We start from the raw sequence: 115,343 nt of genomic DNA, 5'->3' as shown, positions 1-115,343 counted from the left end.
CCCCATAACGGCCAAGCTTGTCCTGCTGCTCAATGCGGAGCAGGTGCCATTTGAAATAAATCTGTTAGGTACGGGCGAAGCTGCCCCGGCTGCTTGTGCCCCAATCAGTACACTGCCATGCACTGAGATTGCCGTGAGTCTTCCGTTTAACCTGAACTTTACAGGAGATGAAGGAAAGCTGGCGAATACTGGCTTTACCATGGTGGATGCCTACAGTGCTGCTACCCGTAATGCTGCAGACGGAACGCCTTCATCAGATGTCAGAGGTTTTGAACCTTCCAAACTCTCCTTCAGCAACGGAACGCTGCAGTTTGTTACCAGCAAAGGCATTGCTTTTGTCAACAACAACAACCAGCTAAACTCATTGGGTGTTGCCCTTGATGCTTCGCAGAAGCTTACGTTGGAAACCACGCTAATACATCCGTTCAATGGAACACAGTCGGAGCAGGCAGGACTTTGGATGGGCCTGAATGATAAGACATTTTTGAAGCTGGTAGTAACAGGTAACAAAGTGGAGTTGCGCCGGGAACTGAATGATGTATCCAGCACCGTTGCCACCAACAACCCTGATCAACGCATGACACCAGTCATCAGCGGACTTGATAACCAGATAGTGCGCCTGCGCCTGGTGGTAGATCCTGTCGCTCAAACAGCAGAAGCCTTTTACTCTGTTGACGGCATTGTTTACACGAACGTGGGAGAAGGGTATACAGCAAAAGCTGTGAGTATAGCAGGGATGAATATTACTGTGAACGGCGCATACGCAGGTATTCAGGCAACGCATCGTAATGCCACTGCACCGGTAACTTATACATTTGAAAACTTCTCTGTTACACCAGAACAGGCGCCTGCCAACCGGGCACCTGTCGTAGCAGTAGCACCAAAAGATCAGCAACTTGCTGTTGGTGATGCTTTCAGCTTCTCGGCTGGTAGCTTCACCGATCCCGATGGAGATGAGATGACTTTTACAGCTACGCTGGCGGATGGCAGTGCGCTTCCTGCCTGGCTAACCTTTAATGCTGCCAACCTGACTTTTAGCGGCACAGCTCCGGCAACGACCACCACGCTGGCTGTGAAAGTAACTGCTACAGACGTTGCAGGTGAGGCAACAGGTGCTACTTTCGCCGTTGTTGTTAAAGAGTCGGTACCAGTGGTAGCCTGCTCTGAAATCAGTACACTGCCTTGCCCTGAGATTCTGGTTAACCTGAACAGCCCATACATCCTGAACTTTGGAGAGGATGGCGGTGGCCTGGCAGATAAAGCTGGTGTGGGCACCGGCTTCAGAATGGTTGATAAACCATCGGCCCGTTTGGCCGCTGACGGACCTGTTTACATGGCAGAAGTGCCAGGCTATGAGCCATCCAGGCTGGAAGTTGTAAACGGACAGCTAAAGATAACGACGAACCGCGGTATTGCATACCTGAAACCTACCGGAACAGGAACTACCAGCCCCCGCACCAACTCCCAGATCAACGCATTGGGTGTCGGTCTTAATGCCACAACGCAGAAGTTCACCATTGAAGCAGATGTCGTGAACCCGTATGTCGGGGCAAAAGCGGAGCAGGCCGGCTTATGGTATGGCCTTGACGAAGACAACTTTGTGAAGATAGTGGTTAGCAACGGAATCATAGAGATGCGCAGAGAACTGGGCGCTGTGTCCGGGCAGTCGGCCGCAGACGTAGTAACGTCCGGCACTACTGCTATTGCCAACATCAGTACAAGCACAGTAAAGTTAAAGCTGCTCGTTGATAACGCGGCAGGTACAGTTACTGGTTTCTACGCGATTAACGGTGGCGCTGAAATCCAGGTAGGAGGTGCTACTGCCATCATGAACATTCCGGCATTGATTGCTGGTAAAACTGTTGGGGAAGTAGCGAATATGTCTTTTGCGGGTGTGTTTGCCACGCATCGCAACGCCGGCGACCCCAACTTTGGAACACTGCTAAACCCACCGGTTTATAGTTTTGATAACTTTAAGGTGGAAGCCGTTACACCAGTTTCGAATGTGCTGGCCTTTACTCCGTCAAGTTTAAGCTTTTCAGCAGGCGTGGGCACCACGGTAGCGGCTCAAACTGCGACACTAAATGCCAACCAGGGTACGCCAAACGTGACGCTCAGCAAATCAGCTGACAGCGACTGGCTGACCTTGCCTGCCAGCGGCATGGGCGCGCTCAACTTTGCTGTTTCTACTACAGGGTTGGCACCGGGCACTTACATGGCTACGGTAACAGCAGCAGCTCCCGATTACACCAACGCGACTCTGACAGTTAACCTGACCATTACATCACCTGAAGTAGTAGCGCAGGAAATTCGCGTAAACTTCCAGGATCCCAATACAGTGCCGCCTACGGGCTGGGTACGTGATTATGGACAGGCTTTTGGCTCCCGTACCGGGCAGAATCAAGGTAGTGGCTTGATCTATGGCTGGAGGAAACGTTCAGACGGCAGCCTGCTTGATCTGTCGGTAGGGGGCAGTACGCCTGGCAACGGCCGTAACCGCGGGGTGCCTTCGGATGTGCTGCTGGCAACGCTGATGCACATGCAGGCAAACCAGGTAAGCGGCACATTTAACGGTACTCCGATAGAAGGATACTGGGAAGTTAAAGTACCGAATGGTATTTATGATGTTACCGTATCAGCTGGCGACGGCTCTGTTAATCAGGATACGGAGATCCATAGTATAAATGTAGAAGGTGTAAGTGCCATTAAAGGGTTTGTGCCAAGCGGCACTGCCGGCAGCCTGACAAGGTTCCAATCTGCCAAGGTAAGAGTAACCGTAACAGATGATTACCTAACCATTAATGCCGACGGCGGTACGAACACCAAGATCAACTCTGCCTTGATCGTACCTGTTTCCACTGATCCATACTTATATTGGTCTGCCAATAGCCAGACACTGGTAATTGAAAAAGGAACAGATGCTACGGACAAATCTTTCTCGCTGGAGCTGAACAAGTCGAACAGCCAGGAAGATGTACAGGCAGCGCTTTCCGTCAACTATGGCGAAGGTCCGTCTGGGTGGCTGAGCTTTAATGCCTCACATAATACCAGCGAACCGAATGTTACCTTCGATTATACTGCAGCGAAGGACTTGGAATTAGGCACTTATACTGCTACTGTTTCAGCTTCGGCAAACGGATTTACAAGTGCCGGCTTTATTGTGAAAGTTACCGTGGTAGACCCATCTGCCAGGCCATACGTGATCTCTTCTACGCCAGCTGACGGAGCAACAGGGGTGGCGCTTAACCCGACTATTGCGGCGAACTCCATCTATGTGCCCGAGGTACCTGGCTTTAAAGGTGGTGTCGATAATGCAACCATTACCTCCAGCACCGTGCAACTGTTCAAGGTTAGCGGCGGCTCTACCACATCTATCATCGGTACGGTGCAAGGTACCGGTGGCGGCGATGCTATCAGCTTCTCGCCTTCTTTTGCCCTGGAGCCGAATACTACTTATAAGTTTGTAATAACTGATGGCGTGAAATCGTACAGTGGCGCTCAGTTTATGCCGTACGAAGCTAGCTTTACCACCGGATCAGCCTCAACAGAACCTACCGGCCCATTGGCAGTGGAGTTTAAGCCGGAGGCAATTCCTGGCACGCAAGGGAAGAAGTATACTTCGCTGACCTTCGGGCCAGACGGTAAGTTCTATGCCCTGCGACTTGATGGTACTATCGAACGCTTTAATGTAGACCATGTTACCGGGCAGCTCAGCGGAATGCAGGAGCTGAAGAAACTGGTGAATACGTATGGCAACCGTTCTGCAGTAGGCTTAACATTCGACCCGGCTGCTACAGCTGATAACCTGATTGTTTGGGTATCGCATTGCTCATCTGGTTTGGATAATGCACCGGAGTTTGACGGTAAGATATCGAAGTTAACAGGCAGCAACCTGGAGAATGAGCAGCTGGTACTGACCAAACTGCCACGCTCTAAGAAAGACCACCTGGTAAATAGTATAGCCTTTGGTCCGGATGGCGCCTTATACTTTAACCAAGGTAGCTGCAGCTCTATGGGTGCCTACGATGGCACCTGGCAGCGCAACGAAACACTTCTGTCCGGAGCAGTGCTGCGGCTGGATGTAGATAAACTGAATGGATTGCCGCTGCCACTGGATGTGCAGACAACAGCCAATCAGTCGTTGATCAATGCGGCACCGGCCAATTCTATCACCATGGCGGATGGCACTTACAACCCTTATGCCACCAACTCGCCACTGACGATCTATGCTTCAGGTGTGCGAAATGCTTTTGACCTGGTGTGGCATAGCAACGGCCAGTTGTATGTGCCTGCCAACGGCTCTGCAGCGGGCGGCAATACGCCGGTTTCGGTACTGGGTACCCGTCGTCCGGACGGAACTTTCTACGACGGACCGGCTATACCTGCCACAACCAGCGTGCAGGTACAGCGGGATTGGTTGTTCCGTATCAACCCTTCCAAACCAGTAGGATTCTATGGCCATCCTAACCCGCTTCGCGGACAGTATGTAGCCAACAGAGGGTATGCGGATGACACTAAATACCCGGCCGGAACAGTAGCTGATGTAAGTTACCGGGGCGCCGCCTTCGATTTTGAATATAACAAATCGCCAAACGGAGCACTTGAGTACAAGAGCAATGCCTTTGGCGGTGCTTTGAAAGGCTGGCTGCTGGTATGCCGTTTCAGCGGCGGCAGCGACATTATCGCCCTCAAGCCTGGCGCAATGGCGGTTGGTGCTGATCTGGGAAGCGATGCTGTTTACGACATTGTAGATTCCCGTACCGGTTCCGGCACCAATGGTATACCGGGCTTTAGCAACCTGTCTAACCCGCTGGATATTACAGAGGATGTGGAAACAGGTAACATCTATGTAATAGAGTATAACTGGAACAACACTGCCGGCAAAGCAACGCAGATCACCTTGCTGAAAGCGACTACACCATCTGCTCCAACTGCTGTAGCCACCGTTACACCGGGGCAAGTGATTGATAACGTGGTGGTAAATACAACTGGCGTAAACAGAACAGTTACCATTGCCAATACCGGCAACGCCACGCTCACAATAAGCGGGATTGCGCTGGAGGGGGTAAATGCCAGTCAGTTCCGGCTGTCAGGTGTTGGTAGCATGCCGCTCACCGTGGCACAAAACAGTGCAACCACTTTCAACGTTGCCTTTACACCAACTTCTACCGGCGTGAAGGAAGCCAGTCTGCGCATCAGCAGCACCGGCGGAACAGATAAGCTTGTACAGCTGAAAGGTTTAGGAACTGCCGGTCTTTCCGGCACTAACGAGCCATCGCTGCAGGCTATTTTGAACCTGTATGGGCTGAAGATCAATGTTGGAGATGACGATGTGAATACGAATATCATCAACAGCAGCACCACACAACAAAAGGCCGCTTTGCTGGGTGATGAAGTTGCTATCCAGAAGTTCGAAAGAGCCGTGGATGGCCCTGTTACCGTTGAGCCACTCGCCGTGTTCGGTCCGCAGGATGCCCAAGGTATTGTAACCGGTTTTGGCTGGTATACTTCAGGCGATGCCAATGCAAAGAACCAGTTGTTCACTGTAGCAAACAGCGACTACCAGACCGTACGCGTAAATGCCGTCGGTAACCTGTCTTTTGACCCGGGTATCGGTAGCTTTGGCTTCTACTCACACTGGCCATACTTTGCTGATCGCCACTTGTATAGCGAAGACGCGCTGAACACATTTACCGGCGCTATACCGCACCATGTGCGCGTGTATCCGCTGAAGAATGCAGATGGCGTGCTGGTGGAAAATGCTTATGTGATAGCCACAGAAGAACATGTCAGTGGATTTGACTTCCAGGATGTTGTCGTGATTGTGCGCAACGTGCGCCCTGCTGGTCAGGTGGTGGTGAATACCGGCAACCGAATCAACGCCGGCGGCCCGCAGTTTACCGACAGCCAGTCACAGTCCTGGAGCGCAGATGCTGCGTTCGTAGGCGGCGCTGTGTCTTCCAAAACCTTTGATGTGCAAGGCACTACTGACGATGCCCTGTACCTGACCTACAGGTATGCGACTCCTGCTGCCACTGCAGGAAGCCCTGGCACTCCTTTCAGCTATAGTATACCTGTTAGCGAACCGGGAGAGTACAATGTTAAACTTCACTTCCTGGAGCCATACTTTGGTGCACCGGGAGGCGTAGCGGGCACAGCAGGTGCCAGGGTGTTCCATGTAGACTTAGAAGGACAGCGCGTGCTAAGCAACTATGATATCTTCGCCCAGGATGGCGCCGGAAAAGCAGTTGTGAAGAGCTTCAATAATGTAAGTATAACTGATGGCAAACTCGATATCGCGTTCACGTCGATCGCTAACAATGCCATCATTTCAGCAATAGAGTTTGAAAAGGTTACCGAAACGCCGCCGCCAACAGTAGCCGGTTTAAAAGTAAACTTCTCCGATCAGATTACGGCAGCACCAAGCGGCTGGCTTAAAGATTACGGACAGGCTTTCGGCGACAGGGGCAATGGTAACAAGTATGGCTGGCTGACAACAGACGGACAGACGCCGCTGGACCTGACCCTGAACGGACGTAACCGCAACCGGGTAGGCATCGACCTGCTGCTGAACACCATCGTGCTGATGCAGTATGCCGACATTGCAAACGGCAGTCCTGCCAATGGTAATAAAACAGAAGGCATCTGGGAAGCGGAGCTAGCCAATGGCGTTTACGATGTAACAGTAGGCGTTGGCGACCAGGTAGGAGCGAACAATATCTACGACAGCCAGCACACCATTAATGTGGAGGGCGTGACCGCTATCGATAAGTTCCAGGGTACTCCGGCCAAAGAGTTCGAGCAGAAAACAGTAACTGTCAACGTAACGGATGGTCGCCTGACCATTACGGCAGCGGGCGGTACCAACACCAAGATCACCTCGATCATTGTGCAACCGTCTACTACTGTACCGACACTCGCTGTAACACCAGCCGAACTTATTTTTAATGGAGTAAATGGCACTACGATCGGGCCAAAGGCTGTAATGCTGAAGAATGAAGGCGGAAGCCCGCTCACCATCAGCAGTATTACAAAGACAGGACCTAACCAGGCACTGTTTACGGTAGCGGGCACACCTGCTACCCTGGAAGCCGGAGAAACTGCCACAGTAAACGTTACTTTTGCGCCGAATGCGGTGGGTAACCTGGAGGCAGCCCTGGAGATTGCCTCCAATGACCCAGCTGCTCCAATCAAAACAGTAGGCCTGTATGGGCTTAGCACCAGTGGGTTTGAGGGAGGCAATGAGCCACCGCTGGCCAATGTGGTAAAAACCTTAGGCTATGGTATAAATGTAGGCTGGACAACGCTGTCCAGCAGCATGGATTCTGACGCAAAAGGCGAGGAGGCCCTAGTGCCTCTGTTTGAGAAAGCCGGCAACGGCAATGTGACCATTACGCCGGTTGCCCGTTACTCTCCTGCCGAAGAACTGCCGTTTGGCTGGTATACGGGAGCTGCTGCCACCTCCTTAAATCAGGTAGGTGTCTTACTGGGAGGTTCTCCCAATCACCAGACGCTGTTCCCGGGCTTAGCCTCGGGGGGCAGTACCTTTGATCCGCAAACAGCGACATTCGGTATCTATGTAGATTCGAAAACCTTTAATCGCAAAACGTATACAGAGGATAACCTGAACGCACAAACCAATGCTGGTTTCGACCACCGGGTACGCATCTATCCGATGAAAGGCCGCGACGGACAAGCAGTGCCAAACAGTTACCTGGTATGCTTTGAAGATGCGGAGAATGGTGACTACCAGGATTATGTGTTCGTGCTGACGAATGTGGTGCCTGCAGGTGCCCGTCAGACACTTGCTTTCACCCCTAATACGCTGGACTTTGCGGTAACAGAAGGCGGAACCAGTTCGGCGAAAGAGGTGACACTGAGTGCTAACACCGGCACTCCGGGAGCCATCACGTTAACGAAATCAGCCAACAGCAACTGGCTGCTGCTACCAACAGCAGCTGCAGGTAAGCTCTCTATTGGCGTAGATGCTACTGGTCTGACCGCAGGCACCTACGAGACAACGGTTACAGCGGCGGCTGAAGGCTATGTGAGCGCCACCATGCAGGTAAGTCTGGAGGTAGGTGGCTTTAGTGCCAACTCCGTGAAGGTTAACTTCCAGATGGCATCTTCCGCTACCCCTACAGGCTATGCGCCGGATGCCGGCTTAGCATTTGATGCAGTACGCGGCTACGGCTGGATAGATCCTGTGACGAAGCAGCCGAAAGACCACACCGCCAGCATGCGCGACCGCACAGCCAGCGGCGATGAGGTGCGCCTGCGTACACTGGCGCTTATGCAGGGCACCAGCAACGGACAGACGCCAGGCACCTGGGAGTATGTGGTGCCGAATGGCTTGTATAAGGTATCAGTAAGTGCCGGTGACCCGGACTTCTTTGATAGCCGACACCAGCTTAATGTAGAAGGTATAGCAGCCATCAACGGCTTTATACCAACGGCGCAACTGAAGTATAAAGCTGTGACCGTGATAGTGGAAGTGAACGATGGCAAGCTGACCATTGATGCATCAGGTGGTACAAACACCAAGATCAACTATGTAATCATAGACACTGCCACACCAGAGGGCGATCATACGGCACCAGTTGCAGTGGTGAAGCTGAAAGGCACCGTACAATCTCCTGGTGTATACAAGGGCGAAGTAATTGCAACAGTTGATGCTTCGGATGCCGGCGGCTCAGGTCTGACTTCTGTGCACTATAGCCTGAACGACGGTCCGTTTACAGAATACTTCGCTCCGATCCAGGTGAAAGAGCCTGGAACTTATACTATCCGGGCGAAAGCGGTGGATGGCAATGGCAACGAGTTCACGTCGCAGCCTATCAGCTTCAGTGTGGTAAAACCAGTGCTGAGCTATGCTAACATGGTGGTGGAGAATATGGACAAGTTCCCAGCAGCTGACCACCTGACCTTCTCTAACGTTCAGACGCCGTGGCGAAGAACAGATCCAACCGTTACGCCTTATAATGAAAACCATAATAAGGTAAAACTGAAGATCAGCAACAAGGGTGCAGGTCCGCTGGTGATCAGCAACCTGACCCTATCTAACACAAGCGGCTGGAAAATTGCCCAGTTGAATGGCGTAGACTTTGATGCTACCACAGCACTGCCGGTAACTGTAAACACCGGAAGCGCGGTAGAAGCTACCATTGAGTTTATTGCCAAAGACCTGGGAGGCCGCGTGAAAGTGCTGCACGACACCTTGTATATAGCATCTAACGATGATCTGGCGCCTTATAAGAAAGTGAAGCTGCATGGCTTGTGGCAGAACAGAGGTGAAGGCAGCAATGAGCCGTATGCTCAAGAGATCATAAATGCCTTCGGATTCAAGACCAAAACAGGATTTAGCTCCAACGACGGCACTTCAGATGGTAGCAACATCGTGTCGAACTCAGATGAGATTCTGTCGTCCTTCTTCCTACGGGCCGATGCAAGCAAGCCGGTGTATGTGATTCAAATGGGTGCTTACCATGGCTGCTGCTCCGCTACGGAATCTTTCCAGTGGTATGCAAAAGGAAGCACCACCAATAGTACTGCCTTCACGCATAATGCGCTCGACGGGCAGTCGCTGTTGCCAAGAAAGAACGGCTCTACCACTGTGCTGGCAGAGGGAACATTCTCGCCGTCCACAACAACGGCGAACCCGACGGCAGCCTTCGGGTTTAAAGTTAGCAGCTCATACTCCGACAGAACCAGAAACTCGGAAGGCAAAATAGGCCTGCGAATCTGGAAGGCGATCGATGCGAACGGCAACATCATTCCGAACGCTTATATTATTGGCCATGATTATATCGGCAATCCAACTGTTACCAACTACGACTATCAGGACAACGTCTTCTATATCAGTAACGTGAAACCTGAAACTGGTCCGGCCAACTTCTCAGAACTGGCTACTGCACCATCAGCCGTAAGTATAGGTAATGTAATGGTTGGCGCGAATAAAACGGCTACCATTACGCTGAACAACCTGGGCAAAACTTACCCGGATGGCAGCAGCGACCCTGCTATAGACATCAAGCGTGTTGAGATTACGGGCGCTGACCTGAGTGACTTTACGGTAGGAACACCTGCTGCTGCAACTATAGCACCACAGGCTTCTACTACCGTTGCGGTAGGGTTCAGGCCCGGCAGCCGAGGCATTAAAAATGCCGCACTGCTGGTGCATTACAACAACTCACTTTCGCCGCTGCGCATACCGCTTTATGGTATAGCCGATGATGGCTGCTCTGCTATTGCCGTGCTCAAGCGCATCAAAGGCGGTGCCGATGCGAGCGTAACGATTGCCGGTAATGTATGGGAGGCAGACAAGAGCTACCGCAAAGGCAACGTACAGCTCGACAAACCTGCTGCCACGCCAATTGCCGGTACCGATGACGACGTGCTGTACCAAACGTATCTGTCTTCTACCGGTGATCTGAACGAGATCAGCTATGCCGTGCCAATGGCCAATGGTACTTACATGGTGCGCATGCACTTTGTAGAGAACTTCTGGACAGCAGTAGGATCCAGGGTGTTTAACATAAGCCTTGAAAACGAGCTGCGCCTGTCTAACCTGGATATTTACCGGGAAGTAGGCTACAAGGCCGCACTGGTGAAGGACTTTGAAGTAACCGTGACGGACGGAGTCCTGAACGCGAAGTTCAACCCAAGTGCCAACAGGCTGGCCCTGGCAGGTATGGAGATATTTGGTGTGACAAACAGCACCAGTACGCTGGTGCTTGGCACAAAAACGATAACCGGATCAGCTTGCGGCGTACCAGATGGCGCTGTGGAACTGGCGGTTTCTAACTCTACAGCTACCTCGTTCCAGTATAAAATGGGTGCTGCAGGCACTTACCAGGCATCCGCAGTATTTGCTAACCTGGCTGCCGGCAGCTATACTTTCTATGCCAGAGAGAATGTGGCGGGCGGCTGCGAAACATCCGCTGTGATCACGGTGCCGAACAGGGATAATAACCTTGCGTTTGAGGTGTCGGCTCCGGCACTGGCTTGTAATGCGGCAACTGGTACCGCTACCGTGAGCAACGTATCAGGTGGCGCAGGAAATTATACTTACGCCTGGAACACGGCGCCGGTGCAGACCGGCAGCACGGCCACAAACCTGAGCCCGGGAGTATACACGGTAACAGTAACCGATGCAACCACTGGCTGCAGCAAGTCGCAGGAGGTAAGTATAACCCGCGTAGATGGTTGTGTGGTTACGGCTATCAGAATTAATGCGGGAGGTGCTGCCTACCAGGCCAAGAACGGCGATAACTTTATGGCCGATCAGTACTTCTCAACAACCAACTCCAATACGTACAGCAACACGTCGATTGCTGACATCGGCAATACCGAAGACGATCTGCTCTATAAAACTGAACGCAGTGGAAACACTGACAGAGGCAGCTTCACCTATAGTATTCCGGTGAAGAATGGCAATCATACGGTAAAACTGCACTTCGCAGAGATCTACTCTACTTCGACAGCAGATATTGGCAGAAGGGTGATGAACGTGAAAGTGGAAGGTCAAACCGTTCTCAGCAACTATGACATTATTGCAGATGTCGGTGTGCGCACAGCAGTTGTTAAATCATATGATGTGGCCGTAACGGATGGTGTCCTGAACCTGGAATTTGCAGCAACCGCGAACCGTCCGAAGGTATCGGCCATAGAGGTGATCACTGTTTCTGAAGCAGTAAATGAGCCTCCGGTTGCTAATGCGGGTACGGACCAGACTATCACGCTGCCAACTAGCAAAGTAACCCTGACAGGTACCGGATCAGATAAGGAAGATGGTGCCAAGGTAAGCTTTGCCTGGAGCCAGCTTAGCGGCCCGAATACAGCTGTGATTGCTGCGGCTACCCAGGCAACGACAGACGTAACAGGCCTGGTGGAAGGTGCTTATACATTCCAGCTGACCGTGACAGACTCGAAAGGTGCTGCTGCTAACAGTACAGTAAAAGTGACGGTAAATAAACCGCTGCCTGTTATGGTTCGGGTGAATGCCGGCGGAACGACGCAGACCGTGAACGGGGTAACCTGGCAAGGTTGTATAACAGGAGACTGTAACAATTATGTTACCGGTGGTTTTGCCTATACCCAGACGCCGCTGCCAACTATTACAGGAGCTGCTTTCCACGACCTGAACCAGAGCGTGTACCAGACCGAGTGGACAGGAGGCCAGAGCGGAGGCAATGTAGTGCCGGCAGGTGCAACGGCTTTTGCTTACAGCATTCCGGTTACAAACGGCCAGTACCTGGTTCGCCTATACTTTACAGAGCTGAACAAGACCGGTGTGAATCTCAGAACATTTGACGTGAAGCTGGAGGGACAGGAAGTGCTGACACGCTTTGATGTGTTTGCAGAAGCAGATGGAGCATTGAAAGCGATCTACCGCGAGTTCCCTGTTACAGTAACGGACGGCAATGTATCTGTCGCCTTTATCCGGCAGATTGAAAATGCCAAGATCAGTGCCATTGAGGTTGTACCGCTGAGCGAAGCGACACTGAACACACTGCCGGTAGCAAATGCCGGGGAAAACAGAACGGTACCAACTACAGGCGCGCAGGCAAGTGTAACCCTAAACGGAGCCGCTTCGGCTGACCAGGACGGATACCTGGTATCGTATACCTGGAGTGAAGGGGGAACGGTGCTGGCCAAAGGGGTTTCGCCAACGGTATCGCTCGGATTGGGCAGCCACAAACTGACCTTAACGGTGAAAGACAACGCCGGTGCTGTTAACTCAGCTGATGTTACAGTGGTGGTAGAATCTGCCGGGTATGCTTTAACAGTAACCACGCAAGGCCAGGGAGTTGTAACTCCGAGCAGCGGCACTTACGGCAGCGGAACAACGGTCAAGCTTACTGCCACACCGGAGCCGGGCTACATGTTTACTGGCTGGAGCGGCGATGCTTCCGGCTCTGCTAACCCGCTATCCATTACGATGAACGGCAACAAAGCCATCATCGCGACCTTCAGTCTGAAGACCTACACGGTAAGCGCGACAGCGGGAACAGGAGGAGCGGTAACTGTAAATCCGGCCAAAACAACCTATACGCAAGGCGAAGAAGTAACCATTACTGCCATAGCCAGCGATGGGTATGAGTTTACCGGATGGACGGGCAGCAGCAGCCAGAGCAGTAGCCTGGTCGTAACCGTAACCGCTGATGTAGCTGTAACGGCTAACTTCCGGCAGAAGCAGTATAGCCTGAATGCTACAGCCTCAGCCGGGGGCGCTGTCTCCGTGAACCCAGTACGAACAACTTATACTTACGGAACAACCGTTACACTTACAGCAACACCGCTGACCGGGTACATATTTGTAGGTTGGAGTGGCGATGCAACAGGTGTTACAAATCCGCTTGGTATAGTGATGACAGGAGATAAGGCGGTGACGGCCAACTTTGCACCGGAGAATAGCAATCCTACACTGTCTACGATGCGGGTGAATGCCGGAGGTAGCACCCAGACAGCTGGTGGCGTAACCTGGTCGGGATGTAGTGCCGCCGGTGCTTGCAACAATTATGTGAGCGGAGGCTTTGCCTATACCCAGAGTCCGTTAGCATCCATCTCAGGGGTGCCGTCAAATATGACCCAGAATATCTTCCAGACAGAGTGGACTGGTGGCGCATTTGGAGGTGTAACGGTTCCACGTGGGGCTGTAGCCTTTACTTACAACATACCGGTAGTGAATGGCAGCTACATGGTGCGCCTGTACTTTACCGAGCTCAATAAGAACGGAACAGGCCTGCGGGTGTTTGATGTGAACCTGGAAGGGGGAGACAAAGAGTTGGTAAGCTTCGATATTTACAAAGAAGCAGGCGGCATACGCAAAGTAATTATGCGGGAGTTCCCTGTCACGATTGTAGACGGAAACGTAACCATCGACTTTATCCGCCAGGTAGAGAACGCAAAGATCAGCGCTATCGAAATAGTACCGGCCCAGAGCACTGCTAACCAGTTGCCTATAGCAAAAGCTGGCGCCGACCAGGCGCTCCTGGCTGGCGCAGATGGCACTGCTTTGGTATCGCTGGATGGTTCAGCCTCCGCTGATCCGGATGGCACCATCAGCAGCTATGTATGGAAAGAAGGCAACTCCCAGCTCGCAACAGGAGCGAAGCCTACCTTTAGTCTGAGTACTGGGGTGCATACTATAATCCTGACTGTGACAGACAACAAGGGAGCTACGGCTTCTGATGAAGTGGTCATCTCGGTTAATCCTGCTACTGCCTGTGCACTTCCGAGTGGCTGGTTGTCAAAGAACATCGGGGCTGTGGGCAGTGCGGGAGACGTTTGCTACAGTAATGGCAGCTATACGGTGCAAGGTTCAGGCACCGACATCTGGAACACTTCCGATCAGTTCAGATACGTGTACCAAAACCTGAGCTGTAATGGCGAGATCATAGCCCGCGTGAACAGCCTGACCAACACAGACCCGTGGGCAAAGGCAGGCGTAATGATCCGCGAAACGGATGCTACCGGATCGAAGCATGCTATGATGGTGCTTACTCCTGGCAACGGCGCCAGCTTCCAGTACCGCACAGCCACGAGCGGAAGTATGAATAGCGTTAGCAGAGCTGCCGTTGCACCACAGTGGGTGCGCATCACCCGCGAAGGCAACGTGTTCAAAGGCTACATCTCAGCTACAGGACAATCCTGGACGTTGGTAGGGCAGGCTACCATCAGCATGAACAGCAATGTGCTGATCGGCCTGGCAGTAACGGCGCACAACAACAGCGCAACTGCCTCCGCTAACTTTAGCAATGTGCAGGTAACAGGGCTGGGTTGCTTCTCGCCGATCAGGATTAACGCAGGTGGCCCGGCGCTTACGCTGAAAGATGGAACCGTATTTAGTGCAGATAGGTACTTCTCGAATACTTATACTTACCAGAACACATCGATCGCGGACATTGCCGGTACAGAGGATGATCAGCTGTACAAAACGGAAAGAGGTTCGAACACAAACCTCGGAAGTTTTGCCTATAACATTCCGGTACCAAATGGCCAGTATGTGGTGAAACTGCACTTTGCTGAAATTTACTGGAGTGCTACCAGCATCGGCAAACGGGTGTTTGATGTAAATCTGGAGGGAGGAACCGTGGAACTGCCGCGTTACGACATTGTCGCTTCGGTTGGTACGCGCACGGCTGTCATCAAAGAGTTTACAGTATCTGTTACGGATGGCGTACTGACGATCAACTTCAGCGCCAGCGCCGATAGGCCGAAGATCTCAGCGATAGAAGTATTGCCGAGTGCCATCAACGCCTCTTTACTGGCTGCTTCTTCTGATGTTAGCCTGAATGGAGCAGGAATGGGAGAAGCTGGTATGTGGGTCAAAGCGTATCCGAACCCTAACCCGGGTGATAAGGTAGGGGTGACGCTTGCCAACTACGGCAAACGGGAAGCAGTGAAGGTGACGATCTACACGGTTGACGGGCGCATCATCTATGCCAAAACAACCGAAACAGATGATAGTGGTGCTTCTACACTGGATGTTGACCTAAACAAGCAACTCAGCAAAGGCGTCTACATCATTCGGGCGACTTCTGCTACCGGCTCCTCACACACCAAGCTCCTGGTAAACTGACATAAACCGGGAGCCCGCTAAGCGGAGTTGAATCTAAAAAGGCTAAAGCCAGGGGAGATGAAATCTATCTCTACCTGGCTTTAGCCTTTTTTATTGATGCTTGTCTCGCAACGTGCTTTCAGAAATATAGGCGGCTATACTTGCTTTATGCCCGAGGGTAACAGAACCATCTTGTATTTACAATCTATTACCTGTCTGTTAAAAATGAAGGTGAGTACTTGCTTTTTAGGAATAGTATCTATTTCTTTATACTAATTGCAATTTTCTATGAGGATTGAAACAGATGGATTCTATAAAGTTCTCATACTTTCACAAGTTTTCAGAAGTACCTATGTAGAGCGAGGTAGTAGTTAAAGGTTACTTTCTATACTGCTGCTAAACCGTTTTACCTTCCTTGTTTGGAGCAATTGTAGAGGCTTTATAGGTATAATTTTCAGAATTGCTCTGCAGGAACGAAGAAGGAAGCTTGAGTTTTCATACTTGCTAAATCGTTTTAGCTGTATGATTTATTGCCTGAATTTCGGAAAACAGTTTTGGACTTGAAAGGAAGAAGCTTCGATTCACCTTTAAATATTGGAATATGGTGCGCCCGCTTTAACAAAGCTTTTAAAATCAAACTTAAGAAGTATGAGTAATAAAGTAGTAATGGGTATTGATGTTGGTGGATCGCACATTTCAGCGGCATTAGTAGACATGGAAACCTGCGCTATACTGCCCGGTAGCTATGTAAGGAGGGAAATCAACACGCAGAGAAGCGTCGACGAAATAATTAATGATTGGGGAGAAGTGATTGAAGCTTCCACTAAGGTCTTTGACAATGTCTCCGGGAAAATAGGTATTGCCATGCCGGGTCCTTTCGATTATGACAACGGCATTTCCATGATCAGGGATCAGAACAAGTATGAGGTGCTTTACCAGCTTAATGTGCGGGAACTGCTGGCAGTTAGGTTAGGTATGTCCGCCGGCGGCATTAAATTCCTGAACGATGCCGAGTGTTTTCTGCTGGGAGAGCTGCTTTGTGGTGCGGCGCAGGGGTGCACGCAAGTGCTGGGGCTTACCTTGGGCACAGGGCTCGGCTCTGCTGGTTGCCGTAACGGGCAGGCAGAAGACGCCGCGCTGTGGAGCAGCCCGTTTAAAGAAGGTATAGCCGAAGATTACCTGTCCACGCGGTGGTTTGAGAAAAGGTATTTTGCACTAACAGGCCTTCAGGTAAACGGTGTGAAAGAATTGGCCGCTTTAGCGCAGGAAAATGCCGTGGTTCGGTTGATTTTTGAGGAATTCGGGCGAAACCTGGCGAAGTTCATCACCGGTTGTGCCCGTGTTTACAACCCTTCAGTGGTCGTGTTGGGGGGCAACATTGCCAAGGCATACGTTCTTTTTGCAGCGGAACTAAAAGCTGCACTAGAGCAGGAGGCCATGCATATTACTGTGCAGGAGGCAGCGCTGGGCGAGGAGGCAGCCCTGATAGGAGCTGCCAGCGCCTGGAAAGCGCAGGTGCTGGCGAGTGCACCCAAGTAAGGCTTCTGTTTACCGGCAACGACTGGTATACGTGCAAAACCGGAATATTCCGGAATAACTTAAATAAGCTAAAATGAAAACACTACTGATAGGTTGCCTACTTATACTTGGCTTGCTGACACTAGCGCAGGCGCAGGGGGTGAAAGATGGAAAGGGCCGGCAAAACGACTGGTCCTACATCGGCAACTACCTGAGCAGGGATTCTGTAACACACGGGCCGTATACGCTCGTCTTCATCAACAAAGATACGGCCTTTGCCCAAAGTGGAGATGCAATCAAGCAAGCCATGGAAGCGGCTTTCTTCAAAGTATACCCGCAGGAGGCGGAGCGCTTTAACCCGAAAACAGCCACCAAAGTCACCTTCATCATCGACCCAGGCTACAAAGGTGTGGCGGCCACAAGCGGCGACATTATCCGCTTTAGCCCCGCCTGGATGCTGGCACACCCCGAGGACATTGACGTGGTAACGCATGAGGCATTCCATATTGTGCAGGACTACGGCGACACCCCCGGACCCGGCTGGCTGACCGAAGGCATCACCGACTATGTGCGCTACAAGTATGGCGTGAACAATGCTAAAGCCAACTGGTCGCTGCCCGACTACAAGCCGGAGCAAAGCTATACCAACAGCTACCGGATAACGGCGCGCTTTCTGGCCTGGCTGGAAAAGCACAAAGACAACCAAATAGCGGACAAGCTGAACGTAGCCATGCGCAACCATACTTACACGCCCCAGATCTGGGTAAGCTTAACCGGCAAAACGCTCGATGAGCTGTGGCAGGAGTATGGCCGAAATCCAGCGCTGTAATTGCCCTCAAAGCTGCTGCAGCAGTGTACCTGCACTTTAATCTTTTGCGCTACCGGCAGGCAGTGCAGTCATTCTGTTAAAACACGACTATGCGATTATCTGCTTACTTAAAACAACTGCTTTTCTGTTTGCTCCTCCTGGGTGCCGCCGCGGCGCAGGGCCAACAACAGTACGTTACAGAAAAGAACATCGCTTATTATCCGGATTCCGTCAACAGAAAAAATCCGTATATCGCCTCCCATTGCCTGCTGGATATATATTACCCAAAGGGCGCAAAAAACTTTCCTACGATCGTATGGCTGCACGCCGGAGGCATGACAGGTGGAAGCAAGGAAATTCCTAAAGCCCTGATGGAGAAAGGCTACGCGGTGGTGGGTGTCGGTTACCGGCTGTCTCCGGAAGTAAAAGCACCTGCTTACATAGAAGACGCCGCGGCGGCAGTCGCTTGGACGTTCCGGCACATCAGCGACTACGGTGGCAGTCCACGTCTCATTTTTGTATCGGGGCACTCGGCGGGCGGCTACCTGGGGATGATGGTAACGCTCGATAAAAAGTACCTGCGCAAGTATAACATCGACGCCAACAACATTGCCGCACTTATTCCTTTTAGCGGGCAGGCCATCACCCACTTTACGGTGCGGAAAGAGCGGGGCATGAAAGATATTCAGCCGTTGGTTGATGACTATGCGCCACTGTATCATGTACGGGCTGATGCGCCGCCCATGCTCCTAATTACGGGCGACCGCGAAAAGGAAATGCTGGGCCGCTACGAGGAAAATGCATACCTGTGGCGCATGATGCAGCTGGCAGGTCATAAGCGCACCACACTATACGAGCTCGAAGGGTTCGACCACGGCGGCATGCCGGAGCCGGCGTTTCCATTGCTGCTCAAAGAGGTAGCCACTGTTACAAAGGAAATAACAGAGAAGAAGTAAGGCGCACCACTGAAAAGAAAAGCGCAAGTATAACCGGCCTGTAGCAGGTTGCTACCAGGCAATGACTGCCGTTGCTGTACAAAGCCTTTTCTAGGTGAGAAATCGCAGGTGTCGTCGGTGCACTGGTTAGCAGCCGGCGCATCTGCTTAGCTCGGGCATGGGCAAATATAAGTATGGGATGAATGGCTAAGAGTAACTTACACAAGTATAAATAATGAAGTTTAAAGCGCTATTTCGCGCGCTGCTTTGAGGCACGTACGCTACGCGGGCACACCGACCCGGCAGGCGTCAGAAACCCGCAGGGACCAGCTAAGAGCGACGCCCCGCAAGAGCCTTACGCCAGCAAGCGGTAATTCGGGGTGGCTCCTTTTTATACAACGATAATTACTGTTCCGGCTACCGGGTGGCGCGCAGAATGAAAAGCACGGAAGACAGTGGTATGGAGCACCTGAGTTTTTGGTGTGTGCGCAGCAAATAGCATGACGCCGGATGTAGAGGAATTTATACTTCCTTTTAGCCAAGCGGCTACGGGAAAAGCCAGTTGATACGGAATGAAGAAAGAATGAAATGCATACGACGGGTAATCTCGTCAAAAGTGGTTTTTGAAAAAGAGCCCAAAGCAGGGATTTTCGGAAGTATGACGCTCTTTGCCAATGCACTGTGCTACAGCCTCTAAACATATAGCAGCAGTCGAGTAGGTGACGCTTTATAAACCTATCATATTAAACGCATTCTAATAAATTATACTTTATGAATAGAATACAACCTCGGTTTTTTAAGAAGCTCATCCTGCTGCTCACGTTTTTTGTGAGTAGCATGGCCTATGCGCAACAGCATGAGGCACCAGCTTATCCCCTAATCACTCATAATGCATACTTCAGCATCTGGTCTTTTAACGATACCTTGAGTGCTGCCCCCACCCGGCACTGGACTGGCGCAAACCAATCCTTAACAGGCCTGATAAAGGTAGACGGCAAGACCTACCGCTTCCTGGGCAATGCGGAGAAAACTTACAAAACCATTCTGCCTGCCGCAGATGAAGATTTCTACACGGTTAAATACACCGAAACAGCTCCTGCAGCAACGTGGATGAACCCCGGCTTTGACGCCAGTGGCTGGCAGTCGGGCCAGGCACCGTTGGGGGATAACGCCCAGCAGGACAAAACCCGGTGGCTAAGCAAAGATATTTGGGTGCGCCGAACCTTTACGCTGAACCAGGCAGACCTGCACAAGCCACTGCTGAAATTACGGCACGATGACGACGTGGAAGTATACCTGAACGGCAAAGAGATTCTTACACTTGGTGGTGCCTCTGGCAAATACATTTACAGCGATGTGTCGGACGCGATCAGGGCAAATTTAAAGGAAGGTGAAAACGTGCTTGCGCTGCACTGTACCAATACCGGCGGCGCTGCCGTGCTGGATGCTGGCCTTGTAGACGAAGTTCCGGGGAAGAATGATGCTACTGTACTAACCGCCTTGCAAACCAGCGTGGATGTATACGCCACGCAAACCGTTTACCAGTTCACCTGCGGCCCGGTTGACCTGACGCTTACGTTTACCTCTCCTTTGCTGATGGATAACCTGGAGTTGTTTTCCAGGCCGGTGTCTTACATTTCCAGCAAGTTGCAGGCAAACGACAAAAAGGTGCATGAGGTGAAGCTATACTTTGGGGCATCTACCGACATCGCTGTTAATACGCCGGCGCAGGAGGTAACAGCCCAGCAGTATGCTACCAATACGTTGTCGGTGCTGAAGGCGGGCACCACTGCGCAGCCGGTGCTGGAGAAGAAAGGCGACGACCTGCGCATCGACTGGGGCTATATGTATGTGGCAGCGCCTAAAAAGCAGAAGCCAATCCAGTATATCACGCCGGCTGATCAGGCAATTGCCACTTTTGTCTCCGGCGCCAGCGCCAAGGCTACTTCGCAAGGCAAGCACCTGGTGCTGAATACGGTGTTGCCGGTCGGGAAAGTATCAGCTTCACCCAAAGAAGCGTACCTTTTGCTGGGCTATGATGAGTTGTACGCTGTCCAGTATTTTCACCAGAACTTACTGCCCTGGTGGAAGCAAAACGGGGAAACAATAGATCAGGAACTGAACCAGGCTGCTGCCCAGTATCCGTCTGTGATGCAGCAGTGCGCAGCATTCAACAAAAAGCTGTATGCAGATACGAAAGCAGCAGGCGGCGAAGCTTATGCCGAGTTGTGTGAGCTGGCCTACCGCCAAAGTATAGCAGCGCACATCCTGGTAAAGAGCCCACAGGGAGAACTACTGTTCCTGTCGAAAGAAAACTATAGCAACGGCTCCATTAATACCGTGGATGTTACTTTCCCATCCGCCCCACTGTTCCTGGTATACAATCCTGATCTGCTGAAAGGCATGCTGACTGGTATTTTTTATTTCAGCGAAAGCGGCAAATGGGACCAGCCCTTTGCGGCCCACGACCTGGGAACATACCCTATTGCAAACGGGCAGACGTATGGCGAGGGTATGCCGGTGGAAGAGTCCGGCAACATGATCATTCTGGCAGCGGCTATTGCCAAAGCAGAGGGTAATGCCGAGTATGCCAAAAAGCACTGGAAGACTTTAACTACCTGGGCGGAGTTTTTAAGTAAAGAAGGTTTTGATCCGGCAAACCAGTTGTCTACGGATGATTTTGCCGGGCACCTGGCCCGCAACGCAAATCTTTCGGTTAAAGCCATTGTTGGTTTAGGCTGCTATGGTATGATGGCCGGGATGCTGGGCGAACAAAGTACCGCCGACAAGTATACTGCCATGGCCCGCGACATGGCAAAGCGCTGGATGGTGATGGCAAATGCCGGCGACCATTATGCCCTTACCTTTAACGACAAGAACACCTGGAGCCAGAAGTATAACCTGGTGTGGGACAAGGTGCTAAATCTGAATTTGTTCCCAAAAGAAGTATACGACAAAGAAGTTAACTTTTACCTGGCCCACCAGCAGGCATACGGCGTTCCGCTCGACAGCAGAAAAACCTATACCAAGTCTGATTGGATTTTATGGTCAGCAACTTTAGCCGACAACAAGGCAGATTTCCAGTCGCTGATACAGCCGGTTTACAAGTTCGCTACTGAAACTACGGACAGGGTGCCCTTAAGCGACTGGCACGAAACGACTAATGGCAAGCATGTCGGTTTTCAGGCCAGAAGCGTAGTCGGTGGGTACTTTATTAAGTTGCTCGATGAGCGGCTCCGTAAAGGAGTGAAACAGTAATTTGCGCTGCTTACACTTCTGCACCAGAAGTGTTGACTCTTTCTCTGAACCGGCAGCTTTATAGAACTGCTGCCGGCAGGTATAGAAGGGCATTAGAAAGAAGTTCAATAAGACAAAGTATACTAAAATACCTATTGGATGAAGAAATCATACTACATACTTCTTTTAGTACTGCTATGCCAGGCAGGCATGGTGCAGGCGCAAACGTCAGGCTGGCATGTTGTGGCAAGGAAGATCACCACCCCTTGGACAGATAAAGTTGATCCGGCTAACCCGCTGCCAGAGTACCCGCGCCCACAGTTGGTGCGCGACGACTGGCAGAGCCTGAACGGGCTGTGGCAGTATGCGGTGCAGCCCAAAGCCCAGCAAGAAACAGCACCTGCCACTTTCGAGGGGCATATCCTGGTGCCTTATCCCATCGAGTCTGCCCTGTCGGGAGTGGGTAAATTGGTTGGTAACGACAATGTGTTGTGGTATAAAAAAGTGATAACTGTGCCCTCTAAGCTGCGGAAACAAAACGTGCTGCTGCACTTTGGTGCTGTGGACTGGCAGGCGGATGTGTACGTGAATGGTAAGAAAGTAGGCGCTCACCAGGGCGGTTATGATCCTTTTACCTTCGATATTACGGCAGCCCTGAAAAAAGGAAGCCAGCAGGAAATTGCCCTGCGCGTGTGGGACCCTTCGGACGAAGGCCCGCAGCCACGTGGCAAGCAGGTAAACAAGCCCGAGGGCATCTGGTATACGCCCGTGACCGGCATCTGGCAAACGGTGTGGCTGGAGCCGGTACCTAAAACCTACATCGCCGACACCCGCCAAACTCCCAACATCGACCAGCAGACCCTTACGGTAAGTGCTGCAATTGAAAACCTGCAGCCCAACGACCAACTGCGCATCTCGGCCTGGGACGGGAAAAACAAGGTGGGCGAGCAACTGGTAAAAGCAACTGCAACTGCGGTGCTATCTATAAAAAATCCCAAGCTGTGGTCGCCCGAAAGTCCTTTTCTGTACGATCTGCGCCTGGCAGTTATGCGCAACGGCAAAGTGGTGGATGAAGTGAAAAGCTATTTTGCTATGCGCAAGATCAGTGTGGGGCCAGATGAAGATGGCGTGCAGCGGATGTTGCTCAATAACAAGTTTGTGTTTCAGTATGGCCCGTTAGACCAGGGTTGGTGGCCGGATGGCCTCTATACCGCGCCCACCGAAGCAGCTTTGGTTTCCGACATCGATAAAACCAAAGCGATGGGATTTAACATGATTCGCAAGCATGTGAAGGTGGAGCCCGCGCGTTGGTACTACCACTGCGATAAAACCGGTATGTTGGTATGGCAGGACATGCCCAGCGGAGACCTGGGAGCGCACTGGGGCAACCACCCAGGTATAGAGGGCGAGGCCGAAGACATGACCCGCACGGCAGAGTCGGAGCAAATTTACCGCACCGAATGGAAAGAGATCATGGACGACCTGTACAATTTTCCGAGTATTGTGGTATGGGTGCCTTTCAACGAAGCCTGGGGGCAGTTTAAGACAATAGAGATCGTGAACTGGACCATGCAGCGGGACTCATCGCGGCTGGTTAACAGCGCCAGTGGGGGCAATTTCCATAAAGTAGGCCAGATCATCGATCTGCATCATTACCCGGACCCAGCCATGCCTCGTGCCGATCTGTTTGGGCGCGACCAGGCGATTGTGCTAGGGGAGTTCGGGGGGCTAGGGCTGCCAGTGCCAGGCCATACCTGGCAGCAGAAGGACAACTGGGGCTATCAGAACTTTAAAAATGCCGACGAGCTGTTTGACAAGTATAAATCCTTCACTGAGAAGCTGGAAACTCTAATAAAGAAAGGCTTGTCAGCAGCCGTATATACCCAAACCACAGACGTGGAGGTGGAGACGAACGGCCTGATGACCTATGACCGGAAGGTGATGAAAGTACCGGCCGAAAAGCTCAGGGAAGCCAATAGCAAGCTCTACGATCCATCACTGGTGGAAATGGAAACAGCGGCAGCCCAATAGCCACCGCTGCCATAAGTATAAGTTATGCTGCAGCATGGCGCGCTCCTTCTATACGATGTACCCGGCCGATGTATAACTAAATGTCAGTGGCAAAAATTAACACTAGGGAGTATATTGAAGAGTGCTTTTACTTCGGATTTTGCTGCAAAGTTGAGCAGATTTCAGAGGTAAAAGCACTGCTTTTTGTGCATTGCTCATGCCGAACATCAGGCGTGTTGTTCATTCTGGTCCGTGGGGCTTTCTTCCCTTTTCCAGTTTAAGTGGCCCCACCTTCACGATTACATCTTTTACATAGCGTTTGCCCTTCACCTCATCGTGGCGGGGGAAAGAAGGAGCGGGGATGTGTACCTCCACTTCATACTCGCCGGCCTCTTCTATGTGGAAGTTACTGCCATAGTGATTTAGGAAGGGGTGCCAGAAAAAAGGGAAGTCTCTTTCTTCCACCAGCTGTCCGTCTTTTAGCACGTTGGCCTTAATTTTCAGCTCAGGAATAAAGCGCAGGTCGTGTTTATCCTGCACTACAACTTCCATGTGTGTATTATATGTCGCCTCCGGAACGTGCCATTTCAACCCGCCGCCGGCTAACTGATAAGTTCCTTCTGCTTTTTCGCTTACCACATGCACAATGTAGTCATCCACCTCTACTGATACGTGGTTGTCCATGTGCTGCATAAGCTTCAGAGCCGCCTCATAAGCAAGCCCCTGCGCCTTTTCCAAGGCTACTTTAAGTGTGTTGTGTTTGATTTCCATACGCTTTCGTTGTTATTCTTATTTATTTACTACAGCGAAACAGAAAGGGTTTTTTAAGCTGTTTCTTTTAATAAGGAGGAGAATAGTCCTATACAAGGTTGAACAAGACGCCATCTAAAAAGTTTGGATTCTTCTTTTTAAAAATCCTATCGCGCTAAAGATGAATTGTCTTTTTACTAGGAGCACTTGAAACAAATAGTGACCTGATAGGTAAATAATATAGGTACTCGTCTAGTCGACTATTTATTGAAGGAGTGGTTCAGGCGATGCCTCACATTCTAAAAAATCAAGTTTATGAAGACGTTTACGAGTACAGTCCTCTTTCGGAGCCTTTCCATTTCTATGTTTCTCAGTGCAATCCTGCTTACCTCCTGTAGCACATCTGCCCAGCAAACGGCCACTACCACTACATCAGCCCCGGAGGCGGTAATGCCAGCTACCACCACAGCAGCTCCCATGGCTGCCTCCAGTGCGCCTCCTATTAACCGGAACCCGGAAGTAGAGGCGATGCTTTGGAATCAACATGCGAGTATGAACACCAGCATCAACAGTAGCAATGTTGGCAACATGCAGATGGCCTGGAAGTATGATACGCCTAACCCTGTAAGCCATACGCCGCTGGTGGATGGAACGGGCGTGTACTTCGGTGACTGGGGCGGTATGGTCTATAAACTAGATCGTACTGGTAAGCTCCTCTGGAAAAAAGAGGTGGAGCAACCGAAAACCATGTGGCCCTGGCATGGCTTTGCCGGCACGGGTACTTTAGGCGATGGCAAGCTCTATGAGGCCAGCGTGGAAGGGAATGCCTTCGGCATTGACCCCGCCACGGGGAACGTTCTTTGGAAAACTAAGTTTGTCGATGATCCGGAAGCCGGTGACGTGGGTACCCTTTTATACCACGATGGCTTGGTATACATTGGTGTGCAATCTGTGGAAGAGCCTATGACCCACATGAAAAAAGACTTTAAGCCTGATTTCAGGGGGCAGGTGGTGGCGCTGCGAGCAAGCGACGGCAGCATCGCCTGGAGAAGAGAGCTGGTACAGGCGCCGCAGAATGGTGTGCCGATGTGGTCTTCCTTCGCTCTGGATCCAGACCTGAACATGTTATACTTTACCACTGGCAATAACTACACCGGCGAGTCCTCAAAGATGTCGGATGCTATTGTGGCGGTAGACGCTAAGACAGGGGAGGTCAAATGGTTTGACCAGGTAACATCACACGACGTGTGGACAAAGGCTGATCAGAACGGACCGGACTATGACTTTGCAGGGGGAGCGCAACTTTTTGTCGCCAACGTGAATGGGCAGCCTACGCGGCTGGTAGGCGCAGGGCAAAAGAGTGGCACCTACCTGGTATACAATGCTGTAACTGGCGAAAAAGTATGGAACACTAACATTGGCTATGGGGGTGTACACGGTGGTATGCACGGCGATGCATCTATCGGAAAGGAAATGGTCTTTGCCTGGAGCAATAACGGGTATGCAATATCGATGCCGCCCGGCAAGCACCCGATCACAGTAAAAGGTGTCAATGCCCAAACTGGCGCGCCGCAATGGGTTATTAACCATGCGCAGCCTGCCTCTGTTACCTCGGGTTACCTGTCAAACGATGTATACCTGGTAGGTTCTTTAGATGGTACCATTCAGGCCTACCGTGCCACAGATGGCAAGCAGCTGATGCAGACCAAAGTTCCCGCTCCTATTCTCTCGCAGTTAAGAGTAGAGGGCAATACCCTTTTTTTATCGGGTGGCGTGACAGCCATGTTAAAAGACTGGGCCGATAAAGGCGATAATGGCGTGTATGCGTATTCGGTGAAGTAAAAAGCTGCTGCAGCAAAGCCCAGAAAATAAAAAAGCCACTTAACAATTTCTTGTAAGTGGCTTTTTTTCAAGCTCCCCCTCCTGGGCTCGAACCAGGGACCCCATGATTAACAGTCATGTGCTCTAACCAACTGAGCTAAGGAGGAATTCGGTTAACCAACAGGGGATAACCCGCTGATTGATGGTGCAATATTACGGCAGTTTTGAATACGACGCAAGTATGCTCTCAAAAAATGTTTGCGAAAAAGTATAAGCTGCTGTAAATCAATTTAAAATTATTAGTTCGAAATATACAGCACATTGCCCATAAGCGAGGTTTGATACTGCTTTAAGCTATACATGGCAGGCCCGGCGGTAACATTGCCCTGAAAGTTGAACTGGGAGCCGCAGCACTTATCAATTAAGAACAGGTTAGAGGCATCTACCTCTACCTGCGAGCAGGAGGCGGTGGGATCGTAGGTGCAGGCACGTTCAAAAGCTGTATACAGGTTCGCATTCTGGCGCACCAGCAGGATGCCATTATAGCCGCCCTGCAAGTATACATAGCCCCCATCCTGCCGCAACTGCGGGTACTGCAAACTGCTTACATTGAGCTGTATACTTACCGGTACATCCGGTATGCCTGGTCCTATGCCCTGGTCTTTACAGCCGCAGAGCAGCAATAATAGCACAAGCAGTGATGTCCATCGTTTAGCCATAAATTCTGTCTCTTCTGTCGCATCGCTACCTTTGTCCGCCACCTCTTTTATCCGTATTGCTTTCAGCAGGTTGCTTGTTCCGGCCTTGAATCCTTGGTCATACTGGTATACAAACGGCCGGGAAAAGCAGCACTGGAACTAAAGAGTACGGCTGCATTAACATAAAAGCGCTGGTAACCTGCCATTAAGCGCACGAAAGCAGGAGGCTTTACTGCCTGCTTTCGTGCGCTTAAAAATTAAAGCACGCTCTCGAACTGGCGCAGGAAACGTACGTCGTTTTCGGTAAACAGGCGCAGGTCTTTGATCTGGTACTTGAGCATCGAGATACGTTCAATGCCCATGCCAAAGGCAAAGCCCGAGTAGGTCTTCGGATCAATGCCGCTGCTCTCCAGTACGGCCGGGTCTACCATGCCGGAGCCGCCAATCTCCACCCAACCGGTACCTTTGCAAATGTTACAGCCTTCGCCCTTGCAGATAAGGCACGTAATATCGATTTCGGCGCTAGGCTCCGTAAAAGGAAAGAATGACGGACGGAAGCGCACTTGCGTATCCTGACCGAACATCTCTTTTGCAAAATAATAAAGCGTCTGCTTCAGGTCGGCAAAGCTCACGTTTTTATCTACATACAAGCCTTCGACCTGGTGGAACACCATATGGGCACGGGCCGAGATGGCTTCGTTGCGATATACGCGGCCAGGCATAATGCTGCGCAGCGGCGGTTGCTGTGTTTCCATCAGGCGCACCTGCACGGTTGATGTATGTGTGCGCAGCAGGTGCTGCTTGTCTTCGCTCAAAAAGAAAGTGTCCTGCATTTCGCGGGCAGGGTGGTTCTCAGGGAAATTTAATGCCGAGAAGTTATGCCAGTCATCTTCCATCTCCGGCCCTTCGGACACGTTAAAGCCGATACGCTCAAAAATACGCACGATCTCGCGACGTACCAGCGAAAGCGGGTGGCGTGTACCCAACGTATTCGGCACTGGTGGCAAGGTATAGTCAAAGGTGTGCTCGCTGGTGTTCACTGCATGGCTCAATTGCTCCTGTGCCTCGTCGAAGCGCTCCTGGGCACGGTTCTTCAGGCTGTTCAGTTCCTGGCCCACTTCGCGGCGCTGCTCCGGCGCCACCTGCTTCAGTCCGTCAAATAAATCGGCAATGCGGCCTTTACGGCCTATGTACGTTATGCGGAACTGCTCCAGTTCGGCCGCATCAGCCAGCTGTGCAGCCTCTATTTCCTGTGCTATTTGTTGTATCTTCTCAACCATCATATGCAAAGATAATAATTTGGCGGTTCTAACGGAATGCTCCCTCACGGGCTATTTCTTCAACCCGACTTTCCTCCACCGCACCACTCAGCCATAGAAACGCTTGACGGATAGAGATTAGTTTGAGCGACTCAGAAGTATTTGGCAACTTGCCCTGCAAAGCAGCAAAGCCCGAAAGGCAGAGCGGTAAACGAAGTATGGAAAAACAGCGGTGGTGTTTACCGACGCAAACCCGCCATTTACCGATTTGTTGCCGGAGCAAGCCTAATTCCCGTTGCGGCAGGCCGCGGGCTATCCTATCTTTGATTCAGAAATTAAAAATAAGACAATGGAAGAAAACGAAATGAGACCTTCAGGAAACTACGACTATAGTGGCCTGGAGAACCGACGTAGCAGCAACTCCGGCAGAGTATTGGGAGGCCTGCTGCTGATAGTAGTGGGGCTGGTATTGCTGGCCGCTAAGCTGCATACTATATTTTTGCCTCACTGGCTTTTTACTTGGCCGGTATTTCTCATCGTGCTGGGCCTGTTTGTTGGTATGCGCCACTCCTTCCGGCGCCCTGGTTGGCTGGTGTTAGTGCTGGTCGGCACCGTGTTTCTACTTGATGATCTGATGCCCGGTTTCTCTGTGCGGGCATACTTCTGGCCCATCCTGATTATTGTAATGGGTTTATGGATGATTCTGCGGCCACGCCAGGGGCGCTACCCGCGGAGGTTCCGAAGAGGAGCAGGAGCACCGCCTGCGGCCCGGGCCGAGAACATATTCTGTGGCGAAGACTCTACCTCAACAGAAGATTACATTGACTGCACCACTATATTTGGGGGAACAAAGAAGAACGTTATCTCTAAAAATTTTAAAGGCGGCGAAGTGGTAAGTGTCTTTGGGGGCACGGAGTTGAACATGATGCAGGCCGATATACAACACCCGGTGGTAATTGACACCACGCAGGTTTTCGGTGGCACCAGCATTATTGTACCGCCGCACTGGGAGGTGAAGTCCGAGGTAACAGCCATACTTGGTGGTGTGGACGATAAGCGCCCGGTTATGCCGCATAGCTATGAGCCGAACAAAGTGCTGATTCTGAAGGGTACCACCCTGTTCGGTGGCCTGAGTATTAAGAGCTACTAACGCAGCTGCCCATGATTCCCCGCCGCATTACCTGGATCTGCCTGGGCTGGGCCCTGCTCTGGACGATAGTGCAGCTTGCGTTGCTCGTCCATGCCGGCCTGCGCCTTTCTACAGCAGCATCCGACGCACTGCTGAGTAACCTGCTGCTGGCAGGTGGCGGTTATGCTGTGGGTACAGGGCTGCGCTACTATCACCCCGGGCTGCGGCAGAGTGTATACCTGTTGGGCTGGGGCTTGGGCCTGGCGATACTGTGTACGGGGGTGTTTTACCTGGTTACGGAGTGGCTGTATCAGGATGCGCCGGATTACCTGGCGCTGGTAGCGGCTACCTTGCCGGTGCGGGTGGTGTTTGCCTGGCTGATGTTGTTGTTGCTGATGCTCCTAAGCTGGCTTTGGTTTTATATGCAGGCACAGCAGCAGGCAGAAGAGCGTAAAGTGGCGACAGAGAAAATGGCACGTGAAGCCGAGCTCTTTAACCTGCGGCAGCAACTACAGCCTCATTTCCTATTCAACAGCCTCAACTCCATTAGTGCCCTGGTAATTGCCCGGCCGGAGCAGGCACGCCGGATGGTTCACCAGCTATCAGACTTTTTGCGGGGCACGCTGTGTAAGGATAACCAGCAGACAATGGCGCTGGCAGATGAGTTAGAGCACCTGCAGCTTTACCTCGAGATCGAAAAAGTACGCTTCGGTCATCGCCTGAATACCGTGATCGAATCGGATGAGGAAAGTATGCGCCTGCACCTGCCGGCACTGCTGCTGCAACCGGTCATGGAAAACGCGATTAAGTATGGCCTGTATGATACCGTAGGCGATACCACTATAAAATTTGTGGCAAAAGCAGCAGAGAATAACCTGCTCATCAGCATCGAAAACCCGTATGACCCTGCTTCGCTACGGCCCCGGAAAGGTGCCGGCTTCGGGCTTGATTCTATCCGGCGGCGGCTTTACCTGCTATACGCCCGCCACGATCTGCTCACAACGAGACAGCAGGAAGGTGTGTTTACAACCAATATCAAAATTCCGCAAAGCTTATGATTAAATGCCTGGTTATAGACGACGAGCCGCTGGCCCGGAGCATTGTGCGCGAGTACCTGCAGCGCCACCCCGATGTGGAGGTAATGCAGGAGTGCGACAACGGTTTTGAAGGCGTGAAAGCAATCATGCAGCACCAGCCCGACCTGATCTTTTTGGACATACAGATGCCGAAGATCAGTGGTTTCGAGATGCTGGAACTCGTTGACCCGGTACCCGGCGTCATCTTCACCACTGCTTTTGATGAGTATGCCATCAAAGCTTTTGAGGCAAACGCCGTGGATTACCTGCTCAAGCCCTTTAGTCAGTCGCGCTTTGATGCGGCCGTAAACAGATGGCTGGCGCAGCGCGGAGCAGGCGCCGGTACATCCGGAGGCAGCATGCCCGCACCCGATGTATTTGTCCGGCAGCCGGAGGAGCAGGGGCGCATTGTGGTAAAAGCCGGCAACGACATCCGTATTATAGCGGTAAGTGACGTGCTGTACCTGGAAGCCTGCGACGATTACGTGAAGGTGCATACGACCACGGGCTGTTTTCTCAAAAAGAAAACCATGAGTTACTATGAGAGTAGCCTCGATCCGGCACAGTTCGTACGGGTGCACCGCTCTTTCATAATCCCGCTTGCGCAGCTTACCCGCATTGAGCCTTTTGAAAAAGAAAGCCATATTGCCCTGCTGCGGAGTGGCGTGCGGGTGCCCCTGAGCAAGAGCGGTTACACAAAGCTTAAAACAGTATTGGGTATTTGATATTACATGTTTGCACTTTGATTAACAGTAGGTTATCACCTGTTCAGAAGTCTTTCAATCACCTGTTAACAGTCTAAAAAGAGCCGTTACAATAGCTGCAGCAATCCCTGACTTTGTTTATTAGCTTTTTCTAATGGAAACTTTGGTAATGAAGAATGTTTCCATAGTTTTGCTTCGAAAATGAGCATAATGGATATAGCCGTAAAAACAGAGGCCATAGAGAAGATAGCAGCAGCAGCTTTTAAGCTCTTCTGCCAGAAAGGAATTAAGAGCGTGTCGATGGATGATATTGCGCAGCAGCTGTCTATGTCGAAGAAGACGATTTATAAGTGGTTCGATAACAAAGACCAGGTTGTATACGCCGCGTGCGAGCAGTACCTGGTTTCTGTTGAAAGGAGTTGTGAGCGCATCACCCAGTCATCTGCCAATGCGGTAGAGGAGCTCCTGAATGTGATGGAACTTAATAAGAGGGTGTTTACAACGATACACCCCTCTATTTTTCATGATCTGCAAAAGTACCACCACGCCGCCTGGGAGCTGTGGGTGAGCCACAAAAACAACTATATTCTGCAACATATCAGGCAAAACGTGGTGCGCGGCATGCAGGAAGGCCTGTTTCGGAACGACCTGGACATAGACATTGTCGCCCGCCTTCGCCTGGTTATGATAGAGGTGCCTTTTAACCCTGCCGTGTTTCCGCCACACGAGTTTAACGTCCAAAAAGTGCAGCTGGCGGGCCTGGAGCACTTTATGCTGGGGATGGCTACCCTAAAAGGACATAAGCTGATAAATGAATACCGGCATACGGTAGAAGAAGAATAAACTATCTGCAACTACTACTACAAAGTATAATTATGAAAAAAAGAATCAGCCTAATACTGGCAGCACTTGCCTGGCTAGGGATTATACATGCCAATGCACAGCAGGTGCAGTCGTTTAGCCTGCAGCAAAGTATAGCGTATGCCCTGCAGAACCGCACCAGCCTGAAAATATCCCGCAACCAGCAGGAGATCGATAAAGCTAAAGTAGGCGAGATAAAGTCGGCAGGGCTGCCACAGGTAAATGGTACCCTGGATGTTGGCGACAACTTCGTGCAGCAGAAGAGCTTTTTACCTGCAGAGTTCTTCCAGGACCCGGACAACCCGAATGCTCCGGCGCCCGGCACCTTTGTGCCGGTAACCTTTACGCCGGCTTACATGGGCACTGCTACCATTACGGGCAGCCAGCTGTTGTTTGATGGCTCTTTCCTGATCGGGTTGAAAGCAGCGAAAGTATACACCGATCTGTCGCGAAAGAGCACAGAGCAGTCAGAGATTGAGGTGGCGGAGCAGGTAAGCAAAGCCTACTACAGTGTGCTGGTAAGCCAGGCGCGCATGGAGCTGCTCAACCAGAACCTGGCCCGGCTGGATACGCTCCTGAGCCAGACGCAAGCCATGTATACCAACGGCGTAGCCGAAAAGCTCGACGTTGACCGCCTGCGCGTGTCGCGCAACAACCTGCAAATGGAAAAGCAGAAAACGGAGCGCCTGCTAGAGCTGAGCAACAACTTGCTGAAGTTCCAGATGGGGCTGCCGCAAAACCAGGCCATCGCGCTGACTGACGAGCTGAAAGAAGTAGCGGTTGATGTGATAAACGTTAGCCCTGCCAATTTCAACTATAGCAGCCGCATTGAATATTCCATTCTGGAAACGCAGCAGAGCCTGGCCGAACTGGACCTGAAGAACAAGCGCTCCGGCTACCTGCCAAAGCTATACCTGAATGCCCGCTACGGCTTTAATGCGGCCAGCAACGATTTTGGTGAAGTGGCAAAAGTGACGAACTGGCTGAACTATGGCTATGTGGGAGGCCAGCTACAACTGCCTGTTTTTGACGGGTTGCGCAAGCGCTACCAGATACAGCAGGCAAGGCTTACATTAGAGAACACCAAGTATGGCTTTGAAAACCTGCGCCAAAGTATAGACCTGCAACTCACCCAAGCATCTACCGAGCTGACCAACGCCCTGGACCTGCTCCAGTCGCAGCGCGAGAACCTGGAACTGGCGCAGGAAATAGCGCGCGTATCCAAGATCAAGTTTCAGGAGGGTGTAGGCTCCAACCTGGAGGTGGTAACCGCCGAAACCGATCTGCGCGAGGCGCAAACCAACTACTATGCTGCCATTTACGATGCCCTAATCGCCAAAGTAAACCTGAACAAAGCCTCCGGCACCTTACTGACAAAATAAAACGATTGAAAAAATGATGACTGTTAGCAACATGAAAAACTTTACAACATACGCGGCCATGGCCCTGGTGCTGAGCTTGTTTGCCTGCAACAAAGGCGTTGACAAAGAAGCGCAACTGGCTCAGCTGAAAGAAGAGCAGGCGGACATACAAAGCCAGATCGCGGCGCTGGAAACAGAACTAAAATCGGAAGGTAAAACGGTGGCGGTAGAGAAAAAGACGGTGCCGGTGTCCGTTACGGCTGTAGCCCCGGATACATTTCGCCACTACCTGCAGGTGCAGGGCAAAGTAGATTTTGACCAGAATGTGCTGGTAAGCGCGAAAGTGCCCGGCGTGCTGACGAGCGTACGCGTGGAGCGTGGCGACAAAGTGGGCAAAGGCCAAACCATGGCCACCATCGATGCCATGCTGGTAGAGCAAAGTATAGCCGAACTGCAAACCCGCCTAGACCTGGCCCGCATTGCTTATGAAAAGCAGCAGAACCTCTGGAACCAGAAGATCGGGACCGAAATGCAGTACCTGACAGCCAAAAACAACAAAGAAGCCCTGGAGCGCAGCCTGGCTACCCTGCGGCAACAGCGTGATCAATACAACGTGAAAGCGCCTATCAGCGGCGTGGTGGACGAGGTAATCCCGAATACGGGTGAGGCCGTGTCGCCGGGTGTAGGCATTATCCGGGTGGTAAATACACAGGGCGGCAAGATCGTGGCTGAAGTATCGGAGGCTTACCTGTCTAAGATCAACAAGGGCGATGAGGCCACAGTATACTTCCCCGACCTGGACAAGGAGGTAAAGACGACGGTGAACGTGGTGAGCCAGTACATCAACCCAAACAGCCGCACTTTTACAGTAGAGCTGCGCATGAAGAACAGGCAGCAGGTTGCCCTGCGCCCTAACCTGGTTGCCGTGGTCCGCATCCAGGATTATAAGAATGAAAATGCAGTAGTGATACCGGTGAACCTGGTGCAGAACAATGGCAATGCCGGCTATGTGTATGTGGCTGTGCCGGATGGCAAGCGCTATGTGGCCCGCAGAAAACAGGTAGAGACAGGGATGGCTTACAACGGAAAGGTAGAAGTGCTCAACGGCCTGTCGCCAGACGACAAGATCATCACCTCCGGCTACCTGAGCCTGAACGATGGCCAGCCCGTGGTATTTGATCAGACAGCTGCTTTAGATCAGAAGTAATCCTGCTAAGTATAAAACTATGAAACAGTTTCAACCAACCAGTTGGTCCATCAACAATAAAACCAGCATTTACATCATTACGGTGATACTGACGCTGGCAGGAGTATTCTCTTATGTAACGCTGCAGAAAGAGAACTTTCCGGACATCGTGATCCCGACAATATTTGTCGGTACGGTGTATCCCGGCACCTCGCCTTCCGATATGGAGAACCTGGTGACGCGCCCGCTGGAGAAGGAGATCAAAGCTATTTCAGGCGTTAAAAAAGTAACCTCTAACTCGGTGCAGGACTTCTCCATGATCACCGTTGAGTTTAACACGGATGTGGAAGTGACCGAGGCTAAACAGCAGGTGAAAGATGCCGTGGATAAAGCCCGCCCTGACCTGCCGACCGACATGGACCAGGAGCCCAATGTACAGGAGATTAACTTTTCGGAGTTTCCGATCATGTACGTGAACGTGTCGGGCAGTTACAGCCTGGACCAACTGAAGAAGTATGCCGAAGAACTGCAGGACCGCATTGAAGCGGAGCCTGAGATTACGCGCGTAGACATGGTGGGTGCCCTGGACAAGGAAATACAGGTGAATGTGGACCTGTATAAAATGCAGGCCTCTAAGGTAACTTTCAGCGACATTGAGCGGGCCATTGCTTCGGAAAACATGACCATTTCAGGAGGCAACGTAACGGTGGGAGAGATGAAACGCTCTGTGCGGGTAGTAGGGCAGTATACGGACCCGAACCGGATAGGCGATATTGTGGTCCGGTCAGTAGCTGGTGCCAACATCAAACTCAAAGATATTGCCGAAGTGAAAGAAGGTTTTGAGGAACAGGAAAGCTACGCGCGCCTGGACCATAAACCGGTGATCACCCTCAACGTGATCAAGCGCAGCGGCGAGAACCTGATCGAAGCGACTGACAAGATCAATGCGGCCATAGCGGAGATGCAGGGAACGGTGCTGCCAAACGATCTGAAGATCACGATTACGGGTGACCAGTCCACAATGACGCGCCATACTTTAGATGACCTGATCAACACCATCATCATCGGTTTTGTGCTGGTAACAGTTATCCTGATGTTCTTTATGGGCACCACCAACGCGATCTTTGTGGGGTTGTCGGTGCCAATATCTATGTTTCTGGCCTTTGTGACCTTCTCTTTTCTGGGGATCTCGCTGAATATGATTGTGCTCTTTGCCTTTTTGTTGGCGCTGGGTATAGTGGTGGACGATGCCATTGTGGTAATTGAAAACACCCACCGCATCTTCCATCAGGGAAACCATGAGATTGTGAAATCCGCGAAAGTAGCGGCAGGAGAAGTGTTTGTGCCGGTGCTGGCAGGCACCCTGACCACCATTGCGCCTTTCTTTCCGCTGCTCTTCTGGCCGGGTATAGTTGGCAAGTTCATGCAATACCTGCCTATCACGCTTATCATTACGCTGCTTTCGTCGCTGCTGGTAGCCTTTATCATCAACCCTGTATTTGCTGTGTCTTTCATGAAGAAGGAAGATGGCAGGGAGATCTCAGGTAAGGCCCGCAGAAACGTGCTTATCATCAACCTGCTGACCTTGGCAGTGGCCGCCATTTGCTACATAGCAGGATGGTACGGTACAGCAAATATTTTGCTGCTGTGCGTAGTGCTGGTAGCGTTAAACAAGTATGTGCTTACGGGCCTGATCAACAAATTCCAGAACAAGGTGCTGCCTCGCTTTATGAACGGCTATGAGCGTTTGCTGCGCTGGATGCTGGTAGGCAAGCGGCCTATCCTGGTTTTTGTAGGCATTTTCGGGGTGCTGATCTTCTCGCTGTTCCTGACAGCAGTACGACCGCCCAAGGTGGTGTTCTTCCCCGATTCGGATCCAAACTTTGTGTATACCTATATCAACATGCCCGTTGGCACCGACCAGGTAGTAACAGACTCGGTGACCAAACTGGTGGAGCGGCGCATCTACAAAGTGATAGGTGCAAACAACCCGGATGTGGAGTCTGTGATCTCTAACGTGGCCATTGGCGCCGGCGACCAGAATGAACGCAGTGCAACGCCGCAGTCGCATAAAGGGAAAGTTACGGTAGCTTTTGTGGAGTTCATGGACCGGGTGGGTCCTAAATCAAGCAGCGAATACCTGAGCGAGATACGGGATGCAGTAAAGGGTATACCCGGCACTAATATTACGGTAGATAAGGAGCAGAACGGGCCGCCCGTAGGCAAACCAATCAGCATCGAGATCTCCGGGGAGGACTTCCCAACCCTTGTGGCCCTGTCGAAGCAGGTGGAGCAGTACATCGACCAGCAGAACATTGGTGGCATTGAGGAGTTGCGCTCAGACCTGGAAGATAGTAAACCGGATATCACCATCAATATCAACCGGGAGCGTGCTAACCGTGAAGGCATCAGCACCGGCCAGATCGGGCAGGAAATCCGGACAGCTATTTTTGGCTATGAGGCCTCTAAGTTTAAGCGTGATGAAGACGAGTACCCGATACAGGTGCGCTATGCCGAGCCTTACCGCAACAACATCGATGCCCTGCTGGACATGCGCATTACGTATCGCGACATGAACAGTGGCCAGGTACGCCAGATTCCGCTCTCGTCCGTGGCCAACATTGACTATACTACTTCCTACGGCGGCATCAAGCGTAAAAACCTGAAGCGCATGGTTACCCTGGAGTCCAACGTGCTGGCTGGCTATAATGCCAACGAAGTAGTGCAGCAGATCGAAAAATCGCTGCAAAACTTCCAGACGCCGGAGGGCTTTGAAGTGAAAATGGGCGGGCAGCAGGAGGAACAGCAGGAAACCGGCCAGTTTTTGTTGCTGGCATTGGTGGCGGCCTTCTGCATTATCTTCCTGATTCTGGTAACGCAGTTTAACTCGCTTTCAAAGCCATTTATTATACTTTCAGAAGTGCTGTTCAGTATCTCTGGGGTGCTGCTGGGTTTCTCTATCTTTCAGATGGATGCTTCCATTGTAATGACGGGCGTGGGCATTGTGGCACTGGCCGGCATTGTGGTGAAGAATGGTATCCTGATTGTAGAATTTACGGACATCTTGCTGGCCGAAGGCAAAGAACTGAAAGAGGCAATTGTGGAGGCCGGCAAAACGCGCCTGAACCCGGTATTGCTGACAGCTGCTTCTACTACGCTCGGCCTTATTCCGCTGGCGCTAGGCATCAACCTGAATTTTTATACTTTGTTCACTGCCTTTGAGCCTCATTTCTTTATGGGTGGTAGCAGTGCCACATTCTGGGGCCCACTGGCCTGGACAATTATTTTTGGCCTGGGATTTGCGACCATTATTACCTTATTGATTGTGCCGGTAATGTACCTGCTCAACGAAAAACTGAAGTATAAGCTGTTTGGCAAGCGCAAGAGCGCGGACGAGATAGCGGCTTATGATGATGAGTTTATACCTGTAGAGAAAAAAGTTAGAGAATATACCCTTTAAACCTATGCTTACGACTACAAACCAGGCTATTGAGAAGGAGGTTATCCGCATCATCAGCAAAACCAAAGAAATAAAATCCTACCGTCTGAAAGCGCATAAGCACTTATTTCAGGATTTTGGTTTCGACACTGTGGATTTAGTGGATATTATTCTTGAGCTGGAGAAGAACTTTCACATCACCATTCCGGATGAAGTTCCGATAGATACGGTGGGAGACCTCCTCAATTTTGTGGCGACGCATACCATCCGCAGAGCCAATTGAGAATAAGGTGTACACAGAACAGAGCGGGCGGGGAGGAAACTTCCCGCCCGCTCTGTTTTAAGTTCTTTTGAGGAACAATACGTTTTTACCAGATGCGCCCGAAATACACGAAGGTGCAGGTATATGCAAAAAGGGTGTAGCGGGATAGCGGTGGCAACCCAGCGGCAAGTATAGCCGTGACATGCGTGGCAGCATAGGCGGCGCACCCAGGTATAGCAATGCAGAAATTAACTAAAATAGTAAAGTTGAGCTATAGCAACAGGCTTAGTAAATGGAAATACGATACGCTTTCAGTTTCTTGTCCAAACCTCTGGCGTCACCGGAAATTTTATCGAGCAGGTCCCAGAAATGCGGGCCATGGTTTTTCTCCACCGTATGCGCCAGCTCATGTAGGATCACATAATCGCAGAGGGCATCGGGCAGGCGCATCAGGTGCAGGTTCAGGTTGATGTTGTTGGTATGGGAGCAACTGCCCCAGCGGCTTTTTGCGTTTTTAATAAACACATTGCCATACTTAAACCCGAACTTATCGGCAAAATAATCTACCCGTTGCGGCAGGTGCTGCTTGGCCTCTTTTCGATAAGCCTCCTCAATAGACTTGCGAATAAACTTCTGCACATCCGCGTCGCCTGCTTTTTTATGAGCCGGGTAAAACACATCGATGTAGCCGTTCTGAATCACGCAACGCATCCCATACTGCGCATGTGTCAGCAAGCGGAGGGCGTGGTGTTTCGTCTTAAACTCTGTAGAGTTATCGTACACGGTAACCTTTTCCTCATGCTGTTGCATGCGCGCCTGGTGCTCTTTTATCCAATCAGCTTTGGTATAAATGAGCTGCTCAGCTTTCTCAAAACTGATGTGTGGCGGCACAGCCACGCGTACTCCCTTGAGCGGGCGAACGCTAATAGTGAGGCGCTTAGCTTTCTCACTGCGCTCGATCAGTACCTTTCCTATCCCATCAATATGTAGATTGACGGACGTTAATCGTAAAAATGATGTATACACTCTGGCAAAAAGTTATAATACAAATCTGACCTGCCAAATATAGAAAATAATTTCCTTACAAAACTATAGCTATCAGTGCTTTTTATTTGAAATTCGCTAAATTAATGTATTTAAATTGTGCTATATCCTGATTGTGACTTTCTTTCCATAGAGGTGCTTTACTGGCGACAGACTAAAATAAGTGCAAAATAAAAGGCCTGGTAGAATGTACCAGGCCTTTTAAGGGTAAAGTTTTAAAGGTATTAGCGTACGTTGCCGCCAGTTGGTCCTTCGTCGTTGCTGTTCTTTGGCATCCGGCTGCTGTCGGTTGTTGCCGCCCGCACCGTCGTTTTGTCAGTGCTGGGCGCTGCGCCATCCTCTTTGGTGCCAGCGGCATTGCCGGGGGCTGAGTGTGGCTTATCTGGTCCGTTCTGTTTTGATTGATCTTTTTTGTCCTGCTGCTGGTCTTTGCCTTCCGGTTCTCCTTTCACAGGATTTGGGTCGTTGCGGTTTTCATCCCGCAGTTCACGGTATTGCGCATCGGTATGCTTGTCAGGAATACGGCCGGTCTTTAAATCACCTGCTGCGTCCTGTGCTGTCTTTTCCCATGCTTTTTTATCTTTATCTGCTTCCATAGTTTATCGGTTTAATTATTTAGTATTTGTTTCAATTTCTACGGTTCCCTCTGTCGTGTCGCTATACTTGGGCGTGCCGAAAGAAGGGTCCGCATTGTGCCGGTTATTACTTTCCTGAATTTGCTCCGGCTCCCTTACAGGCTGCGATTGCTCCCACTCTTTGTACTTGTCGAGCTCCGCTTTAATGCTGGCCATAAACCAGGCCAGCAGGCTGGCATCGTCCAGCAGGCCTATTACAGGGATCACATCCGGAATAAGATCGATCGGCATAATAAAGTAGATGATTACGGCAATACCGCCTACTACTGTGGTGGTTGGAATGCCTTTATACTCGCCGGATGTAGCTGCCTTTATCATACGCGACAGAACCTGCAGGTTTTCCCAGGCTTCGGCAGCCAACGTGCCCACGCTCTTTTTGGCAGTAGCTTTTTTGAACGCTTCATTCAATAGCGAAGCCAATTTTGACGGATGCTTCAGGTACTTTTCAGCTTTTAGCAGAATGCTCTTAAATAACGGGCTCTGGGCAATATTTTTGCCATCTGGTCTTTGATTCTCCATTGTTTATGTACGTGCTTATACAGGTTGTGTTTAGTTCATCTGCAGGGCCGGCCGCTTGCCGTGGTGCAATTTTCGCAAACAAACAGTAACCTTCCTATACTTGCCGCTAGTAAAATTGTTGTGCTTTTTAAAACAGAAAGCCCTGCAGTTTATTCCTGCAGGGCTTTCTGTTTTAATATAGAACGTAAGGCTACATCACGCGGCCGGCTGCGTAAAAGTTAGTCCGGTAAAAAGATTCGTCCAATGAACTGACACGCACACCTCCATTACTGGCCGAGTGCACGAACTTGTTATTCTTCAGGTAGATGCCTACATGAAAGATAGGCTCCTTAGGGCTCCTGCGGAAAAAAACCAGATCGCCTGTGCGCATTTTGCTGCGTTTTACATGGCGTACATCCTGAAACATGGAGCGGGAACTCCGGCTCAGGTCTATGCCGTATACATCACGGTAAATTCTGGAGACAAAGCCGGAGCAGTCGGTGCCTTTTCTGCTGCTGCTGCCGTAGCGGTAGGGTGTGCCCAGCCATTTGGTTACCGTCTCGATCAGGTGCTTGTTCTTATCGGTTTGGAAGCGGAGGCCGAGCCGCCTGGAATAGAAGCCCTCTGCTACTGCAGCTTTGGGTGCTGCTGGTGCCGGTGGTTTTAGCTCCATTGCCTTCACCATATCTTCGGGCGAGTTGATGGCGGCAGGCGTGATAACAACCGGCATTGAAGCTGCTTGTTCGGGCGTGGCCGACCTTGCAGGCGTAATTTCGTAAAAGTAAGACAGTGCAAGCGATAGGGCCGCAAGCACGCTCAGGATAATGTTTTTCGTCATCGGGTTTGGCATGTTAGTAGCCCGCCCAAGCGGACTAACAGTTTCACCTTATACTTTACAGCAGTGGCCAAATAGCATTTGGTTGCTGTGCTACTTAAAGCATGGTATTGCCATGCGATAGCGGCGGGCAAAGATAAGTGCAATAAGTTAAAGCGCCAAGCAAAATGTTTTTCTTGTTGATGCTGGGTTTGTCAAGTATCTGGCTGCTTTACAGTGGTATAGGCAGGTAAAAGGGCCACACAATTGCTTTTAGGTATAACAAAAAGTACAATTTCAGTAAATCAAGCGATGGAATATAAAATTGTAGAACGATCCTTTTTTGCCCGAATTGCACGCATGGTGCTTAAAAGTAAGAACGTTGCCATGGTGCTGGGCCGGCAGATCCATCTGAGTGGCGTAAGCCGCGACGTGTTTCTGAAAGATGAAGGTTGGCTGGCGCACGAGTTGTGCCATATCCGCCAGTTTCAGGAGCATGGTTTTTTCCGTTTTCTGTGGCTATACCTGCAGGAGTCGAAGCGGGTGGGCTACTACCACAACAAGTATGAGGTAGAAGCGCGGCTGGCTGGCATGAAGCACCGGCAGCACCTGGACCCGGCTAGCAAGGCTGCCAGCACTATCGATCCGTCGGGTTTACCGCTACCCGTTGATAGCAAAAAAGAGTAGCGAACAGCAGGCTGGCTTTCCTTTGCAGCAGGTTATCTGGCAATTGTTTTAACAATACGGCTCCTTAAGCGTTGTTATAGTATAGTAACAGATGTATAACTATCAAAACAAACGAACATGCCGAATAAATTAGAAGGTAAGAAAATTGCCGTATTAGTAGAAGAAGGATTTGAGCAAGTAGAGCTAACGGAACCGATGAAAGCCCTGAAAGAGGCCGGAGCCGAGGCGCACATCATTTCTCCCAATAAAAATGACGAGATAAAAGCCTGGAACCATACTGACTGGGGTGATAGCTTTAAAATAGATAAGAAGCTAAAAGACGTAAAAGCAGAAGATTACAACGGCCTGTTGCTGCCAGGCGGTGTGATGAACCCCGACCACTTGCGCATTAACAAAGACGCCGTGAGTTTTGTGAACAAGTTTATGGAAGCAGGCAAGCCTGTGGCTGCGATCTGCCATGGTCCCTGGACGCTGATCGAAACAGGGAAGGTAAAAGGCAAGAAAATGACGAGCTACCCCACCCTGCAAACAGACCTGAGAAATGCCGGTGCCGAGTGGGTAGACGAGGAAGTGGTGACGGATAATGGCCTTGTGACCAGCCGTAAGCCGGACGATATACCGGCCTTTAACAAGAAAATGATTGAAGAATTTGCCGAAGGTAAGCACAACAGATAACATTGTTCTTTATACATAGCAAAGGCCACCTGGTACACACCGGGTGGCCTTTGCTATGTATAAAAGTATGCGCCATTACTGCGGTGCTGCACACGTTATCCTTTCGCTTCCGTTTATCAATATGCAGGTATTAGACAGCGTTGCAGAAGTATAAACCTGGCGCAGTGCGTGCTCTTAGCCTGCCGGAATCAGGTGTAGCAACTGGCCTGCCCGGAGCTCCAGCAGTACAACCAGCACTAGGTCCAGGAGGAATAGGAACCAGGCTTGCAGCAAAATGGCTTGGCCCCAGCCCAGCAGTTGCTCTGTTTTAGCAGAATTGCGCGCGCGTTCTTTCAGGTAGCTTCCCAGAAACATGTAGGCAATATCCAGTCCTATATTCAAGTATAAAGCTTTCTTATACCACTCGTGCTGGCTTAGGCTTTGTGCCAGCGTGGGGTTGGCTGCATTACCAGAAAACAAGCTGTAGAGCACAACTGCCGCAATGCACAAATTGACAATGTTCCAGTAGAGGTTCATTTGGAAAAAAAACTTTTTGCTGCGTGTGGCCTTTGTGAGTTTGAAGCTGCCCAGGACAATGTTAAAAATGGCCCATCCGCCTAAAACCAGCATCCCGAGCTGTACCGTCTGCATCTGCCACAGGTTAAAAGTGGCAAGGGTACGGCTTTGTGCGTTGGCAGCAAAGCCCCATAAGAGCAAGGAAAACAGGCAAAGGTATTTTCTCATAAAGTGTTGCTTTGATTTATGAAGGAACGCATTCAGGAGGTGTTTCGCATACCTGCCAGCAGCATACGCCTGTTCAGCAAGGCACTGTCGGGCGTAAAATAAAAGGCTGCTGAACTTAGGGCGTTTGCTGATGAGCCACAATATGGAGCCCGATATTTACCTCCGGGTAGATGGTTTTATCACCCAGCGAATTGTCGGAGCGATACACCAGGCCCCATTTGGTGCGGTCTATGTTAAAGTTGGCTATGGCCTGCAGCGTGCCATCCTGCAGCGTTACCTTGGCCGGGAAAGAAATGCTTTTTGTCTGGTCTTTAATGGTCAGGTTGCCCGTGATGCGGTGCGTAGGATTTTTGATGCGATACTCGCTATACTTCTGGGTGGCCTGCGGGGATTTACCAGTGCTATCAAACGGGGCCATACCGGTTAGCTCGAATACGGCAGTAGGGTAACGCGCTACGTCAAAGAAGTCAGCAGAGCGCAGGTGGTTAGTTAACTTCTCATTATTTTTGGCGTCTATGGCTTTGTCTTCAGAGTGCATGGCCGCGACGTCCAGCACCATACGCCCGCCGGTGATCAACCCCTCGTGCATGTATAATTCGCCTTCTGCTACTTTAAAAATGCCGTTGTGGCGGCCCGTCATTTTAGCTCCTATCCAGGTGACGTCGCTTTTGGCGGTATCTACTACAAAGGTATGGGAAGGATCGGGAACAGGTTCTTTTGTGGTGATGGCGTCGCCTACTATCGCTTCATCTGTTTTAACGGTTGTGTCGCAGGAGGTGACGGCGAACAGCAAAAGCAGGCTGGCGCTAACATGATAAAAGAACTGCCATGAACGATGGTGCATGGTATAAGCTTTTGATGTGACGTACTGATTGAGGACAAAGTTTGTAAATCAGATACGCTGCAACGGCAAAAATGATATGGTAACGTCTGTTTTGCCAAGCAAACGAGCTTTGACGATCAGAATCCAATGCCCACGTATACCTGCCACACATCATTCTTGATGTCTTCGCTGAGCGGGCGCCCTCTATCGTCTTGTTTGTGTAAGTCATCAAACAACAGGTTATAGCGCACGCCCACTCTAAAGCGGCTAAAGCGCGCCTCCAGGCCTGCTGCGCCGCCCAGATTAGAGGTGTTATAGGTCTTCAGGTCCACCTCTTTGCCATCTTCTTCCGCCGAAACCATCATGGCGAGTTGCGGCCCCAGGTGTAAGCTAACATGGCGGGTGATCTGGAATACGGCCAGCAACGGTATGGTGATGTAGTCCTGGCGGAAAACGGAATCTGCCTGCTCAAAGCCCTGCCGCGAATATAGCACCTCCGGCTGTAGCGAAAAGAAATTACTCAGCGCAAACTGCGCGAAAACGCCTGCATGAAAGCTGGTGTAGGGGCTCACTTTGCCAAACAGGTCTTTGTCGCTGCCATAAATGTTGGCCATATTCAAGCCTGCTTTTACACCAATGCCGGCATTTGGCGCATCCAGGCCACTAAGTAGGTTATGATTGCGTTGGATGGTGGAAGGGCCGGTAATATCATCCTCCTGTCCTAAGCAGGTGCCCGCATAAAGTACCAGGATGAAAAACAAGTATAACTTTCTCATAAGGCAGGATTAAGTTGACCGCTGTTTGTAAAACAGCCGGATAATAGTTTTTCTCATTTTTGTTATACTAGAGCTGATGTACAAAATGTTGCAGCAAAGTATGTATTCGCTATTCTGACCAACGGCGATTCTGTCTAGAATTAATGGCAGTGGCGCTAGAATGCTGTATAATCGTACTCCCACAGGAGCGAAAAAGCCGTTAGACAGCATAGAGGTCAAAATGCTAAAATTCTTCAAATTTATGGGGTGATAATATGAAATTGTTAAGAAGAAGCGTCATTCTTAACAGGGAGCTAACAGCAATTGGTGGATAAGTATAGGTAATAAACAAAGTTATCCACATTTATCCACACGCCAAGGGTTCAAAATTATGCAGCAGGAGGCACCGGTTTTTACTTATCCACTTTGCTAAAACAGGCTGCTAAAGGCATTAGTTTTTGCACCGTTTCTGTGGCAGTCCGTTCTTATTTTCTCATGTAGAGGCACAGCCGTAAACTAGTGAGGCCCTGCTTTTGTTAGTTTTGTGCTATGTTAAAAATTGCCTGGTCTGAGATCTTCGCCCACAGCCTGCCCGAGAATCACCGCTTCCCAATGGCCAAGTACGACTTGCTACCGGAGCAGTTGTTATATGAGGGCACCATTACCCCCGACAACCTCTTTGTACCGGAGCCGCTGCCGGAGCAACTGATACTGGATACACATGAGGCTGCTTACTGGCAGCGCCTCCGCGACTTGCAGCTTACGCCGGCGGAAATACGCAAAACCGGTTTTCCATTGTCCGAACAGCTGGTGCAACGCGAGCTCGTGATCATGAACGGTACGCTGCAAGCAGCTCTGTTTGCTTTAACTTATGGCATTGGGATGAACATAGCAGGCGGCACACATCATGCGTTTTCTAACAGAGGAGAAGGGTTTTGCCTGCTCAACGACATTGCGATCGCTGCCAATTACCTGCTCCGTTACAAAGGCTTCAGCAAAATACTGGTGGTAGACCTGGATGTGCACCAAGGCAACGGCACCGCGCAAATTTTTGCGGAGGAGCCGCGCGTGTTTACGTTCAGCATGCACTGCGGCCATAATTACCCTTTCCACAAAGAGCACTCAGACCTGGACATTCCGCTGGCGGAGGGTACCGATGACAAAACCTACCTGCGTATACTTCAGGAAACACTGCCGCGCCTTTTGGAGGAGGTGCAGCCGGAATTCGTCTTTTTTCAGTCGGGTGTGGATGTGCTGGCAACGGATAAACTGGGCAAACTGGGCATGACGATTGCCGGATGCAAAACCCGCGACCGCTTGGTGCTGGAGCTATGCCGCCGGCAGGGATTGCCGATAGCCGTAAGTATGGGTGGCGGCTACTCCAGGCAGATTGCGCACATTGTGGAGGCGCACGCCAATACCTTCCGGCTGGCGCAGCAACTCTGGTTTTAGGGGATAAGCTTAGAATGTAAGAGCGGAAAGCAGTAGCAAGTATAAAAGCCAGGTTGTGCGGCACCAGCTGTTATACGTTAGTTTTGCCTTTTGCTGAACGTGCTTTTATCAAAGCAACACTACAGCCTTTCGTCTGTGTCAATGCGTTGTTGGTTCCGCAGCGTATGCCGGGAGCTTTTAGTTAACCTGGATAGCAACAAGCGCAGCACCAGGTAAATAACAGGAGCCAGTGCCAGTACCAGCACCGCAAACAGAACAGCTTTCAGCACTTTTACAAAGATCGATACCAGCAGCACCGACAGCACAAGCGATAGAATAGCCATCGCCCATAATTTTACTTTCGTGGTCATAAGCAGTAGGGGAGAATAGGTGGCGGAAGCACGCTACCTGCCAGCTAGTTTCATACTATGTTAGCAGCAGCATCCGTTGGCCAGTAGCTGCTGCCGTAGACCTTATACTTGGTTGTGCGGCAAAGGTTAGCGTTTCTGCAGCACCAGTTGCCACCGGAACGCCCACATCCAGCGGAGACTGTACGTGTTCACACCGGCCTGCTGTACCAGCTCCTGCAGTTCCTGCCGCCGAAAAGCCCGCCACACCGACAGCGCCGCATCATTGCGGACCAGAACGGACCTGGAAAACACAGCCGTGATGTACTTAATAGAATAGTAGGCAAACCAGTGCCGGTGCAGGTCGTTGATGATCACCCCCACCCGCGCCTGGCGGTACAGCTGCCGGAACATCCGGATAAGTTGCGCGTCGGTGAAGTGATGACAGAAAAGGCTGCAGACAATTACGTCATACTGCTCTTGGGCAAACTCCTCCGAAAACACATCAAACTGCTTTACTTCAATAGCCGGGTACTCGCTGCATTCCTTCCGGGCATACTGCACAATGTAGTCGTTTGCATCAATGCCTGTCAGCTGCACATCTATGCCTTTGCGTTGCGCCCATTGCGCCATGTGCATCAGTGTGTCGCCACCACCGCAGCCAATGTCAGCAATGTGCAGCGGGCCGTTGCCATGCCGGCCCAACAGCTTTTCCAGTGCATCGAGCACTACTTTGTAGCCGCCCAGCCGCTTGTTAATTATCTCCAGTTCCTGCAGCGTCTTACGCATTTCCTCGCCCGAATAGGCCAGGTCATCCATCAGCTCCGGTTCATTACTTCGATGTGCCAGCATAGTGTACTTTCAATAACATTGATTCGAGGGTAAGGCCGGGGCCGAAGGCAAAGCTTAATACCGGTTCATCTTTATCTTTTATCGTCAGCTCTTCCATCAGTTGGTTCAGCACAAACAGCACCGTGGCCGACGACATATTGCCGAAATCCCGCAACACCTGGTAAGCAAAGCGGTTGTCGTTGCGCGACATGCCCAGTTCCTGCTCGATGACTTCCAGAATACGCCGGCCGCCGGGATGTATGGCAAACAGCTTTATTTCAGAAATAGATGTTTTCAGCCCTTGCAGCAGCCGGTCAGTGAGTTGTTTGATTCCTTTCTTGATGAGGTCAGGCACATACGAGGAAAGTGTCATCTCAAAGCCAGTGTCGCCAATGTGCCAGGCCATATCGCGCTTGCCAGCCGGTGCCAGGTCGCAGTGGAATGACTGTAGCTCCAGGCTTACCTGCTGGCAAGGCTCACCCTGGACCAGCACAGCGGCTGCACCGTCGCCAAACAGGGCGTTAGACACCAGCTGGTCCTGTTCGGTAGCCTTCTGAAAATGGATAGTGCAGATCTCCGTGCACACCAGCATTACCCGTGCCGCCGGATCGGCTTTGCAGATGGCATCAGCCAGCTTAATGGCATTGAAGGCGGCATAGCAGCCCATAAAATTTACAGCTGTGCGCTGCACCGTAGTGGCTAGCCCGAGCCGTTCCACTAGTTCTATATCCAGCCCCGGGGCATACATGCCGGTGCAGCTCACCGTAATCAGGTGGGTCAGATCCGCTATGCCGGTGCCTGAAATTTTTTGCAGACAATTGCTGACTGCCGTTTCAGACAATTCCAGGGCATGTTGTTTATACAGGTCCATGCGCTGCTGCACAGTAGGGAATGGCTCCAGCATGGGCGTGTTCGGGAAAAAAGTAAACGCTCCATTCTGGCGGGTATAATCTTCCAGCACGCTGTAGCGCTGCCCAATGCCAGACACGCGGTACAGTGCCTTTAATTTGCGGGTGTCTCGTTCGTTAAACTGCAACGCTTCCGCCATAAAATCTGCGATTTGCATTTGCGGTATTTTGTGGGGCGGGTTGGCGGTGCCAATGGCGCATAAGTAGCTCTTCATGTAGTTTGTTCTTCGTTGCTTGTTACACTGTTGCCTGCACTAGCAGGAGGGGTCCTGTTTAGAACAGGAATTGTAAGAGATAGTTATGACGCGGAGCCGACGAGAGGCAACCAACAGCAGTGAATGCCCTTAACTACGAAAGCAGCTGCTTTAAAGGTATGGCAGAAATGTTCGTGGACTTAAAAAGTCCGGCCATGCGTCTGGCGCATGATCAGGCGCACGGCCGGTGGCAGAAACCGGAGCGTACCCACTGCCGCTTCTGAAAGTATAGGGCTTCCGAACAGGCGCTGCACCGCCCGGCCCACCCGCAGTCGGTTTTCAAACTGCTGCCGCCATACTTGTTCGTAGCGCTTCTCCAGCAGTTGCCGGTTGTGCCCTTCCCGGAAATAAAGCAGCACCTGTTCCGTGGCAAGCTTGCCTGAATGAATGGCCATGGCCATGCCGTTGCCACAAAGCGGAGTAATCATTCCTGCGGCATCTCCACACATCAGCATGTGGTTTTCGATACAGGTTTTCGAGGCAAAAGATACTTCGTTGATCACCTCTGGCTGCTCATACAGAAACTCTGCTTCCTCAAAGATTTGGCGCAGATGGGGGTTACGGTGCAGCACCTGCTGCTCCATGCGGGGAATGCTGCCATGCGTTTTCAGGTTCTGGCGGGTAGTCAGGTAGCAGAAACAGTAGCGATCATCTTCTATGGCAGAGATGCCGGCATAGCCATCTTTAAAATTATGCAGCGCGATCAGGTCCCGGGGCATGTCGTACCGGAGATGATATTTGATGCCAATGTAGGGCGATCGGGCAGTAAAGAAGGGGCGGCTAAGCTGCCGGTCGAGGTTGGCGCGCTTGCCGTAGGCTCCCAGCACCACAGTAGCCTGTATGCTGCTCCCCCCCGACAGCTGAAGAGTAAAAACATCAGCGGCAAACTCTACCTCCTGCACTGTCTGCTGTAGGATAAAGTGCACCCCGTGCTGCTGCGCCAGTTGGTACAGGTAGTGGTCTAAGGTATAGCGGCTAAGGCCAAAGCCGCCCAGGTCCAGGTCAGCGTGCAGTGCCTTGCCCGTGGGGGAAGTCAGCATAAAGCGGGTGATGGCGGCAGGTTGCAGCGGGGCAGGGTCAGCGCCAAGAGAGCACAGGTAAGGCAGCACCTCATTGGAAATATACTCTCCGCATACCCGGTGGAAAGGGTACGCTTTTTTCTCGACCAGCACCACGGCAAGCCCCTGTTGCGCCAAGCCTATGGCGCTTATCAGCCCGGCAAGGCCACCACCAATTATAGCTACATCAGTCAATTGTACGTAAGGGTTTAAGCATGCTTGTTATATTACAAAATAGCACACGATATTTTGTCAAATTCCCCTGATTTATAAGGGATAATGCAAGAACAAAATATGTTGCTAATCGTTTGATAAAAGGAACAACTTTTGCATAGGATCTACTTGAACTGACTCATTTATATGAAAAGAACTATACTTTCTTTCGTTATGTGTTTACTGGTGCTCATGGCACACGCACAGACGCGTACGCCAGCCGTGGTGCAGGTAACACAAACAGATAATCAAAAAGCCGATAAGACGCTTACCGTAGAACGGGTAGACCAGGATATCTCTATTTACCCGAACCCCAGCGAAGGAGTATTTACCATATCTGTTGCCAACCTAAAAGCGCATACTGCAGACTTACGGATCATGAACGTAATTGGCAACGAAATACTGCATGAAACCTTAACGCGAGGCGATGGGCAGTTTGCAAAAACCATCGACCTAAGCCATCTTGCCAAAGGGCTATACTATGTAAAGCTGGAGGCCGATAATTTTAGCGCAGTGCGTCGGGTAATCATCAAATAAGGATAAGTTCTATACCTGAAAATCGTCAGTTCCTGCTGCAGGAACTGACGATTTTTTTGTGCCCTGCATTAAACCATGTGCTTTATAACCTGTCTTACTGCTAACTAATTTAACCAAGAACAGAAGATGAAAGGAAAGAACATTGTTACGCGCCTGTTTATGCTGAGCCTGGGTTTGCTGCTGAGCCTGGGGGCCATGGCGCAGCACAGCCAGAGAGTACAAACTTCTCCGCAGGAGCGCACTGCCCGCAGGGTAGAGCAGTATAAAAAGCAACTGAACCTAACCGACGAACAGACCTTGAAGTTAGAGGACGTCCTGAAAAAATCCATGGTGGCTATGCAGGATTTACGTGCTAACACCAGCCTGAACCGGCAGGAGCGGACAGAGAAGATGAAAAGCCTCCGCACCCAGCGCGAAGCAGACGTGAAAGCGTTGCTGACTGATGCGCAGCAACAGCAGTATGAAGCCCTTGTGCAGCGGCAGCAAGAACGCCAGCAGCGACGTGGTACCCGGCAGTATGGCGGTAATGGAAGCCATTAAGCTGCCAGAAAGATTTTAAGTTAGTATTGTTTGTGATGACGAAAACCCGCTGTGCACTAGTGCAGCGGGTTTTTCCTTTGAGGGAGCTTGCTGCCAAGCTTTTGCAAGCCTTATTTCTCCGGCAGAATGGCTCTGGAAACATAGCCGGTAAAGGAGGAGGTATCTTTCAGGATGCGGGCCTTTACAAAAATAGTCTCTGAAGTGTCGAGTACCTGTATCAGTTGGGCCGTATCGAAATGCGCCAGCGCCATTCCTTCAAAGCTGGGGCGGCTGTACAGATGGCCGCTAATGAGCGGTTTGGTTACGAGCAGCACATCAGCTGGCACAGGGTCTTCACCAGCCTCACTGGCATCAGTTGCCTCCGAAGAGTCATGCTCCAGGGCATTCTTGTTCCGGTTACAACTGATAAGCACCAAGGCGGCAAATACAAGGGGTAGGGCGAGCTTTCTCATGAACAGCGGGTGTGTAGTCGTATGTATATGGTGACGGCGCAAGAAAGTTGCCCTTCTACATGGAAAGATGCATTTAGGCGCCGAAAGTATTAGGTAACAGTGCTTTGGCAAAGCGCAGAGAAGGCGGGTGATTGGAAAGTATAAGTATAACAGCCAGGGCAACCCAGAGACTACAGGCGCAGTGGCAAGCGTCCGAAATGTTTCCAAGGCTCAAAAAAAGCCCCTATACGTTGCATATAGGGGCTCCTCGGTGGCCTTGCCGCGAATCGAACGCGGATCTAAAGTTTAGGAAACTTCTATTCTATCCGTTGAACTACAAGGCCGGCTTTTTCGGCAGGCAAATTTAACTTAAATCCTCTCGCCAAACAAGTACCGGCGCTGGCAGATAATCAGCCTGCTAGTATAAAGCCACCGCTATGCCAAAGGCCACTACTGTAAGCACCAGCCCAACCATAAAAATGGTGTATGACACGCGCAGGATTCTATACTTGCGGTTCAGGACCTCTCCCAAATAATAAATATCGGTGATCATGTTGTTGTACAGCGACTTTTTATCGCGCATGATCTCGTGCATCCCTTTCTGGAAATCCTCCAGGGGTAGTTTGGTGAAGTTGCCGAAGAAAAGCAGGTTTACTTTGCTGGTATTTACCCGGTGCTGGTTTTTCTTGAGCTTGAAACTGGTAATCTCGGGCTGGGCCGAGATGATGGCAAAGATGACGGAGCCCAGGGTGGTCAGCAGCAGCGTGCCCACAGGTATGATCAGCGAGCGGTGGTGCGTATAGTCCGTGCCGATCACAGAGGTTTTGGCACTGAGATACGTAATGATGACCGATAGAATAATAGCGTTCAAGCTGATCATCATGTTGGCTTTGTTGTCGGCAATGCCGCTGAGATCGAGGTGTGTTTTATAGGTGTTGCGGAACATGGTTTCGATGCCCCGCTTGGGTTGAGCCAGCGTTTTGCGGTGCTTTTTATCCGCTTTCTTCTTTTTCTTTTCCTCGGTGCGCAGGTGTTCGCGTTGTTTCTGTATGTTTAGCCCCAACTGTGCAGCAAACTTCTGCTGCGCCTGGCTGGAGTTAAAGCTGGTTGAAAATAGAAAGTCCATCTGGAACTTGGCCCACTCGCGTTCAGTAAAGAACTTATCCAGGAAGATCTCCCACTCAACCCGCAGCAGCTCGGCTGTAGCCGGAAAAATGGGCTTTCCGATGTTTGCCATATCCGCATCCACCATCAGCTCCTGTAGCAGGCCTTTCGGAGCCACGTTGGCTTGGGTAGCCGCTATGCAGCCCATGATACGGTCTATCCGCTCCTGCGGGTATGCTTGTTGCTGCAGCCACTCTGTTGCCAGCCGCTGACTTTCTTCTTCGTGCCCCTGGTAAGTATTGATATAGCCGGTGTCATGAAACCATGCTGCTAGTACCAGGTCCTGCAGTTCGTCGGGGGGCAGATGGCTGCTTTGGCCCAGGCTCAGTGCTTCTGCCGCTGTTTCCTGGGTATGTCTGTGGTTATGGTAAACCAGTTTTTTCGAGAGCCGCTCCTTTAGCAGCTGCAAAACATACTCACGGGCTTCTTGTATAATTTTTGATTCTTCCATAGTGCTGAGTATACGCTGCTGTTCTTCTTATGCGTGTGCAGTGCTGACGGCAGGTAATAAGGTGGCATGCGCGGCATGCGGTATTTTGCGGTTACGGTAAATGCTACTTTTTAGTTAGTAAAGGGCTATACTATAAGAGCGATAGATGCAGTGTTGCCGCTACAACCAAACGCCAGCGCCCTTCGTTAGCAAAGCCGGCTTGTCGCCTTGCCAGATCGTGGCGGCGCAGGTTCCGTGGAGCACCCGAGCTGCTACAGCGTAAGCATGTATGGTGTTCCTGCGCAATAAGGCCCTACTTTCCGGGTTCCAAAGTTGTTGTTTTCAGCTACAATGGTATAGCAGGAAAAGCCGTTTTACTTTTTATAAAAAGATGCACATCCTCAAGCCTTTTCCGAAACACCTTGTGTGGCAGGTGCTGCTAATACTGCTCCTGAGCGCCTGTGTAAACACAAAACCGTATTACAGCCCGCAGGTAGCGCATTGGCAGCAGCAGAAACCAGCGCCGGAGCGCAAGCTGCTTTACACTGTTTTCCTGATCGGCGATGCCGGGGAGCCAAACATAGAAGGGCCGCAGGAGCCCACACTTAAGCTGCTGCAGCAGATGATGCACAAAGCCGGGGAGCAGAGCGCCACCATTTACCTGGGCGATAATGTATACTACAACGGCCTGCCCGAGTCTGATGCCATGGACCGCCAGATATCCGAAGAGCGGATGAACCAGCAGCTGAATATTCTGCGGGATTACGCAGGCGAAACTTACATGATACCCGGCAACCACGACTGGAACCACAGCGGCCGAGGTGGCCTGGAGGCCGTGATGCGGGAGCAGAATTATGTAAACGAATACCTGACGAACAAGAACATTGTAGTGGGCAACGATTACTATGTGCCCGCTAATGGCTGCCCCGGCCCCTATGAGGTAAGGCTGAGCGATAACCTGGTGCTGATCGCGATAGACTCAGAGTGGTGGATGTTTCCGTTTAACCGGCCTTATGGCAACAACAGCGGCTGCGGCGCCACTACCGAAGCCGATCTGCTGGTGAAGCTGGAAGACATCATCGAAAAGAATAAGGGCAGTGACATCATAGTCGTAGCGCATCACCCGCTGAAGAGCCGGGGGGCACATGGCGGGTTTTTCACGCTCAAAGACCATTTCTTTCCGCTTACTATGCTGCGCGACTGGATGTACCTGCCCCTGCCGGTCATTGGCTCTATTTATCCCTTTGCCCGCAAGTATGGCGGCATCCTCGAAGATATTCCCCACCCACGTTATCAAGCCTACATTCAGGGGCTGCTGAACATTTTTGAGAAGTATGACAATGTTACGTATGCGGCAGGCCACGAACATGCGCTGGAGTATTTTAAGCAGGACAGTGTGCCGCTGATCGTAAGCGGGTCTGGCAGTAAGAACCAGTATGTAAAACCCGGAGGAGACGCCCTGTATGCACAGCGGGTGCAGGGTTTCACGCAACTGCTATACTATGATAACGGAGAGGCGTGGGCAGAGTACTGGGCACCCGTAGGAGATGGCAGTACAGGAGAAGTCACCTTTAGGACGCAGCTTTATACCCGCAAGCCTTCAAAAGAAAAGGTGCTGGTGGAGGATAATACCAACTACAGCGACAGCACCATTACGGTTACCGCCAATGCAGATTATACTACGGGCGCACTTGGCCGCACCTTGCTGGGGCCGCACTACCGCTCTGAGTGGGCCACGCCCGTAACAGTGCCGCTTCTGGATATGGCACATACGTTCGGCGGTCTCACTCCTTACCAGAAAGGCGGCGGCAGAGAAACCGTTACCCTGAAGCTGCGCAACCCGGATGCCCGGGAGTATACGCTTAGGAGTATTAACAAGAGCCGACGTTCCGCACTGCCCGGCTACCTGACAGAAAAAACTACCCACCGCCTGTTGCAGGACCAGGTATCGGCGCAGCAGCCGTATGGCGCGCTGGTGGTGCCGAAGCTGGCCGATGCAGCCGGTGTATACCATACCAATCCGAAGCTGGTGTATGTGCCGGATACACCTTACCTGCGGCAATACCAGGACGAGTTTGGCAATACGCTGGCCCTGTTGGAGGAAGATGCCGATGAAAACCACGAGGATGTCGCCAGCCTGGGCTATGCCACTAACCTGGTGGGCACCGACAAAGTGCTGAGCGAGCTAAAGGAAGACAACGATAACGAAGTAGCGCAAGAGGAATTTGCGCGGGCACGCCTGCTTGACATGCTCCTCGGCGACTGGGACCGCCATGAAGGGCAGTGGCGTTGGGTGGAACGGAAGAAGGACGGAAAGGGTAATCTGTACATTCCGGTGCCGGAAGACCGTGACCAGGCTTTTTTTAAAGCAGGTGGTTTTTTAACCTGGCTGGCCACACGCAAATGGGGTGTGCGCAATGTGCAGAACTTCGGCTACGATTACCCCGATGTGGTTGGCCTGAACCTGAATGCGCTCAGCCTGGACCGAACTTTCTCGTCCAGCCTCACACGCCAGGACTGGGAGCGGCTGGCGCAGCTCATGAAAGATAGTATAACTGATGCTGTGATCGAGGAGGCCGTGCAGCAGCTGCCCGAAAACATACGCCGCATCTCTGGCCCGGAGCTGGTGGCAAAGCTGCAATCCAGGCGAGACAAGCTACCTCAGGCAGCGCTGAAGTACTATAAATTTCTGGCGAAGAGTGTCGATGTTACGGGCAGCGACAAACACGAGCGGTTTATGATTGACCGGTTGAATGATGCTGAAACCCGGCTAACAGTATACAAGTTATCGAAAGAAGGACAGGTGCTCGATACACTTTACCGGCGTACTTTTTATACTGATGAAACCAAGGAGCTGCGGCTGTATGGCCTGGGTGGGGAGGACGAGTTTCACGTGCGCGGCAAAGTTGCCAAAGGCATTGTGGTGCGCATTATTGGCGGCGGCGACGAAGACCTGATCGTGGACAGCTCCAGCGTCCGCGGGCCGGGCAAGTATACGGTCGTGTACGATATTAGCACCGGGAACAAGTTTGATTTCGGACCGGAAACAAAAGACGAAACGACTCTGGCCGAGGAGGTAAACATCTATGATCGGACAAATGACCAGATTCCTTACCTGGGGCCGCGCTTTGCGGCAGAGTATAATGTGGACGACGGGCTGTTGCTCACGGCGGGACTGCTGGCCCGTACCCAGGCCTTCCGGAAAGCTCCTTATGCCTCGCAGCAATTGCTGGAGGCAAGTTATGCCTTCCGCACTAAATCCTACAACGTGCACTACAACGGCGATTTCCGGCAGGTGCTGGGGCGCTGGAGTATGCTGGCAGATGGCAGGGTGCAGGGGCCGCAGTATCAGCGCAATTTCTACGGCATTACCAACGAACCGGCACTGATAGCGGGTAGGAGCGATGCCTATTACCAGGTGCGCTACCAGCGGCAGAATTTCAGTGCTCTCTTCTACAAAGATGTGACCTCCTTTTTTAAAGCAGGGCTTGGGCCGACGTACGACCGCTTTAAGGTGGCAACGCCGGACGGAGAAAATTTTCTGCTGGACGAGGCTTTGGCGGGACACCTGCCACAGGACACCTATGCTGCCGGCGAAAATCACTTTGGGGTTCAGCACTACCTCGGGGCAACCGCTTTCCTGAACATGAACATCCTGGGTGACAAGGACGAAGTAAACCCGCGCATCGGGATGCGCTGGCACAACAGCATCAGCTACAACCACCAAGTGGGCGGCGCCCACCTGCGCTACACGAACCTCAGCTCCGATTTTAGCTTTTACATTACGCCAAACTTTCCCTTTCAACTCACCTGGGCCGGCCGCATTGGTGCGGCTCACAACATAGGCGATTTCCGCTTTTACCAGGCAAATACGTTGGGTGGTACCGATAATCTGCGCGGCTACCGGCGTACGCAGCTCTCGGGGCGCTCTGTCCTTTTCGGCAATGCTGAGGCACGGATCGCGCTGCTCAACTTTAAGCTTTATCCTTCGCCGGCTAAGCTTGGTATACTTGCTTTTTATGATGCCGGCCGCGTGTATAATGAGAACGACAGTAACCAGCACTTTTTCCCTGCCCTGCACACCAGTTATGGTGGCGGCGTCTGGACCGAACTGCTCGGCAACAACCTGCTCTCACTCACCTACGCTGTTGGCGATTACGAAAACCTGTGGGCGCTCAGGTTCGGCTTCTTTTTCTAATCTTGCTTGCCGGGGCCACGCCTGAGGCTCTGTAGGATAGGAAAAGCAACGCCGGTGCTACTTGTGCTGGCGCTGCTTTCGTTCCGATTGCACCCCTGGCGGTACCAGGCTGCGGAGGTACTGGTAGGTGGCATATTGTGCCCGGATATTGGTAGGAGTAAGCGGCTGTAAATAGGTATTATCTACGGTGCGCGATTTGGTGTCGTCGGTTAGCTGAAAGCCGATGATGGTGCGTACCTGCTCCACCAGGTCTTGCTGCAGCAACGGGAAAGCTACTTCTACGCGGCGGTCCAGGTTGCGCGTCATCCAATCGGCAGAAGCGATGTAGTATTGTTCTTTGCCATTGTTGTGGAAGATGTATACCCGCGCATGCTCCAGGTAGCGGTCCACTATGCTGCGCACTTCAATATTCTCGCTTAAGCCTTCTACGCCGGGCACCAGGCAGCAAATGCCCCGCACCAGCAGTTTTATCTTTACACCCGCCTGGCTGGCAGCATAGAGTTTCCGGATCATCCGTTCGTCCTGCAGCGCATTCATCTTCAGGATCATGGCGGCTGGCAATCCTTTGTGTGCATTTCTGATCTCACGATCAATAAACTTTAGAAAGCTCTCCCGCATGTTGATAGGTGCCACCAGCAACTGCCCGAATTTTTTATCCGGATGGCGGTCGATGAGAAAGTTGAAGACCTGCTCCACATCTTTGGTAAGGCGCTCATCCGAAGTAAAAAGGGCATGATCCGCGTAAATGGTAGAGGTGTCCTCGTTGTAGTTGCCCGTGCTGAGATACGCGTAGTTAACTAGCTTGCCCTGCTCATTGCGGGTGATCAGGCCTAACTTGGAATGCACCTTCAGGTCTGGTACGCCGAAGATAACGTTGGCACCGGCTTTCTGCAGTTTACCGGCCCAGTAAATGTTAGACTCCTCATCAAAGCGGGCTTTCAGCTCCACAATCACGGTAACCAACTTGCCATTTTTGGCAGCCTTTGCCAGCGCCCGGGCAATTGCCGACTTGCCGGCAACGCGGTACAGCGTAGCGCTGATAGCTGTCACTTTAGGGTCGGTAGCCGCTTCGTTGAACAAGCGCAGCACGTAATCGAACGACTGGTATGGGTAATGTACCAAGTAATCCTGTTTTTGCATGGCAGCCAGCAGACTCGGCTCCTGCTCCAGTTGCGGATGTATAAGCGTAGGCTGCGGTTTATATTTCAGATCGGGCAGGTTAAAGTCCGGGAACTGAAAAAAGTCGCGGAAGTTGTGGTACTTGCTGCCCTCCACCAGCTCCTGGTCCGAAATGCCGGTGTGGGCCATCATCATATCCAACAGCTCCTGGGGTGTTTCAGGGTCGTAAAGCAGGCGGGCCGGGTAACCTGTTTCGCGCTTCTTCAGGCTCCGGCGAATCTTGGCCATCAGGTCACCCGATACTTCCTCCTCAATGTCCAGCTCCGCATCACGGGACACTTTCACGGCGTGCGCTTCAAAGTGCGTATACCTCGGGAACAGCTGGGGCAGGCAATACCGGATCACATCATCCAGAAACATCACGTAGCGCTGCTCACCCTCGGTAGGCAATTTTACAAAGCGGCTGCCGTGCTTCTTGGTCGGGATCTCCAGCATGCCAAAACGCTCCGGCTTCGCGCCTGCTTCCACCGGCGCATCCATCTTTATACTTAAGTATACGGTTTGATCTTTCAGGAAAAGATGCGTTTCGGTATCATCCAGAATGATAGGCAGAAGCAGCGGCTCGAGGTTTTCCTCAAAGTATGTTTTTACCCATTCTTCCTGCTCCGGGTTCAGTTCATTTTCCGTCAGCAGGTGAATGTTTTCCTGGCGCAGGCCCGTTAGGATGCCTTCCCTGAAAACCTTCCCGAATTCTTCCTGCTGGCGGTGTACCTCCTGCATTACCTGGTCGAAAATGGCCGCAGGATCTGATTTTAGTTTGGCCCGTGTCTTCTTTTTGAGGTTGATCAGGCGTTTCAGGGTAGCCACACGCACTTTGAAGTACTCATCCAGGTTAGAGGAGAAGATGGCCATAAACTTAATGCGCTCCAGCAACGGTACGCGCTGATCGCCCGCTTCCTGTAATACTCTGTAGTTAAAAGCGAGCCAGCTTAGTTCCCGGTTGATAAAAGGAACATCCCGCTGTGGCTTTTCCTGTGCTTGTTCTTTTTTGTTCATTCTGGTAAAACTGTGCTGGCGAAGCTGTGGTGCGAAAAAAAGCTGCCCGTAACGTGGGCGGTTTGTTATTTATAGTTCTTCGGGAAATCGAAAAACAGGAATTCGGCATTGTCCGGGTTAACGTCGTACCAGCTGTCGCAGTTAAACTGCAGGGCAACAATACCGGCCGTGGGCAGGCTGGCGAGGCTTTCCGGCGAAAGCATATTCGCGAATTCCGAAAGCGCCTCGTTGTGGCCAACCAGCAATACGGTATCCACTTCGGCAGGAGCCTCGCGTACTACTTCCAGCAGATCGTCTTTGCTGGCGGCATACACCCGTTCGTCTGCTACAATATCAGCTGGCGCAAAGTCCAGTTCTTTGCACACCAGCGTTGCGGTAGTCAGTGTTCGTACGGCAGGGCTCGCAATAACGAGTGCAGGTTTGATGCCTCTGGAAGCCAGTTCCTGGCCCATCAGTTGTGCGTCTGACCGGCCGCGCTTGTTCAGAGGCCGGTCATGGTCGCTGAGTCCCTCAAACTTCCAGCTCGATTTGGCATGTCGCAGGATATATAGCTTCTTCATACAAGTTCGTTAAAATAGCGGCCACAAGCCATGTTGTAAGGGTTGGCTGCGGCATTGCTACTTACTGTTCCTACCCGGAAATGGTTGTGGCGGGTGGAGGCTGGGAGGAGAAGGGGGTGTTGGGAAGTATGGAAGGTGGTGTCTGTTGCTGTTATACTAAGTATAGCCTATTGCCTTCTTCCTGCTATACTTTATAGCTGTAGTTTGATATTCAATTTTATACTTCCGGCTATGCTTGGTAGCAACTGTTTGCTGCTTTATCTGCCAGGCTATACTTACTAGCTTCTGTTTGATGCGCAGTTTTATACTTGTCCTGTTGCATCTCTGGCTTTGGTGCGCTCTAAGCCCGCGAGGGCACGTCCTGGGGGTGCAGGGGCCCCCGACAAGGGCATCGCGCTGCTTTCGTTTCCTGCCCTCGTGCCTCGGGCTGCCTCGCCCAAAAGTTCGGCACCGGAAACTCTCGAGGCGCTCCACCCAAGGACTGGAATCTTTCTACTAGCTCAAGCCTATACTTGAGCGAAACTTATACTATAACACGTATACTTTTCCAAAGCATCGACAGAACTCCCCTCCTTAGTTAAGGAGGGGCAGGGGTGGTTTGACCCGGAACTACAAAAACCAGTTAATCTAGCTCTGCCTTGGAAGGTGAAGTGAAGTAAATGGCACCTAAACAAAAAAGGCGAACACTACTTAGCGCCCGCCTCTTTTGTTTATACTATAAAAATTTACCTATACATTATTCGGATAGCGCTCGTAATGGATTTCTGCGACACGGCGTTCCAACTCCTCCCGCAGCTGCTCTATGTTAATCTTGTTGGTTGCAGAGATAAACAGAGCCGGGGCGTGTTCCTTGGCCATGTAGGTGGCTTTCAGGTCCTCGATAGACGGACGCACTTCGTGGCCGTCTTCCTGCAGCTCCTGCTCGCGTTGTGCCAGGTACTGGTCTATTTTGTTGAAGACTAGCAGCACCGGCTTGTCGGCAGCATGAATGTCTTTTAGCGTATCGTTTACAATGTCGATATGCTCCTCAAACGACGGGTGCGAAATATCGACCACATGCACCAGCAGGTCCGCTTCACGAATCTCATCCAGCGTAGACTTAAATGCCTGGATGAGCTTAGTGGGCAGCTTACGGATAAAACCTACCGTGTCGGAGAGAAGGAAAGGCACACTGTTCAACACCACCTTACGCACGGTAGCATCCACGGTGGCAAACAGCTTGTTCTCCGCAAACACATCCGACTTGGACAGCAGGTTCATCAGCGTAGACTTGCCTACGTTCGTGTATCCCACCAAGGCTACGCGCACAACAGCTGCACGCGATTTCCGCTGTTCAAAATTTTGCTTCTCCAGTTTGTTCAGGCGCTCGCGCAGCAAGGCAATCTTGTCGCGCACAATACGGCGGTCCGTTTCAATTTCCGTCTCACCAGGTCCTTTCATGCCAATACCACCCTTTTGCTTGGAAAGGTGCGTCCAGAGGTTGGTGAGGCGGGGCAGCAGGTACTGGTACTGGGCCATTTCCACCTGGGCATGTGCCTGGGCCGTTTTGGCGCGCAACGCGAAGATATCAAGTATAAGCAGGCTGCGGTCCACGATCTTCACCTGCAGTTCGCGCTCAATGTTACGCACCTGCGAGGGGCTCAGGTCATCATCAAAAATGACCATATCGATGTCGTGTTCTTTTACATAGGCATTGATCTCGTCCAGTTTGCCGCTGCCCACAAAAGTGCGCGTATCCGGCTTGTCAAGTTTCTGGACGAAGCGTTTCAAGGTATTGGCTCCAGCCGTTTCCGCTAAAAAAGCTAGCTCATCGAGATACTCTTTGGTTTGCTCATCCGTCTGGCGGTAATTCGGGACAGCCACCAGCACTGCTGTTTCCTGCGGTTTGGCGGTATCATAGAATTGTTGTTTCCCCATTTATAAATTTTTAAGCGTTAAAGTATAAGCTGCCAGCATTTCCACTTCCGGTTCGCTGAGCTGGCTGTTAAAAGCAGGCATCAGGCCACGGCCATTTGCAATAACGTTTTTCCGGTCATTCAGGCTAAGCTTGCTTTTAGTTAAATTGGTAGCGCCACCTACTCCTTTGGCCCCAGTGGCGCCATGGCAGTTGGCGCAGGCCTGCGTATAGATAGCTTTGGCGTTGGCCAACTGGGTTTCACTCATCGCCGCAACAATTCCTTCCTGTATGGCAGCAGATTCACTTAAGCCTGCATCGCCCGTTTCAGCAACATCCGTTTCCGGCGTTTCTGCTACAATAGCCGTTTCTGTCAGGTGAGCTTTGTATAAGGTAAGGCTTTTGGTTTGAGCTACGCCGTATACGTATCCGAAAAGGAGCAGTGCCAGTACCGTCAGCGCCTTGTTCTCCAGCCTAATCCCTACAATGCCTGCCGGTATAGCAATCAACACCAGCACCATTTTGATGATAAGCCAGGTCGGCAGGCCGCCGTTGTACTGAAACACCAGGTATGCCCCTGTTACAAGTATAAGCGTGCCGAAAACCAGGTCCAGTATTCTGGTGCTTTTCCTCACCCGCGTAAGCATATCGCGCTTGTTTAGGAGCAGCAGAAGTGCTTTGGCGGCAAACAGCAGCAGAAAGAGTGCCACAACCAGTACATGTGTATGCAGAAATGCAGTGATGGGCATCGGCCTGTTGTTTTGATGTATAAACGTATGCGCAGGATGCTTGCAATTTACTTTAAATTTCTGATGCTACGGCTAAAATGGCTAACTTACGGCTTTTAGTCTGGAGAACCCTATCTTTGCGAGCCCGATTGAGCGAGTATGCGCATAGCTATTGTCATTAATACATCCTGGAACATCTATAACTTCCGCATGAGCCTGGTGCAGGCGCTACTAGCCGAAGGGCACGAAGTGGTGGCAGTAGCGCCACAGGATGCTTATTCTGACCGGCTGACAGCGGCCGGGTGCCAGTTTGTGCCGGTGCAGATGGAGAAAGGTACCAACCCTTTTACCGATATGCTGCTTGCCTGGCGGCTCTACCAGACGTACAAGCACCTGCAGCCCGATGTGGTGCTGCACTATACCATCAAGCCAAACATCTACGGCTCACTTGCAGCGCACTGGGCTGGTGTTCCGGCGATCAATAATGTGTCGGGGTTGGGCACTGTCTTTATTACCCGCGACTATGTGTCTGCCATTGCCAAAGCCTTGTATAGACTGGCCTTCCGCTACCCGGCCAAAGTATTTTTCCAGAACAAAGATGATCTTCGGCTCTTTCTGCGCAATAAACTGGTGCAGCCTGGCATCACCGAGGTGCTGCCAGGTTCCGGTATCGATCTGCAGGCGTTTATGCCAGCCGGCACATTCCGGCGCAACCAGCCTTTTGTGTTTCTGATGGTGGCGCGGGTACTGTATGATAAAGGCGTGATAGAGTTTGTAGAGGCCTGCAAACGAGTGCAGGCGCAGCAACCGCAAGTAAAATGTCAACTGTTGGGGAAGGTAGATGAGATGAGCCGCTCCGGCATCAGGCGGAGTAAGTTAGATGCGTTACTGGCTACAGGAAAGGTAGAATATCTGGGTGCGACGGACGATGTGGCCGCCGTCATTGCTACAGCCGACTGCGTGGTGCTGCCTTCTTACCGCGAGGGAACGCCGCATACACTATTGGAAGCTGCAGCCATGGCTAAACCGCTCATTGCCACCGACGTGCCCGGCTGCCGCGACGTGGTGCAGCACGGTCTCAACGGCTACCTTTGCCGCGTGCGGGACGCCGAAGACCTAGCCGCCAAAATGCAGCAGTTGCTGCAGCTACCTGAAGCGGAGTTGGAACGGATGGGCCAGGCCAGCCGCCAGCTTGCCGTCACTAAATATGATGACCGCTTTGTTATTCAAAAGTACCTGCAAGCAGTGGAGCAGGTAACCGCACAAGTAAAAATTTGACACTAAAATTATAAGACAGGAATGGAGCACAAGCTTTTTCATATTGAGGGACTGATAGAATTTATACCGCGTGTTTTCCGGGACGACCGGGGCTACTTTTTAGAAACTTTTAGCCAGTGGTGGTTTGAGCCGTTTGGTGTAAGCCCTGTTTTTGTGCAGGATAATCAATCCGTTTCCAGCAAAGGCGTGTTGCGCGGGTTGCACTTCCAGAGACCGCCACAGGCGCAGGCCAAGCTCGTTCGCGTTACCGCTGGCAAAGCGCTGGATGTAGCTGTGGACCTGCGGAAAGGTTCGCCTACGTATGGGCAGCACGTTACCTGCCTGTTGGATGCGGTGCAGCACAACCAATTCTACATTCCGGCAGGCTTCGCACACGGCTTTGTAGCGCTGGAAGATAACACCACCTTCCTGTATAAGTGCACCGACTTTTATGCGCCTGCTACAGAAGGAGGTATTCTCTGGAACGACCCGGCGCTGGGTATAGACTGGGGAATTGCCGCGCCACTGGTGTCGTCCAAAGACGAAGTACTGCCCCTGCTACAGGATTTCAATTCGCCGTTTTAGTTGGAGCAAAGTATACAAGTATAAAAGTAGAAGCCGGAGCTATAAACTCCGGCTTCTACTTTTATACTTGCGAGCCTCTTTTGAAGACCAGCCAAATTTGTCACAATGCTACAGTAGTTCCTCGAGTGTTTCCAGGCCCATGCCGCGGGAGCCTTTTACCAGCACGTAACTCTCCTGCACCGGGTTTTTCTGCAGCCAGGTGGCAAGTTCCTGCTTTGTCTCGAAGTATAAAAACGAATCCTTGACTGCGGCGGCATACTGCATATCCTGGCCGCAAAGTATCACGGTGTCAAAATCCTGTGCGGCTACTACTTTGCCTAAACCGCGGTGCTCGGCTTCGCTCTCAGTTCCCATTTCAAACATATCACCTAGTATTACTACCTTCCGCGGCGCCTTCATACTTCCGAAGTTGCGCACAGCGGCAGCCATTGAGGTGGGGTTGGCATTATAGGCATCCAGAATAATGGTGTTACTGCCTTTCTGCAGTACCTGCGAGCGGTTGTTTACCGGGCTATAGTGTGCGATCGCGTCATTCGCTTTTGCCAGCGGCACACCAAAGAACTTGCCAATACAGGCAGCAGCAGCCATGTTCTCATAGTTATAGCTGCCTACTAGCTGCGTGTGCACTTCGTTGTGCGCCTCATCTCTATACACCACGTAAGGCGAAGCCTCCAGCAGTTCGCTATGGTAATAATCACCCACCGCCGGATAGGTAATCTTTTCTTCGATGCGGCGGCTCATGCGCATGAGGTGCTCGTTGGCGGTGTTCACAAACACGGTGCCGTCGTGTGCGTCCAGGTGCAGGTATAGCTCGCTTTTTCCCCGCGCCACGCCTTCCAGGCTGCCAAAGCCTTCCAAGTGGGCTTTGCCGATGTTGGTGATCATGCCATGTGAGGGCTGGGCAATGGTACAAAGAAATGCGATTTCCCCGATGTGGTTAGCGCCCATTTCGATAATCGCTATTTCATGTTCCGGCTTAATGCGCAGCAGTGTAAGCGGCACGCCAATGTGGTTGTTGAGGTTGCCCTGCGTGTAGAGCGTATTATACTTTTGGCTGAGCACGGCATAGATCAGCTCTTTGGTGGTGGTTTTGCCATTGCTGCCCGTAATGCCAATCACCGGTATACTTAACTGGCGGCGATGGTAGCGGGCAAGGTCCTGCAGCCCCTGCAGCGTATCCTCCACCACCAGCACATTGTCGGAGGCCATACTTGGGTCGTCTACCACCGCATACTTTGCGCCTTTTTCCAGTGCGGCGGCGGCAAACTTCGCTCCTTTAAAGTTAGGACCGTTCAGGGCAAAAAACAGGCTTTGGTCCTGCGCGGCACGCGAGTCGGTGCTCACATGGCGGCACTCCAGGTATTTCTGATACAGGTTTTCGATGCTAAGCGGCATAAATAAGTTATTTAAGCTGAATTAAATGCATATGATAAGGCGGCAAAACACGTTAATGCTAGAACTTCTGCCGCTGTGGCAATATACATGCAAATCCCGAAAAGCGATAGTATGGCCTGTTGCCCCGGCGTAAAATTCCTCCTACCTTTAAGCAAAGCAGCCGCAAACACACCATGAAGATCGCCTATACCTTGCTCCTTGTACTCTGGTCGGCTACAGCGGCCCTGGCCCAGGACTCGCTGCAATTTCAGCTGCGCCAGGATGTGCCTGTTGCCAACACTGCCGGCCTCCTGTCCGACCCCTGGAGCGGCGGCCTCAGCACGCCCGAATTCTCGACCATCGACCTGAACAAGGACGGGCAGCCGGATCTTTTTATTTTCGACCGCATACAGCAAAAGGTATTTACATGGCTGGCAGTGCAGGAAAATGGTACATGGCGCTACCGGTATGCACCGGCGTATGAAATTTTTTTTCCGGCTGATCTGCACGACTGGGTACTGCTGCGGGACTATAATTGCGACGGACTAAAAGATATTTTTACGAGTAGCCCGCTGGGGATCCGGGTATTCAGGCAGGAAGTAGCAGAGAACGGACAGCTGCAGTTTAGCCTGGCCGAAGAGGCGATCCGCTACGGAAGCCGCAACGTGAACCTGCAGATGAACAGCGCCGATATCCCCGCTATTACCGACATGGACGGCGATGGCGACCTGGATATACTGGTGACTGAGTTTTCGCAGGGGCTGACGCTGGAGCATTACCGCAACATGCAGGCAGAGGAGGGGCTATCCTGTGGCACCCTGAAGTTTGTACAACAAACCAACTGGTGGGGTGGCATTTCGGAGTGTGAAGGCTGCAACAGTTTTGTTTTTAACGCTTCTTGCCGGTTGGCAGCGCCACTGCACAACGGCCATAGCGGTTCTTCGCTGCTGCTGCTCGACCTGGATGCTGACGGCGACCAGGACCTGCTGATGGGCGCTCTGATGTGCAACGATCTGTTGCTGCTGCCTAACCAGGGCACCCGCGATAATGCCCGGATGCAAGGCTTTGATGCCAACTGGCCGGCTGCCAAACCCGCCAGCTTCAATATTTTCCCGGCCGCATATTATGAGGATGTGACTTTTGATGGTGTCCCCGATCTGCTGGTAGCGCCACAATCCACACATGAACTGCAGGATATCAACCTGGCGCAATCAGTATGGCTGTACCGGAACAAAGGCGCAGCAGCTAAACCCGACTTTAACTTTGTGCAGGACAACTTTCTGCAGCAGCAGATGATAGACCTGAGCGAAGGAGCCTTTCCGGCCTTTGCCGACCTGGATGGCGATGGCGACCTGGACATGCTGGTGGGGAATTATGCCTCTATGAACCATGGCAGCTACAGTGCCTCTCTTAGTTACTATAAAAATACCGGCACCGCCACAGCCCCGGCTTTTGAGTTGGTAACAGACGATTACCTTCACCTTTCCGCCAACTCACTGCTGGGCATCAAGCCCGCTTTTACCGATATAAACGGCGACGGGGTGCCTGACCTGGTTCTTACTTACCGCGATGCAGAAGCAGGAAAGACCAGCATCCGGTACATTATAAATACGGCAGCGAAGGGAGCCGCCATGCAGTTTGATCTGGCTGGTATAAAAGATATGATGACGATAGACGAAGGCGATGTGCCTGCTTTTTTTGATGCAGATGAAGATGGCGATCCGGACATGGTACTAGGCAAAGCAGCCGGCATTTTGCAGTTTTACCGTAACACCGGCAGTCGCAACCAGCCCACGTTTGCCCTTGAGATCAACAGCATCGGCGGCATCGGGCAGAACGGAACATTGCGTAACTTAAGGCCTGCCGTAGCAGACGTAGATGGTGATGGGCAACCGGACCTGCTGACGGTGGATGACAGGGGCGTGGTAAGCATCTACCGCAATATTAGCGCACAGCTAAGCACAACCGCAAACCTTACCGCCGAAACCAAATTACTTGAGAACCCGCTGACAGAACAGCTTCATACTACCCGGCTGGGCAAAGGCCTAAGTATAGCCGTCGCGCCGTTGGGAGGCGAAAATAAGCTGTACCTCACCATTGGTACGCAAGGCGGCGGTTTATACTTGCTGGAGCAAACAGGTGGCAACAAGGCTACGCTGGAAAAGCCGGAGGAAAAGCTTACCCTGCAGGTCTATCCCAATCCTGCTGACAGAACCATCCGCGATGAAGTGAGTGTGCGTGCCGCTGCCCCTGTATCGCTGCAAGTATACGATGCGATTGGGCGGTGTGTGTACAGCTCGGCCACTTACAGCCGTACCCATACCATTCCGCTACAACACCTGAAAGCCGGCTTGTATGTGGCGCGGGCGCGGGCACAGTCGGGGGAGCATGCCGTAAGTAAACTGGTGGTAAGGTGATGCCCGTTTTCCTGCTGCTGGATCTGGCGCCTGCCCCATTTGCCTACCAACAGCCGTTAGTGGCTGCGGTACAACAAGCCTGCCCTGCTGTAGCTGTGCTGGACATAGATGCCGGCTCAAACGAGTTGCTGCTGCACTATGCCCTGAAGCTGCTCCGCGAAGCAAGCAAGGCTGTTGTACTGGTAAAAGCCATAGGGCAGGCGCAAGGCTTTGGAAATGTTATGCCGCTGCTAGAGGAGTTGTTGCAGGAGCAGGAGGGACGGCTTGTCCTTCTGTTGGGAGAGCACCATCGCCTCCAACGCATGCTACAGGCGCGGCCACAGCTAAAGTATAAGCAGGTAAAAGACGAGGCGGAAGCACTACTGCTAGCTATAAAGTCATATTTAGCTTAACCACGCTATTAGTAAGTATAAACTTGTATACAGAAGCCTTTCAGGTATAAAGCCGTAGCAGCATCTAAAGTATGAAAGCCATTCAAAAAGAATAATTTATACTTTCAGGCGCTGGAATAATCTGGCAGCTCCGGCTGCAATCGCTACAACGAAAAGGTATCCGCATCCAGGTGCGCCGGGAATGCTGCCCGGAAATCATCCAGTTCTTGTTTGTGCAACAGCAACGTATGGATGCCTTCTGCTTCGGCCGTTTCCAGCAATGTAGTTCCTTTGGGATGGATGATGGCAGAATCACCGGAATAGGGATGGCCGTTGCCATCGGTACCCACACGGTTCACCCCCACCACATAGGCCAGGTTTTCGATAGCACGTGCCTGCAGCAGCGTGCGCCAGGCCAGGTTGCGGGCTTTGGGCCAGTTGGCCACATATAGCAACAAATCGTAGCTACTGCCGGCATTGCGGCTCCACACCGGGAAGCGCAGGTCGTAACATACCAGCGGACAAATGTTCCAGCCTTTCAACTCCACCACCAGCCGCTCCCGGCCCGGCGCATACGTATGATGCTCCCTGGCCATCCGGAACAGGTGCCGCTTGTCGTACTTTTCGTAGCTGCCATCGGGGCGCACCCACAGCAGGCGGTTATAGTAGTGGCCGTTCTCCTGCACGATCACACTACCCGTCACCACGGCTTGGTGCTGTTGCGCCTGCTGCTGCATCCAGGCCAGCGTGGCGCCTTCGGCTTCTTCAGCCAGTTCCGGGGCATTCATGCTAAACCCCGTGGTAAACATTTCGGGCAGCACCAGCAGGTCTGTAGCAGGAGCCGCTGCTGCCAGTTTAGCAGAAAACATCCGGCGGTTTGCTTCCGCATCCTGCCAGTGCAGCGCTGTCTGCACGATCGTTACGCGTAAATCCATTTTGCTTTGTTGTGCGTTATTCGATGCTCGTTATCTGGTGTGACATACATGGTGCAGAGGGCTCTATTTTACCCATCTCCGCTAAACATATAAACCTAGCAAATTAGTCATTTAACACTCCATCAACAGGTAAATTTAAAGTTTTACCAGCTTTTCTGCGGCAGCTTTTAACGTTTCCTCGCTCTTAGCGAAGCAGAAGCGCAGGTATTTGTGGTCTGTTTTGTCGTGGTAGAAGGCGGAAACGGGGATAGCCGCTACGCCTGCTTCCTGCACCAGGTGTCTGGCAAAATCCACATCGTAGGCATCGGATAGCCGGTCATACTTGGCCAGCTGGAAATAGGTGCCGGCCGAAGGGATCATTTCGAAGCGGGAATCTTTCAGTTGCTCATTGAAATAATCGCGCTTTTGCTGGTAAAAAGCCGGCAGCGTACGATAGTGGTCTTCCTCGTCCATGAAAGCGGCAATAGCCAGTTGCAGTGGTGTCGGCGAGCTAAAGGTGATGAACTGGTGCATCCGCCGCAACTCGGCCGTAAGCGGGGCAGGCGCAATCGCATAGCCGATCTTCCAGCCGGTAGTATGGTAAGTTTTGCCAAAGGAAGAAACCACCATGCTGCGCTCGCGCAAGGACGGGATCTGCCCTGCGCTGGTATGCTGCTGCCCGTCAAACACCATGTGCTCGTATACTTCGTCGCTCAGCACCAGAATGTCGGTACCATCAGTTAAACTAGCCAGCTTTTGCATGTCTTCTTTCGTCATTACGGCGCCGGTAGGGTTGTGCGGCGTGTTGATGATGATCAGGCGGGTGCGCGAGGAGATCCGCTTTCGCACCAGGTCCCAATCCACATAAAAGCCTGGCAGCGCGAGTGGCACATAGATCGGAGAGCCGCCGCTCAGGCGGATGGCGGGCGCATAGGAGTCGTAACAGGGCTCCAGCACCACCACCTCATCGCCGGGCTTAACCACGGCCGTAATCGCAGCAAACAATGCTTCGGTAGCGCCACTGGTTACCGTCACCTCTGTGTTGGCGTCAGGCAGGTACCCGTATATTTTCTGTGTTTTCAGGCTGATCTTTTCGCGCAGTTGCGGCATGCCGGCCATGGGTGCATACTGGTTGAAGCCTTCGTGCATATACCGGGTCACCAGTTCCATCAGCGGCTCCGGGCAGTTAAAATCGGGAAATCCCTGCGACAGGTTGATGGCCTGGTGCTCATTGGCCATAGCCGACATAACCGTGAAGATACTCGTGCCTACGTCAGGGAGTTTGCTGCTGGGGTAGTTTATCATCAGAGATCAGGTTGAATGCAAAAGTTTATGCTGCAACGAAATCGCAACGTTTAAGTTTAGCCCAGCAGCCCCTGCACCAACTGCTGCAGGGCAGGCACGGCATCGGCCTCAAACCAAGGATTGCGGCGGAGCCAAAACTGATTGCGCGGTGAGGGGTGCGGCAGCGGCATGTACTGCGGCAGGTATTCGTGCCACTGCGCCACGGTTTCGGTGAGCGTAGCTTTGGCAGACTTTTGCAGAAAATGGTCCTGGGCATACTTGCCGATGAGCAGCGTGAGCTGGATGTTAGGCAGCAGCACCAGCAGTTGCTGGTGCCAGTGCTGAGCACACTCCGAGCGGGGCGGCAGATCGCCGCTTTTGCCTTTGCCCGGATAGCAGAAGCCCATTGGAATAATGGCGACCTGCGTCGTGTCGTAGAATACTTCCGGTTCCAGGTTCAGCCACTGGCGCAGGCGTTTGCCACTCTGGTCGTCCCAGGGAATGCCGCTGGCGTGCACCTTTGTGCCGGGTGCCTGCCCCACTACCAGTATCTTTGCGGTGGCGCTGGCCTGCAGCACAGGGCGCGGTCCCAGGGGTAGGTGTTCCTCACAAAGGCGGCAGGCCCGCACCTGTTGCAGTAAAGTTTCGAGTGATTCCATCAAGTATAATGTATGGCAAAGATACCACCTATCCTTGTGCTTGAAAAAGAAGCAGCCATACTATCCATACTATAAGCGGCAGAACCTTTATACGCGAGAGGAGGATATTTTATACATGCTACAAACTATTCTGAATGGTTGCATGAGTATGGCGCCGCGCCACATACTATACTTGCAGCAAACCGGCCTGACTCAAGAACGCCCCGCTACCAGTGTGGGTAGCGGGGCGTTCTTATACTATATGTTATCGCCTCTGGCGGTCATCGCGGTACTCGTCGCGGCGCCATGGCCGGTCTTCGTTGGGGTGCGGCATGGTGTTATCATTTTGCCAGCGATCGTTGGCGTGCTGGTTGCTTCTGTCAAAATGTACATCGCGCTGGCGCCATACAGGAGGACGTTCGTTCTGCTCCTGCTGCCTTTGCCGGTTAGCTGGCTCCGGGCGGCGCTGGTTGGGCAGCCATTCCTCACGGTTGTGCAGGCGGCCTTCGCCCGGGTATCGGTTTCCTTGGTTAAGGTACCACTCTGCCCCCGGTGGAGAGAAGATGGGAGTCGGATCGCCCCAGCGGCTCCTGAAGTCATTGAAGTATTCTTCCTGGTGCCTTTGTGGTCGTTCCGGTCGTCGCTGGTGCGGGTGCTCCTGGTATCGGGGGTGCCGTGGATCGTTTTCCTCGTACTGCATAACTATCTGATTTGATGGAACAATGAATTTGGCGATTTGTATTAACATGTACGCGCTGATGGAGAGGATGTTCGAACCGCCTGTATGGCAATATAAGTAATTTCGACCAAAAAAGAAAGCCAACCCCGGGGCTGGCTTTCTGTGCTAAAACTAAGCTATTACCAAATTTACTTAATCTGGCGTTTATACGGTGCTATCTGCGGTAGCGTTGGTTCCGGTCCGTGTCGTTATACCGATCGTCGTTGCCCGAATCAGATCTATCGGCCCAACGCGGTCCGTTCTCATAGCCGCGGTCAAAATGACGGTCGCGGAATACCTCGGAGCCGCGGCGTTCGCGGTCGAAGCGGTTGTGCTGGGTATGGTCGTGCGAGGTATAGTTCGGGTCGTCGGAATGCATGATGTCATTCCATCCGTCCTTTACCCGCTCAAAGAAGCCGCGCTTGTCATGCGACGTATGCTCCTGGTCTGGTGTATAACGGCCTTCGCGGTACCAGTTATGTGAGCCACTGCCGTAGCGGTAATCATCCTCTTTGTAGCGGCTGCGGGTGCCGGGGCCGTCCCGCCATACATCGTTGCGGGTATCGTTGTTTATATCGTTGTAATTGCCTGGGCGCTCACCACTTACAAAGCCTCCCTGGCGGTTATAGTTGTTGTTATAGTCGTCGTGGTTGCCGTGGTTAATAAAGCGCTGTTCGTTACGGTAAGGACTGTTGGTGCTGCCATAATGGTCGTCCAGGTGAGCATTTTGGCCTTGGTTGTAAGATGTATTGCTGGCACCACCCCGGGTATAATTGCGGTCATCCTGTGCGCCGCGGTTGCTGGGTCCGGTGTGAAAATAGTTGCCGGCATCCCATTCCCGGTTCTGGTCGCCACGGTAACCGTAGCGCTGATTTGTCTGCTGCTTTTCCTGATCTTTGTTATATAATTCCCGGCCAATGCGTTGGTTTTCGCCGCCCGTTCCATTTGTTATTCCTGGTGTGTTTTCCATAGCTAAGGTGTTTAATAAAGTGAATCTCAATACAATAATTCCGCTGCTGCAGATTTATTTGTACGTTGTTCGGTAGCTATAGTTTGTACGGCCCGCAAAGGCGCAGCCCGGCGCCTGCGAATTTAGCCGAAATAAGTCTGCAGGAGTTCGCGCACGTCGCCCTCGGCGAGCGGCTTGGAAAAATGCTGGCGCACATCCGGGAAAGCCTTCAGCTTCTCAAGGTCATAGAAACTGGCAGAGGAGGTGAGCATCAGCATCACGATCTGCCGTTTTTGCTCCTCCGGAAACTGCTGGTACTCTTCCAGAAACTCAAAGCCATCCATCACCGACATTTTGATGTCTACAAAAATGAGTTCGGGAAGCGGGTAGTCCTCTACGGCGGCAAATGCTTTGTTGAGGTACTCGATCGCCTCCTCTCCGTTGGTTACCACCCGGATGTCCGGGGCAACGTTCATGCGCGACAGCAACCGGTGATTGAGGTAATTGGTTGTTTCGTCATCGTCGATCAGCAGGATCGTATTCAGTGTCTTCATGTTCGTTTGGCAGGCTCGGCCTTCTTTTGCTTAAAGTATAAGTAAAACGTTGTTCCCTCGTTAAGGGTGCTTTCTATGTTAATATATCCGTTGTGGTTGGTGAGCAACCTGTTCACAATGTACAATCCTAACCCGGAACCGTTGACATGGTTATGAAAACGTTTGAACATCTGGAACAGCTTGTTCTGGTGTTTGCTCATATCGATGCCTAAGCCATTGTCAGTCACTTTCAGCTCTATGTACTCTCCCTTCTGCACGCTGCTCAGGTGTATCTCCGGTGTGCGGTCGGGCGATTTATACTTGATGGCGTTGCAGATCAGGTTATAGAGCACACTTTTGAGGCTGGCGCGGGTAAAAGGAACCGCAGGAGCTTCCGAAAAATCAATAGAGATGCGGGCTCCCGCGTTATGGATGCTGTCCTGCACGCTAAGCAGTACATCATCGGTAATTTCCTGCAGGCTAAGTTGCTCTATGGCGCGCCCGCTTGTCTTCTGCACTTTTACGACCTCCGATAGCTCATTGATCGTGATGTGAAGCTGCTGCAGCGATTTGTTGAACATGCGGATCATGCCGGTTGCCTCCGGATCTGCAAAGCTGGCTGTGCGCATCAACTCTTCAAAAATGCCGCCCATGTTGATGATCGGCAGTTTTAAATCGTGGGAGGCGGTGTATACAAAGCTGTCCAGGTCCTGGTTGATACGCTGCAGCTCCAGGTTTTTTTCCACCAGTTCTTCTTCGGCCCGCTTATGGTCCTCTATGTCGGTGCTGGAGCCAAACCATTTCACTATTTCGCCGCTATCATTGCGCATGGGCATGGCCTGGCCCAGAAACCAACGGTAAGTACCCGTAAAGCCATTCATGAGCCGGAATTCCGTTTCATAAAAAGCGCCGGTGCGCAGCGAGTATTGCCAGCGCTCCAGCATGCCCTGCTGATCATCGGGGTATACCAGTTCCAGCCATTCCATTCTGGTGCTTTCCTCTGTTGTTTTGCCTGTGTAGTCTGTCCAGCGCTTGTTAAAGTAATCATGCTGCCCGTCCGCTTCCGCGCTCCAGATTATCTGTGGTATCGACTCTGCCAGAAACCGGAACTTCTGATTGCTTTCTTCCAGGGCAAGCTGTATCTGCTTTTGCTCTTCAATATCCGTGTGCGTGCCGATCCACATGGTCACATTTCCTTCCGCATCTTTTATCGGCACGGCGCGCACCAGAAACCAGCGGTACTGCCCGTTGCTCACTGCTTTCCAGCGGTTTTCCACCAGCAGGGGTTCGCCGGTTCGGATGGCATGCTGCCAGGCTTTGGTGGTAGCTGCTGCATCTTCCGGGTGTATGATCGTGGACCAGCCCCATTCTTTCAGCTCATCAAAGGTGGTGCCGGTATAATCGTACCACCGCTGGTTGTAATAGTCGGTGGCGCCATCAGGCCGGGCAGTCCAGGTCATGAGCGGCAGTGATTCCATGATAACCTTTGCCCAGGCAAGGCTGTCAAAAAGGCGTTGCTCGTGCTGGCGCTTTTCGGTGATATCTTCCATCGCACCCACCATCCGGATAGGTGTTCCGTCATGATCGTGCAGTACGTAGCCTTTGTCATGTATTAGCTTGTAAGTGCCATCGGCACAGCGGAACCTATACTCTGACTCCCAGATATTCTGGCCTGTGCTGATCGCAGCCTCAATACTGGTCTTAACAGGCAGGTAGTCTTCCGGGTGAATCCGGTGCTCCCAGGATATAATGGTGGGCTCTATTTCTTCGTCTTTATACCCGAAAACGGTCTTAAAGCCTTCGTTCCACCAGATGTCGTTGCTGCGCAGGTTCCAGTCCCAGATCACATCGTTGGTGGCCATGGCAATGCGCTCAAATCGCTCGTTACTTTCGTTTACCTTCTGCTCGTATTCCTTCGTCCGGCTCAGGTCCATAACAGAACCCACCAGGCGCAGGGGAGAGCCAGCCTCTGAATAGAGGACATAGCCACAACTGAGCACGTTGGCATACGTATGGTCTGCTTTGCGGAAGCGGTACTGTAGCGAAAAGATACGGCTCTGCGCCAGCAGCACCTCCTGGAATGTCTGGCGCACGTGAGCATAATCATCCGGGTGCGTCAGTGCCTCCCATTGCTGTGGTGCTATTTCCAGGTCTGCGTCTGAGTAGCCGAATAACATTTTATAGGAGCTGCCCCAAGTAAATTTGTTGTTAGCCAGGTCGCACTCCCACGTGGTGCCGCCGGCAGCATTGGCCAGCAGGTGAATACTATCCCGCGAGGCTTTCATTTCGCGTGCGGCCATTATGTGGCTGGTAATATCGCGCACCTCATGTATAATGTAGTTGATCTCACCTGTTGCCTGCAGCACCGGAATGCTGCTCAGGTGCCAGTAGCGGCTCTCAAAGGTGCCGTTTTTGTTACGCACATCATAGCGCTGCTCCGCTATATAGTGGGGCTCTTTATGATTGAGCACATGCCGTAATGAGGCTTCTACGGCTGCCTGCGATCTGACTTGCGTAGTTTCCGGGTTTTCGGGGAACATGTCAAGCAGATACTTGCCCTCCATTGCTTCGCGGCTGCTGTGGGTGGCCTGCAGGTAAGCCTCACTAACAGCCAATACGTGCAGCTCTGGTGAGAGCACCAGGTACAGCCCCGGCAAAGCCTGAAAAAGCTGCTTGAAATCAAGTTCAGATTTCATTGCGGTGGCGTTTATCATAAAAAAGCATGGCGAACAAGTATAAAATTCCGTTACCGGAAAGACGTAAATATAACACACTGGCAGCAGCGAACAGCATGTCGCGCAAAATAGTGGCAATGCTGGCTTGCAGTATGCTGTGTCTGCCAGAGCTTAAGGGCTGCACTACAGCCAGGCGGAGGCGTTTTTAAAGAAGGCGCGAAGGAAAAAGGCTTGCTATATTTTTACAAGCGGCTGCTTCTGGTCGTCTATGTCCGTGTAGGTGCCCATCCAGAGCAAGATCTTTCCTGTCTCGTCGCGTAGAGGCACCCCCTGCTCCAGAAACCATCTGAAGGTTCCATCCAGGTAGCTTCTGACGCGGTATTCTACCTGGTAAAAGCCTGTATTCATGGCTTCTGCCCATTCCGATAGCACCTGGGGCGAGTCTTCCGGATGCACGACATTTATCCAGCCATCTGTCTGGCCGGGCTTCATGCCGGTATAGTTGTACCAGCTCTGATTGAAGTATAGGACCTTGCCACGGGTATCCGCTGTCCAGGCCATCAGCGGTAAAGATTCCAGGAGCGTCAGAAAACGCGTGTCGCTCTCTTTAAGCGCCTGCTCCACCTGTCTGTTTGCTGTCACATCCACCATCGAACCGACGAGCTTAACAGCTTTCCCATGCTTATAGACAAAGAAGCCCTGGTCCAGCATATAAGCATAAGCACCAGAGGCTTTCCTAAACCGATACTCTTCCGACCACATCTTGTTGCCAATAGCTTTGAGCAGGCTTGTGACTGTTTTCTGCAGATCATCCGGGTGTATGCGGGCTGTCCAGGACTCCAGGCTAGTTCCCATTTCTTCGGGCGTGTAGCCAAGTATGGCTGCAACGCCATTGCCCCAGTTTATCGTATCGTGCACCAGGTCATGCTCCCAGTGTACAGCACTAACAGCATCTTGCAGCAGCGAGAGATGCTCTTTTATACTGTGCTGCCCTTCCTGCAACTGAGTCAGCGCTGTTATATCATACTTCTCATGCATGATGTAACATACTTGCTGGTTTTCATCCAGTACCGGGAAGTTGGTGAAGCTCCAATACCGTTCTACAAAAGGGTGATTAGGGCTGGTTCTATCGATGATATCGTACTGAATAGCCGGCATACTATGCGGCTGCTTGTGCTGGAGTACATACCTGAGCGATGCTTCCAGGGCCTGCGCCGAATGGAGCGCAGGATGGGCCGGATTGTCCGGATTGTCCGGAAAAACATCGAAGATGCATTTCCCTACGATCTGCTCCCGCGTTGTCAGGGTTGTCAGCAGATACTTGTCTGTGGCATCCACCACTATAAAATCTGCCGTCAGTACCAGGTACAGCCCAGGTGTTACCTGAAAAAGCTTATCATAACATGGTGGCTGAGAGGTGGTATAAGTAAGCATGTATGGCTGGTGCCGGCTAGATTTTTAAAGATGTAATTAAAGTACAAAAGACAATGTAAAACAATTCATTAGCACTATTTATTGTATGCATCAGTGCAAAAATTAAAGGTAGAGGATACACCGGCTGGCGGTATCCTCTACTTGATGTTGCAGTTCGGCCTTTATGCCTGCTCAGAACAGGAAATCCGTTCAATTCAGGAGGGCACCAGTTCTTTTATCCCGAAGCCCTCAAACACTTGTTTGGCGTCTTTTATACTCCGGATGTCCTCCACGGTCACGATCAGCTTGTGCTTGGAGTCCTTCAGGCGGGAGCGGCGCGAGTGCTGCTGCACATACTTGAGGATATGGCCAAACATGTCGGACTGAAAGTAGGCGTCGTTGTTCTCGGAGGGGATGTAGCCCTTCAGCACCTCTTTTTTAATCGTGAGCTTCTCGAAGCCAAGTTGCTGGGCCTGCCAGCGCAGCTTCACAATGTCTACGAGCTGCTGCACCTGCTCGGGCAGTGGGCCGAAGCGGTCCACGATGCTGTCGCGCAGCTTCTCCAGTTCTGCTAAGTCTTTGGTGCTGTCGAGCTTGCTGTAGAGGCTCAGGCGCTCAGAGATGTTGCTCACGTACCAGTCGGGGATCAGCACCTCCATGTCTGTTTCGATCGTACACTCGCGCACCGGCTCGATGAACTGCTCCAGGTTATCGCCCAGAAACAAGTCGCGGAATTCCGTTTCTTTCAATTCTTTGATCGCGTCGTCAAGCACCTGGTGGTACATCTCAAAGCCCAGATCGGTGATAAAGCCGCTCTGCTCGCCGCCCAGCAGGTTGCCCGCTCCGCGAATGTCAAGGTCGCGCATGGCAATCTTAAAGCCCTCGCCCAGGTCCGAGAACTCTTCCAGCGTGCTCAGGCGCTTGCGGGCGTCGCTCGGCAGGCCGGCCACCGGCGGCGTGAGCAGATAGCAGAAAGCCTTTTTGTTGGAGCGCCCTACGCGGCCCCGCATCTGGTGCAGGTCCGACAGCCCGAACATATGCGCCCGGTTGATGATGATGGTATTAGCATTCTCAATGTCCAGCCCTGATTCGATGATGTTGGTCGATACCAGCACGTCGTACTCGCCGTTCACGAACTTCATCATGCGCTTCTCCAGCTTCTCCGGCTCCATCTGGCCGTGCGCATACGTCACTTTGCAGTCGGGCACGAGGCGAAGTATGAGCGCCGCGATTTCCTCGATGTCCTTGATGCGGTTGTGCACGAAAAACACCTGCCCGCCGCGCTTCATCTCATACACGATCGCGTCGCGGATCAGCGCCTCGTCGAACACGTGCAGCTCCGTTTTCACGGGCTGGCGGTTGGGCGGCGGCGTGCCGATCACGCTCAGGTCGCGGGCGCCCATGAGCGAGAAGTGCAGCGTGCGCGGAATGGGCGTGGCAGTGAGGGTGAGGGTGTCCACATTGATTTTCATCTCCTTCAGCTTGTCCTTCGTCTTCACCCCGAACTTCTGCTCCTCGTCAATGATCATCAGGCCCAAATCCTTGAACTTGACGTCCTTGCTCACGATGCGGTGCGTGCCAATGAGAATATCCACCTTGCCCTCGGCCACGCGCTTGAGTGTGTCCTTGGTATCCTTAGCGGTTTTAAAGCGGTTGATGTAGTCCACCGTCACCGGGAACTGCTCCAGCCGGTCGCGGAAGGTGCGGTAGTGCTGCATGGCCAGGATAGTCGTCGGCACGAGTATGGCCACCTGCTTGCCGTCGCAGGCGGCTTTGAAGGCGGCGCGAATGGCCACCTCGGTTTTGCCGAAGCCCACATCGCCGCACACCAGCCGGTCCATGGGGTGGGGCTGCTCCATGTCAGCTTTCACGTCCTCGGTGGATTTTGCCTGGTCCGGCGTGTCCTCATAGATGAACGACGACTCCAGCTCGGCCTGCAGAAAACCGTCTTTGGAGTAGGCGTAGCCCGGCGCGGCCTTGCGCTTGGCGTAGAGGCTGATTAGCTCGTGGGCAATGTCTTTTACCTTGCTCTTGACCTTCTTCTTTTTGTTCTCCCACTCCGGCGAGCCCAGCTTGCTCATACTTGGCGGGCCGCCCTCTTTGCCGCTATACTTGCTGATTTTGTGCAGCGCGTGGATGCTGACGTACAGCAAATCGTCGTCGCGGTACACCAGCCGAATGGCCTCCTGCAACCGGCCGCCTACTTCCACTTTTTCCAGCCCTGCAAAGCGGCCGATGCCGTAGTCTACGTGCGTTACGTAGTCGCCGGGCTGCAGCGAACGCAGCTCCTTCAGCGTCATGGCCTTCGACTTGGAATGGCCTTCTTTTGCCTTGTGCTGGTAAAAGCGGTCGAACAGCTGGTGATCAGTATAGCAAGTGATCTTAAGGGTCTGGTCGATGAAGCCCTCGCGCAGCGAGATGGGCAGGTGCTGGAACCGTACGTCGTGGTCCAGCTCGTCAAAGATCATGGTCAGGCGGTTGATCTGGCGTGGCGAATCCGTGGCTATGATGTTTGCAAAGCCATCTCCCTGCTGCTCGTGCAGGTCTTTCACCAGCCGCTTAAAGTCTTTGTTGAACGACGGCTGCGGCTTAGCCTGCAGCTGCAGCACCTCGGCGCTTTTGAAGTGAAAGCGTTTGCCGATTTCGATGATGTTATAGTTGTCGAGCAGCTTTTTAAACTGCTTCTGCGTCTGGAACAGCTGCTCCGGGTCCGACACGATTTGCATGCCCGCGCTGCCCGCCAGCATCTTCTCAAAGGCTTGCGAAGCCTTCTCAAAATACTCTTCAATCACATCCAGCGTTAGCCGGATATCCTTAAACCAGATGTTGGTGTTGTCGGGCAGGTAGTCCAGAAAAGCCTCGCGTGTTTCCTGCAGCAGCTTCGTCTGCACGTTCGGGATGATAGAGATCGCCTTCTTCGTCTCCACGCTCAGCTGCGTGTCCGGGTCAAAGGTGCGTATACTTTCAATTTCGTCGCCGAAGAGCTCGATGCGATAGGGCAGGTCGTTGGCGTAAGAAAACACGTCCACGATGCCGCCGCGCACGGCGTACTGGCCCGCCTCGTACACAAACTCGGTGCGCTCAAAGCCATATTCGGCCAGCATCTCGCTCAGGAACGTGGTGTCCAGCTTCTCGCCTATCTTGGCGCCCAGCGTGTTCTCCACCAGCGACTGCTTGTTTATCACCTTCTCCGTCAGCGCCTCCGGGTAGGTCACAATCAGCTCGCCTTTGCCGGTTTTCTGGTTGAGGCGGTTGAGCACCTCGGCCCGCATCAGGATGTTGGCGTTTTCGGTATCATCGAAACTATAGGGGCGCTTGTAGGAGGTCGGGAACAGCAGGATCTCCTTCTCCTCGCCGAGCAGGTTTTTGAGGTCGGTATAAAAATAAGCTGCTTCCTCCCGGTCGTGCATCACAAAGAGCTGGTGCTGCTGGTTTATAGTATAAACGGCCGAGGCCAGCACGGCATCCAGGCTGCCTGCCATACCCTTGAGCTGCAGGCGGTAAGCTTTGTTGGCTTTCAGGCGTTCGGCAATGGTCTGCACCACGCTGTCGAGGCGGTACAGCTCTAAAAAATCTTTAACTTTCAAGAGTATTCTGTTTTAAAACAAAAGTATTTGGACAAAACACGCAAAATAGCTTTAAGCAATAACTATATACATAGCTATTGCTTAAAGCTATTTTGAACTACGGTGTTTAGTCGTTTATAGTCCTTCCATTACAAAGATACTATAACTTCATGTCTTATCAGAACATACAGGAGGGAGAGAAGGTTGCGGTATTTTGCTAGGAGTTGGAGCTATATTTTGCAAGCAAGTCTTAGTTGGATTGATGTCAAGCATGCTTTAAAGCGAGTTGAGAGATTCGCGGATGAGGTCTTTTAAATCATTGCTAACAAGTCTGGAATATAGCCTTCCATAAAAAGCTGTACAATAATGATGAGTGCGTTTACCACGGCTGCATTTAATAGTTGCTCTTTGTTACGCCTCATAGCCACCCCGAAAGCAGCGATTAGGCCGAAAGCAATAGGTATAAACTTAAGTGAGCCGAATATTCCTGCGCCATGTTTCAGCTCCTCCTCTATCCCGCCAGGTCGTAGATAGCCTGTTTCCACAATCCCAAAAATGCGGGTGGTGACAAGCCGAGCCGAGTCCCCTTCGTTCGGATCAAATAGGTAAGGGTATCGGAAATTTTCTGTGATGAGAATCACATTGTCTAAATACGTTTTATGTGGCGTGTTACTATATCTTGTCCGGGCCATCACATAGTGCACTTCCCTGGCAAGTATCTTTTCAGTGTGGCTGGATCTTGGTAAAACAAAAACATCCAGGCACACTATCATCACAAATACTAAACTACAAGCATTAAAGGCCCTGCAAAGCCTGATGACTGAACTTGGGAGTGTGTCTGCATAAGCCATATCAGTGGTAATATAAATCAGTAATACCATAATTTAAAGCTAAAGCAGAATTTCTCGTCTAAGTTAGTTTTTTCAGAAAATACCAGCGGCTGCCTTACTCTAAGTAAGGCAGCCGCTGGTATGTATTTATCTACAGTAGCTTACGCTTTTATGCTGGCACCAATCTGCTTGAGCATGCCAAGCTCGTCCGAGCTGCCCCAGCGTTCTACGATTTTTCCGTTTTCGAAGCGGGCGATCTGTACGCCGCGTGCTTTGATGGATTTTCCTGTGGCCGGTATGCCCATAAAGTCGCCTTGGTGCGTGCCGGTAACGGTGTAGGCAATGGCTACATTGTCTTCGTCGGCTACCATGTGGTCCACGTTTATCTCTAAGTCAGGGAAGGCGCTGCGTAGCGTGGTGAAAAAGTGTATGAATCCCTCCGGGCCCGGGCCCTGGTCTGGTGCGGGGTCATGGTCTACCACACCGGGCGACATTAATTCATGGAACTTCTGTAGGTTGCCGTTGTTGGCGGCTTCCCCAAACTGCTTTTGTGTCTGGATATTATCCTGCTTGCTCATTTCTTTTGTTTTAAGTACTGGCATGTAGTGCAGCACCTATAGTGGCTGCCGCACTTATACTTATATGGTGTACGTACATTTACTTAAATGTTTTACAGCGGCAGCGCACATAACGTGTTGGAGGGAGAATAGTGTCCGCAAGGGAGCAAAGTAAAGCCTTAGCTATCGTTGTTGACTTCAACCGACTGGCCCTTTGTGTTTTAAAATAAAAGGGAAGTAAAACCTGTAACGTCTGCGGCTTAATTTTCAGGCTTTTGGAAGCTGGATTAACTTTTCGGCCAGTTCCAGTATGGTGGGGGCTTTTATCTCGGGCGTTGGGGCTAGCGGATAAAGTACCTTTCCTGGTCGCTCAATGAAAGCGGCCCGGGCCCCGGCGCGCAGGGCGCCCGCTATGTCCCAGCCATGGGCAGCCACCAGCATCAGGTTAGTGAGCGGCACATCCAGCTGCTGAGCGGCAAATTGGTAGGTGCTGCCAGCGGGCTTAAATTTCTCCACACTATCTACACTCAGCATTTGCTTAAAATATTGCTTTAGCTTCACCTGCTCCAGGTGCGGAAAACTTGACTTGCCCGGAGAGTTGGTAAGTGTTGCCATTAAGAAACCTGCGTCCTGCAGCTTTTGGAGCCCCTCCGCAACATCGGGGTGTGGCTTTGTTTCTTTAATCATTTGGAGCAACTCTTTTTGAGTTGCCTCCGGCACGTCTTTCCCAGTAACTGCGGTTATCATTTGCATGGCGGCCTTCCCTACCGCGCTGAAATTGTGGTAGCTATTGGTGCTATTCTCCACTAAGGCGTATTCAAGCAGGTGCGAAAACCACAGCTTAAAAGCCAGTTCATTGCCATAGGCGCTGTTCACAGCTTCTTGCATTTCTGAGAGGTCCAGCAGGGTCTCGTTTACATCAAAAACCAGTGCGGCGGGTCGGGTTTGGGTGTTAAGTTTAGCAGGCATAGCAGCGGGAATTGGTACGTAAAGCATTGTACGCGATTGGTGCAGGAATGGCAGTGTTGTAGCCCAGAAGGGCAGTTTGGCGTGTTAGTAAGTTATGGGCAGAATAGGAATTAATGTATTCATGCTTCTGCTTTTCAGCCGGGGTTTTAGGCAAGAATAACCAACGTCATGTTTTAAGAGGCAGGGCTCTTACTGCATCATAGTTGATGTTAAATTTCGATAAGCCCCTGCAAGCAGATTATTTTTATCTCTTAGCATATTTAGCAAAAAGAGCCTGTTTCTTTTCTGGCATCGAGTTTCTATTATAGGTAAACGGTCTTTAGTACCCGCTCTGCGTTCTTGGTGAGCGGGTACTGCCATTATTATCTGTTGTTTAGGGGCTGCATAGAGCGTCATATGGTTTGCCTACATTCTTTCATGCTCGACAGAAGATTAAGAAGTGGCAGGTAAATCACATAAATAGATTTTTACACTAGTGCATCAGCCAATATTCTTTAGCTTTGCCGGCAGTACTTCACCTTTGTTTTGTAAGTACCGCAAAACACAGGTTGAGATGATGTATAAAAGCCCGGAATCTAGCGTATGACACAACGCACTTATCTCTACAAAACAGGTACCTACTTCTCAGGCGGTGTCCGTGTGCTGAGTTGGATTATGCTGTTAGTCGGGCTGATCTATACTCTGGAAGGCTCCATGGCAGGCTGGCTGATAATACCGGTGGCAGTTGGCTTTCTGTTAACGTACGACATGGTAGAGTTTGACCTGCAGCAGCAGACCTATCGGGAAGGCGTATTGTTGCTGGGGCTCAAGTTCGGCAAAAAGCAGCCGCTGCCTGGGTTTGAGTTTCTTTTTCTGAGGAGGAACAACTATAGCAAACTGATAGAGTCCAGGGCCTCTATGACACAAACACGCTCAGTTAAGTATGACGGCTTTGTGAAACTTGCCAATGGCGAAAAACTGCATCTGCTGCAGAAAAGTAATAAAGAGCCGGCACTGCAGCAACTGACTTCTATCGCTCAGGACCTGCAAGTAGAGCTGCGTGACCTGACCGAAATGTAACAAGCTACAGCAGGCCCAAACCTGGCAGGAAGCTGATCCCCACAAAAATAAAGGAGGCACTATAGCTGTACGCCTGCTATCAGAAACATACTGCAAAGTATAAATAACAGCAGCAACAGCGGGTAAATAAACCGCCACCAAGCTCTAAAGCTTACATTTACCAGCGCGAGTGAGGGCAGCAGCAGCCCCGTAGGCGTCACAAAGCCCATGATACCCATACCGAAGAGGTAAGCATTTACGATCTCCCGGCCAGGCACATTCACCATCACAGCCAGCGCACCCATAATGGGCATGGTTAATACCGCCATACCAGACGAGGAGGAGATGAACAGCGTGAAAACCATAAATAAAAGCAATAGCACGACTACAAACAGCGTGGGTGGCATGTGGCCCACCAGTTGAGCAGAGTGGTAGAGGATAGTATCGCTGATCTGCCCTTCGTCGAGCATGATGGTGACGCCGCGGGCCACGCCAATGATGAAAGCCACGCCCAGCATGTCTTCCGCTCCTTTTATAAAGCGGGCAATAAACACGCTCTCATTCATGCGCAGCAGCAAGGCCAGCAGCAGCGCCGAAGCCAGAAAGAGGGTAGACATTTCCAGAAGCCACCAGTCCAGAAACACCACGCCCGCGATCATAACCAGAAACGTGCTCAGGAAAAGCAACAGCAGCCAGCGGGTGCTGCGCTCCAGCTTCAGATCGGTTGTTTCTTCGGCGGCAAGGGCATCGTGCAGCGGCGCTGCTTTTCCATCATACACGTTTACCAGCGAGGCTGCCGGGTTGCGCTTCACCTTTTTAGCATAGCGCACAATGTACCAGATCGTAAGGCCAGTAGACAGCACAAAGAGCAGCAAACGGCCGTTTAGCCCGTCAGTCCAGTTCACGCCGGCGGCATTAGAGGCAATAATGGTGGAAAACGGATTAGTAAAGGAGGAGAGCACGCCCAGTTGGGTGCCACCAAAGATCACCGCCACCGGCACCAGCAGGTCGTAACCGGCTGCCAGGAAAAGCGGCACCATGATGGGGTAAAACACCAGCGCCTCCTCCGCCATCCCAAAGGAAGAGCCGCCAAAGGAAAACAGAAAGGTCAGGATAATGATGAGCCATGCTTCCTGCCCTTTCATGTAGCGGGAGAGATATGCCAGCCCCTTCACCATAGCGCCTGTTTCATGAAAAACATTCATAAACCCGCCGATCACCAGCAAAAAGAGAACGATGTCAATTGTGTCGGTAATGCCGCGGAGTGGCGCCTGCAGCACATCTACCGGCCCCTGCGCCTTTTCCGGCAGTTGGTGGTAAGTACCCGGTACAGAAACCGGCTTGCGGATAGCTCCCTCTGAGAATTTATTAAGTGGGATTCGGATATGGAGGCTATCGAGGGTATGCTGCGTAAATGGCAGCTGCACCTCGCCGGTGGGCTGCGTTACGGTAAAGGTGTCGCCATGCTCGTAGGAGAGCGTGTTATACTTGCCGGCGGGCAGCAGCCAGGTAGCTACGGCCGCCAGCAGCGTGACAAGCATCAGGATGGTGATGGGTGAAAAAGTTTTTCTATCAGAAAGCATGTGTGCGGAATGAGGCGCTAATTTACCGCATCCCTGGCCATCCTGAAATTTTATTTGAAGAAATCATACCACGAAGCAGCTAGTATAAACTGGTCGTGCCGCGTTACCACTACACTGTGAATTGCCTGCTGCTGTATTCTTATGCTGGTGAACAGAGTGGCAGTTAAGGCTATTCGGCTACTTCTGGAAGGCAGCTGTGAGAAATGCCACAAATTGCCCGTAAAGATGTAAAGCAGATCCGGCAATAGCAGTACAAGACGGGTATGAGGTGTTGCTGGCTGCAAAGTATAAGATCACTGCCAGACTGAAGAATAAAGCGCTAGCGAAGTATGAGTTTATACTTTAACCAGGCAGCTAAAATGAAAGCGGCCCCAGAAGTACTTCTGCGGCCGCTTTTTGCTGTAGGGGAAGGAATCGAACCTCCACGGAGTAGTTAGGCAAAATGTCTTTTTATGCAAGTCAATTTAGCGGCTTTATCCCAAAATCTCCACCCCCGAGAGAGGAGGGCTTGTCTGCCAGTTTCAACACCCTACAATGTGTGCTTCTGATATGACAAACGTACGGAATCATTTATTTGTTTGCAAATTTATCAATAAAATAAATTTATTATTTTATTATTTATAAGTAAAGATGCATTTGTTTGTGTTTGATTCAATATAGAAGTGTGGGCAGTATACATCCTGCAAAAGTATAGATACTTGCTCCTGTAGTTGCTGGCTTGTAGAATCCGAGGAGGGGCAAGTACAAGTATAGCTGGCAACGGCAAGGTGCTGTTTATTGCGGTAACAGCGAACGAGCTAGTAGATATAATGGATAGGTTTTATCCCGACGCCCGCACGGATTATGCTGGTTTTCTGCCGATAGTCGCTCAGGCTTTCAGCATAGCCCTGGTACCATTGGAGCATCAGAAACAGGTTAGGCTTTTTGAAAGGATTATAACTTAGCTGCGCCTGCAGGTTACCTTTCCAGTCCCGGGTGGCACCTTTTCGCCCCGATACCTCCAGCAGCAGCTTGTCTTTTTTGATCGCATACGTATACTTTGCCTCGCCATACCCAATGTAACTGATCAGATCCGGATTATCGCCTTTGTACAAAAAAGGATACCAGGCTTTCAGCGTAATGATGGAGCGCGGCGACAGCACACCGGAGTAGCTGAAGGACACAAAGTTCCAGCTTCGGGAGCCTATCGTATCCTGCCCGTTCGACTCATGCTCTACCTGCAGCGCCAGTGCGCCCACCAGTTCCCCGTCGTGGAGCAGAAGCTTGCCAAGACCGAGCGCCGGATGGAAATTTATCTCTTTAAAAGGGCTGGAGAAGCGATAGATGTTCCAGAACGCTTTTTGGGTATACGCAAGAAACAAGTAGGTCTGCAGCGGAAGGACAGCGTTTGTGAACCGGTATTTTACACTTACCTGGTACTTTACGTCCGCATTTTCTGTGGTGGGCTTTTGGCCAATAGCAGCTCCTGTCACAAAGTAGTTGTCGTCATAAATGCTGATGGGCGGCACCTCCTGCAGCATCTGCTTTACGATCTGGTGATTGATTTGCTTTTGCTGCTGCCCATAGCTGCTGGATGCGACGGCCAGAAGTATAAAAAAGCCAGCTAACCAGGTATACGGTGCTTTACTCCTTCCTGAAGCCATACTGCTGTTCATCAACTGTTACAAATTGTTCAACAACTGCTTTAAAGCTGCTACGCTATTGTCTACGCAGAAGCAGGAGCAGCGGCCGACAACGTGCCAGCCACGGAACATGAGCTGTAGAAAGGGCTTGCAGCAGGAATTTCAGTGTTTTTTTAGGATGGTATCATTACGGCAACTGCCAGCGTAAACTAGTGTAGCATCTTTTGCTACAACCAAGCTGAAAACAAACATGTCGAATATCCCCTTTCCTTTAAAACTGATCATCGGAGTTACCAAACTAAACGCGAACAGGACCAATTATACTTTAAAGGAGCGGCGCGCCTCAGCCAATAGGTTTATGAAGTTTATGGATGCTTTTGCCGGGCTGAAGTCGCCTTCGGTGCAGGAGCCTTACAATACAAGCTTTACGGCAACAGATGGCCATCAGGTCGCACTCCGGGTTTTTACGCCTGCAGGTGTTACCGCGCCGCTTCCAGTGTGGGTATACTTTCATGGTGGCGGCTTTATGGTCGGCAGCTTTGATGTGCGCGACAATTTTTGTAAGAAGATATCGGAACAGTCGCACTGTTTGGTCGTGTCGGTGCAATACCGGCTGGCACCGGAATATCCTTTTCCGCGCGGTCTCAACGATTGTTACGAAGCGACTAGTTGGCTGGCGGCAAATGCACATACACTTGGCGGTGATGGCAGCAAACTGGCTGTTGGTGGCGAAAGTGCCGGTGGTAACCTGGCAGCAGTCGTGTCGCTGATGGCTCGTGACAAAGGAAGCCCCGCAATTCTGCACCAGACGCTGCTGTACCCGTCGCTGGATTTTACTGGCGGTACCAGCTCTATGAGCCAGGAGAACAAAGGCTACCTGCTTACCCCCGAGTTGATGATGGCGTTTGGCCGGGCCTACCTGCCACCAGGTCACGACCGCAAAGATCCCTACTGTTCTCCGGTGTATGCGGATCCGCAAGGTTTGCCACCAGCTGTGATCATTACCGCCGAGCACGACCCCTTGCGGGACGAGGGGAATTTTTACGCAGCAAAACTCCAGGAAGCCGGCATCCGGGTGGTGCACAGAGAGTACGCTGGCATGATACATGATTTTGTGTTGATGATGCCCCGTTTTCTGCAGGAGTCACGAGATGCCATACGGCTTGTGAACCAGGAACTCTGTACTGTTTTTGCAGTGAAGACCGAGTTGCCTGTAGAAGCAGCCGCTTGCGCTCCAACCTTAAAATAGCCATCTTTCCGGTTGAACAGTATAAGTATACCTGCACGATGCATAGCAAAGTACGATACTTAGCAGGTATAGTAGAGAACACATAATGGAAAACAAACAAAAAGAAACTTTTCGGATTCTGGTTCTGGGTATAGGTGGTGTGGGGGGATACTTCGGGGGCAAACTGGCAGCCCGTTATGCCGGTGATGCAGCGGTAGAAGTAGGTTTTTTTGCCCGTGGCGCCCATGCTGCCCGCATTGCGGAAGGCGGCCTGCAACTGCAAACCACACAAGGCGACCTGGTGGCGCATCCGGCTTACGTCACCTATGATCCCACAGCACTTCAGCCTGTAGACCTGCTGATCTGCTGCGTGAAAAGCTATGATCTGGAAGAAAGCCTGCAGCGCGTACAGCCTGCCATCGGCAAAAGCACCATCATTCTGCCGCTGCTGAACGGGGTAGATGCGCCAGCCCGCATCGCACAGCTGTTCCCCGAAGCGCAGATATGGGAGGGATGCGTATATGTGGTGGCCCGCCTGGCAGCGCCCGGTGTGGTAAAAGAAAGCGGTGGCATTGGCCGGTTATACTTTGGGGCTGCCGATGCAGCGGAAGCGAAGCTGCGGCAGGTGGAGCACATTTTCCAGGCGGCAGACTTTCAGGCTGAAATAGCTCTGGACATCCAGCAAACTATCTGGACTAAGTTCCTATTTATTTCTGCCGTTGCCACCGCTACGTCCTACCTCGACACGAGTATGGGTGCGATTGTGGCACAGCCGGAGCAAAAGCAACTGCTGCAGGCATTGCTGGAGGAGCTGCAGGCCGTAGCTCGCGCCAAAGGTATTCTGCTGCCCAACGACCTGCTGCCAACGATGCTCAGCCGTATGGCCAGCCTGCCCTACGAGGCCACGTCTTCGATGCACAGCGATTTTCAAAAAGGGGGTAAAACAGAACTAGAGTCTCTAACAGGTTACGTGGTGCGCGAAGGACAACGATTGCAGGTGCCAGTGCCTACCTACGCACGGCTGTATGCAGCCTTACAGCAACAAAGCCAGGCCAATAAAAGCACCTAAGGCTTCATACTTATACTTAAAATTACGTCGCTACTCTACTGCTGTGCAGCCAAGGTCCGGAGGCAAGCGTTGCAGGCAATGTGCATGTCGTTGGGTATAAAATAAACGCCTCCTCAGAAGTACTTCTGAGGAGGCGTTTTTGCTGTAGGGGAAGGAATCGAACCTTCACGGAGTAGTTAGGCCAAATATCTTTTTATGCAAGTCAATTTAGCGGCTTTATCCCAAAATCTCCACCCCCGAGAGAGGAGGGCTTGTCTGCCAGTTTCAACACCCTACAATGTGTGCTTCTGATATGACAAACGTACGAAATCATTTATTTGTTTGCAAATTTATCAACAAAATAAATGATAATTTTTATTATAGGTAATAAAGAGCTGTTCATACTATCAAAAATGGCATTAATCTGCTCGGTTTATTATCCTGAATGCTGTGCTAGGAGCAATATAAAAGCAGTGTGATCTTTTGTGGCTGCGGGAAGACTAGTATGAAACGAATCCAAGTAGCAGTTGCAGTTCAGGGTATGATAACCGGTTGCTTTAATTGAAGCGACATTTCGTCGAGTTGGAACCGGGCCAGGAAGCTGGCGGCCGTCGTGATGCCCTCCGGCTGCCAACCCAGCACCTGCGCCAGTTGCTGCCATACTGCCCCGGCTTTGATGCCCTGCTTCCGCATCTCGTAAATAGAAAGGGAGTCGTGCGATTTGGAAAGCTTGCTGCCATCTGGCTCGTGCAGGATAGGATGGTGCAGGAAGTTTATACTTGAAAAAGCAGTTGCACCGGCGCACTCGCTAAGGTATAGCTGTGCCGCCGTAGAAGCCAGCAGGTCCTCGCCCCGCACCACCTGGGTAATGCCCATCTGCAGGTCATCGCAAACTGAAGCGACTTGGTAAGCGGGGAAACAGTCTTTACGGCGCACAACAAAGTCGGGCATCTGCTGCGCTAAAGGTACGTGGCAACTGCCCAGCAGCAGGTCCTGAAAAGAGATGACCGTATCCTCCGGAACCACGATGCGCCACGCCGCAGCAGGCGTATGCAGCGGCAGTTGTTTCGGGCGGCAGGTGAGGGGGTAACGGCCATCTGCCGCTAAAGCAGCTATCTGGCTGCGGGAGCAACTGCAGGCATACAGCAGCCCCGCTTCGGCTAATTGCTGCAGCAGCGCATGGTACTGCGGAAGCCGGAGCAGTTGGGAATAGCTTTGGGTAAAATCGCGGGCATCCTGTGGCCCTTCGTCGTAGTCGATGCCCAGAAAATGCAGCGTATCAAAAATGTCCTGCAGGTACTCCTGCCGGAAGCGGGTATTGTCCAGATCGTCGATGCGCAGCACCACGGTGCCGCCTTGCTTCCGCGCCAGCGCCCACGTGAATGCAAACGACAGCACATTGCCAAGGTGCAGGTAGCCGCTCGGGGTAGGAGCAAGGCGGGTTCTGAGTTTAGGAGGCGTATTCAACTAGTTGCTGACAATTACTTTTTGCAAGTATAAACAGGGCGCTTCTTCTCTGCACATAAATCTTTATTGCTATCTGCTCTGGAAAGCGGAACAGGTCTTACATTCAGCTCTGCCCGTTGCTGTTGTAAGATGCTGTATCTACCGGAATGCCGGCCGTATTGATAAACTGCACCTGCTGCCGCGGATAGACAGGTATAATCCTGTTAAGATAGGCAGGCTTGCTCAGCTCCTGCGTGATCTGTAATGTTAACGCGCTTTTCCATTTGCGGCGTTCCCGGGCATTCACGAGGTACCGGATCGTAATGTTGGTCCAGGAGTCCTGGAGCGATAGAAAGGCCTGAGGCTTTGCCGGTACGTGATCGTCGAGACCGGCTCGCTTCAGCAAGGCGGCATACTTTCGCGTGGGTTCGGCCATGTAGCTTCCCAGTATGCTATCTGACACGCGTTCCAGTACGTCCATCGACAGTTTCAGGTCTGATTCATTGGCAACAGCAATCACTAACTCGTCCCAAACAAAAGGAAAATCGCCGGTCAGGTTAATAACTGTACCGGTTAAAATTTCATTATTGGGGAAAGTAACCATGCGTCCGGTCGGTTGCTCGGCCTGTACAAAGCCGGGTTGGTACGGGGAGCCGATCTCCCAGACAGTAGTGGTGAGAAAATCTATTTCATATACATCCCCAAAAACATCTCCCACCTGCACCCGGTCGCCAACGCGGTAGTAACCCTGGAAAGAGTTGAGCAGCCAGCCCGTAAAGCTCTCAATAGGTGTTTGCAGCGACCAGGATAAGGCCAGACCTATCAAGCCAAGGGATCCTAACAGCGCGCGGATATCGCCGGCTACTACGCTTAGTGCCACCCCAATGGCGAGCAGCCACACGGCAATAGACACCAGCGAGATGGTAGCATTAGCACTGCTCCAGTGCCCTAAGGTACGTTGCAGCACGGTTTTAAGGAGCCGCACCACGCCCCAGGCAAGTGCCAGTGTTGCAAAAGCAATCAGTATTTTAGGCAGGTTGTAGAGGAAACCGTTCCACAGGTTCTGCAAAGCGCCGATTGCTTCGTGTGCGGATTCTGTACTTGATTGCGTTGTCAGGGTGTCAGATGCTGTGGTAAGTGCAGTTGTATCTTCGAGGATAGTGGTGGTATCGATGGAACTGGAGACCTCCTGCCCGGCCATATCCTGCGGCGCCAGACCTGCTTCGCTTGGCGCAAATATCAGCATCATAAAGCCTGTAATAGCCACCGCCAGAATAGAAGCCTGCTTGAAATTCTTCAACCTGTTTTCGGCCCCCTTCACAGCCGAGCCGGAGGTTGGTTTCTGCTTCCGGATATTACGACGGCGCCGCGCTGCTGCAGGTGCGCGGTACCCTCGTTCGCCTGCTCTTTGCGGGGTTACACTGCTGCGGTTTTGGGTATTTGCCTGCGTTGTTCGTGTCCTGCTGATCTTTCTCCTGTTGTATGGCATTGTTTACATCGTTTCTGTTAATCGCTTGGTGTCGGGCTGGTAATCTTCTTTCTATACGGAACAAATACGGCGTGTGGGGGCTCTGGTGTAGCAGGTTGTCGTTTTTGCCTTGGCCACCAAGGCAGCTAAGTATAAAACGGCTCTTGAAAAGCATCCTCAAATTATTTACAGGTAACAGATGATGGGTTAATCTTTTAGCAAGGGGCTTTTTTGTTTTTGCTGCGTATTCACTATCTTATCCCATCATAGTACCCGCTACTTCTAAATTTAAAATGCTATCAAGCTCAACCAATACTACTTGGTGTTGTTGGCTGGCTCTGTTGTAGGGCAAAAACAGTATACCTTTTATTTTAAAAAGGCGATGGCTCCGATGCGAGCATTCGTGGAATAAACTAACAGATCGAAGATGCTGAAAATTTACCTGAGTGTGCTTTATGTTTTTATGATCCTGATCGGGTGTTTTGAGAACCATCGTATTTCTGAAACGCAGATCAGCAGCCACAAACTTCCGAAAAATATCGCTTCTGCTGCCTTTGCATCAGCCAAGTATGATTCGCTCACGCAGAAACTGAAATGGCCGAAGGATCTGCAGATCACTACATTCGCTGGTCCCGACCTGACGCCCAGCCCGGCCTGCCTTGCCGTCGCACCCACCGGGGAAGTTTTTGTCGGGGTCGATATGATTGGGTCGCTGGGGAAAGACCCGGGCAAAGGGAGCATCATCAGGCTGGTAGATCGTGACCACGATGGCAAAGCAGACCAGCATACCGTGTTTGCCATGGTCGATAACCCCCGCGGCATTCTATCGCTCGGCGACCAGCTTTTTGTGCTGCATACTATCTTCTCCAAAGAAACCGGGAAAGCAACTGGCATGGACCTGGTGGTGTTTGAGGATAAGGACCAGAATGGCATTGCCGATGGCCCTTCCAAACCCCTCATCGAGCACATCAGCTCCCCTAACTTTTTACAAAGCCGGGGTACCGACCATGCGACCAATGGTATCCGGATGGGCATTGATGGTTGGATATACATTGCCGTTGGCGATTTCGGTTTTCATGATGCCGTAGACCGCTCCGGAAAAAAGTTAACCATGCTGGGCGGTGGCATTGTGCGCGTGCGCCCGGATGGCACTGAGATGGAAGTATACACGCACGGCATGCGCAACATCTATGATGTGGCAATTGATCCTTACATGAATATTTTCACGCGGGGAAACACCAATGATGGCGGTGGCTGGAATATCCGCTTCAGTCATCAGATCCAATCCGGTGAGTATGGCTACCCGGTGCTGTTTCAGAATTTTACAGATGAGATCATCCCCGCCCTGGCAGACCTGGGCGGAGGCTCTGGTACCGGTTCCTTGTTTATGGATGAAGCCACCTGGCCGGCGAAGTATAACCAGGTGCCGATGATGGCAGATTGGGGAAGAAGCCAGCTTTACATGCACCGGGTTACGCCCGATGGAGCCAGCTTTAAGCAGCAGGAAGAGCCCTTTATAGAGTTACCGCAGATTACCGACCTGGATGTGGATGGGTCCGGCAGGTTATACTTATCAGCCTGGGACGGAGCGGGGTATTCTGGTAATCCGGGCAAGGGTTTCGTGGTGCGGGCTGTGCCTGCTAACTGGTCTTACAAAGCGTTTCCTGACCTGCAGAAAGCTTCTGAGAAAGAACTTGCAGCTCTCCTCAAATCGGGTAGCGCGGTGGCAAGGCTGCATGCCCAGCAGGCGCTTTTAAGCCGCAAGAGCAACAAGGCCGCCAAAATTGCCTGGAAAATTGCTGTCGACAAACGGGAGCCACTTTATGCCCGCGTAGCCGGCATTTATACGTATGCGCAGGCCGCTGGCGAAAGTGGTATCAAAAATTTGGTGGCCTTAACGCAGGAGCAGGAAGTAAGAGAGTTTGCCTTGCGCGCCCTCACCGATCGGACAACGCATCTTGCCAGTGTGCCGATTGAGCCTTTCCTCCAGGGGGTGAAAGATCCGTCAGAGCGGGTGCAGGCAGCAGCAATTGTAGGATTAGGGCGCCTGGGCCGGATGGAAGCGGTGCCCGCCTTGTTGCAGGTAAACGTTCCTGCTTCTTTTGCCGCACCGGTCAGGGGAACAGAAGGGCCGCATGCCACCCCAAATGCGCCTGTTATTCCGGCGCACCTGGCAGTGCAGGCGTTAGTAAAGCTGCATGCTGTGGAGGCATGCGTCAATGCCATCGGAACTGAAAACTCCACGCTTGCTCTTTGGGCGTTGCGCTACATGCATGATCCAAAGGCGGTCGACGGGTTGATGGCTGCTTACCAGCACACGAACGATGAAGCGTTCAGGAAACAAATCTTAACTACTCTTTCGCGCCTTTACAAAAAAGAAGCGCCTTACGATGGCTCCTGGTGGTGGAGCACCCGGCCCGATTCACATGGCCCTTACTACAAAGACGTGGTGTGGGAATCGTCGCCTGAAATAGAAAAGTTTCTGAAGGCCGAGTGGAACAAAGCAGATGCTGCCGGTAAAGATTTTCTTACTGATCTCAATGACCGGCACCGGATGGGAATCAGTGAGTTTGGCACGAAAGAAGTCCTGGCCTCCAGCGAAGAAGTAGACGTAGATCTGGAGAAAATCAAAAATCAGAAGGGGCAGGTGGGCAAAGCCTCCATAGAAGACGTGCTGCTGGCCATGGCCAAAATAAAAGGAGACCCGATTCAGGGCAAAGCTCTTTTTACCCGGCAAGGCTGTGTTGCCTGCCACAGCATAAGTAAGAGCGAGACAATGAAAGGGCCTTTTATGGGGCAGATCGGCTCTATTATGAACCGGGAGCAAATAGCGGAGTCCATCTTAAAGCCTAATGCTTCTATTTCACAAGGTTTTGCAACCGTGTTAATCACCACGAAAGATGATGAGAGCTACATGGGATTTATCACAAAAGAATCCGCGGATAAAATTGTGATGCGGAATATTGCGGGGCAGGTGTTCACCATCAAAACCAGCGATATAGGTTCGCGAAAAGAACTGGAAACCTCTATGATGCCGACCGGCCTGGCCAATGCGCTGTCTTATGAAGAATTCGCGTCCCTGATCACTTTCCTGTCGCAACAGAAGAAATAGCTTTAAACACCACCTACCTGGCCATGCAACCTTTGCGTATCCACTGCTTTCAGCATATTTCGTTTGAAAACCTGGGCTATATAGCCGAATGGGCACAACAGCAGGGGCACCAGGTAGCTTATACCCGCTTTGATAAGCAGGTTATACTTCCCGAATTAGCCGGGATGGACTGGCTGGTTATACTTGGCGGAGCAATGGGCTGTGACGACGAAGAGCAGTTTCCGTGGCTGGCACAGGAGAAAGCGTTTATCCGGGAGGCGGTGGCAGCAGGTAAAGTGGTGCTGGGCATCTGCCTTGGGGCACAGCTGCTGGCAAATTGCCTGGGAGCCAGGGTATACCCGCACACGCACCAGGAGATCGGTTTCCGGGAGATCACGTGGACAGCGGCGGCGCAGCAGGATGAACTGTTTGCAGGACTACCGGCTAAGTTAACCGTGTTCCAGTGGCACGGCGACACATTCGACATACCTGCTGGTGCTACAGCCATCGCGACCTCTGAAGTTTGCCAGAATCAGGCTTTCCGGTTGGGGAAAAGTATCGGGCTGCAATTCCACTGGGAGGCGACACCAGGCATTATCCGCAGCATGGTGCAACACGACGGGCATGAACTGGTTGAGGCGCCGTTTATACATCCGGCCGCAAAAATACTGGCAGACCTGCCTCAAGCTGAGTGGCACAAAGACCTGCTGTTTCAGCTGCTGAGCAGGATGGCAACACTGTAGCGGCCGGCAAATTTCTGTAAAACATAAAACTTTATTGGTCCCTTCAAACGTTTTCCGGATAGCTGGCTGGTGCATACCAGCGGCTGAGAAGAAGTATAGCGTAGCAAATATTTAAAATGAAAGAGCAGTTTCTTCTGTTTTATAGTTTACTGGCTGCCCGTTACGTGATCATTGCCGGGGTGGCATTTGTCGTTTTTTATAAGCTTTTCACTTCCAGGTTTGCCCGATTTAAAATCCAGGCCCTCTTCCCAACGCGGCGGGATTATGTGCGGGAGGTGGGTTACTCGTTCTTCACCTTCTTCGTGTTTGCGTTGATAGGGGTGCTGCTGGCTTCACCGGCCACCCGGCCTTATACCCGCATCTACAGCAACATATCGGATTACGGCTGGGGGTATCTGCTGCTGAGCGTGGTGCTGGCCTTGCTTATACATGATACCTATTTTTACTGGACGCACCGCCTGATGCACCACCCGCGCCTGTTTAAGCTATTTCACCTCACACACCACCGGTCAACCAATCCCTCACCATGGGCTGCTTTTGCCTTCAGTCCGTTGGAGGCCGTGGTAGAGGGAAGTATAATTTTTGTAATCGCCGTGCTGATCCCGATCCACTCGGTTGCCATCCTGCTTTTCCTGCTGTTCATGACGGTGTATAACGTGTATGGACACTTAGGCTACGAGATCTACCCCGCGTGGCTGGTAAATAGCCGGCTCGGCAAATGGCTCAACACTTCCACAAACCACAACATGCACCACAAGTATTTCAGGGGAAACTACGGTTTATACTGCAGGTTCTGGGATGAGCTGTTGCAGACTACCCATCCGAACTACGACAAAGCGCTGGCAAGCTTAGTGTATCAGGAGCAGGAAATAGAGAAAGCCCCTACGCCCCGCAACGCACAACTTTAAACTACCAGCCACGGCTTTGCTTCAGGGCGACAAGCTGCGCCAGGTGGTGCTCTCCATGCCAGGCATACAGGCCAATGTGTTGCCGAATACGTTGCGCGCCGTTCACAGGGTGGACAAAAGTGCGGTCCAGTTGCTGCGGCGTAAGCCCCTGGAGCAGCAACACCCAACGCTGGTGCAGGGCTTCCAGCAATATAACAGATAACTGCGGATCGCCTTGGGTGCTGTCTGGCAGCTTGGCCCAAGCCGCCTCGTCATAGGGTTTTATAATAGGTCTGTCTTCGGTGAGGGCAAGCTTCTGGCGGGTGTAGCCATTCAGGTGGCTGTCGGGGAGGTGGTGTACTACCTGGCGCATTGTCCAGCCGCCGGGGCGGTAAGGGGTATCCAGCTGCGCGGCATTTAGCCCCTGCAATACAGCACGCAATTTGCCCGGCAACTGCGCGATGGAAAGTATGTATTGGTTTAGGAGCTCTTCAGAGACAGGGTTATCGATATCAAAGTTGCCAATTGGGTAACGGAGGTCAGCTTGCATAGGCGTCGCATTTAAGGGAGCACTTGTTTAACTGCTATTTATATTTCTGATCAACCTGTAAAGGCAGCGCTACTGCACCTTGGTGACAACAAAGTTCAGGGCGTTGTTGAGCGTATAAAAAATGGTGCGGGTGCCGCCGCTTGGGCAGCAGTTGGCATCGGTGGCCAGGTATACCGGGAAAGAACGGGCAAGGCGGCCATCTACTACCTGATACTCGTCGTGGCCCATATAACCCTGCTGCTGCTCCTGTGGTAAAGCAGGCATGTGGAGCTGTCCCCAATACTTGCTGTCGAACTCATACCCGTAAATTTTGCCGTAGCTGCCGGTGCCCTCGCCGGTTACAAAGATCAGCAACTCCGGCTTTTTGTTGCCATTCAGGTCTGTCACCACGCTGTTCGTTACAATGCCCTCTATTGCCTCGTCAATACGGGAGGGCTGCTGCCCATCGCGCGTAACCTGCACCGCCAGGCTGCGCATGCTGCCCTCTCCCAAAGTAGTAACCAGGAAGTGCATGCTGCCGGCATCCAGCTTTTTTTCATAGCTGACGGCATCTACTTCTGACTTCTGCGGGAGCTCTGCCGGTATACTATCTGTGGCGGCCATGGGAGTTGCAGCAGAGTCCTCCTGGGTGACCTGATCACTGCCGCAGGCTGCCAGGCAAGTCGTTAGAAGGCAGAAAAACGTATAGCAGATTAGTTTCATAGGAGGTGCTGTTTGAGTGCTTCTATAACGGATACGCTAAAATACAGATATAGCTGCCTGGTTGGTGCGTGCCATACTTTAAAACCGGACGATTGTAAGTATACGTATGCTATACACAAGTATAAACATCGGCTGCATCGCTTTTGCGGCATCCATAAAGCACCTGTGCGATTCTGCAGGAGCAGATGGCCGGCGCCAAACATCATCCACTAAATACATTCATATTTATCACATTTCATACTTATGAAAGACTCTACCGCTACAGCACACTATACAGTTTTGATAACAGGCGCTTCCGGCGGCATTGGCCTGGAACTGGCGAGAACATTTGCGCAGCACGGGCACAACCTGGTGCTGGTAGCCCGCTCTGCCGATAAGCTTGAGCAGCTGGCACTGCAGTTTGCCGTGAAGTATAAAGTATACACCAGCGTCATCCCCATGGACCTGACAAAGCCTGATGCGCCGCAACACGTGTTTGATGAACTGCAGCGGAAGGGCATTGTGGTGGATGTGCTGGTGAACAATGCCGGCTTTGGCAACTATGGCTACTTTAAAGATACCGACCTGCAAAAAGAACTGGACATGATGCAGTTGAACATGGTTGCGCTCACCTATCTCTGCAAGCTTTTCCTGAAGCAGCTGCCACAGGGCAGGGCCGGTAAAATATTAAATGTGTCATCTACAGCAGCTTTTCCGCCGGCTGGGCCCCTGATGGCGGTATACTATGCCAGCAAGGCGTACGTGCAGTCGTTTACAGAAGCGCTGGCTGCAGAACTGGAGGAAGATCATGTACACGTAACAGCGCTCTGCCCCGGCCCAACCGATACTGACTTTAAAGAAAATGCAGACTTGGGTGGCTCCGGGCTGTTCAGCAAGCAGTTGGTAGCAGATGCCGCCAGCGTGGCGCAGGCAGGTTACGAGGGGCTGATGGCCGGTGAAGTGGTTGTCATCCCCGGAATCCAGAACAAGCTCACCGCTTTCTCAACACGCCTGGTGCCCCGCAGCATACTTCGTAAAATGGTGAAAAAGATACAGGAAAAGCGGCATTAGCGCGGCTCCTTTCCTGCCAAGTCGTCGCTGTGCAGCGCGCTTTCAGGTAAAGCAGCTCTGATCTGTCATGGTCAGTTGCTCTACGGGGAAATTTAGCTCAGCGGCCAGCTGCACCAGGCGCTCAAAAATACCCCGGCTCAGCGTAGGTTTGCGCGATAAGATCCAGAGGCTCTCACGGTCGGGGGAGCCTACCAGTGCATGCTGGTATTCGGGGTCGAGCTCCAGGATCCAGTAATCGCCTTTGAAGGGCCAGAAGAACTGCACTTTCAGTTTGCTGTTGTTGCTGCCTTCCACAGGAAAGCCTTTGCCGCGGATTTCTTTTACTTTGCCGGTCGAGCCGCCTTTGCGGCAGGAGTTAAGTACTTCCACGTAGCCTTTCGGGTTCTTAGTATACTCGGCGTATACACAATGGCAGCCTTTCTCAAAGCGTTGCGGCAGCTTGGCAATTTCATACCACCGGCCTTGGTAGCGGTCAAGGTCTACTTCTACAGCGGCGTCGAGGGGCGCATACTTGCGGCGCGTGTCGCCGGTTAGTACCAGGGCCGCTGCCAGGGCCGTTCCGGCGCCAATTATGATTTTGGTATTTTTATTCATGTCAAACAGGCTTAAAGCTGTCTGGCCATTTTATAATGTTGGATGGTGCCAAACAGCAAGTATGATTCTTCTATAACCTCATACCCGTTGCGGCGGTAAAAGTTTACGGCATAGTCGCGGGCATGCAGCACCATGGTGGTGGCGCCCAACTGACGGGCGCGGTTGTGCATGTAGTCCAGTAGCAGGTTACCAAGCGCTTTGCCCTGCTGGTCTTGCCGGATGCCCATAAAGCGCAGTTGTCCTTCCGTAGGCGTATTCAGGTGCAGGCGGCAAACACCCACGGGCGTCTCTTTGTCGTTCAGCAACAGGGCATGGACGGCAGTGGCGTCATCTTCCACGCGCTCACTGCCCTGGGGCTGCCCCCAAGGTTCGCGCAGTGTCTGGTGGCGGAGCAGGTAATAGGTTTCAAATTCCTCCGGTGAGGCAGGTTCAATGATTGTCATCTTTTACTTGTTGATTGTTAAATTGCTGCGTTATTAGTGGTGCATTGCTATTGCCAGGGCGCCTTCTTGGCTTTCCGAAGTATAAGAAAGCAGCGCAGGAGGGGCATAAGACTTTACTTCGCTTTATGCTGAGGTCAATCCACCACCAACTATTTAGCAATCAAGCTATTCAGCAGTTCAAAAGTAACAATTTAGCTATTAAACAATTTAACCCTCCAATAAATAAATAACTTTGTGTCTTTTGAAATCGTGTACATCTAAATTAAAAACCTAAAACTATGGCATCTTTCGATATTGTAAGCAAGGTTGATCCGCAGGTAATGGACAACGCAGTAAATGTCGCCCGCAAAGAAATAATGAACCGCTATGATTTTCGTGATACGAAAGGCAGCCTGGAGTACGACAGAAAAGCCAGTGAAGTACATATTACGATGGAAAACGAAATGCGTGTGCAGCATAGCGAGGATGTGCTGATGAGCAAAATGGTAAAGCAGGGCCTGGATGCCACCGCACTGGATTACTCCAAAGACATATACCAGTCGGGTGCTATGGTAAAGCGTGACCTGAAGGTGAAAGCCGGTATCGATAAGGAAACATCCAAAAAGATCATGAAGATCATCAAAGACAGCAAAGCGAAGGTGTCTGCTGCAGTTATGGATGAGATGATCCGCGTGACCGGAAAGAAAATTGACGACCTGCAGGGGGTCATCGCTGCGTTACGCGCCGGCTCTGAGGAGATTGGTATGCCGCTACAGTTTGTGAATATGAAATCTTAATGGCTACATTGCTACACTGTTAAATAGTTGGCTGTAGGCTCCGCTGGTTCTGGTAGAGGTTACCCTAACTATGGGTACCCGCTTTGTTTAGTATTCAACACGTAAAGCATCCGCTAATTAGCAACTGATTATATGGAAATATTCTTTAGTGTGGACACCTGGATCAGCCTGCTGACGCTGACGTTTATGGAGGTCGTTCTCGGCATCGATAACATTGTGTTCATCTCCATTGTAGTAGGGCGGCTACCACGAGCGGAGCAGGGCCGCGGCCGTACCATTGGCCTGATGCTGGCCCTGGTGTTCCGGGTGCTGCTGCTGCTGGGCATCTCCTGGATCGTGAGCGCCAATACGCCGTTGTTTACCCTTAACCTGCCTCTCACAGCCGAAGACTTCCCCGTGTCGTGGCGCGACATAATTCTTTTAGGCGGGGGCTTGTTTCTGCTGGCGAAGAGTACCACCGAGATCCACAACAAACTGGAAGGAGAGGAGGAGCACAGCGAAACCAAAGTATACAGTAGTATGAGCCGCATTATCGTGCAGATCGTGCTAATCGATATTGTTTTCTCATTCGACTCGATCCTGACAGCTGTAGGGCTGGCGCAGGAGGTTATCATCATGATTGCCGCGGTGATCCTGGCGATGGGCATTATGCTGGCTTTTTCCAAGTATGTCAGTGATTTTGTGAATGAGCACCCCACTGTCAAGATGCTGGCCTTGTCTTTCCTGATCCTGATTGGCTTTATGCTTGCGCTGGAAGCTGTGCACGTGCATATTCCCAAAGGCTATATTTATTTTGCCATGTTCTTTTCGCTGGTAGTGGAGATGCTGAATATGAAGCTGCGTAAAAAAACAACGCCGGTGCATTTGCGCCAGAACGAGGTGCTGGAGCCAGATGAGGCACCACAGCAACGCCAGATATAGCATCCCAGCCGGCCGGTAAAGTATAAACAAAAGGGGCCCTACTGCTGCAGGTAGAGCCCCTTTTGTTTGTCTGAGTATACGCTGATAGTTTATAAAAAATAAAAAATAACTCCTAAATTACAGATGGCGTATGCCTGCTTTTAAGCTAAATTCTATGCCTCCGAAGAACCAAAAAATTGCTGCTTTCCTGCTACTGGCACTTACGGGACTGGCGCTGCTGAGCATCTACCTGCTACAGCCGCCCGCCGCCCGACCTGCCAATGCACCGGCGCAGGTGTTCTCGGCAGGCAGAGCCATGCAATACGTGCGGCAAATAGCCCGGACGCCGCATGCCATGGGCACAGCTGCCCACGCCGAAGTACGCCGGTACCTGGTAGCGGAGCTGCGCAAGCTTGGGCTGAACCCGCAGGTACAGGAAGCTGATGTGGTCAATCATCTCGGTGGCGCTGCCGTAGTAGGACACGTATACAACATCATTGGCCGGCTACAGGGGCAGGCTAGCGACGGACAGGCCATACTGCTGGTGGCACACTACGATTCGCAACCCAATGCCCGCGGGGCGGGAGATGACGGAGCCGGCGTGGCGGCCATACTTGAAACTGTCCGCGCCCTGAAACAGGGCAAGCCCCTGCAACACGACGTGATCCTGCTGCTGACCGATGGCGAAGAGTATGGGTTGTATGGCGCCAAAGCTTTTCTGGAGCACCCCTGGGCCAGCAAAGTGGCTTTGGTGCTGAACCTGGAGGCCCGCGGGAACAGCGGCCCCAGCATGACATTTGAACTGAGCCCGGAAAATGGTTGGCTGGCGCGCCAGTATATCAAAGCAGCGCCCTATCCGTTCGTGAGTTCACTGGCCTATGAGATCTACAGCCGCATGCCCAACGATACGGACTTCACGGTGTTTAAAGAGGCCGGTTACAGCGGCCTGAACGCTGCCTTTATCGAAGGCTTTGTGCACTATCATAAGCTCACCGACTCGCCCAAAAACCTGAACCAGAACAGCCTGCAACAGCACGGCAGCAACCTGCTGGCCCTTACGCAGCACTTCGGCAACATCTCGCTGGCACATACTAAAGCGCCCGATACTGTTTTCTTTAATTTTATTGATGGCTGGGTAATTCATTATGGCAAGGTGAAGAACGCGCTGTGGCTGCTGCTGACAACGCTGCTACTGGCAGCAACGGTTCTCGTAGGCTTGCGGCGGCGCGTCATAACAGGCCGGCAGTTGTTGCTGGGCTTTGGGGTATACTTGCTGTTAGTGCTGGTGGTGGTCGGGTTATTTGTGCCTCTTAATAAACTTGTGCTGGCGCTGCTGCCCTATTCACACACGTTTAATGGCGTGTATAGCGCCAACCTGTTTTTTAGTGCTTACTTACTGCTGGCGCTGGGCCTGTTTCTGCTGCTGAGTTGGCTCGCCCTGCGGCGGGTGCCGCTTTTTGCATTATTACTGGGGGCATATGTTCTCTGGTTTATACTTCTGCTGGTGCTTTACCTGGCAGCGCCCATGGCCGCGTACCTGCTCCTGTTTCCTTTGCTATTTGCCACGGCGGGTACATTAGCTGTTTTCCTGCGAAACCTCCATACTACCCGCGTGCGCAGCCTACGCTATTGTGTGGTCCTGCTGCTTTCTGTGATGCCTGCTATCTTCATGCTGATGCCGGTTATACAGGTCGTATTTGCCGTATTCTCGCTACAACTGCCTTGGGGGATGGTGGCGCTGTTTGTGTTGCTGTTAGGTCTGCTGCTACCCTTGCTTCAAATCATAGAGCGCGCTTTTAGCTGGCGGCGCCTGCCTGCGCTGGCATTCCTACTGCTGCTGCTTGGCAGTATAACAGTAGCTTGGGCAGTGGCAGAGCAACGGCCAACTCCGGAGCACCCGCTGCACAGCCATGTAAGCTATTACTTAAATGCGGATACCAATGAGGCGTACTGGATAACAGCCTTCCGGCAGACGGATGACTGGAACCAGCAATTCTTCCCAAATCCTATTGTGGGGCCGTTAAAGGAGCTCTACCCGATGGCCTCGTACCCATACCTGAAAAACAACGCGGAAGCGTTGCCATTGCCCGCTCCCCAAGCAGAGGTGATACAGGAGTCTGAAGTAGGAGATGAGCGGATGTTGCGGCTGCGCCTTTCTTCGGAGCGCAGGGCTGCTCACCTGGAGCTGGTGCTGCAACCCGAAGACACAACAGACCTGGTAGTAGCCGAACTAAATGGCGAAGCGCTGGCTTTGCAGCCAATTCAAACAGATACGGCACCGGTATACTATGTGCGGCTGCACGGATTGCCGCCTATTAAAGATGCCACACTGGTGCTGCGGCTACGGGCAGGGCGGCATGTGCGACTGCTGCTGTACGATCAGTCTATAGGCTTGCCGCAACAGCTGGTTACGCGTCCCCGGCCCGCCAGTGTAGTGCCTGAGCAGGGCCGCGATAGCAACCTGACAGTAGTCCGGAAAAGTTATACCTTTTGATGTGCAGCTGACTGGCGGCGGAAGAGTGTACTTTTGATCTGAAATGGCAAAGTTTGTCAAACCAAAGCGCTTTGGTGCGTATTACTAATACACTTGTAACCGATGCACTTTGTTATGCCTGGCAATAAATTACTGACTTATACCTGCGGAGTCCTGCTGCTATGCCTGTTTTCCTGCCATGAGGCGACGGACTATGAGGCGGAAGCAACCGTGATCTCTGAAACGAGGACCTTGAAAGATGATCCTGCCTTCTGGGATTATGCTGCCAGCAGCAACATGCTGCAAACAGCGCTTGGCCAGCTGGCAATAGAGAAAGGAACTACAGAACAGGTAAGACAATTAGGAGAGCAGTCAGTTAAATTCCACGTCAGGGCATTGAAAAGGTTGAGAGCACTAATGCGTAAGCAAAAACGGATACAGCTGCCCGATAGCCTGGGAGGCGCTGACCAAGGGCTTGTAAAAGAGTTTCAGGCGCTAGAGGGCACTGCCTTTGATGAACAGTATCGCACTTTTTTAATTACCTCCCACACAACACAACTGGAGCGCTACCAGGAAGCAGTGGGCAAAGCTGATGACCAGCGAACACAGGCCTGGCTGCTAGATATGGAAAACCACCTGCGCAAGCAACTTCAGCAACTGGCTACACCACCGGATACTACTACAGCTTTATAAAGTACCTAAACAGCAAGAGGAAGCCACCGGGGCTTCCTCTTGCTGTTCATAAAGTATATTAGTGTTTCAAAGCTGCCTGCGCTGTCGCTTTCTCCTCTTCTTTCTTTTTGTCTTCTTTGCGCTCCGGCGCCTTCCAGTCCTGCCCTAACGTATACTTCTGTATCCATTTGATCTCTTCCAGGTCGCGGATGCGCTGGTGGCGCGGCTCTTTGAAGCCATGCGGCTCCCGCGGAAACTGCACGTAGCGCACCGTTTTGCCCATATCTTTCAGCGCCGTAAAGAACATCATACTTTGCATCTCAGTATCCGTCACATCGCTGGTGCCATGGAAAAGAATGGTTGGCGTCTGCACGTTTTTAGCATTGGTCAGCGCCGATTTCTGACGATAGCCTTCCGGATTCTCCCAAGGGGCACCCTTAATGTACCACAAGCGCACGTCATGGTTAAAGCCTACGCCATACTCCGAAGCCCAGTCTGACACCATCGCTCCCAACGAAGCTGCCTTAAAACGGTTTGTTTTGGTGATGGTAGTGCCTCCCAGAATGCCGCCATAGCTCCACCCCCGAACGGCCATCTTGTTCTCATCTACTAGCCCATCTGCAATCAGTTTGTCTACGCCGCTCATCAGGTCTTCGTAGTCGCCGTTGCCGATGTCCTCCATGTTGCCACGCAACAGTTCATCGGTGTAGCCGCTGCTGCCGCGCACATTAGGGGTTAGCTGCACATAGCCCAATCCTGCCCATACATGGTACGCCGGGTTAAATGAATTGGTAAATGAGCCCGCCGGACCACCGTGAATGTGGAGCAGGAGCGGATACTTTTTGCCCTTCTGGTAATTGGGTGGCAAGTATAGCATACCTTCTACCTCCAGTCCATCCTTGCTCTTCCATCGGACTACTTCGGCTTGTGCCAACTGAAGTGAGTCTGCAAAGCGTGGGTTCAGATCCGTTAGCTTGGTTGGCTTGAATTTATCTATAGCCGTTACATACAGGTCTGTAGGTGTTTTATAGTCGCTGAAACTGAGAACAGCTTTGCTGCGGTCAGGTGTTATATCAAGCATGCGCCAGGTGCCGGACTTATTACTCAGATTTTTATAGTCGCCTTTGGCCACATCTAGGCGGTACAGATTCGAATTGGTGCGCTGCTGCCCCGAAAAAAGGATAGATCGGCCATCGGGTGCCCAATAGTAATTGCCAATGCTGCCGTCAAACTTACCTGATACCTGTCGGTACTGTTTGGTAACCGGTTCCATCACCCACAACTTGTCGTTGCGGAGCTCCCAGTTCTTATCGTCGGCGGCTTTATAGGCAAAGCGCTTGCCATCCGGCGCCCAGCTCAGGTCACTTTCGGGGGCTTTGTTACTGGTTAGCTGCACGGTGGTCGTGTCCCCGGTGAGTTGCAGTAAGTATAACTCGGAGAAGTTGCGCTGGTTGCGGCGGTTTTCGCGGCGGCCGGCATACACGATGCGCGTTCCGTCTGGCGCTACATCAAAATCGCTGATCAGGAGTTCACCCTTTGTTAATTTCTTCTCTTTCTTAGTGCTGATATCAAACACCCAGAGGTTCTCCCAGGCACCTTCAGTCTGGCCATTGGCGCCTTCATCTATAAATACAGCATCGTTGCCATCTTTGTAGAGCTTTTGTTCCGTTTTGCTACGTGGCACCTCGGCAACAAAGTATAAGCTTTTACTGTCTTTGCTCCATACATATTTGCCTACGCTGCTCTCGTGCTTGGTTAGCTGTACGGCCTCTCCGCCAGTAGTAGGTAGCAAGAACAGTTGCTGCTTTTCGTCTACTTTACGCTTCAGTACCACATACTTGCCATCCGGAGAGTAGGAAAGGTCAGTGCCACCCTCTTCGCCCAGGTACTGGTAATTGGCGCCACCGTTGGCCGACACATGCTGATAAGTGGTTTCGCGTTTATTCTTTTCCCAGTTCAGGTCTGATTTTCCATAAATAACGGTTTTGCCGTCCGGTGATATGATCGCGCTGCCTGCTTGTACCATATCCAGGCTGGCGTCGGTTGTCATCGGTTGTTTTTGTGCTTTTGCCGAACCGCAGGCCAAAGCAGCAGACAGCAAGAAAAGCAGTTGCTTGTTCATAAAGTAAATGTAGGTTAGATAGTATGGGTTAGTATGAAGTATAAAGATAAGAAAGTATCAGGAAGTTCAATCTGCGCTGCAACAGCAAGTTAGTTTAACAGCTTGGCCGGTAACGGCTGTTGTTTAGAGGGTAAAAAGCAGCGCAATAACTGTTCTGCACAGCCTTATCTTGTGCTCTGACAACTACATTTTAAAGGGGAGAGATCCTGCTTTCGTAGCACATTGTGCCTACATACTTATTGTCCAATCGCTGAAAGTATGATATATCTACCGGAATGTGGATGTGATGTCAAACGTTGGTTGCGTACTGTAGGTATTGGCGTTTAAAAGCAATAGGAGTATGGTATGCAGCGGGTATAAGTAAAGTATACATCCAGGTTTAGGATTATACTTAAAGCCGTTGCTACATGGCAAGTATAAAGTGTGGGATAGCGCCTGTTACTATTTCCAGAGTTCGGAGGCTTTGCGGGCCATCCGGAAGAAGAGCTCTTTTTCCAGGCCGGCTACCTGGCGAGCTTCCACTTCGTTGTACCCGTTTTCTACAGCATTTAAGTAATCATAGTATAGCTGCGCCAGTTCCAGCGAATCGTCTTCGAAGCATTCGGCCAGGTCTTCCTTTACAAGTTTCTCGGGCTCAAAAATTTTGGAGGGATAAAGCTTATCGAGCTGGTATATGATGTATTTCTGCTGCGTTTTGTTTGGCTTGCCGCCAAAAAGCTGCTCTATCGGCAGGTCATCGTCTTCATCATCATACTCCTCGAAATCATCTTCTACTGCGAGCGGCTCATACACCACAATGTCGTGGCCGGTCAGTTCCAGGTACTCGTCAAATTGCTCTTTTACCGGAATAAGCGTGGGGGCATCGTAAGGCTCGTTCAGGATGTTGGCCATGTGCAGGGCAATCTCTTTGCCCTTATCGCCGGCCGCAATCAGGATTTGGTTGAACTGTGTGAAATCACAGCCCAGGTACACAAATTTATACTCATCGTCCAGCACCGTAAAGCACCACAGCGTTATGAACTCTGTGTCATCTATTACGACAGTATCGATGTATAGCTCGTTTATCTGTATGTAGTGCGGCGAATATTCCTGAGCATCCATGAGCTGTTCCGGTTATGTATTTACAAGTGATAATAGCTTCCTGAACGGCGCAGTACAGGTGCTAGTAGTTATATACGCATATTTCGGGCGTATGGCAGACTTTCTATATATAAAGTTTGCTGCCAGATTTAATCATCGTTGCGGAAAAGGTAATAAATGATAGCTCCAAGTATAGTTACAGCAATACGTATAATCCAGCTTGTGGTTTCGCCCCATTGGCCTAACCAATTTAATACAAGCAGATTAGCGCCCGTGAACTGAAGAAAAAGTGATACGAGGCCGGCGAGAAACAACAGGAGTCCCAGAAATTTCATATATAAAATGTTAGGGTGAGAATGCGCGCTTTATGTATAGTGTATAATAAATATACAAAAAATAGTTTATTGCACACTAATTATTTATGCAAAGCTACGCTCCGGTTATCTGTCACAGCAGCTTTGTATTACCCAGCAGGTTATTTCAGGACCAGATGCGCTGAATAAAGGCTGCTGCATTACGATAAGCCAGCTTCTCTAATTGCTCTTGTGGCAGTTGCGCTTTTAGTTGCTGCAGAATATGGGTATAGCTGGTACCAGCCTGGCTATGCTCTTGAAAATAGTAAGGGAAACGGTCTTTATCCGGTGAGTCGAGGAAGTAGAAGTAATCTGCCCCGAAGCAAATGTTGTCCTGTGCCCCTTTGTCTAGACCGTACAGGATATGGTGCAGCAGTGCCTCCGGGTCTTCTTCATGTAGGAAAGCCCGCAGAAAGTTCATGCCGATCAGGCCTTTGCGGCGGATGATCTCCTGTGTCAGCTCGTCGGGCAGGTTGCGGTTGTGCTGCCATACCGGCCTGAAATTGGAGTGGCTGGCAATGAGCGGGATGTCCAGCTTTTCCACATCAATGTGCGTGAGGATGTCGTGCGCCAGCGCGTCGGAAGTATGGGAGAGGTCCACGCAGATGCGGCGGCCGTGCAGGTAGTCGAGCAGCATGCGGCCATCGGACGTAATGCCCTGTGCCGTGTTGTTGCCGCCACCAAAGCGGTTGGCGGTGTGGTGGGTAAAGCTGATGTAGAGCAAACGGCCACAATCCTGAATGATCTTTTCGAGGCGCTTAAAGCCATCCTCCAGCGGTTCATTTTCCTCGCAAAAGCCGGCAGCATTTTCGATGGCGGCCACCATTCCCACGCCTTCTTTGTTTTTTAGTGCCTGGTGCAGGCTCTCCACATCTGTTACCGCTGTCAGGCAGTTGTCTCTTTCAGCCAATTGCTTAAACATTTCGCTTTGCAGCGCAGCATAGCGGGTGCTGCCGATCTCCGTGGCAGAGTAAATAGCCATTACCTGCAGCTTCACGTTGCCCTCTGTTAAGGCAGGCAGTGCGCAGCCAATCTCCTCTACCTTGTTCATGTCTGCGTTCGGCACATCCGTTAAGTATACTAGTAAGTCGCAGTGCAGGTCGATGATGGGGAGGGGTTGGTTCATGGTGCTTGTTTTGGTTAGCTGAAGATACGGAGAAAGGGCAGAAAGTGGTTTAGAGAAGGACTGGGATATGGAGTTTAGCTCTTGCTTTAAGTACATCGCTATACTTAAGTTGCAAAGCATTCTGCCAGCTTTCGCCTCGCCGGCAGAGCCTTATTTTTCTCCTTGATGAGATGAATCACCCCGCCTGCGGCACCCCTCCTTACAAGAAGGAAGGGAGTGCAAAAGAATCAAGACTCTCCAAATCGAGGCCCCCTACCTCTACTCGCTGAACGCTCGAACAGTGGAGTGGCATAAAGTGCACCTGGCAAGCTGTTCAGCTCTGTAGCTTTCTACAAAAGATGTTTAACAATTCAGATAAGTATGATGCATATCTATCTCCCCCTCTTAGTGATCGGAGAAAAAGCTTTCCCAGTTTTTCCGTGAGGCGCCTCGAGAGTTTCCGGTGACGAGCTTCAGCGAGGCAGCCCGAGGCACGAGGGCAGGAAACGAAAGCAGCGCCGAGTGGGAAAACAAGCCCTCGCAGGCTTGGAGCGCAAAAAGCCAGCGATGGAAAAGGCAGGCTATGAAGCCGAGGGTAAGCTATAAAACGCCAGGTTAGACAATTTTTACTACTTTGTTAATACCCCATCTCCTCATCCGGTCCTTCCTGCTGCGCATCTTGCTGCTTCTTGTTACGTGGATTATTATCGCTGTTGATGCGGTAGGTGAAGCCGAGGTAAATGATGCGGCTCTGGCGCCTGAACTCGTTTTCGCTTCGGAAATCCGGGCTGGAACTGACAAACCTGAACTGGCGGGTGTTAAAGATGTCTGACACGCGAAGCGATACGGTCGCTTTTTTGTTGAGCACGTCCTTTTTTACGCCCAGATCAGTGCTGAACATCTGCTCCATGCGGCCTTGTATGGTAGCCATCGGCGCGCGGTAAAAGGCAGACAGCTGAATGTCCATGTTCTTCCAGATGGTGGCGGTGGTAGTTAATTTCGCATCCCAGCTAAACTGGCTGCGGCTGAGCTCGGTGCCCCCTTGAATGTCGTTCAGGTCGGTTTTAAAGCCTGAGGCACTGGCGTTCATGCGCCACCATTTAGTAAAAGCCTGCGTTAGGGCCAGCTCCACGCCGTAAGAAGCGTTGCTGGAAAGGTTAATGAATGTGGTTTCTGTCCGGGTAACCGGCTGCCCCTCGGCGTCCAGCACGGTGTTCGACACGCGGTAGCGCTGGATCTGGTCGTTGGTGCGGCGGAAGAAGGTGGTGAAGTTAAAGGAGGAGTTGCCCCAGTAGTGCAGGTAGCCCAGCTCCAGCGAGTTGATGAACTCCGGGTTGAGGCGCGGATTACCATAATCCACATCATATGGGTCGGAAAGGTCTACAAAAGGATTCAGAAAGCGGCTTCGGGGCCTGTTGATGCGGCGGCTATAGCTGAACTGCAGTTTATTGTCCTTATCAAAATCGTTGGTGATGAACAGGGTCGGGAACAGGCTGAAGTAGTTGTTATGGTATACCTGGTCCTGCGTGCGCTGGTCTGATGTGGTAAGCGTTTGCTCGGCCCGCACACCAAACTGGTAGCTTATACTTTTAAACTTGTTGCTGTAATTGGCATAGAGGGCGTGCACCTGCTCGTCGTATACAAAGTGGTTGCTCTGGTCGGTGTTGTATACATAGTTCCCAATGTCATAGTTGTAGTCAAAGAACCGGGAATCTTCATCCAGGCGCTCAAAGGTGCTGCGGTAGCCGGCCTCCAGGCGACTGTCTTCAGAGATAGGCCGCACAAAATCAGCCCGTGCCGTAAACCGTCTGTTCGCGTCGTCAGTTAGTGTGTTCTGCAGCAAAGGGAGATCATCCGAAACCCCGTACTCCTGCCGGTAGTTGCTTTCCTCGTCGTCTACGTTGGTTGTGTACACCAGGTCTGCTGTCAGTTCCTGCCCTTTCCGGTCAAAGGTCTGGCGGTAGCCCAGCGTCAGGTCCATGGCCTTCTCGTCTTCTCTTTCGGAAGTATAGCGGTAGCGCGTACTGGTCAGCTGCTCCTGCTCGTTCAGAAAGCGGTACAGAATACTTTCCGTGTCTTTATCGGTGCCCGGACGGTACAGTGCTGAGGCCGACAAGGTATGCCTGGGGGTGAGATAGTAGTCGGCGCCGAAACGGAAGTTGTGAGAAACATCCGAGCTGTTGCGGTCGCTTTCCTGCCGGCGGTAGCTGATGCTGTCTACCTGCAGCCCGCTCTCGTCCCGATAATAGTTGGTGGTAAAGCTGTTGCGGGAGCCTGGCCGCTTGCGTTGCCGAAAGTCATAGCCCCCGGTCAGGGACCATTTATCGTAGCGGTAGTTCAGGAAAAGCGAAGCGTTATAGTTGTCGAAGGTGCCCGCCGTCACAGAGGCAGATCCATTGATGCCTGGTTTCTTCTCCTTTTTCAGTACCAGGTTGATAATGCCCGAGGTGCCTTCGGGGTCATACTTGGAGGAAGGGTTGGTGATGAGCTCTATACTTTCTATCTGATTCGCCGGTATCTGGTCGAGGCTCAGGTTTGATAGCGCCGTGCGTTTGCCATCTACCAGAATAGTCACATTGGAGCTGCCGCGCATGCTCACGTTGCCGTCGATATCTACCGTAACAGAAGGAATATTCTGCATTACCTCTGCCACTGAGCCGCTCTGCGCTGCAATGTCTTTGCTCACGTTCACCACTTTTTTGTCGAGGTTATACTCCACCAACTGGCGCTCTGTAGTAACCTGTACTTCGCTGAGCTTGGTAGCCGATGCTTTCATCACTACCTGGCTCAGGTTTATCTGCGGATTAGCTGCCGTCACGTTGATGTTCGGCACAAAGCGGCTGGGGTAGCCCACCAGCGATACGCGAAGTATAAACCGGCCATAGGGCACACGCTCCAGCACAAACCTGCCTTCTATGTCAGAAGTAGCACCGGTTACAAGGCTGGAGTCCTGCGTAGTGAGCAGCACCACGTTAGCAAAGCCTACAGGAGCATTAGAGGTTCCCTGTACCACTGTGCCTGCTACACTACCACTGGCCGGAGGTTGATTTTGGGCCGGAAGCAGGTGCGGTGTAAGAAACAGGAAAAGTAAGAACGGATAAAGTTTTGTATTCATAGTTTGTAGGTTTTGCGGGTACATCGAAATAAGATGCCTGCCGGGCCAGGAGCTTTTAGCAGTAAAAGCCATAGCCCGCGCATCATCTAACTATTTGAAATTGCGGTTTACAGAAGCCATGCAAATGCCACGGCGGAGTTAAAATGCAGCCTGAATAAACAGGAAAATCACCGCGAAGCTGTTGCACTTACTAAAGAAGTAGGACAGAGGAAGCCGGCATAGGTTTAATGCGATGGTAATTTTTATGGCGAGCCCCCGTGTTTTAAGGGTATGTGGCAAGCTGTAGGAGCGAACAGGGTGTGCCAGGAGAGCGGACTTAAAGTATACCTTTATACTTGTTGTGCCAGCGTTTTGCTCAGGAAGTCCCAGACTACCACCCCGGTAGCTACCGAGATGTTGAGCGAGTGCTTGGTGCCGAACTGCGGAATTTCCAGCACCACATCCGACAGGCTCACCACCTCCTGCTCCACGCCGAATACCTCGTTGCCCAGCACAAAGGCATACTTTTGCCCCTGCTCCGGCTGAAAGTTATGGAGCATGGTGCTGCGCTCGGCCTGCTCCACCGAACATACTTTGTAGCCATCGGCCTTTAGCTGCTTTACCAGTTCCAGCGTGTCGGGCACATGCTCCCAGTCTACTGACTCCGTTGCGCCCAGGGCTGTTTTCTCGATGTCGCGGTGGGGCGGCTTGCCGGTAATGCCGCAAAGGTATACTTTTTCGGCCATAAAGGCATCGGCCGTGCGAAACACAGAACCTACATTATTCAGGCTCCGAACATTGTCGAGCACCAAGACTAACGGTATTTTTTTCTTATTTTTGAATGCCTCAACCGAGTCGCGGTTCAGGTCGTCCATCGAAAGTTTGCGCATTTCTTTGAGATAAATGACACAGGCAAAGTATAACGGATTTTTATGGAAGCCTGTGTTGTTACAAAGGTCCGGCAGCAAAAGCAGAAATCAAACTCTTGCGAAAGTAAAAGGACCGCATGGCTACTAAGTTGCTCCGGTGCAGCAAGTATAAATTCCTCCTTGGCGGAGGGATAGGGGTGGGTAACCATCCGTTATTTATAATTCAGCATTCATTACGAAGATGCAACAGCATCCGTCAAAGTATAACCAGGTATGAAAGGAGAAGATAAAGGCACCGTTACCCCACTGATGAAGCAGTACAACGCCATTAAGGCGAGGCACCCGGGGGCGCTGCTGCTGTTCAGGGTAGGAGACTTTTACGAAACC

The 115,343-nt window shown here is 51.7% G+C and carries 82 protein-coding genes, 2 tRNA genes and 1 pseudogene (2 of these 85 running past the window's edge); 37 read left to right on the top strand and 48 right to left on the bottom strand.

Annotated elements, in window-relative coordinates; genetic code table 11:
• The 6 genes from ABDW72_RS05040 to ABDW72_RS05015 form a co-directional block, all read left to right on the top strand.
• On the top strand, positions 1-15,583 hold the 3' portion of the coding sequence (locus tag ABDW72_RS05040; protein ID WP_347157367.1) for a malectin domain-containing carbohydrate-binding protein. It extends 7,013 nt beyond the left edge of the window; 15,583 of the gene's 22,596 nt are visible here — the last part of the coding sequence; its start codon lies off the left edge, out of view; its stop codon occupies positions 15,581-15,583.
• A gap of 627 nt (positions 15,584-16,210) precedes the next feature.
• Positions 16,211-17,101, top strand: a complete 891-nt coding sequence (locus ABDW72_RS05035; RefSeq protein ID WP_347157366.1) for an ROK family protein — start codon at positions 16,211-16,213, stop codon at positions 17,099-17,101.
• Positions 17,102-17,174: 73 nt separating this feature from the next.
• Complete coding sequence (locus ABDW72_RS05030; RefSeq protein WP_347157365.1) at positions 17,175-17,909, top strand: basic secretory protein-like protein; 735 nt, start codon at positions 17,175-17,177, stop codon at positions 17,907-17,909.
• Positions 17,910-17,998: 89 nt separating this feature from the next.
• Positions 17,999-18,844 (top strand): alpha/beta hydrolase, encoded by an 846-nt coding sequence (locus ABDW72_RS05025; protein ID WP_347157364.1) that lies wholly within the window; start codon positions 17,999-18,001, stop codon positions 18,842-18,844.
• Positions 18,845-19,594: 750 nt separating this feature from the next.
• Positions 19,595-22,081: a glutaminase family protein gene (locus tag ABDW72_RS05020; RefSeq protein WP_347157363.1), complete on the top strand. Its 2,487-nt coding sequence runs from the start codon at positions 19,595-19,597 to the stop codon at positions 22,079-22,081.
• Positions 22,082-22,219: 138 nt separating this feature from the next.
• On the top strand, positions 22,220-24,091 hold the full coding sequence (locus ABDW72_RS05015; protein ID WP_430438142.1) for a glycoside hydrolase family 2 protein: 1,872 nt from the start codon (positions 22,220-22,222) through the stop codon (positions 24,089-24,091).
• Between the two features lie 219 nt (positions 24,092-24,310).
• On the opposite strand, the gene ABDW72_RS05010 is transcribed toward ABDW72_RS05015, so the two are convergent.
• Positions 24,311-24,841 carry an iron transporter gene (locus ABDW72_RS05010; RefSeq protein WP_347157362.1) on the bottom strand — a complete coding sequence of 177 codons (531 nt, stop codon included), beginning with the start codon at positions 24,839-24,841 and terminating at the stop codon, positions 24,311-24,313.
• A gap of 294 nt (positions 24,842-25,135) precedes the next feature.
• Here ABDW72_RS05010 and ABDW72_RS05005 point away from each other — a divergent pair, with 294 nt between their 5' ends.
• Positions 25,136-26,662 (top strand): outer membrane protein assembly factor BamB family protein, encoded by a 1,527-nt coding sequence (locus ABDW72_RS05005; protein WP_347157361.1) that lies wholly within the window; start codon positions 25,136-25,138, stop codon positions 26,660-26,662.
• A 72-nt stretch (positions 26,663-26,734) separates the two neighbouring features.
• On the opposite strand, the gene ABDW72_RS05000 is transcribed toward ABDW72_RS05005, so the two are convergent.
• The 3 genes from ABDW72_RS05000 to pheS all read right to left on the bottom strand — a co-directional run bounded on the left by ABDW72_RS05000 (position 26,735) and on the right by pheS (position 28,619).
• Positions 26,735-26,808: transfer RNA gene (locus ABDW72_RS05000), tRNA-Asn, on the bottom strand.
• A 132-nt stretch (positions 26,809-26,940) separates the two neighbouring features.
• Positions 26,941-27,360, bottom strand: a complete 420-nt coding sequence (locus tag ABDW72_RS04995; RefSeq protein WP_347157360.1) for a hypothetical protein — start codon at positions 27,358-27,360, stop codon at positions 26,941-26,943.
• Between the two features lie 236 nt (positions 27,361-27,596).
• Complete coding sequence (gene pheS, locus ABDW72_RS04990) at positions 27,597-28,619, bottom strand: phenylalanine--tRNA ligase subunit alpha (RefSeq protein WP_347157651.1); 1,023 nt, start codon at positions 28,617-28,619, stop codon at positions 27,597-27,599.
• A gap of 328 nt (positions 28,620-28,947) precedes the next feature.
• Between pheS and ABDW72_RS04985 the strand changes: the two genes are divergently transcribed.
• The 8 genes from ABDW72_RS04985 to ABDW72_RS04950 all read left to right on the top strand — a co-directional run bounded on the left by ABDW72_RS04985 (position 28,948) and on the right by ABDW72_RS04950 (position 38,637).
• Positions 28,948-29,748, top strand: coding sequence for a LiaF transmembrane domain-containing protein (locus ABDW72_RS04985; RefSeq protein WP_347157359.1), 801 nt, complete (start codon positions 28,948-28,950; stop codon positions 29,746-29,748).
• An 11-nt stretch (positions 29,749-29,759) separates the two neighbouring features.
• Positions 29,760-30,785 (top strand): sensor histidine kinase, encoded by a 1,026-nt coding sequence (locus ABDW72_RS04980; protein ID WP_347157358.1) that lies wholly within the window; start codon positions 29,760-29,762, stop codon positions 30,783-30,785.
• On the top strand, positions 30,782-31,528 hold the full coding sequence (locus ABDW72_RS04975) for a LytR/AlgR family response regulator transcription factor (protein WP_347157357.1): 747 nt from the start codon (positions 30,782-30,784) through the stop codon (positions 31,526-31,528). Before ABDW72_RS04980 ends, ABDW72_RS04975 begins: the two co-directional genes overlap by 4 nt.
• Positions 31,529-31,717: 189 nt before the next feature.
• The gene (locus tag ABDW72_RS04970; RefSeq protein WP_347157356.1) at positions 31,718-32,350 is read left to right on the top strand and encodes a TetR/AcrR family transcriptional regulator; all 633 of its coding nucleotides are present in this window, start codon (positions 31,718-31,720) and stop codon (positions 32,348-32,350) included.
• 32 nt (positions 32,351-32,382) lie between these two features.
• Positions 32,383-33,750: a TolC family protein gene (locus tag ABDW72_RS04965; RefSeq protein WP_347157355.1), complete on the top strand. Its 1,368-nt coding sequence runs from the start codon at positions 32,383-32,385 to the stop codon at positions 33,748-33,750.
• Between the two features lie 31 nt (positions 33,751-33,781).
• Positions 33,782-34,936 carry an efflux RND transporter periplasmic adaptor subunit gene (locus ABDW72_RS04960; RefSeq protein WP_347157354.1) on the top strand — a complete coding sequence of 385 codons (1,155 nt, stop codon included), beginning with the start codon at positions 33,782-33,784 and terminating at the stop codon, positions 34,934-34,936.
• Between the two features lie 19 nt (positions 34,937-34,955).
• On the top strand, positions 34,956-38,375 hold the full coding sequence (locus tag ABDW72_RS04955; RefSeq protein ID WP_347157353.1) for an efflux RND transporter permease subunit: 3,420 nt from the start codon (positions 34,956-34,958) through the stop codon (positions 38,373-38,375).
• A gap of 4 nt (positions 38,376-38,379) precedes the next feature.
• On the top strand, positions 38,380-38,637 hold the full coding sequence (locus ABDW72_RS04950; RefSeq protein WP_347157352.1) for an acyl carrier protein: 258 nt from the start codon (positions 38,380-38,382) through the stop codon (positions 38,635-38,637).
• A 264-nt stretch (positions 38,638-38,901) separates the two neighbouring features.
• Here the strand turns inward: ABDW72_RS04950 and ABDW72_RS04945 are convergent, their stop codons facing one another.
• The 4 genes from ABDW72_RS04945 to ABDW72_RS04930 form a co-directional block, all read right to left on the bottom strand.
• A complete protein-coding gene (locus ABDW72_RS04945; RefSeq protein WP_347157351.1) occupies positions 38,902-39,642 on the bottom strand; it encodes a M48 family metallopeptidase in 741 nt (246 codons plus the stop codon).
• A gap of 242 nt (positions 39,643-39,884) precedes the next feature.
• A complete protein-coding gene (locus tag ABDW72_RS04940) occupies positions 39,885-40,256 on the bottom strand; it encodes a hypothetical protein (RefSeq protein WP_347157350.1) in 372 nt (123 codons plus the stop codon).
• A gap of 15 nt (positions 40,257-40,271) precedes the next feature.
• The gene (locus ABDW72_RS04935) at positions 40,272-40,814 is read right to left on the bottom strand and encodes a YkvA family protein (protein ID WP_347157349.1); all 543 of its coding nucleotides are present in this window, start codon (positions 40,812-40,814) and stop codon (positions 40,272-40,274) included.
• A 190-nt stretch (positions 40,815-41,004) separates the two neighbouring features.
• A complete protein-coding gene (locus ABDW72_RS04930) occupies positions 41,005-41,631 on the bottom strand; it encodes a C40 family peptidase (protein ID WP_347157348.1) in 627 nt (208 codons plus the stop codon).
• 288 nt (positions 41,632-41,919) lie between these two features.
• On the opposite strand from ABDW72_RS04930, the gene ABDW72_RS04925 reads away from it, so the two are divergent.
• Together ABDW72_RS04925 and ABDW72_RS04920 are read left to right on the top strand one after the other, a co-directional pair.
• Entirely contained in the window at positions 41,920-42,294 is a 375-nt protein-coding gene (locus ABDW72_RS04925) for a hypothetical protein (protein ID WP_347157347.1), read from the top strand.
• A 117-nt stretch (positions 42,295-42,411) separates the two neighbouring features.
• A complete protein-coding gene (locus ABDW72_RS04920; protein WP_347157346.1) occupies positions 42,412-42,969 on the top strand; it encodes a type 1 glutamine amidotransferase domain-containing protein in 558 nt (185 codons plus the stop codon).
• 174 nt (positions 42,970-43,143) lie between these two features.
• Here the strand turns inward: ABDW72_RS04920 and ABDW72_RS04915 are convergent, their stop codons facing one another.
• The 3 genes from ABDW72_RS04915 to ABDW72_RS04905 form a co-directional block, all read right to left on the bottom strand.
• Positions 43,144-43,692, bottom strand: coding sequence for a DUF6992 family protein (locus ABDW72_RS04915; protein ID WP_347157345.1), 549 nt, complete (start codon positions 43,690-43,692; stop codon positions 43,144-43,146).
• A 115-nt stretch (positions 43,693-43,807) separates the two neighbouring features.
• Complete coding sequence (locus ABDW72_RS04910; RefSeq protein WP_347157344.1) at positions 43,808-44,536, bottom strand: YceI family protein; 729 nt, start codon at positions 44,534-44,536, stop codon at positions 43,808-43,810.
• A 116-nt stretch (positions 44,537-44,652) separates the two neighbouring features.
• Positions 44,653-45,291, bottom strand: coding sequence for a porin family protein (locus ABDW72_RS04905; RefSeq protein WP_347157343.1), 639 nt, complete (start codon positions 45,289-45,291; stop codon positions 44,653-44,655).
• A 528-nt stretch (positions 45,292-45,819) separates the two neighbouring features.
• On the opposite strand from ABDW72_RS04905, the gene ABDW72_RS04900 reads away from it, so the two are divergent.
• On the top strand, positions 45,820-46,722 hold the full coding sequence (locus ABDW72_RS04900; protein ID WP_347157342.1) for a histone deacetylase family protein: 903 nt from the start codon (positions 45,820-45,822) through the stop codon (positions 46,720-46,722).
• A gap of 119 nt (positions 46,723-46,841) precedes the next feature.
• Here ABDW72_RS04900 and ABDW72_RS04895 read toward each other — a convergent pair whose 3' ends face one another.
• From ABDW72_RS04895 to ABDW72_RS04880, 4 genes and pseudogenes are all read right to left on the bottom strand, one after another.
• Positions 46,842-47,072, bottom strand: coding sequence for a hypothetical protein (locus ABDW72_RS04895; RefSeq protein WP_347157341.1), 231 nt, complete (start codon positions 47,070-47,072; stop codon positions 46,842-46,844).
• A 126-nt stretch (positions 47,073-47,198) separates the two neighbouring features.
• Entirely contained in the window at positions 47,199-47,900 is a 702-nt protein-coding gene (locus ABDW72_RS04890; protein ID WP_347157340.1) for a methyltransferase domain-containing protein, read from the bottom strand.
• Positions 47,881-49,017, bottom strand: a pseudogene (locus ABDW72_RS04885) (type III polyketide synthase); the annotation flags it as partial. The gene ABDW72_RS04890 and the pseudogene ABDW72_RS04885, both read right to left, overlap by 20 nt.
• 164 nt (positions 49,018-49,181) lie before the next feature.
• Positions 49,182-50,294, bottom strand: a complete 1,113-nt coding sequence (locus tag ABDW72_RS04880; protein ID WP_347157339.1) for an NAD(P)/FAD-dependent oxidoreductase — start codon at positions 50,292-50,294, stop codon at positions 49,182-49,184.
• 165 nt (positions 50,295-50,459) lie between these two features.
• Between ABDW72_RS04880 and ABDW72_RS04875 the strand changes: the two genes are divergently transcribed.
• On the top strand, positions 50,460-50,849 hold the full coding sequence (locus tag ABDW72_RS04875) for a T9SS type A sorting domain-containing protein (RefSeq protein WP_347157338.1): 390 nt from the start codon (positions 50,460-50,462) through the stop codon (positions 50,847-50,849).
• Positions 50,850-50,975: 126 nt separating this feature from the next.
• Positions 50,976-51,389 (top strand): hypothetical protein, encoded by a 414-nt coding sequence (locus ABDW72_RS04870; protein WP_347157337.1) that lies wholly within the window; start codon positions 50,976-50,978, stop codon positions 51,387-51,389.
• Between the two features lie 110 nt (positions 51,390-51,499).
• On the opposite strand, the gene ABDW72_RS04865 is transcribed toward ABDW72_RS04870, so the two are convergent.
• From ABDW72_RS04865 to ABDW72_RS04855, 3 genes are all read right to left on the bottom strand, one after another.
• The gene (locus ABDW72_RS04865) at positions 51,500-51,841 is read right to left on the bottom strand and encodes a hypothetical protein (RefSeq protein ID WP_347157336.1); all 342 of its coding nucleotides are present in this window, start codon (positions 51,839-51,841) and stop codon (positions 51,500-51,502) included.
• A gap of 251 nt (positions 51,842-52,092) precedes the next feature.
• Positions 52,093-52,164 (bottom strand) — tRNA-Arg (locus ABDW72_RS04860).
• A gap of 74 nt (positions 52,165-52,238) precedes the next feature.
• Complete coding sequence (locus tag ABDW72_RS04855; protein WP_347157335.1) at positions 52,239-53,435, bottom strand: Pycsar system effector family protein; 1,197 nt, start codon at positions 53,433-53,435, stop codon at positions 52,239-52,241.
• 370 nt (positions 53,436-53,805) lie between these two features.
• Between ABDW72_RS04855 and ABDW72_RS04850 the strand changes: the two genes are divergently transcribed.
• Positions 53,806-57,612, top strand: coding sequence for a BamA/TamA family outer membrane protein (locus tag ABDW72_RS04850; RefSeq protein ID WP_347157334.1), 3,807 nt, complete (start codon positions 53,806-53,808; stop codon positions 57,610-57,612).
• Positions 57,613-57,669: 57 nt separating this feature from the next.
• Here the strand turns inward: ABDW72_RS04850 and ppk1 are convergent, their stop codons facing one another.
• From ppk1 to ABDW72_RS04830, 4 genes are all read right to left on the bottom strand, one after another.
• A complete protein-coding gene (gene ppk1, locus ABDW72_RS04845) occupies positions 57,670-59,787 on the bottom strand; it encodes a polyphosphate kinase 1 (protein WP_347157333.1) in 2,118 nt (705 codons plus the stop codon).
• A 65-nt stretch (positions 59,788-59,852) separates the two neighbouring features.
• Positions 59,853-60,347, bottom strand: a complete 495-nt coding sequence (locus ABDW72_RS04840) for a SixA phosphatase family protein (RefSeq protein ID WP_347157332.1) — start codon at positions 60,345-60,347, stop codon at positions 59,853-59,855.
• A 729-nt stretch (positions 60,348-61,076) separates the two neighbouring features.
• Positions 61,077-62,264 (bottom strand): GTPase HflX, encoded by a 1,188-nt coding sequence (gene hflX, locus ABDW72_RS04835; RefSeq protein WP_347157331.1) that lies wholly within the window; start codon positions 62,262-62,264, stop codon positions 61,077-61,079.
• The gene (locus ABDW72_RS04830; RefSeq protein ID WP_347157330.1) at positions 62,265-62,990 is read right to left on the bottom strand and encodes a SirB2 family protein; all 726 of its coding nucleotides are present in this window, start codon (positions 62,988-62,990) and stop codon (positions 62,265-62,267) included.
• A 138-nt stretch (positions 62,991-63,128) separates the two neighbouring features.
• Here ABDW72_RS04830 and ABDW72_RS04825 point away from each other — a divergent pair, with 138 nt between their 5' ends.
• Positions 63,129-64,247, top strand: a complete 1,119-nt coding sequence (locus ABDW72_RS04825) for a glycosyltransferase family 4 protein (protein WP_347157329.1) — start codon at positions 63,129-63,131, stop codon at positions 64,245-64,247.
• A 21-nt stretch (positions 64,248-64,268) separates the two neighbouring features.
• Positions 64,269-64,811 carry a dTDP-4-dehydrorhamnose 3,5-epimerase gene (rfbC, locus tag ABDW72_RS04820; protein ID WP_347157328.1) on the top strand — a complete coding sequence of 181 codons (543 nt, stop codon included), beginning with the start codon at positions 64,269-64,271 and terminating at the stop codon, positions 64,809-64,811.
• A gap of 108 nt (positions 64,812-64,919) precedes the next feature.
• On the opposite strand, the gene ABDW72_RS04815 is transcribed toward rfbC, so the two are convergent.
• Complete coding sequence (locus ABDW72_RS04815; RefSeq protein WP_347157327.1) at positions 64,920-66,206, bottom strand: UDP-N-acetylmuramoyl-tripeptide--D-alanyl-D-alanine ligase; 1,287 nt, start codon at positions 66,204-66,206, stop codon at positions 64,920-64,922.
• Positions 66,207-66,379: 173 nt separating this feature from the next.
• Between ABDW72_RS04815 and ABDW72_RS04810 the strand changes: the two genes are divergently transcribed.
• Positions 66,380-68,602: an FG-GAP-like repeat-containing protein gene (locus ABDW72_RS04810; protein ID WP_347157326.1), complete on the top strand. Its 2,223-nt coding sequence runs from the start codon at positions 66,380-66,382 to the stop codon at positions 68,600-68,602.
• Positions 68,602-68,994 carry a hypothetical protein gene (locus ABDW72_RS04805; protein ID WP_347157325.1) on the top strand — a complete coding sequence of 131 codons (393 nt, stop codon included), beginning with the start codon at positions 68,602-68,604 and terminating at the stop codon, positions 68,992-68,994. Before ABDW72_RS04810 ends, ABDW72_RS04805 begins: the two co-directional genes overlap by 1 nt.
• Positions 68,995-69,137: 143 nt before the next feature.
• Here the strand turns inward: ABDW72_RS04805 and ABDW72_RS04800 are convergent, their stop codons facing one another.
• The 12 genes from ABDW72_RS04800 to ABDW72_RS04745 all read right to left on the bottom strand — a co-directional run bounded on the left by ABDW72_RS04800 (position 69,138) and on the right by ABDW72_RS04745 (position 84,019).
• On the bottom strand, positions 69,138-69,908 hold the full coding sequence (locus tag ABDW72_RS04800; RefSeq protein ID WP_347157324.1) for an amidohydrolase: 771 nt from the start codon (positions 69,906-69,908) through the stop codon (positions 69,138-69,140).
• A 135-nt stretch (positions 69,909-70,043) separates the two neighbouring features.
• Positions 70,044-71,192 (bottom strand): methionine aminotransferase, encoded by a 1,149-nt coding sequence (locus tag ABDW72_RS04795; RefSeq protein ID WP_347157323.1) that lies wholly within the window; start codon positions 71,190-71,192, stop codon positions 70,044-70,046.
• Positions 71,193-71,248: 56 nt separating this feature from the next.
• Entirely contained in the window at positions 71,249-71,830 is a 582-nt protein-coding gene (locus ABDW72_RS04790) for a uracil-DNA glycosylase family protein (protein ID WP_347157322.1), read from the bottom strand.
• A 244-nt stretch (positions 71,831-72,074) separates the two neighbouring features.
• Positions 72,075-72,509, bottom strand: a complete 435-nt coding sequence (locus ABDW72_RS04785) for a hypothetical protein (RefSeq protein WP_347157321.1) — start codon at positions 72,507-72,509, stop codon at positions 72,075-72,077.
• A gap of 193 nt (positions 72,510-72,702) precedes the next feature.
• Positions 72,703-73,497, bottom strand: a complete 795-nt coding sequence (locus ABDW72_RS04780) for a hypothetical protein (RefSeq protein ID WP_347157320.1) — start codon at positions 73,495-73,497, stop codon at positions 72,703-72,705.
• A 122-nt stretch (positions 73,498-73,619) separates the two neighbouring features.
• Positions 73,620-74,030 carry a response regulator gene (locus tag ABDW72_RS04775; RefSeq protein ID WP_347157319.1) on the bottom strand — a complete coding sequence of 137 codons (411 nt, stop codon included), beginning with the start codon at positions 74,028-74,030 and terminating at the stop codon, positions 73,620-73,622.
• Entirely contained in the window at positions 74,027-76,705 is a 2,679-nt protein-coding gene (locus ABDW72_RS04770) for a PAS domain-containing sensor histidine kinase (RefSeq protein WP_347157318.1), read from the bottom strand. Before ABDW72_RS04770 ends, ABDW72_RS04775 begins: the two co-directional genes overlap by 4 nt.
• A gap of 213 nt (positions 76,706-76,918) precedes the next feature.
• A complete protein-coding gene (locus tag ABDW72_RS04765; RefSeq protein WP_347157317.1) occupies positions 76,919-78,118 on the bottom strand; it encodes a PAS domain-containing protein in 1,200 nt (399 codons plus the stop codon).
• Between the two features lie 194 nt (positions 78,119-78,312).
• Positions 78,313-81,684: a transcription-repair coupling factor gene (gene mfd, locus ABDW72_RS04760; protein WP_347157316.1), complete on the bottom strand. Its 3,372-nt coding sequence runs from the start codon at positions 81,682-81,684 to the stop codon at positions 78,313-78,315.
• Between the two features lie 290 nt (positions 81,685-81,974).
• The gene (locus tag ABDW72_RS04755) at positions 81,975-82,544 is read right to left on the bottom strand and encodes a hypothetical protein (protein WP_347157315.1); all 570 of its coding nucleotides are present in this window, start codon (positions 82,542-82,544) and stop codon (positions 81,975-81,977) included.
• A 110-nt stretch (positions 82,545-82,654) separates the two neighbouring features.
• On the bottom strand, positions 82,655-83,071 hold the full coding sequence (locus tag ABDW72_RS04750; protein WP_347157314.1) for an ester cyclase: 417 nt from the start codon (positions 83,069-83,071) through the stop codon (positions 82,655-82,657).
• A 246-nt stretch (positions 83,072-83,317) separates the two neighbouring features.
• Positions 83,318-84,019 carry a haloacid dehalogenase type II gene (locus tag ABDW72_RS04745; RefSeq protein ID WP_347157313.1) on the bottom strand — a complete coding sequence of 234 codons (702 nt, stop codon included), beginning with the start codon at positions 84,017-84,019 and terminating at the stop codon, positions 83,318-83,320.
• A 582-nt stretch (positions 84,020-84,601) separates the two neighbouring features.
• Here ABDW72_RS04745 and ABDW72_RS04740 point away from each other — a divergent pair.
• Complete coding sequence (locus ABDW72_RS04740; protein WP_347157312.1) at positions 84,602-85,078, top strand: hypothetical protein; 477 nt, start codon at positions 84,602-84,604, stop codon at positions 85,076-85,078.
• Between the two features lie 59 nt (positions 85,079-85,137).
• Here ABDW72_RS04740 and ABDW72_RS04735 read toward each other — a convergent pair whose 3' ends face one another.
• Together ABDW72_RS04735 and ABDW72_RS04730 are read right to left on the bottom strand one after the other, a co-directional pair.
• Entirely contained in the window at positions 85,138-86,640 is a 1,503-nt protein-coding gene (locus ABDW72_RS04735; protein WP_347157311.1) for a YfcC family protein, read from the bottom strand.
• A gap of 797 nt (positions 86,641-87,437) precedes the next feature.
• Positions 87,438-88,283, bottom strand: coding sequence for a phospholipase A (locus ABDW72_RS04730; protein WP_347157310.1), 846 nt, complete (start codon positions 88,281-88,283; stop codon positions 87,438-87,440).
• Between the two features lie 229 nt (positions 88,284-88,512).
• Here ABDW72_RS04730 and ABDW72_RS04725 point away from each other — a divergent pair, with 229 nt between their 5' ends.
• On the top strand, positions 88,513-89,511 hold the full coding sequence (locus ABDW72_RS04725; RefSeq protein WP_347157309.1) for an alpha/beta hydrolase: 999 nt from the start codon (positions 88,513-88,515) through the stop codon (positions 89,509-89,511).
• Positions 89,512-89,596: 85 nt separating this feature from the next.
• Complete coding sequence (locus ABDW72_RS04720) at positions 89,597-90,559, top strand: ketopantoate reductase family protein (RefSeq protein ID WP_347157308.1); 963 nt, start codon at positions 89,597-89,599, stop codon at positions 90,557-90,559.
• 513 nt (positions 90,560-91,072) lie between these two features.
• Here ABDW72_RS04720 and ABDW72_RS04715 read toward each other — a convergent pair.
• Complete coding sequence (locus tag ABDW72_RS04715) at positions 91,073-92,005, bottom strand: glutamate--tRNA ligase family protein (RefSeq protein ID WP_347157307.1); 933 nt, start codon at positions 92,003-92,005, stop codon at positions 91,073-91,075.
• Positions 92,006-92,108: 103 nt separating this feature from the next.
• A complete protein-coding gene (locus ABDW72_RS04710; RefSeq protein WP_347157306.1) occupies positions 92,109-93,473 on the bottom strand; it encodes a mechanosensitive ion channel family protein in 1,365 nt (454 codons plus the stop codon).
• 406 nt (positions 93,474-93,879) lie between these two features.
• Here ABDW72_RS04710 and ABDW72_RS04705 point away from each other — a divergent pair, with 406 nt between their 5' ends.
• The 3 genes from ABDW72_RS04705 (at position 93,880) to ABDW72_RS04695 (ending at position 98,194) form a co-directional block, all read left to right on the top strand.
• On the top strand, positions 93,880-96,564 hold the full coding sequence (locus ABDW72_RS04705; protein WP_347157305.1) for a DUF7133 domain-containing protein: 2,685 nt from the start codon (positions 93,880-93,882) through the stop codon (positions 96,562-96,564).
• Between the two features lie 23 nt (positions 96,565-96,587).
• Entirely contained in the window at positions 96,588-97,286 is a 699-nt protein-coding gene (locus ABDW72_RS04700) for a type 1 glutamine amidotransferase (RefSeq protein ID WP_347157304.1), read from the top strand.
• Between the two features lie 116 nt (positions 97,287-97,402).
• Positions 97,403-98,194 (top strand): sterol desaturase family protein, encoded by a 792-nt coding sequence (locus ABDW72_RS04695; RefSeq protein ID WP_347157303.1) that lies wholly within the window; start codon positions 97,403-97,405, stop codon positions 98,192-98,194.
• 1 nt (position 98,195) lies between these two features.
• On the opposite strand, the gene ABDW72_RS04690 is transcribed toward ABDW72_RS04695, so the two are convergent.
• Positions 98,196-98,723: a YfiT family bacillithiol transferase gene (locus ABDW72_RS04690; protein WP_347157302.1), complete on the bottom strand. Its 528-nt coding sequence runs from the start codon at positions 98,721-98,723 to the stop codon at positions 98,196-98,198.
• Positions 98,724-98,792: 69 nt separating this feature from the next.
• Positions 98,793-99,425, bottom strand: coding sequence for a hypothetical protein (locus ABDW72_RS04685; RefSeq protein ID WP_347157301.1), 633 nt, complete (start codon positions 99,423-99,425; stop codon positions 98,793-98,795).
• Between the two features lie 243 nt (positions 99,426-99,668).
• On the opposite strand from ABDW72_RS04685, the gene ABDW72_RS04680 reads away from it, so the two are divergent.
• Positions 99,669-100,475 (top strand): SDR family NAD(P)-dependent oxidoreductase, encoded by an 807-nt coding sequence (locus ABDW72_RS04680; protein ID WP_347157300.1) that lies wholly within the window; start codon positions 99,669-99,671, stop codon positions 100,473-100,475.
• A gap of 42 nt (positions 100,476-100,517) precedes the next feature.
• Here ABDW72_RS04680 and ABDW72_RS04675 read toward each other — a convergent pair whose 3' ends face one another.
• Positions 100,518-101,069, bottom strand: coding sequence for a lipocalin family protein (locus ABDW72_RS04675; protein WP_347157299.1), 552 nt, complete (start codon positions 101,067-101,069; stop codon positions 100,518-100,520).
• A gap of 11 nt (positions 101,070-101,080) precedes the next feature.
• Entirely contained in the window at positions 101,081-101,512 is a 432-nt protein-coding gene (locus ABDW72_RS04670) for a GNAT family N-acetyltransferase (protein WP_347157298.1), read from the bottom strand.
• A 278-nt stretch (positions 101,513-101,790) separates the two neighbouring features.
• Between ABDW72_RS04670 and ABDW72_RS04665 the strand changes: the two genes are divergently transcribed.
• From ABDW72_RS04665 to ABDW72_RS04650, 4 genes are all read left to right on the top strand, one after another.
• Positions 101,791-102,288 carry a YajQ family cyclic di-GMP-binding protein gene (locus tag ABDW72_RS04665; protein ID WP_347157297.1) on the top strand — a complete coding sequence of 166 codons (498 nt, stop codon included), beginning with the start codon at positions 101,791-101,793 and terminating at the stop codon, positions 102,286-102,288.
• Positions 102,289-102,420: 132 nt separating this feature from the next.
• Entirely contained in the window at positions 102,421-103,209 is a 789-nt protein-coding gene (locus tag ABDW72_RS04660) for a TerC family protein (RefSeq protein ID WP_347157296.1), read from the top strand.
• Positions 103,210-103,363: 154 nt separating this feature from the next.
• Entirely contained in the window at positions 103,364-105,682 is a 2,319-nt protein-coding gene (locus ABDW72_RS04655; RefSeq protein ID WP_347157295.1) for a M20/M25/M40 family metallo-hydrolase, read from the top strand.
• 114 nt (positions 105,683-105,796) lie between these two features.
• Entirely contained in the window at positions 105,797-106,354 is a 558-nt protein-coding gene (locus tag ABDW72_RS04650; RefSeq protein ID WP_347157294.1) for a DUF4142 domain-containing protein, read from the top strand.
• A gap of 58 nt (positions 106,355-106,412) precedes the next feature.
• Here ABDW72_RS04650 and ABDW72_RS04645 read toward each other — a convergent pair whose 3' ends face one another.
• From ABDW72_RS04645 to ABDW72_RS04625, 5 genes are all read right to left on the bottom strand, one after another.
• Complete coding sequence (locus ABDW72_RS04645; protein ID WP_347157293.1) at positions 106,413-108,455, bottom strand: S9 family peptidase; 2,043 nt, start codon at positions 108,453-108,455, stop codon at positions 106,413-106,415.
• A 441-nt stretch (positions 108,456-108,896) separates the two neighbouring features.
• A complete protein-coding gene (locus ABDW72_RS04640) occupies positions 108,897-109,556 on the bottom strand; it encodes a hypothetical protein (protein ID WP_347157292.1) in 660 nt (219 codons plus the stop codon).
• A 459-nt stretch (positions 109,557-110,015) separates the two neighbouring features.
• Positions 110,016-111,014: a dipeptidase gene (locus ABDW72_RS04635; protein WP_347157291.1), complete on the bottom strand. Its 999-nt coding sequence runs from the start codon at positions 111,012-111,014 to the stop codon at positions 110,016-110,018.
• A 616-nt stretch (positions 111,015-111,630) separates the two neighbouring features.
• Positions 111,631-114,108: a TonB-dependent receptor gene (locus ABDW72_RS04630; RefSeq protein ID WP_347157290.1), complete on the bottom strand. Its 2,478-nt coding sequence runs from the start codon at positions 114,106-114,108 to the stop codon at positions 111,631-111,633.
• A gap of 329 nt (positions 114,109-114,437) precedes the next feature.
• Complete coding sequence (locus ABDW72_RS04625; RefSeq protein ID WP_347157289.1) at positions 114,438-114,977, bottom strand: RNA methyltransferase; 540 nt, start codon at positions 114,975-114,977, stop codon at positions 114,438-114,440.
• Between the two features lie 252 nt (positions 114,978-115,229).
• On the opposite strand from ABDW72_RS04625, the gene mutS reads away from it, so the two are divergent.
• Positions 115,230-115,343: the 5' portion of a DNA mismatch repair protein MutS gene (gene mutS, locus ABDW72_RS04620; protein WP_347157288.1), read on the top strand. The gene runs 2,520 nt beyond the window's last position; 114 of the gene's 2,634 nt are visible here — the first part of the coding sequence; the start codon lies at positions 115,230-115,232; its stop codon lies off the right edge, out of view.

Source organism: Pontibacter chitinilyticus (assembly GCF_039748935.1).
GTDB classification, from domain to species: domain Bacteria; phylum Bacteroidota; class Bacteroidia; order Cytophagales; family Hymenobacteraceae; genus Pontibacter; species Pontibacter chitinilyticus.
The sequence above is the reverse complement of the archived record's forward strand: the minus strand, read 5'-3'. Positions and strand labels throughout refer to the sequence as shown.

Coding starts and splice junctions, on each gene's coding strand:
- ABDW72_RS05035 (WP_347157366.1), top strand. CDS start 16,211: ATGAGTAATAAAGTAGTAATGGGTATTGATGTTGGTGGATCGCACATT.
- ABDW72_RS05030 (WP_347157365.1), top strand. CDS start 17,175: ATGAAAACACTACTGATAGGTTGCCTACTTATACTTGGCTTGCTGACA.
- ABDW72_RS05025 (WP_347157364.1), top strand. CDS start 17,999: ATGCGATTATCTGCTTACTTAAAACAACTGCTTTTCTGTTTGCTCCTC.
- ABDW72_RS05020 (WP_347157363.1), top strand. CDS start 19,595: ATGAATAGAATACAACCTCGGTTTTTTAAGAAGCTCATCCTGCTGCTC.
- ABDW72_RS05015 (WP_430438142.1), top strand. CDS start 22,220: ATGAAGAAATCATACTACATACTTCTTTTAGTACTGCTATGCCAGGCA.
- ABDW72_RS05010 (WP_347157362.1), bottom strand. CDS start 24,841: ATGGAAATCAAACACAACACACTTAAAGTAGCCTTGGAAAAGGCGCAG.
- ABDW72_RS05005 (WP_347157361.1), top strand. CDS start 25,136: ATGAAGACGTTTACGAGTACAGTCCTCTTTCGGAGCCTTTCCATTTCT.
- ABDW72_RS04995 (WP_347157360.1), bottom strand. CDS start 27,360: ATGGCTAAACGATGGACATCACTGCTTGTGCTATTATTGCTGCTCTGC.
- pheS (WP_347157651.1), bottom strand. CDS start 28,619: ATGGTTGAGAAGATACAACAAATAGCACAGGAAATAGAGGCTGCACAG.
- ABDW72_RS04985 (WP_347157359.1), top strand. CDS start 28,948: ATGGAAGAAAACGAAATGAGACCTTCAGGAAACTACGACTATAGTGGC.
- ABDW72_RS04980 (WP_347157358.1), top strand. CDS start 29,760: ATGATTCCCCGCCGCATTACCTGGATCTGCCTGGGCTGGGCCCTGCTC.
- ABDW72_RS04975 (WP_347157357.1), top strand. CDS start 30,782: ATGATTAAATGCCTGGTTATAGACGACGAGCCGCTGGCCCGGAGCATT.
- ABDW72_RS04970 (WP_347157356.1), top strand. CDS start 31,718: ATGGATATAGCCGTAAAAACAGAGGCCATAGAGAAGATAGCAGCAGCA.
- ABDW72_RS04965 (WP_347157355.1), top strand. CDS start 32,383: ATGAAAAAAAGAATCAGCCTAATACTGGCAGCACTTGCCTGGCTAGGG.
- ABDW72_RS04960 (WP_347157354.1), top strand. CDS start 33,782: ATGAAAAACTTTACAACATACGCGGCCATGGCCCTGGTGCTGAGCTTG.
- ABDW72_RS04955 (WP_347157353.1), top strand. CDS start 34,956: ATGAAACAGTTTCAACCAACCAGTTGGTCCATCAACAATAAAACCAGC.
- ABDW72_RS04950 (WP_347157352.1), top strand. CDS start 38,380: ATGCTTACGACTACAAACCAGGCTATTGAGAAGGAGGTTATCCGCATC.
- ABDW72_RS04940 (WP_347157350.1), bottom strand. CDS start 40,256: ATGGAAGCAGATAAAGATAAAAAAGCATGGGAAAAGACAGCACAGGAC.
- ABDW72_RS04935 (WP_347157349.1), bottom strand. CDS start 40,814: ATGGAGAATCAAAGACCAGATGGCAAAAATATTGCCCAGAGCCCGTTA.
- ABDW72_RS04930 (WP_347157348.1), bottom strand. CDS start 41,631: ATGACGAAAAACATTATCCTGAGCGTGCTTGCGGCCCTATCGCTTGCA.
- ABDW72_RS04925 (WP_347157347.1), top strand. CDS start 41,920: ATGGAATATAAAATTGTAGAACGATCCTTTTTTGCCCGAATTGCACGC.
- ABDW72_RS04920 (WP_347157346.1), top strand. CDS start 42,412: ATGCCGAATAAATTAGAAGGTAAGAAAATTGCCGTATTAGTAGAAGAA.
- ABDW72_RS04915 (WP_347157345.1), bottom strand. CDS start 43,692: ATGAGAAAATACCTTTGCCTGTTTTCCTTGCTCTTATGGGGCTTTGCT.
- ABDW72_RS04910 (WP_347157344.1), bottom strand. CDS start 44,536: ATGCACCATCGTTCATGGCAGTTCTTTTATCATGTTAGCGCCAGCCTG.
- ABDW72_RS04905 (WP_347157343.1), bottom strand. CDS start 45,291: ATGAGAAAGTTATACTTGTTTTTCATCCTGGTACTTTATGCGGGCACC.
- ABDW72_RS04900 (WP_347157342.1), top strand. CDS start 45,820: ATGTTAAAAATTGCCTGGTCTGAGATCTTCGCCCACAGCCTGCCCGAG.
- ABDW72_RS04895 (WP_347157341.1), bottom strand. CDS start 47,072: ATGACCACGAAAGTAAAATTATGGGCGATGGCTATTCTATCGCTTGTG.
- ABDW72_RS04890 (WP_347157340.1), bottom strand. CDS start 47,900: ATGCTGGCACATCGAAGTAATGAACCGGAGCTGATGGATGACCTGGCC.
- ABDW72_RS04875 (WP_347157338.1), top strand. CDS start 50,460: ATGAAAAGAACTATACTTTCTTTCGTTATGTGTTTACTGGTGCTCATG.
- ABDW72_RS04870 (WP_347157337.1), top strand. CDS start 50,976: ATGAAAGGAAAGAACATTGTTACGCGCCTGTTTATGCTGAGCCTGGGT.
- ABDW72_RS04865 (WP_347157336.1), bottom strand. CDS start 51,841: ATGAGAAAGCTCGCCCTACCCCTTGTATTTGCCGCCTTGGTGCTTATC.
- ABDW72_RS04855 (WP_347157335.1), bottom strand. CDS start 53,435: ATGGAAGAATCAAAAATTATACAAGAAGCCCGTGAGTATGTTTTGCAG.
- ABDW72_RS04850 (WP_347157334.1), top strand. CDS start 53,806: ATGCACATCCTCAAGCCTTTTCCGAAACACCTTGTGTGGCAGGTGCTG.
- ppk1 (WP_347157333.1), bottom strand. CDS start 59,787: ATGAACAAAAAAGAACAAGCACAGGAAAAGCCACAGCGGGATGTTCCT.
- ABDW72_RS04840 (WP_347157332.1), bottom strand. CDS start 60,347: ATGAAGAAGCTATATATCCTGCGACATGCCAAATCGAGCTGGAAGTTT.
- hflX (WP_347157331.1), bottom strand. CDS start 62,264: ATGGGGAAACAACAATTCTATGATACCGCCAAACCGCAGGAAACAGCA.
- ABDW72_RS04830 (WP_347157330.1), bottom strand. CDS start 62,990: ATGCCCATCACTGCATTTCTGCATACACATGTACTGGTTGTGGCACTC.
- ABDW72_RS04825 (WP_347157329.1), top strand. CDS start 63,129: ATGCGCATAGCTATTGTCATTAATACATCCTGGAACATCTATAACTTC.
- rfbC (WP_347157328.1), top strand. CDS start 64,269: ATGGAGCACAAGCTTTTTCATATTGAGGGACTGATAGAATTTATACCG.
- ABDW72_RS04815 (WP_347157327.1), bottom strand. CDS start 66,206: ATGCCGCTTAGCATCGAAAACCTGTATCAGAAATACCTGGAGTGCCGC.
- ABDW72_RS04810 (WP_347157326.1), top strand. CDS start 66,380: ATGAAGATCGCCTATACCTTGCTCCTTGTACTCTGGTCGGCTACAGCG.
- ABDW72_RS04805 (WP_347157325.1), top strand. CDS start 68,602: ATGCCCGTTTTCCTGCTGCTGGATCTGGCGCCTGCCCCATTTGCCTAC.
- ABDW72_RS04800 (WP_347157324.1), bottom strand. CDS start 69,908: ATGGATTTACGCGTAACGATCGTGCAGACAGCGCTGCACTGGCAGGAT.
- ABDW72_RS04795 (WP_347157323.1), bottom strand. CDS start 71,192: ATGATAAACTACCCCAGCAGCAAACTCCCTGACGTAGGCACGAGTATC.
- ABDW72_RS04790 (WP_347157322.1), bottom strand. CDS start 71,830: ATGGAATCACTCGAAACTTTACTGCAACAGGTGCGGGCCTGCCGCCTT.
- ABDW72_RS04785 (WP_347157321.1), bottom strand. CDS start 72,509: ATGCAGTACGAGGAAAACGATCCACGGCACCCCCGATACCAGGAGCAC.
- ABDW72_RS04780 (WP_347157320.1), bottom strand. CDS start 73,497: ATGGAAAACACACCAGGAATAACAAATGGAACGGGCGGCGAAAACCAA.
- ABDW72_RS04775 (WP_347157319.1), bottom strand. CDS start 74,030: ATGAAGACACTGAATACGATCCTGCTGATCGACGATGACGAAACAACC.
- ABDW72_RS04770 (WP_347157318.1), bottom strand. CDS start 76,705: ATGAAATCTGAACTTGATTTCAAGCAGCTTTTTCAGGCTTTGCCGGGG.
- ABDW72_RS04765 (WP_347157317.1), bottom strand. CDS start 78,118: ATGCTTACTTATACCACCTCTCAGCCACCATGTTATGATAAGCTTTTT.
- ABDW72_RS04755 (WP_347157315.1), bottom strand. CDS start 82,544: ATGGTATTACTGATTTATATTACCACTGATATGGCTTATGCAGACACA.
- ABDW72_RS04750 (WP_347157314.1), bottom strand. CDS start 83,071: ATGAGCAAGCAGGATAATATCCAGACACAAAAGCAGTTTGGGGAAGCC.
- ABDW72_RS04745 (WP_347157313.1), bottom strand. CDS start 84,019: ATGCCTGCTAAACTTAACACCCAAACCCGACCCGCCGCACTGGTTTTT.
- ABDW72_RS04740 (WP_347157312.1), top strand. CDS start 84,602: ATGACACAACGCACTTATCTCTACAAAACAGGTACCTACTTCTCAGGC.
- ABDW72_RS04735 (WP_347157311.1), bottom strand. CDS start 86,640: ATGCTTTCTGATAGAAAAACTTTTTCACCCATCACCATCCTGATGCTT.
- ABDW72_RS04730 (WP_347157310.1), bottom strand. CDS start 88,283: ATGGCTTCAGGAAGGAGTAAAGCACCGTATACCTGGTTAGCTGGCTTT.
- ABDW72_RS04725 (WP_347157309.1), top strand. CDS start 88,513: ATGTCGAATATCCCCTTTCCTTTAAAACTGATCATCGGAGTTACCAAA.
- ABDW72_RS04720 (WP_347157308.1), top strand. CDS start 89,597: ATGGAAAACAAACAAAAAGAAACTTTTCGGATTCTGGTTCTGGGTATA.
- ABDW72_RS04710 (WP_347157306.1), bottom strand. CDS start 93,473: ATGCCATACAACAGGAGAAAGATCAGCAGGACACGAACAACGCAGGCA.
- ABDW72_RS04705 (WP_347157305.1), top strand. CDS start 93,880: ATGCTGAAAATTTACCTGAGTGTGCTTTATGTTTTTATGATCCTGATC.
- ABDW72_RS04700 (WP_347157304.1), top strand. CDS start 96,588: ATGCAACCTTTGCGTATCCACTGCTTTCAGCATATTTCGTTTGAAAAC.
- ABDW72_RS04695 (WP_347157303.1), top strand. CDS start 97,403: ATGAAAGAGCAGTTTCTTCTGTTTTATAGTTTACTGGCTGCCCGTTAC.
- ABDW72_RS04690 (WP_347157302.1), bottom strand. CDS start 98,723: ATGCAAGCTGACCTCCGTTACCCAATTGGCAACTTTGATATCGATAAC.
- ABDW72_RS04685 (WP_347157301.1), bottom strand. CDS start 99,425: ATGAAACTAATCTGCTATACGTTTTTCTGCCTTCTAACGACTTGCCTG.
- ABDW72_RS04680 (WP_347157300.1), top strand. CDS start 99,669: ATGAAAGACTCTACCGCTACAGCACACTATACAGTTTTGATAACAGGC.
- ABDW72_RS04675 (WP_347157299.1), bottom strand. CDS start 101,069: ATGAATAAAAATACCAAAATCATAATTGGCGCCGGAACGGCCCTGGCA.
- ABDW72_RS04670 (WP_347157298.1), bottom strand. CDS start 101,512: ATGACAATCATTGAACCTGCCTCACCGGAGGAATTTGAAACCTATTAC.
- ABDW72_RS04665 (WP_347157297.1), top strand. CDS start 101,791: ATGGCATCTTTCGATATTGTAAGCAAGGTTGATCCGCAGGTAATGGAC.
- ABDW72_RS04660 (WP_347157296.1), top strand. CDS start 102,421: ATGGAAATATTCTTTAGTGTGGACACCTGGATCAGCCTGCTGACGCTG.
- ABDW72_RS04655 (WP_347157295.1), top strand. CDS start 103,364: ATGCCTCCGAAGAACCAAAAAATTGCTGCTTTCCTGCTACTGGCACTT.
- ABDW72_RS04650 (WP_347157294.1), top strand. CDS start 105,797: ATGCCTGGCAATAAATTACTGACTTATACCTGCGGAGTCCTGCTGCTA.
- ABDW72_RS04645 (WP_347157293.1), bottom strand. CDS start 108,455: ATGAACAAGCAACTGCTTTTCTTGCTGTCTGCTGCTTTGGCCTGCGGT.
- ABDW72_RS04640 (WP_347157292.1), bottom strand. CDS start 109,556: ATGGATGCTCAGGAATATTCGCCGCACTACATACAGATAAACGAGCTA.
- ABDW72_RS04635 (WP_347157291.1), bottom strand. CDS start 111,014: ATGAACCAACCCCTCCCCATCATCGACCTGCACTGCGACTTACTAGTA.
- ABDW72_RS04630 (WP_347157290.1), bottom strand. CDS start 114,108: ATGAATACAAAACTTTATCCGTTCTTACTTTTCCTGTTTCTTACACCG.
- ABDW72_RS04625 (WP_347157289.1), bottom strand. CDS start 114,977: ATGCGCAAACTTTCGATGGACGACCTGAACCGCGACTCGGTTGAGGCA.